Below are 101,147 nucleotides of genomic sequence, written 5' to 3'. Positions count from 1 at the left end.
GGCGACGGGGGCGCGGCCGGGAGCGTGAGGTCCTCCGCGCGTGCGGTGCCACGCTCCGGTGCTCTCCTTCCCGCCGCTTCGTCGTCCCCCATGCGTCACCTCCTGCACTGACGAGGAACGCCCGACGTCGCCCTCTGGTCGGGGATGAGGGTGGCCCCTCCCCGCGAGCGAGTCACCCGCGGGTGGTCGTGCCTGTGGACGGAGCAGGGGAGTCGGGCTCGTCTGTGGACGCGCATCCCCCTGCGTGGCCGGGCCGGGACTGACCGGGCGGCGGTGGGGCGGGACGGGTCCTCGGTGCCTGCCCCGCTGCTCCCCCCGGCTGACGCGGGCGGTCGATGGGAGAATGCCGCCATGGATTCGACCCCGACTTCGACCTCCACCCCGACATCGACGGACGGGACTGCACACGACGTTCCCCGGAGCAATGAGGACGTCGGTGTCCCCCAGGAGGCCAGAGAACGTTGGCAGCACCTGGCCGATGAGGTGGAGCAGGCACGGGATGCCTACTACCAGGCCGATGCGCCGACCCTCTCCGACGCCCAGTACGACGAGCTCTTCAGTGAGCTCCAGGACCTGGAGTCGCGGTACCCGCAACTGGCGGGATCGGACTCGCCCACGGCCACCGTCGGGGGTGCGCCGACCGGGACCTTCGCGCCCGTGACCCACCTGCAGCCGATGCTGTCCCTGGACGACGTGTTCTCCATCGAGGAACTCAAGGCATGGGAGGACAGGGTCCACGCCGACACCGGGCGCCCGGACCTCGCGATGACCTGTGAGGCGAAGATCGACGGGCTGGCCGTGGACCTGCTCTACGTGGACGGTCGCCTCCAGCAGGCCGCGACGCGGGGTGACGGTCGGGTGGGTGAGGACGTCACGGCGAACGTCCGCACGATCAAGGCGATCCCCCAACAGCTCGAGGGGAGCGGACACCCACACCGCATGGAGGTCCGCGGTGAGGTGTTCTTCCCCGTTGCGGACTTCCCCGGGCTCAATGAGGCCCGGGTTGCCGCAGGTCAGGCCCCCTTCGTGAATCCTCGCAATGCTGCGGCCGGCTCGCTGCGGCAGAAGGACCCGGCGGTGACCGCCTCCCGTCCGTTGTCGATGATCGCCCACGGTGTGGGGTTCGTGGAGGCTGCCGGTTCCGCCGAACCTACCGAGCCCGTCGACCGGGTGGCCACCAGCGCTGGTGCTGCCACCGCCACGTCCACCGGTGACGTGACCGGTGACGCGGCCGGTGACGCGGCCGGTGACGCCGCCACCCCGGCCGTCGGTTCTGATGGAGGCGTCGACATCGTCGGGTCCGCCACCGGCCTGCCCACCACGCAGCACGGGTGGTACCTGAAGCTGGGGGAGTGGGGCCTGCCGACCTCCCCCTACACCCGTCTGGTGCACACGCACGAGGACATCGTCGAGCGCATCACCTGGCTGGGTGAGCACCGCGACGAGCTGGTCCACGAGATCGACGGGGTCGTGGTCAAGGTCGACGACCTCGACATCCAGCGCTCACTGGGAGCGACCTCGCGTGCGCCGCGGTGGGCCTCGGCCTTCAAGTACCCACCCCAGGAGGTCAACACCCGCCTCCTCGACATCCGCGTCCAGGTGGGACGCACCGGGCGGGTGACGCCCTACGGCGTCATGGAGAAGGTCCTGGTCTCCGGCTCCCACGTCCAGCGCGCCACTCTGCACAACGCCCAGGAGGTCGCGCGCAAGGGTGTGCGCATCGGCGACATGGTGGTGCTGCGCAAGGCCGGCGACGTCATCCCCGAGATCGTGGCCCCCGTGGAGTCCGCCCGGGACGGCTCCGAGCGGGAGTTCGTCATGCCCACCCACTGCCCCTCCTGCGGTGCGCTGCTGGCACCGGAGAAGGAGGGGGACGTCGACCTGCGCTGTCCCAACACGGCCCACTGCCCCGCCCAGCTCACGGAGCGGGTCTCCCACGTCGGCTCACGCGGAGCGCTGGACATCGAGGGACTCGGTGACGAGGCCGCACTCGCCCTCACCCAGCCCGAGGCGGATCGCGACGCCGTCGGGGCGGCACTCGTCACCGGCAACACCGTCACCCTGGAGAACGGGGAGGTCCTGCACCTCGACGACGCCGAGGACCTGCCCCATGCCGACCAGCTGGCTGCTGCGGAGAAGCTCCTGCCCGCTGCCCAGCAGGCGGTGCTCCACTCCGAGGGGGCGCTCTTCGAGCTGCGTGCCGAGGACCTGCGCGACGTGTTCGTCTGGAGGCGCAGGACCGTGAAGGGTGAGGCGACCGACGACTGGGTCCAGGTGCGCTACTTCTGGTCCAAGGGCTGGGTGAAGTCGACGCGCAAGGCCGGCCCGCGCTTCGTGCCCCGCGAGCCCCGCCCGGCCAAGAACCTCACCGAGATGCTCGCCCAGATGGAGAACGCGAAGTCCCAGCCGCTGTGGCGCGTGCTGGTGGCGCTGTCGATCCGCCACGTCGGACCCACCGCCGCGCGTGCGATCGCTGCGCGTTTCCCGTCCGTGGAGGCCATCCGCAGTGCCGGAGTGGAGGAACTCGCCCAGGTGGAGGGGGTCGGTGGCGTGATCGCCGAGGCCGTCGTGGAGTGGTTCGGGGTCGACTGGCACCGCGAGATCGTCGACCGTTGGGCGGCAGCCGGAGTGCGCATGGCCGATGAGGTGGAGGAACCCGTCTCCGACGTGCTGGAGGGGTTGACGATCGTGGTGTCCGGCGCGATGCCCGGCTACGACCGGGAGGGCGCCAAGGAGGCCATCGTCGCGCGCGGCGGCAAGGCATCGGGGTCGGTCTCGAAGAAGACGTCGTTGGTGGTGGCCGGTCCAGGCGCGGGCTCGAAGGCCACCAAGGCGGAGTCCCTGGGCGTGCCCGTCATCGACGAGTCACGCTTCCAGGCCCTGTTGGACGGTGGCCTGAGCGCTGTCGGGGTGGAGTCGGGGGCCTGAGTACGGGGTGCTCGGGCGGGCCCGGGCCCTGGTCCTGGTCCGGCCGTGGAGGGGGCGCGTTCTGTCCGACACCGCGCGTCGAGGACGCGCTCCGTCATCCGCGCCGTCCTCCTGACTGCCCGAAGCCCCCCGGCACCGCCGGGAGGGGGTTTCCCTGCTCCTGCTGGACACCTTGGCGCGTTCCGAGTGCGCGAATGCACCCAGTTTCACCGCCGGCCGGTGCTCCCGAGAGGCGTCCGCGCAGGTCACGCATTCCGGCGTGGGCGGACGAGCCCTCCGTGAGGAGAAACTGGGTGCATTTCTGGCGCTCCTGACTCTTGTGTGGGTCATTGGCGGCCTGGGAGGGTGGGGCGGTGGCCTCCGAGGGTGAGCATGGCCATGGCGATGAGGGGCTGGGCTGTGTGGAAGCCGAATGCGACGCGGGTGATGAGGCGGATCTTGGTGTTGGTGGACTCGATGAGCCCGTTGGAGAGGTTGTGTTTGATCGCGGCGAGGATCCGGTCTCGGTGTTTGACGATGGTCTTGGACAGTTTCACGAACGCGGGGATCTGGCAGCGTCGCGCCCAGCTCAGCCACTTCTCCAGCGCGTCCACGGCGGCGTCGTAGGGAAGCTGGAACACCACACGTAAGCCCTCCTTGAGCAGGTAGGCGCGATGCAGCCTCGGGTCGGTCTTCGCGATCCACTCCAGCTTGACCTGCTGGTTCTCGGTCAAGTTCNCCGTGGCGAGCCCAGGGCACGTGGGAGACCACGACGCCGTGGTCCCGGCACCGCACCCGTGGACACTCCGCCTCCACGAACGCCTGGATCCAGCCCAGATCCAGGCTCCGCCACCGGCGCCTGCCGGGACCAGGATCGTAGCCCGGGCTGCGCCGCCGACACACACCACAGCGACCACGCTCACGCGAGCGAGGCCGCACATGCGCGATCAGCGAGCCGGCGTCCTCATCGAACTCAACCCGCTCAATCACCGCCTTGTCGATCCCGAGCAGAACCCGCCATATGCTGACATCACGCACGCCGCTTCTCCTGACCATCGGTCCTGTTGCCTTCGAACAGCTCAGAACCTATGCAGGAAGCGGCGTGCGACCCACTCCGACGCGCACACACACCCACAGATGCGTCAGGAGCGCCGCATTTCTGCACAGGGATCGAGCGCACGGGCCCTCAGGCACCCCTGACGAGGACCGAGTTCGGTCCGGGCGGCTCGTCGGAGCCTCCCGTGGCCAGGACATCGTGGTCGCCGATCCGCGGTGACCGGGACGAGACCGCGGGGCGACGCCCACCCGCGCAGGCACCGGACGACCGGATACACGTCGACCGGATTCAAGGTCCGGCGACGCCCACCCGCGCAGGCACCGGACAGGTCCTGGCTGCACCGCTGCTGATGGCCGAACCCACGTGCCGTCGTCATCCGGGGGCCCGTGGTGTCAACGGGCTGTGGGTCCGGGCCCAGGTTCGGACCCAGGATCGGGCTCGAACGGGCTGATCGGACCGTGGACCCCACACGTCGTTGCCGTGCGTCGTCCCGCTCCACCCTGCGCCCCCCATCTGCGGTTTGGGGTGACGCTGGCCGCTCAGACGACCCAGCGGAAGGGGCTCAGCAGTACTTCGGCGAAACGGGTGGGCAACCCTCGTCCCTGCCACTCCTCGATGGTGAGCTGGCGGGAAGTGGTGAGGTCGTTGGCGAAGATCTGCTCCATGCGTTCGGCGAAGTCGTGGGAGAAGAACTGCATGTTGACCTCGAAGTTGCCCTGCAGGGACAGGCGGTCGATGTTGGCGGTGCCCACCGTGGACCACACCCCGTCCACCGTCATGGTCTTGGAGTGCACCATGGCGTGCTGGTACAGCCAGATCTCGATGCCGTTGCGCAGCAGCACCCCGAAGTAGGGCCGGGCCACCCAGTCAGCCAGGATGTGGTTGGAGTACTCCGGGATCAGGACCTTCACCTGCACCCCGCGCCGGGCCGCATCGATGAGCCCCTGGAGCACCTCCTGGTCGGGGATGAAGTAGGCGGTGGTGATGAGGACGCGCTGCGTCGCGCGCTCCATGGCGTCCAGGTAGAGGCCACGCACCGGGAAGAGCAGACGCGAGGGGAGGTTGAAGGCGGCGGTCACATCGGCGTTCCACTCGCGTGCACCCGTGTCGGGCAACGCCGGCTGGCTGCGTCGCTTGAAGTGGTTCCAGAAGTCGACGAAGCCGTTCTCCAGCTCCCAGACGGCCGGTCCCTCCACCCGCACGTGGGTGTCACGCCATTCGTCCGCGAACCGGTCCCCGATGTTGTACCCGCCCACGTAGCCGACCGTGCCGTCCACCACCAGGATCTTGCGGTGGTCGCGCCCCGTGTTGCGCAGGTTCATGGTGAACATGCCCGAGCGGATCTCCGGGAAGCGGCGCACGTGCAGGTTGGGGTGGGTGGGGAAGAACTTGAAGCGTGGGTCCTGGTTGAGCACCCCGAAGCCGTCGTAGACGATGTAGACGTCCACCCCGCGCCGGGCCGCCTCGATGAGGGCGTCCTTGAAGCGGTGTCCGTACCTGTCGGAGCGCCAGATGAAGGTCTCGAAGTAGATGTGGTCCTGCGCCTGGGCGATGGACGCCAGCATGTCGTCGAAGAGTGAATGGCCCTCCGTGTAGGTGCGCACCACGTTGTCGTCGAGGGGGGTGTCGGCCGGGGGGAGCGCGGGGAAGCCGTGGCGCCCGCCGGGGATGCGCGCCTTGCGGGCACGGTCCACCAGGTGCACGGTGACGAGGGCGGCCACCTGCGCCCCTGCCAGACCGGCGACACCGGCCTTCACGATCTTCCAACCCGTCTGGTGGTCGACCCGCCACCCCCTGCTGCGCGACATGGGGACAGCCTACGGTCACCCGGGCCACAGGGGTGCACCTGCGTGCGCCTGACCCGGGTGGGGCGCCTCCTCGATCCCGTGCCCGCCTCCCGGGCCGGTCCCGCCCCCCACCCACCGCCCGGACGGTGGCGGGCCGGGACCCGGGGCCACAATGCGCGGGTAAACTGCAGGGCATGTCACGGATCAGCACTGACGAGGTCGCCCGCGTCGCGGGCCTGGCCCACATCGCCCTGACGGAGGCGGAGATCGAGAAGATCGCCGGCGAGCTCGATGTCATCGCCACCTCGGTGGCGAAGGTGTCCGAGGTCGCCACCCCCGATGTCCCCGCCACCTCCCACCCCATCCACCTCACCAATGTCTGGCGTGAGGACATCGTCGGCCAGACCCTGGATCGCGACGAGGTCCTCGCCTCGGCCCCGGCGGCCGAGGACGGGATGTTCCTGGTGCCCCAGATGCTGGACGACGAGGAGGCATGATGAACGAGCTGCTGCGCAGGTCGGCCCTGGAGCTGGCCGACATGCTGGCCGCGGGGGACCTCACCTCCGTCGAGCTGACCACGGCCTGCCTCGACCGCATCGACGCCCTCAACGACCGCGTCCACGCCTTCCTCTTCATCGACCGCGAGGGTGCCCTGGCCACTGCGGCCGAGGTCGATGCCCGTCGCGCCGAGGGTGCTGACCTGCACCGCCTGGCCGGCGTCCCCATCGCGTTGAAGGACAACATGGTCACGCGCGGGAAGCCCACCACGTGCGCCTCGAAGATCCTGGAGGGCTGGCTGCCCCCCTACGACGCGACCGTGGTGCTCAAGCTCAAGGCAGCGGGGCTGCCCGTGGTCGGCAAGACCAACATGGACGAGTTCGCGATGGGGTCCTCCACCGAGCACTCGGCCTTCGGTCCCACCGGCAACCCCTGGGACCTCTCCCGCATCCCCGGTGGTTCCGGGGGCGGTTCGGCCGCTGCGGTGTCCTCCTTCATGGTTCCCCTGGCACTCGGCTCCGACACCGGCGGCTCGATCCGCCAGCCCGGCGCCGTCACCGGCACCGTGGGCGTGAAGCCCACCTACGGGGCGGTCTCGCGCTACGGGCTGGTGGCCATGGCCTCCTCCCTGGACCAGATCGGCCCGGTCACCCGCACGGTGGCCGACGCCGCTGCCCTGCAGGAACTGATCGGGGGCTGGGACCCGGCGGACTCGACCTCACTGAAGGAGCCCGTCCCCCCGCTGCTGGAGGCCGTGGAGGCCGTCCACCGCGACGGGGTCAAGGGCCTGCGCGTCGGCGTGGTCAAGGAACTGTCGGGGGAGGGCTACCAGCCCGAGGTCCTCGACGCCTTCCAGGCCACCGTCGAGAAGCTGCGCGGGGCCGGCGCGGAGGTCCACGAGGTCTCCTGCCCGAGCTTCGAGTACGCCCTGGCCGCCTACTACCTGATCATGCCCGCCGAGGTCTCCTCGAATCTGGCCCGTTTCGACGGCATGCGCTACGGGATCCGGGTGCTGCCCGAGGAGGGTCACGTCACCGCGGCCCGCGTCATGGCCGCCACCCGTGAGGCCGGCTTCGGGGACGAGGTCAAGCGCCGCATCATCCTGGGCACCCACGTGCTGAGCGCCGGCTACTACGACGCCTACTACGGCTCCGCCCAGAAGGTGCGCACCCTGATCCAGCGCGACTTCGACCGGGTCTTCGACGAGGTGGACGTGCTGGTCTCGCCGACCGCCCCCACCACGGCCTTCAAGTTCGGGGACAAGATCTCCGACCCGATGGCCATGTACCTCAACGACGTGGCCACCATCCCGGCGAACCTGGCGGGCGTGCCCGCCATGTCGGTGCCCAATGCCGTGGCCGCGGACGGTCTGCCCGTCGGCTTCCAGGTGATCGCCCCGGCCCGCGGGGACCAGAGGATGTACGAGGTCGCCCAGCTGGTCACCGACCTCAGCGACGATGTCGCCGGGGCCTCCCCGGCTGCGCAGTGGGAGGAGTCGGAGTGATGGCGGAACTGATGGACTACGACGAGGCCGTGCGGGAGTTCGATCCCGTCCTCGGCATCGAGGTGCACGTCGAGCTGGGGACGCAGACGAAGATGTTCGACGCCGCCCCCAACGCCTTCGGCGGTGCGCCCAACACCTACGTCACGCCCGTGTCACTGGGCCTGCCCGGGTCCCTGCCGGTGGTCAACCACAAGGCCATCGAGTACGCGATCAGGATCGGCCTGGCCCTGAACTGCGAGATCGCGGAGTACTGCCGTTTCGCGCGCAAGAACTACTTCTACCCCGACCTCACCAAGGCCTTCCAGACCTCCCAGTACGACGAGCCCATCGCCCACGACGGCTGGGTGGACGTGGAGCTGGACGACGGGGAGATCTTCCGCGTCGACATCGAGCGCGCGCACATGGAGGAGGACGCCGGCAAGAACACCCACATCGGCGGCGCCGAGGGACACATCCAGGGCGCGGACCACTCCTTGGTGGACTACAACCGTGCCGGTGTGCCCCTGGTCGAGATCGTCACCCGCCCCATCGAGGGCGCGGGGGAGCGGGTCGCGGAGGTGGCGCGCGCCTACGTGCGCACCCTTCGTGACATCTTCCGGGCCCTCGACGTCTCCGAGGCGCGCATGGAACGCGGCAACGTCCGCGCCGACATCAACCTGTCCCTGCGCGACACCCCGGAGAGCCCGCTCGGCGTGCGCTCCGAGACGAAGAACGTCAACTCCTTCCGCGGGATCGAGCGCGTCGTGCGTTTCGAGGTCGGCCGCCAGGCGGCCGTGCTCACCGGTGGCGGCACCGTGGTCCAGGAGACCCGGCACTACCACGAGGAGGACGGCACCACGTCGCCGGGCCGCGTGAAGTCCGATGCCGAGGACTACCGCTACTTCCCCGAGCCCGACCTGCTGCCCATCGCACCTGCGCGCGAGTGGGTGGAGGAGCTGCGCGCCACCCTGCCCGAGCTGCCAGGCGCCAAGCGGCGCCGGCTCCTGGCGGAGTGGGGATTCTCCGAGATGGAGATGCGTGACGCCATCAATGCCGGTGCCGTGGACCTCATCGAGGCGACCGTGGCCGCGGGCTCCCAGCCCGCGACCGCCCGCAAGTGGTGGATGGGCGAGCTCGCCCGCCGCGCCAAGGAGAACGAGACCACCCTGGAGGACCTGGCGGTCACACCGACCCAGGTCGCCCAGCTGCAGGCCCTGGTGGACGCCGGACGCCTCAACGACAAGCTCGCCCGGCAGGTGCTCGAGGGCGTCCTGGCGGGTGAGGGTGATCCTGCGGCAGTGGTGGAGGCCCGTGGACTGGAGGTCGTCTCCGACGAGGGCGCCCTGAGTGCAGCCGTCCAGGAAGCCCTGGATGCCCATCCTGACATCGTGGAGAAGATCCGCGGAGGCAAGGTGCAGGCTGCAGGCGCACTGGTGGGAGCCGTCATGAAGGCGACGCGTGGCCAGGCTGATGCGGCGCGCGTGCGTGAACTCATCATGGAGCTCGTCGGCTGAATCGAGTTCCCGACTTGTGGGGCACGTCCCGGTGCGGGACGTGCCCCACAGTGTTTCCCCGCGCTGCCTGTCACAGCCCTGAATCGTTGCAAAGACGCCGATTGTGGGAGTGGTGGTGCGGGCTGGGGCGGTGTGGGGGAGCAATGTAACGATTGGGTGTCGATCGGGGAGCTTGCTCCATTGAGTTCACAACGTGTTGCCAACAGGGACATAATGGGTTCGCATCCGTCGAGGACGGTGTGCAGGACGGCGATGGTGTCGTCCGCATTTCCAAGGGGATGACGTTGTCCCCCTCAATGCAGAGGTGAACACATGCGAAAACTGATCGCAGGAATTGGGGTTGCAGCGCTGGCGCTGACCATGACCGCTTGTTCCTCAGGCAGCGACGAGTCGGGGGCCTCGGGAGACCAGAGCGGTTCCGGCACGACCGGCACGCAACCGTGGGACGGCGATGCCTCCGAGGTGGATGTCGTCACCTGGTGGGAAGCCGGATCCGAGAAGGAAGGCCTCCAGGCCCTCCAGACGGTGTTCGAGGAGAAGTTCCCCGACACCAAGTTCGTCAACGCCGCCATCGCTGGCGGTGGCGGTTCCCAGGCCAAGCAGAAGCTCGCCGCCGATCTCGCAGCGGGCAACCCGCCTGACACGTTCCAGGCCCATGCGGGCGCGGAACTCTCCGACTACATCGACGCCGGACAGATCGAGGACCTCTCGGGTCTCTACGACGAGCTCGGACTCAAGGATGCCTTCCCGAGCTCGCTGATCGACCGCCTCACGGTCGACGGCAAGATCTACTCCGTGCCCTCCAACATCCACCGGGCCAACATGGTGTGGGCCAACCCGACTGTCCTCAAGGCCGCAGGCCTGGACCCCGAGAAGCCGGCCACCACGATCGCCGACTGGATCACGGACATGCAGAAGATCAAGGACGCCGGGTACACGCCGATCACCGTGGGCATGGCCTGGACCCAGACCCAGCTGCTGGAGAACGTCCTCATGTCCGAGCTCGGCGCCGAGGGCTACAACGGTCTCTTCGACGGCACCACGAAGTGGGACTCCGCTGAGGTGAAGCAGGCCATCGAGGACTACACGAAGATCATGTCCTTCACCGACTCCTCCCTCTACTCCGAGGACTGGGAGCCGGCCATGCAGCCCGTCGTGGACGGCAAGGCCGCCTACAACGTCATGGGTGACTGGGCCTACCTCGGCCTGACCAGCCAGGGCAAGACGCTGGGAACCGACGTCATCGCCTTCCCGACCCCGGGCACGGAGAAGATGTACGACTTCCTCGCAGACTCCTTCACGCTGCCCAAGGGTGCCAAGCACCCCGGGGGCGCGAGGAACTGGCTGGAGAACATCTCCTCCAAGGAAGGCCAGGTTGCCTTCAACTCGATCAAGGGCTCGATCCCGGCACGCGCGGACCTCTCCGAGGACGAGCTGTCGAAGTTCTCCGACTACCAGAAGGACGCGATGAAGTCCTTCGAGAGCGACGAGATCGTCTCCTCGATCGCCCACGGCGCCGCGGTTCCGGCCTCGATCTCCAACGCCATGGGCGACGCCCTCATGAAGTTCGCCCAGGGCGCCTCCGACGCCACTCAGCTGCAGGCCGATCTCGTCTCCGCGACGGCAGACCTGTCCGAGTGACGTCCTGACGACACATTGAGCAGTGCGGTGGGTGCCGACGGGGAGGACCCGTCGGCACCCACCCGGGAGGAGCACCACACACATGTCCACGACCTCACGCGCGCCCCGTCGCAAGGTTCCATTCACCACCAGGTTGTCGCGGCTGGGCCCGCCGATCCTCCTGATCTCCCCCTCGGTGATCCTGATCGGGATCTTCGTCTATGTCCTCATCGGGGCGAACATCCGTCAGTCGATGACCGATGCGCACACGATCGCCAAGTCGACCGGGGCCAAGCCCACGAAGTTCGTCGGCCTGGACAACTACGTCGAGCTCCTGGGGGATGCGGACTTCCAGCACTCTCTCATCAACCTTCTCCAGTACACGGTGCTCTTCCTGGCAGGAACACTGCTCATCGGATTCCTGTGGGCCTGGTTGCTCGACAAGCCGATCAAGGGTGAGCCGATCTTCCGCTCCACCTTCCTCTTCCCCATGGCCGTCTCCTTCGTCGCCTCCGGTGTCGTGTGGCGGTGGCTCCTCAACTCCGCGCAGGGTGAGAACGCCTCGGGGCTCAACCGCCTCTTCCAGATGGTGGGCCTGGGCTTCCTCCAGAACTCCTGGACGTCCAACACCTCCTTCGGGATCCTCGCCATTGCGATTCCCGCCATCTGGCAGCTGGCCGGGTACGTCATGGCTCTGTTCCTGGCAGGATTCCGCGGCGTGTCCGACGACCTGCGCGAGGCGGCCCGTGTCGACGGCGCCTCCGAGTGGCAGATCTACAAGTCCGTGATCTTCCCCCAGCTCACACCCATCGCCCTGTCCGCCGTGGTCATCATCGGGCACATGTCCCTGAAGTCCTTCGACCTGATCATGAGCATCACCGACCAGCGGACGTACTCCACCAAGGTCCCCGCCATCGACATGTTCAACTTCATGACTGATGGCGACTACGCGAACTCCGCGGCAGTCGGCACGATCCTGTTGGTGATCATCGCGATCCTGGTGGTGCCCTACCTCATCCACGACTCGAAGAAGCGTGCACAATGACCGCCAATGTCCTGGCCAAGAAGCCGTCAGCGGCCATGATCAACAAGAAGGTCCGCACGGAGTCCACGGCCGTGCGTTCCGTGCGCTACGTTCTGTTGATCCTCTCCCTGGCGATCGTGCTCATCCCCGTCTACGTCCTCATCATCACCTCCTTCAAGGGTGTGGGCGACGCAGATCCCTCGCGCACCTGGGCCCTGCCCCAGGAATGGTCGCTGACGAACTGGTCGAAGGCCTGGACCGCGCTGTGGCCCGCGGTCCTGCGCACCTTCGCCCTGGTCATCCCCTCCTCGGTGATCTCCGCAGTCCTCGGCTCCGCCAACGGCTTCGTCCTGTCGAAGTGGCGGTTCCCCGGCTCCAACGCGGTCTTCACGCTGATCCTGTTCGGGATGTTCCTGCCCTACCAGGCGGTGATGATCCCGCTGCTGAAGATCGTGCTGGCCATGGATCTCCCCCAGGGAATCCCCACGCTGATCTTCCTCCACGTCGTCTACGGCATTCCCATCACGACGCTGATCTTCCGCAACTACTACGAGACCCTGCCCAATGAGCTCATCGAGGCGGCGAAGGTCGACGGGGCGGGCATGTTGCGCACCTTCGTCCAGGTGGTCCTCCCGATCTCCATCCCGTCCTTCGTCGTGGTGCTGATCTGGCAGTTCACCTCCGCGTGGAACGACTTCCTCTTCGCCCTCTTCTTCGGTGGCGGAGCCCAACGCGGACCCGTGACGCTGGCATTGAACAACCTCGCCAACGGCGCCATCCTCACCGACTACGGGATGTCGATGTCAGGTGCGCTCATCGCGTCACTGCCGACACTGGTGGTCTACATCCTCCTGGGGAAGTACTTCGTGGGCGGCCTCATGGCAGGATCGGTGAAGGGCTGACCTTGAGACGCAAGGGGGTGCCCGCGGGGGAGAAGCCCCCGCGGGCACCTTCAGGTCGGTATCCGCACACGGGCAGCCTCAAGGAGGAGACAGATGGGAACACGCCGGAGCGTCCTGGGGACCGTGCTCGCCCTCGCTCTCGCCCTGTCCACCACCCTCACGGGGTGCACGAGCGCACGCAGCGGTGCGGGACCCCGCGCCCAGGGCGAGTCGGGAGACTCCCCGTCGATCTCCATCGGCGTGGCCCTCCCCCAGAAGACCTCGCAGAACTGGGTGGAGGCGGAGTCCCTTTTCGCCGAGGACTGCCAGGAGTCGGGGGTCTCGTGCACGGTGAGGTTTGCGAACAGCGGTGTCTCCGATCAGCAGAACCAGATCTCGGCGATGATCCAGGAAGGCGTCGACGCTCTCGTCATCGGCGCCGTCGACGGGTCCCAGCTGGGAACGCAGCTCGCCCAGGCGCGGGCGGCGGGGATCACCGTGATCGCCTATGACCGCATGATCACCAACACCCCTGACGTGGACTACTACATCGCCTACGACAGCTTCGGAGTCGGGCGCATGCAGGGCGAGTCACTGCTGGAGGGCCTGGGGGAACGCGCGGGTGCGCCGCCCTGGCGAGTGGAGTTGTTCGCCGGATCCCCAGCGGATGCGAACTCCATGGCCTTCTACCGGGGGGCGATGGACGTCCTGGGCCCTCGCATCGATGACGGCACCCTGGTGGTGGGGTCCGGACAGGTCGCGTTCACACAGGTGGCGACCCAGGGGTGGCTGGCCCAGAACGCACAGAACCGCATGGCCACCCTCCTGGCCTCCTCCTATCGGGGCGACGCCGTCCTAGCGGGAGTGCTTTCCCCCAATGACGCCCTGGCCCGTGCCATCATCACCGGCGTCGTCCAGGCGGGGAAGCCGATTCCCGTGGTGACAGGACTCGATTCGGAGGATGAGTCCGTGACATGGGTGGTGCAGGGCAAGCAGTACTCCACGATCTTCAAGGACACGCGCTCACTGGTCAGGGGTGCGGTCGACCTCGCGATCTCCGCGCGGGGCGGCGAGCCGCTGCCGAGCATCCCCGACACGAACCTGGACACGACGGGCAACGAGTCGCAGAGCGGCCACATCGTCCCCTCCTACCTCCTGACCCCCCAGATCGTGACCGCCGCGAATGCGGAGAGCGTGTTCGCGGGGGACTCCAGGCGCGTGCTCCTGGTGGAAGAGGCGCGACAGTGAAGACCTGGACCGCTGCGGCGGCGCCCGGCCCGGCCAGGCCCGCTCGGCGCGGCCTGGGACCATCTCAACCGGCGCGGCCGAGCCCTGCGCGGAGCCCCCTGAAGCGGCGGGGCGGCGTGCCTCACGAGGAGATGTGCGTGGCCCCGGTCATGGCTGCGATGACCTCCTCGTAGGAGGCTTCGCGCGCGTCGAAGGAGCCGTTGTTGCGGCCGTGGCGCAGGACCTCGATCCTGTCGGACACGGCGCGCACGTCGGTGAGGTTGTGGGAGATGAAGATGACGCCCAGACCCAGGTCCCGCAGCCTCTCGATGTGGTTGAGAACCTCCGCCGTCTGCGTGACGGAGAGGGAAGCGGCCGGCTCGTCGAGGATCACCAGTTTCGGATCCGCGACCAGCGTGCGCGCGATGGCCACACATTGGCGTTGTCCCGCGGAGAGGAGCCGCAAGGGGACCCGCACGTCGGGGATCCGGCTGTTGAGCTGGTCCAGGTAGTCGCGTGCGCGGGCCTCCATGCCTTCCTCGTCGAGGAGGCGACCCTCGCGCAGCTCGCGGCCCAGGAAGATGTTCGAGGTGACGTCCAGGTTCTCGCACAGGGCGAGTTCCTGGAAGACCGTGGCCACCCCCAGCTGCCGGGCGGCCTGCGTGTTCGGGATGATCACCTCCTGGCCGTCCAGCCTCACGGTTCCGGAGCTCGGGGGGTACACGCCCGACACGATCCGCGCCAGGGTGGACTTGCCGGCCGCATTGTCACCCACCAGGGCCACGACCTCGTGGCGATGGACGGTGAGGTCCACATCGATGAGGGCCTGGATGCCTCCGAACTGACGGGACACGGATTCCAGGGCGAGCAGGGGCTGGCCAGTGGTTCCGGGTGCGGGTGTGTTCATCACGCCTCCCTGAGAGGGATGTCTGGAGTGGCGGGAGCGGGTGTCGTCATCTGGTTCGACGCCGCGGCGCTGCGGGGACGCTCTGGGCCGCCCGGTCCGGTGCCCGGTCCGGCGCCCGCGATGAGCCCTGCCTCGTCGAAGGCATCCATCGCGAGGGCGAAGGCGCCCAGGGACTCCGCGTGCGAACCGAGCACGGCTGGCAGGACGTCGATCCCCGCTGTGGCCAGCACGGGTCTGGCGCGCAGGACGTCGCGCATGGGGGCGAGCAGGGTCTCCCCGGCCTCAGCCAGTTCCCCTCCCACGGCAATCGCGCCGGGGTTGATGGTGACTGCGAGGTCGGCGATGGCAGATCCGATGGCGGTCCCGGCATCCGCGATGACCTGGCGACACCCCGGATCGCCCTCGGTGGCCAGGGAGATCACGTCGCGCAGGGACAGCGCGCCGCGGGAGACCCGCAGGAGGTCCACGAGGGCATCGGCGCCCACGACGGTGTTGAGGCAGCCCCGACCCCCGCACTGGCAGATGGCACCCTGGGGATCGACCTGGACGTGCCCGATCTCGCCTGCTGTGCCCTCAGGCCCCCGGTGGAGGCGGCCGCCGATGAGGATGCCCGCGCCCATCTGGTAGGACGCACGCACGTAGACGCCGTCGGAGAATCCGCGCAGGGCCCCGTAGCGTGCCTCTGCGACGGCTCCGGAGTTCGCGTCGTTCTCGACGAGGACGGGAAGGTTGAGGCGTCGTGCGAGGACCTCGCCGACGTCGATGTCCTCCCAGCCGCGCATGATCCCACGCACGGAGATGCGATGGGTGGAAGGAGACACCGGGGCGGGCAGTGCCACGCCGATGCCGATGACTTCGCTGAGCTGGGCTCCCAGACCCTCCGTGAGTTCCATGACGATGAGGGCCGCTCGGTCGAGGGTGGTATCGGCCCGGTGGTCCACGGGAAGGGGGAGGACCTGGTCCGCGGTGATCGTCTGGGTGGCGTCGGCGATGTCCACGCGCAGCGTGCGGCGCCCGATGTAGATGCCGACGGCCAGCCCGGTGGTTCGGGCGAGGGTGACCATCTGGGCGCGCCTGCCGGAACGTACGGTGTTGCGTGTCTCGACGACGCCCTGGGAGGCCAGCTGCTTGACGATGTTGGAGATCGTCGCCGGGGAGAGGCCGGTGGCCGCTGCCAACTCGACCTGGGTGAGGTGCCCGAACTTCTTCACGGTCGCGACCACGCGGGCACTGTTGACCTCGCGCAGCGAGGTCTGCGACCCGAGGGGGGCGACCGTTCCATCCACGGCCCAAAACTAGCAGTTGCATTCCCCCTTCACTGCCCAAAGGCGGTGCGGGTCCGAGGGCGTCGCCGGCTTGTCTGTGAGGCACGGTCGACGAAACGCGGCGGGCACGCCCCGCTGTTGTCTACGATGACGACGAGCCGGTGGTGCGGGGACATATCCCGCGTTTGTCGCGCACCCAGGTTCGATCGCGCCCGCGATGCGTGCGGTCCGGCCTCGAGACGGGGAGTTGCCCAGCTGATGACGATCCTTCGACAGCTGTTCGGGGCGAACCAACAGCAGCACCTCATGGTTGTCCTGCTTGTGGCCCTGCTCGTCTTCTTCGACCTCGTCACCGGCGGCCAGATGCTGACGCCCTCGAACTTCCAGAACCTCGTGACCGGGAACGCCTACGTGTTGATCCTCGCCATCGGCATGGTGATGGTGGTGGTCATCGGACAGATCGACCTCTCCGTCGGGTCGGTGGCGGCGGTGGTGTCGATGAGTGTGGCGCTGCTGATCAGGGACGCTGGCCTCCCGTGGTGGGCGGGCCTGGCCTCGGGTCTGGTGCTCGGTGCCCTGATCGGGGCCTTCCAGGGCTTCTTCGTGGCGCGTGTGGGGGTGCCCGGGTTCATCACCACTCTGGCAGGGATGCTGATCTTCCGCGGCATTGCCCAGTGGGAGTCCCAGGCGCTCTCCGTGCCGGTCCCTCACGAGTTCCAGGTCCTGGGTGCGGGCTACCTGCCGGAATGGGGCCCTGAGTGGACGGGGCTGAACAACTCGACCCTGGCGCTGGGGATCATCGCCTCCGTGGGACTCGTGGTCGTGGAGGTGCGTCGCTACCGCAGGCGTGTCTCCCGGCTGGGCAGTGAGTACGAGGGGTGGGTGCCGTGGTGCCGGGCCGCCATCGGTGTGCTCGTCGTGGGGGCGCTCACGTGGATCTTCGGGTCGGGAAGTCCGGGCACCTCTTTTCCCGTCCCGGGTGTCGTCATCGCCGTCCTCGTGCTGGCCTATCACGTGCTGACCCGCCGCACGGCCTTCGGGCGCCACCTCTACGCCGCCGGGGGGAGTCCGTCGGCAGCGGAGCTCTCGGGGGTCGACATCCGCGGCGTGCAGTTCGCCGTGATGGTCAACATGGGTGTGCTCTCCGCGCTCGCGGGGATGATGATCGCCGGACGCTCGACCTCTGCCGGCCCCTTGGACGGCACGTCCTGGGAACTCGATGCGATTGCGGCCGTGTTCATCGGCGGAGCGGCCGTGGGCGGGGGCATGGGGACCGTGCTAGGTGGGGTTCTCGGCGCTTCGGTCATGGCCGTCCTGAACAACGGGCTCCTCCTGGTGGGCGTCGGCTCCGACCAGGCGCAGGTCATCAAGGGTCTGGTGCTCCTGGCGGCTGTGTCCTTCGACCTCTTCAACCGGCGTCGCGGGAGATCCTCTCTGGTCGGTCACCTCCTGCCCTCGCGTGGCGCGGAGCCGATGGCGGGCATGATCTCCAGGTTCTGAGGTTCTGAGGTTCTGAGGTTCTGAGGCTCTGAGGCTCTGAGGTTCCGCCGCGCCGCGCCGGGTTCCGCCGGGTGGCGGCTCGCGCCCCCGGCCTCGTGCCCGGACGTGGTGCCTGCGCCTTGCCCCGGGAATCGGGCCCACGCCGTGCAATGGCGCCGTGCCTCCGCCTCGCCCTGGCGCCGCGCCCACGCGCTGTCCGGGAGGTGGTCGGAGCCGGGTCCAGGAGCTGTGGGGACGTACAATCCATGTGCCGGTCCGCGGTCTCCGATGCGCTCCGACGGGTCTGCACATCGGCGTGCCGCCATTGCGGAGACCAGTCCAACGAACACTGAGGAACACATGCGCACGTCCCCTTCCTACACCGCCTCCTACCGTCTCAAGGTCGACGAGTCGACCTCCTCCGTCGCCGACATGATCGACGCGGTGGCGGAGACCGGGGCCGAGGTCAAGGGCCTCGACGTCGCCTACTCGGACCGCGGGAGGATCACCATCGACCTCACCTGCGACATGCGCGACTCCGCACACCGCCGCGAGGTGGAGCGCACCCTGGACTCCCTGCCCGGGGTGACGACGAGCTCGGTGGCGGACCAGACGTTCCTCTCCCACATCGGCGGCAAAATCGAGGTCCACTCGAAGGTCCCCCTGCGCAACCGCGACGACCTCTCCCGCGCCTACACCCCGGGGGTGGCGCGTGTGTGCACCGCCATCCACGATTCGCCCCAGAAGGCGCACCTGCTCACCATGAAGGCGAACACCGTCGCCGTGGTCTCCGACGGCACGGCGGTGCTGGGCCTGGGCGACATCGGGCCCGCGGCGGCACTGCCGGTGATGGAGGGCAAGGCGGTGCTGTTCAAGCAGTTCGGTGGGGTGGACGCGTGGCCGGTCGTGCTGGACACGAAGGACACCGAGGAGATCATCGCCATCGTCAAGGCGATCGCGCCGGCCTACGGCGGCATCAACCTGGAGGACATCTCCGCCCCGCGCTGCTTCGAGATCGAGGAGCGCCTGCGTGCGGAGCTCGACATCCCCGTCTTCCACGACGACCAGCACGGCACCGCCATCGTGGTCCTCGCCGCCCTGCTCAATGCCCTGCGCATCGTGGACAAGGACATCGCCGATGTGCGCATCGTCGTCTCGGGCGTGGGAGCGGCGGGCTCCGCCATCATCAAGCTGCTGCTGGCCCAGGGCGCGCGCGACATCGTCGGTTACGGCCGCAGCGGCGCACTGTCCGGGGACGACACCGAGGGCATGCATCCCTCGCGGCGCTGGCTGGCCGAGCACACGAACCCGCGACACGTCCACGGCTCCCTGCAGGAGGGGCTCGCCGGCGCGGACGTGTTCATCGGTGTCTCCCACGGGGACATCCTCACCGGGGACGACGTGGCCACCATGGCGGACGGCGCCATCGTCTTCGCCCTGGCCAACCCCACCCCCGAGGTGGACCCGTTGGAGGCCTCGAAGCACGCACGGATCGTGGCGACGGGGCGCTCGGACTACCCGAACCAGATCAACAACGTGCTCGCCTTCCCGGGTCTGTTCCGCGGGCTGCTGGACGCCAAGGTCAAGGAGATCACGACGGAGGTCCTGCGCGTGGCGGCCGTGGCGATCGCCGGTGTCATCTCCGAGGACGAGCTGGGACCGAGCTACATCATCCCCGGCGTGTTCGACGAGCGCGTGCCGCGTGCGGTGTCGCGTGCTGTCCAGCAGGCCGTGCGCGACCTGCCCACCATCGACATCCCCGTCCAGGAGCACCTGAACTCCCGCTGACCGGCCAGGCTGACCCGCCACTCCGACGCGCGACGCCCGCCCCCATCGGCGAAGTCCGCTCTGTTCAGAGCGCGAAGTCCGCTCTGTTCAGGGTGCGAAGTCCGCTCTGTTCGGGGCTCGAGGTCCGCTCTGTTCTGGCCTCGAAGTCCGCTCTCCTCTTCCCTTGTCGAGGCCCGGTGCCGGTCTGAGTTCCGTCGCGCGCGTCCTGGGAGTGAGACCCCGTCCTTCGGGGGAACGGGGGGCAGTACGTCCATCTCCGTCGAGGTGCACTTCCCCTCCGCCGAGCACTCACAAATTGTGAGTGGCGGGGGAAGGAACGTTGCCGTCGCGCGGACGAGGCCGGTGGTCGGGGGCGGGCTTGCGGCATCCCGCGGTGGTCCGCCAGTGCCGTGTCGGAGCCGTCGCTTGCAGGGTGCAGGTCTCCTCGACCGTGTGCTCTCCCCGGATAAAGCGCTGACCTGCGGCGTTGTGGTGAGGTCCGACTCATTCAGGCCCACAATCCGCCCTCGGCGGCGCTCCCGGTGGGGGATCGACGAGGGCGGACCCATGTCCGTTGGGGTGTCCGAGCCGCTGTTCCGGAGGAGGAATCGGCGCCACGCCGCGGATCGCGGACCCTGTGGCCACGCTCACGCCAGATCGATTTGACCGATCGGGGGGTCCTGCATAGAGTTATCTCCGTTGCGCCGAACGGCAGGGACTTGAGACAAGGCCCGGAGACATGGCGCGAGACACCACTTCGAAAAACACCTTCTGGGTGCCGGATCGGTGTGTGTGGGTGTTGTTTGTGAACTCGATAGCGTGTTTGTTTGTTTTTGATGCCTGTNTCCCCTGGGCGACCAGTGCCTCGACGGCGACGACGTTGTCGGTCTCGAAGGCGATCCTCGGGGTGAACCCCGCCCGTGCGCACAGCTCCAACAGATGTCCGCGGCATCGTGGACATCCGGCAATCCAGCTTTCGTCGGACAGGTCCGCGACGGCCACGGCGCGAGGTCGGATGAGATGTGCCTGTGCCTGTGCCTGTGCCTGTGCTTGAACCTGGGACTGGGCGTGGTTGTCGGTGCGGGCGTCGGCCCGGGCCCGGGCATGGGCACGCGTCCCAGCACGGGCGTGGGCATGAGGATCGGCTTCCTCGCTGGCGTTCCCCGTCCCATCTGCAGATGTGCCCGAAGCCTCGAGGGGACCACCACCCGACCTCCCCGGTTCTCCCTCGAGCGCTCGGTGCCCCGCTGGCAGCACCAGGACGAGGTCGTCCCGGCCGACCGTGCGCACCGACAGGCCCTGGGCAGTCGAGCGGTGGGGATCGGCGCTGTCGCCGGGATAGCTGAAGGTGAGCGCCACATCTGCTGTCCCCTCCCGTACGGCCGCGACGGCCTCGGGTGGTTCGGCCTCGACATACGTGACGCTGACCCCGGGTTGGTTCTCGCGCAGGTGTGCCAGCACCAGCGGCAGCAGGGTGGGGGAGGCGGACGGGAACCCCATGAGACGCACGCGGCCCGTGCGCAGGCCGCGCAGGTCGTCGAGTTCCTCGGTGGCCGCGTCCAGGGCCGTGGTGACGGCCGGCGCATGGCGGGACATGATCCTGCCGGCCTCGGTCAGGCGCACTCCGCGCCCGACACGCTCCACCAGGGGCAGCCCGACACGGTGTTCCAACCGGTGCAGCTGTTGGCTCACCGCCGGTTGGCTCATGCCCAGCGCGTTCGCCGCCGCCGTGATGGAGCCACGATCGGCGATCGCGCGCACGAGCATGAGGTCGCGGACGTCGAAGACCCGTCCGTCGGCAGTCATCTCCTCCATGCACCAACCATAAGTACCAGTCATGGTTTCCATCGAACATCTGCCATAGACGTATGGCGGTGCCGCGCCGCAGGCTGGCGACATGGCCACGATGATGCTTCCTCCGTCCGCCCTCGTCGACCCCACCGCTGCCCATGGCGCACCCGCGCGGAAGGCCACCCCCGCGCCGACCCCCGGCCTGACTCCCGCCGCGGCCCTCCCGCTCGCCACCGCCCGCCAGGAGTTCCTCGGCGGCCGCGGTTACCTGTCGTCCTGCACCACGGGTCTGCCCACGCGCTCGTCCCGGGCTGCCCTCATTGCCGACCTCGATGCCTCCGCCTCCGGGCACCCGGATCCGGCGGGCTATGCCGCAGCGGTCGAGCGTTCGCGCGAGCACTTCGCGCGCCTCGTCCACACCACCCCCGACCGAGTGGCCATCGGCTCCCAGACGTCGGTGGCGGTGGCGCTGGTGGCCACTGCGCTCCCCGAGGGGGCCGAGGTGCTGGTCCCGGAGGACGACTTCTCCTCCGTGGTGCTCCCCTTCGTCCATGCGGGGCGTGACCTGCGCGTGCGTTGCGTGCCGCTCGGCGTGCTCGCCGAGGAGATCGGTCCCGACACCGCCCTCGTGGCCTTCTCCGCCGTCCAGTCGGCCACCGGCGAAGTGGCGGACACCGACGCCATCACGCGGGCGGCGCGGGCCCACGGTGCCCGCACCATGTGCGACGCGACCCAGGCGGCCGGATGGCTCCCGGTGAGCGCTGACGACGTCGACGTGCTGATCTGCCACGCCTACAAGTGGCTGTGCTGCCCCCGGGGCGTGTGCTTCATGGCCGTCTCCCCGGATTTCGCGCCACACATGTCCGCTCCGTGCGCCGGCTGGTACGCGGGGGAGGACCCGTGGGCCTCCTGCTACGGCAGCGAGGTCACGCTGGCCGCCGACGCGCGCCGCTTCGACGTCTCCCCTGCCTGGCAGGCCTTCGTCGGGGCCGAGCCCGCCCTGGCCATGTTCGCCGCACTCGACATCTCCGAGGTCCACGCCCACGACACGGGTCTGGCCCGGGCATTCCGGGAGGGGATGGGCCTGGAGCAGGTCCTCGAGGACGAGTCCTCCACACCGAGCGCGATCGTCACCTGGGAGGATCCCACCGGCTGCGACCTCGCCCGACTGACGGCTGCCGGCATCACCGCCTCGGGTCGTGCGGGCCGGGCGCGGGTCGCCTTCCACCTGTTCAATGACGCCGAGGACGTCGCGCTGGCACTGCGCGCACTGGGCAGGCAGGGCTGACGAGGGCGGGGTCGACTGCGCGGGAGCAACTCCCGAGTCCAGGAGAGACCGGCCCAGCAGGAGACGGTCCCGCCGTGGAAGCCGGTAGCTGCGGACTCCGACAGCTGATGACGCTGCCGGTCGTGAGCTCCGGTCGCCGTGGTCGTTGCCCCGCTCCTGGACCCGGTGGCCACGGACTCCGCCTCGCTGAGAGTTCCCATCGCCGTGGCCGGTCCCCGGTTGCGAGTCCGGTCGCCGTGGACCCTGCCCGGCTGCGGGCTCTGGTCGCCACGGTCTCCGTCCCGCTGGGAACTCAGCCTCCAGCGGCCCCGGCCCCACCCCCTTTAAGCACAGAGAACGGTGGCGCCCCGACGCCGGTCCGGGGACCGACGTGAGGACGCCACCGCTCCTGTCGTCACTGCGGCGTCAGCGCATCGACCTCCTGCGAAGGCCCAGCACGGTCGTCCCCAGGGCGAGAACGGCCAGGGCTGCCAGGCCGAGGGCCTCTGCTGTGCTTCCCGTGCGTGCCAGGTCGCCGGCCTTCCCGTTCCCGGTCGATGACCCGGCAGGGGTCGGGCTCTGTGACGGATCGCCACTGCCCCCGGACCCACCGGACCCCGAAGGCGTCGGCGTGGGTGTCGGCGTGGGACTCAGAGCGACCTCGACCGACCCGACCTCGGACACGTTGCCCGCGACGTCGGTGGCCCGGTAACGCAGGACCGTGACGTCGTCGGGCAGGGCCACCGGACCGGAGTAGACCGTCCAGTCGTCCCCGTCACCGGCCGCACCGAGCGCGTACTCGATGGAGGCCACACCGGAGAAGTCGTCCGTGGCGCTCAGCGTGACCGTGCGGGTCGCCTCGTCCACGCTCGCGGTGACGACGGGGGCAGTGGTGTCAGGGGTCGTGTAGGACACCAGGAACCGCGAGGTCGGCCCTGCCGACGACACGGCCCCGCCCTCGTCGTTGACGATGTTCGTGATGCCGCCGATGCCGTCGAGGAAGACCGACACCGCCGAGGTCACCGACACTCCCGGTGCATCGGGGACCTGCACGGCGCTCGCCGCGACGCTGGGCTCGCTCACCCGTGTCGGGTCGAAGAAGGAGTAGACCCCCAGGCCGGTCGCCGCGTGGGTCCTCACCCCGTCGGCCACCCGGTAGGAGGCGTAGCCGTTCGAGTCCCCGTCCATCCACGCGGACTGCGTGGGCGGGTCGTAGGGGAGTTCGGACTGGTAGAAGACGGTCCGGCCGCCCTCACCGTTCCACACGACCTGGTTCTTCTGGTAGTGCTCGACGAAGAGGCCGGTGGCCACCACGTCGTCTCCGTTGACGACCAGTCCGTGGTCGGCGGTGTTGACGCCCCACCCGATGGTGGAGTCCACGACCCCGCCCGAGGCGTGGTCGGCGCGCCAGGCCCAGATGTGGTCCAGCAGGGTGTGGGGGGAGTTGACCTCGATGGAGGTCACCGCCCGTCCGACCCAAGGTCCGGCGACGCGGATGAAGACATCGGTCAGCGTCGTCGGGTCCGCGGGATCCGCGGTGCTCGCACCCTCGGGTCCGACCTGGACGAGGACCGGTGACTCGACCGCCCCGGCGTCCACCGTCAGCCCCGCGATCTTCACCCCTGCGACGTCGCCGACCTCGATGGCGGCCGTGCCCGCGTCGGGCGTCAGTGTCGCCATGCCGAGTCCGAGCACGACGGTGTCGGCCCGGTCGATGCGCAGCGCCTCGGAGAGGTGGTACACACCCGGGGTGAGCAGCAGGTTCTGCCCGGCAGCCAGGGAGGCGTTCAGGTCAGCAGCGGAGTCGCCCTCGTGCGCGATGCGGAAGGAGGACAGGGGCAGCGCGGTCCCCGCCCCCGCCCCTGTCGACCAGTCGACGCCGGTGGAGTCGGTGCGCGCGCGTGGTACGAACACCGAGTACGAGGCCGCATCGCCCAGGTCGGCCGCCCCCGCGTCCGGGGCGCTGACGTAGAGGAAGGGTGCCTCGCGGCTCACGGGCGTGGACTCCACGTTCGTGAGTGAGAGCTCCTGCCCGGCGCCGGTCAGCTCGGAGCCGAAGTTCGTGGCCGGTGCCCCGCTGACCCCGGAGAACACCATGTTCCACACGCCGCCTCCCCAGGAGCCGAGCTCGGAGTTGCGCGTGTACCACTGCTGCTGGGAGCCCGACACCATCGTGCCGCTCACGCGGGAGTTCGCCATGTACCCGCCCGAGGCGTACTCGCCGAAGCGTCCGAACACCGTGAGCCCGCCGGTGATGTTCATGCGGCGCAGGGGCGCGGCCTGGGAGACCGCGTAACGCATCTGGTGGGCCTCGGTGACGCCAGCGGGGAACTGACGCTCCGCGTCCTCACCCACGGGCTGCTGGATCGGGTTGACCGTCATGTTGGACAGCGAACGCCAGAAGCGGGTCAGGGACCCGGGTGCCTGGCAGTCCCATGGCGCGGCCTCGCAGGTGCGGACCGGCTCCACGTGGATGGAGCCGTTCAGCGTCACGTCCTCCGGGGAGGCGCCGAGGCCCGAGACCACCTGGTAGTAGCCGAGTTCGGAGTTGACGACGTCGGTGGCGGTGAGCGGGTCGTCGGCGCCGTCGGGGGAGCCATAGGTGCCCGGGGCGAAGAAGAACTGGTGGCGGGCCTGGCTGAACTCCGTCTCGTGGGAGGCCGCCTGGAGGGTGGAGTTGATGTCGTCCGTGGTCCAGGACCCGTCGAAGACGGTGACATTGGGCCCGAAGAGGCCCCCGGCGGCGTCGGCAGTTGCGGTGGGCACCGCGCTGGTGGCCGTGCCGCCTGCCGTGAGCGTCAGGACTGCGAGGCCCACCAGCGCGGTCCTCGCTCGGGTGCGGGACCTTGACGAGGGCGATGGGGCTCGGGTGGAGGTCGCGACGCGCGAGGCACGCGGGTCGGGCGGTGTGTGTGTGGAAGTCTCACAGGTGGAGTTCTCCTTCGAACTGGTGTCGTGAGGGATGCGGACGCTCGGTCCAACGCTGGACAGCCGTGTACGGGCCGGGCGCCGGAGCGGCCGACCTGCCGACGAGCCTAGCGGCTTGAGAGCGCTCTCGCGCCTTCTTGGGGCTGATCCTGCTCGCGCTGATCCCGCCCGCCCCCGCTCAGGCGCCCCGGTCCTGCGCTCCCCGGGGCGGGCCGTCCGGCACCCACTCGCAGCCCACCGTGCCCGACGGGGTGTTGCTCGCGACCGGCGTCACCTCAACAGCTACCCTGAACAGCAGACCGGAGGCGGGCCCGCTGCTGGACTGCGCTGGGTCGATGCCAGTGGACGGTCGGTCGGCGTGCCTGACCACCTGCCTCCACGCCCCACCGAAAGGACCCCCATGATCGAGGTCATCGACATGACCAAGCGTTACGGCGCGAAGACGGCGGTGGACGACGTGAGCTTCACCGTCCAGTCGGGGAAGGTCACCGGCTTCCTCGGACCCAACGGCGCAGGCAAGTCCACCACGATGCGCGTCATCATGGGTCTGGACGCCGCGAGCTCCGGCCGGGCGCTCATCCACGGCAAGCCCTACTCCGCACTCTCCTCCCCGCTGACCACGGTCGGCGCGCTCCTGGACGCCAAGGGCGTCCACAAGGGACGCAGCGCGCGCAACCACCTCCTCGCCCTCGCAGCCACGCACCGCATCCCGCGCTCCCGCGTGGAGGAGGTCATCGGCCTGACCGGCCTGGAATCGGTGGCCGGGAAGCGGGTCGGCGGGTTCTCCCTGGGCATGGGCCAGCGCTTGGGCATCGCCGCGGCGCTGCTCGGTGATCCGGAGATCCTCATCCTGGACGAGCCCGTCAACGGGCTGGACCCCGAAGGCGTCGTGTGGGTGCGCAACCTCGCGCGCTCCTTCGCCGCGGAGGGACGCACCGTCTTCCTCTCCAGCCACCTCATGAGCGAGGTCGCCCAGACCGCCGACCACGTGGTGGTCATCGGGCGGGGTCGCATCATCGCCGACGCACCACTGGACACCATCCTCAACGGTGTCACGCGGCGTGGCGTGAGGGTCCGCAGCCCCCGCATGGGGGAACTCGCTGCTGCCCTCGTGCGCCGCGGGTGGCAGGTCAGCCCGTTGCCTGACGGCGCCGGGCAGGTCGTGGGTGCCACCAGCGAAGAGGTCGGCGAGGCCGCCGCACAGGACGGATTCACCCTGTACGAGCTCACGCCGCAGGCCTCCACCCTGGAGGAGGCCTACATGGAGCTCACCCACGACTCCATCGAGTACCCCACCGCAGCCACCCAGGAAGGGGACGCGCGATGAGCGACGCGACCGACCCGCAGTCCGTGACTCCGCAGTCAGCCACTCCGGCGGAGGCAGCCCCGACGGAGGCCGCTCCGACCGGTGCCGGCCCGGTGGAGGCCGCCCTGACCAGGCCGACGCCGACAGCCGGCACCCCTTCCCGCTCCCGCACCGCGCTCGCACAGCACCACCGCCCCCGATACCGCCTCACCGCGTTCGGAGTGGTGCGCGGCGAGTGGATCAAGACGCTCGGCCTGCGGTCGACCTGGTGGACGCTGGGGGTCACCGTCCTGGTGATGGTCGGCTTCGCCGCGCTCATCGCCTTCTCCGTCGCCTCAGCGGGGGTCGACGTGGAGATATCGGGCGGCGATCCCATCCTCCTGAGCATCTCGGCGGGCCTGGGCTTCGGGCAGCTGGCCGTGGCGGTGCTCGGCGCGATCATCATCACCGGGGAGTTCAGCACCGGATCCATCCGCTCGACCTTCGCCGCCGTGCCGCGACGTACCGGTGTGCTATTGGGCAAGGGTGTCGCGCTGTCGGTCCTGGTCGCGCTGACCGGGCTGGTGGCCACCGGACTGTCGTTGGGGGCGGGCCTTGCTGCCTTCTCCGGTACGGGCCACCAGTTCGACGTCACGGACACCACGACCTTGCGGGTCCTGCTGGGCACCGTCCTCTACCTGGTGACGCTGGCCCTGTTCTCCATGGGTGTCGGGGCGATCCTGCGCAACTCGACGGGCAGCATCTTCACCCTGGTCGCCATCCTGTTCGTGCTGCCCACGATCGCGCAGATCGCGGGAGCCTTCGACGCCACCCGGTGGATCGGGACGGCGGGCGAGTACCTGCCCGCAACTGCGGGACTCCAGCTGCTGACGGAGGTGACGGGGCCCGATGCGCTGACGCCGTGGCAGGGCTACGGGGTCTTCGCCGCATGGACGGTCATCGCCCTGCTGCTGGGGTGGGTGCTCACCAAGAAGCGCGACGCCTGAGGCACGCCGGGGCGGACCGCCGCAGCGACGCGCACGCGCCGCTGCGGCGTCGTGGTGGGACACCGGTGTCGACATACCGGTGCAGCGCCGATGCGTCCGTGGCCGGGCGGTGGTGTCGGGGCGCCGAAGAGTGGACTTCCCACCGAGCGGTGGCCATGAGCCCCCACCGTTCGCTGAGAAGTCCACTTCTCGACGGGAGCCCACGGGTCGACAGGCTTCACGCCTCTGCCTGGAGCAGATCAGTCGACCCCACCCGTCCGCGCCCGGTCCTGCCGGATGCCGGAAGCAAGCAGGACGGGGCCGTGGACCCGTTCTGCGGCGGGTGCCCTCGGATGCTGTGCAGAAATGCACCCAGTTTCCTCAGTCCGTGCACGGCGCCGGAACTGAGGAGCCACGTCGGTGCAGGTCAGGAGGGAGCGCCGGAACACGGGAGCCGTCTCCGCGGTGTCGGCGCCGGGAAACTGGGTGCATTTCTGCACACGATGACGGGAGAGAACTGTCGGGTGGGCGTCCAGGGACCTCCATCGAGCTCGCGCGGGCCGGGAACCGAGCGGTCCCGGCTCTGGGTGCGCTCCCCGTCACCCCACAGGTCAGGTCGACATAGGCTGGGCAGACCTGTCGGGTCCGGGTGGGACTGTCGGGCGCGGGAGACATGGCGGTGTGGGCGGCTTCGACGCTCCCGGGAGGCACGCTGGGCCCGGGCAGACCAGTCAGGCCCGCGCACGGATCGGAGGACCTCATGGACGCTCGCAGCACCACGGACAGTGATGTCGGTACCAACGCCCGCACTGACGGCGACGACACGGAGCAGGATTCCGGTCGCGCATCCCGACACCGCACCGCACGCGGCGTGATCCGAAGTGTCGTGCGCGGTGTGTGGCCCGTGGCCGCAGCGGCCACACTCGGATCGGTCGCGACCGTGACGGGCGTGCGCTCCCGCTGGTACCGCTCCCTCGACCAGCCGGCCATCCAACCCCCACCCCCGGTCTTCCGGTGGGTGTGGTCCGGGCTCTACACCGCAGTCGCCGGAGCCTCCGTGGCCCTCGAACGCCGCGATCCAGGCGCCGGCTTCCACACCGCGCTCCTGCGCAACATGACCCTCAACACGGCCTGGACCTGGGTCTTCTTCCGTGGGCACTCCACCCGCGGCGGCCTCGTCGTGGCTGCCGCGCTGGCCGCGGACTCCGTGTCCCTGGCACGGCGGGCCGCACGCATCTCGCGACCCGCAGGGGCAGCGATCGCCCCCTACGCCGCCTGGACCTGCTTCGCGGTCATCCTCAACGGCGCCGTCATCGCGAAGAACCCGACGGACCGCTCCCCATTGGAGAAGCACTGCGCTCGCTGAACGCGGCGAGCGAGGCGCCCGCGCCCGCCTGCCCTCCACGCCCGCAGCCATCAGGCCGTGCGGCCGGGCAACAGCGGCACCATGGCGCGGCACCGTGGGTCTGCTCCGAGACAGGGCCCGCTCCGCCGAGCGCCGCACCCGGCCCGTGGATAGACTCCCTGTGACCGGCACCACGACGGTCCCGCGACGGGCACCACAGCACCTGTTGGCCGGGAGCCGCTCCAGCGGTGCCACCTCTCGGGAAGGCATCAGGCATGACCACCTCCAGCGCCCTCATACCCACCGACGATGCGCACAGCGCGGCCCAAGCCCTGGCGTCCGGACTGTCGGGTGAGTCCAGCGCCACCTGGGACGAGGATCAGGGCACGGGCTCCATCCGCTTCGGCGAGGGTGGCCCGCAGGCGCGCCTGCTCGTGCGCCCGGAAGGGCTCGAGGTGACGGTGGAGGTCGACGAGGGCGTCCAGGGCGAGGGCGACGAGGGCGAGGCCCGTGAGGCCGAGCTCGAACGGGTGGAGGAACTGGTCGGTACCCAGCTGCCACGGTTCTGGTCCTCGGAGAATCTGGTGGTGTCCTGGGCGCACGAGGACGGCACGCCGGGCTCCAGCCAGGGACCAGCCGATGGTCCGGGCGAGGAGTCCGGTTCCAGGTCAGCACCGGCGGACCCCTCGGACGAGTACAGCTGATCCACTGCTCCCACCCTTCGCGCTGACGGTGTGTGTGGGACCGAGGTCCTGCTCCTGCCACGCTTCTGACCTGTCGTGAGGCGTACCACTCCCACCCTGCTTCTGCATGTTCCTGCGGTCGTTCCTGCGGCCGCCTCCGGGTCCGTGACTGCTCCGGTCCCTGCTCCAGCGCCCGCCGCCTGGTCCGTGTCTGCACCCGTTTCCGGGCCCGTGGCTCCATCCGTCCCCGGGGCCGTGCCTGCACGGGCGCCCACGCACCTGCCCGCGCCCACCTCTGCCGCAGGGCTGCGCACCTCCCTGCAGGCGCACCGCGCCCGCAGCTGACGAGCCCTCGGTGCATCCTGCACGGAGGTGCACCCTGCGCAACCGGTGACCCCAGCATCCGTCCGCTGCCCGAGCCGAGGCCGGGTCCGACGTCCGGGACGAAGCTGGGCTCGAAGCGTGGACCGGAACACGCCCCGACGCGCGGGCCGGCACACCGGCCGATGCCCGAACGATCCGTCGCGCACGGTGGAGGCGACGCCTCCGACCCGCCTCCTACCCGCCCGCAATACCCCTCAGGTTGACCTCCGAAAGCCGCCCCTGGTGCCAGGTCTCCGCCCCTCCCGCCCCGCCCCGGACGAGCGCGGCGCGCCGTCCCTGACCGCCTGCACGGGGCCGGAGAAGGCCTGTCCGCGCCGCACAACCATCCTTGAGCATGACCCGGCACAGATGGCAGCATGAGCCGAACTTGAACAGCCCTTGAGACTGCGATCCATTGTGTGGAAATCTCATTCCACAAGGCGGAAACGACAACTGTTCACGCGGCGGCTCACGCCAGCATGAGGAAGGGCCGGATTCATGATCGAACTGAGGGACGACGAGCAGGCGATGCTCGACGGCCAGTACGGCACGGGCGCCCAGATCGCGATGAAGATCCAGGTCGCCATCGGTGACGCCTACGACGCCCCCCACATGGTGCCCGTCACGCGGACCCACGTGGCCCTGTCCAACCAGGAGGCGGACCTGTGGTTCGCGGAGAAGCTGGTGGCGGGCGGCGCGCACTGCCGGGTGCGCCCCACGGTCAACCCCAGCTTCAACTGGCGCCAGCTGAAGAAGGTGACGACGATCCGCCCGGAGGACGAGGCCATCGTCAAGCGCACCCACCGCGCCTACACCGACATCGGCGCGATCATGACCTACGACTGCACGCCCTACCTGGAGCGCAACGTCCCTCGCTACCGGGAGGTCATCTCCTTCTCGGAGTCCAGCGCCACCCCCTTCGTGAACTCCGTCTACGGCGCGCGCTTCGGCTGCCCCCACCTGACCATCGACCAGAGCACCACGATCGCCGAGATGGTGCGTGGCCGTGACCTGGCGGTGCCGCTGTTCGCGATGACCTCCGCCCTCACCTTCGACCTCGCCCGCGAGATGGGGTACCTGGACCAGATCGAGGCGGCGGGCGGCCACATCTTCTCCAACACCTGCATGGACCAGCCCTGCTGGGAGTTCCTCTACGGCAAGCGCGGGGTGACGGAGTCCCCCAAGTGCGCCTACTACACGAAGAGACGCAACATGGAGTTCGTCATCACCGAACTCGAGAACGCCGTCGCCAGCGCGCTGACGGGGGAGGTCGTGCGATGACCAGCTTCGAGTGCCACAGGATCAGCGAGGGCCGGGCCGAGGGGCGAACTGCTCATCTCCGCCGACGACATGTGCTTCTACCTCGTCAACCCCGAGGACGGCACGGTCATCGAGGAGGGCCACGCCCTCCACGGGGTCTCGATCGCCGGGAAGATCCTCAGCTTCCCCAACGGCAAGGGATCCTCCGTGGTCCAGGCCGACGGCCTCTTCCAGCTCCAGAAGACCGGCCACGCCCCCCGCGCCATGATCATCCGCAACCCGGACACGACGCTGGTGGCCAGCGCCATCATCCTGGAGATCCCCCTGGTCGACCGGCTGGGTGAGGACTTCTACGCCGTCGCCCACGACGGACTGGTGGTCGACGCGGACGCGGACGCCCAACAGGTGACCGTCCAGGAGGAGGGCTGACATGGCCCCCGACGACAGACGAGTCCCAGTCCCTCCGGCCGCACCGCTCCCACCCGAAGGACCGCTCGGACCCGCAGCACCGGCCTCCACCGCTGCGCACGCGCTCCTCGGCCCCACGGCCTCCGGTGCCCCCCGCGTGTGGATCATCGACGAGGAGTGGGGGAGTGTCGACTTCGAGGCCGACCTGGTGCGCCGGGCCCGCCCCGGGACCCAGGTCCTCCACTCCACCTACTCCTACGAGGGTCACCTACTCCTACGAGGGCGACCTCGAGACCTTCGGACGCACCTGCGACATCATCCTGGCGCAGATCTGCGCCCATCTCCCTGCCACGGTCATCGACCAGCACCGGAACTGTCCTGGCATCGCGGTGATGGGGGGGCGGCTTCGACCGGGTCGACGTCTCCGCTGCCGCCGCACCCAACGAATGGAAAGAGTGATCCCATCATGAGTCTCCGACGACGCTCCACCGTCCCACTTGTCTCCGCAGCCCTGCTCGTCTCCTCCTTCGGTCTCTCCGCCTGCGGAGGCGGCGTCGACGCGGACCCCGCCTCGGGCGCGGAGTCGGGTGGCGCCTCGAGTGGCACCTATGACGGAACCGTCACGATCGCCCGCTCCTCGTGGATCGGGTTCCTCCCCCTGGACCTGGCCGTCGAACAGGGCTTCTTCGAGGACCACGGCGTGGACGTGGCCGTGACCTCCTTCGAGTCCAAGGCCGACAGCCGCGCCGCCCTGATCGCGGGCGAGATCCAGGGCATCGCCACCACCATCGACACCCAGGTGATGTCCAAGGCGCAGGGCGTGGACATCACGGTGCCCCTGGTCCTGGACACCTCCTACGGCGGCGACGGCCTGGTGGGCCTGGAGGACATCACCTCCTTCGCCGACCTCAAGGGCCGCACCGTCGCCCTGGACACCACGGGTGGTGCGAGCTTCTTCTGGTTCAACTACGAACTCAAGCAGAACGACATGACCATGGACGATGTCGAGGTCACGTCCATGAGTTCAGGCGACGCCGGCAGCGCCTTCGTCGCGGGCAAGGTCGATGCGGCCATGACCTGGGAGCCGTGGCTGAGCAAGGCCAAGGAGACGGACTTCGGTCACGTCATCCTCGACTCCAAGGACGTCCCCGGCGTCATCCTGGACACCCTGGGCCTCTCCAGCGACTTCGTCGCCTCGACCCGGGCGGGTCTGGTCGTGTCGGTGACCTCCTTCGCGATCCTCCTGGCGGGGTGGTGGTTCATCACCGCCCGCGAACTGGTCAACCCCATGTTCGTGCCCACCCCTGCGGAGACGGCGCACGCGGCGGTGGACATGTTCCGACGCGGCTTCGTCGAGGACATCTGGGCGACCGTCTACCGCGTCATGGCGGGCTTCCTCATCGCCACCGCCGTCGCGCTGCCCCTGGGGATCTTCGTGGGCACCTACGCCCCCGTCTCCTCCTTCGTGCAGCCGATGTTCTCCTTCATCCGCTACATGCCGGCCTCGGCCTTCATCCCGCTGTTCATCTTCTGGATCGGGATCGGCGAGGAGGAGAAGATCGCGATCATCATCCTGGGCAGCCTGCCGCAGCTGGTGCTCATGATCGCCAACAACATCAGGTCCGTCACCCTGCCCCTCATCGAGGCCTCCTACACGCTGGGCACCAACCAGGCGAATGTGCTGTGGAAGATCATCCTGCCGCGCGCCTGGCCCGACATCGTGGACACCCTGCGCATCGTGCTGGGCTGGGCGTGGACCTACGTGATCGTCGCCGAGATCGTCGGGGCCAGCTCCGGCATCGGCTACACGATCCTCCAGTCCCAGCGGTCCGTGGCCGTGGACCAGATCTTCGTCTCCATCCTCACCCTGGGCCTCATCGGGCTCGTCGTCGACTACGCCCTGATCTTCCTCAACCGGATGCTCTTCCCCTGGAACGAACGGAGGCACTGACCCATGCCTGTCACCACCGAGTCGGAGATGGTCGTCACCCACCTCTCCAAGACCTTCGAGACCAAGAGGGGTGTGGTGCACGCACTGGACTCCATCGACCTGACGGTCCACCCCCAGGAGTTCATCTCCCTGCTGGGCACGTCCGGGTGCGGGAAGTCCACACTGCTGCGCATCATGGCCGGCCTGGAGGAGCCCACAGCCGGGTCGGTGTCCTTCGACGGACAGCGCGTGCGGGGGCCGGGCCGGGACCGCGGCATGGTCTTCCAGTCCTACACGCTCTTCCCGTGGCTGAGCGTCATCGACAACATCGCCTTCGGACTGAGGGAGCAGGGGATGGGCCGCAAGGCCCGCCGCGAGATCGCCCAGCAGTACACGGAGCTGGTGGGCCTGCAGGGCTTCGAGCACCAGTACACGACCACCCTGTCGGGAGGCATGCAGCAGCGCGTCGCCCTGGCGCGCGCACTGGCGAACGAACCCAAGGCACTGCTCCTGGACGAGCCCTTCGGCGCCCTGGACATGCTCACGCGCGAGACCACGCAGGAGCTGCTGCTGGACATCTGGCAGCGCACCCCGAAGACCGTCGTCATGGTCACCCACGACGTGGACGAGGCGATCCTGCTGGCCAACCGCGTGGTCGTCATGTCCGCCCGCCCCGGGCGCATCAAGGAGATCATCGACATCGACCTGGGGCCCGAGCGGAGCAGCGAGGTGCGCCTCAGTGAGGAGTTCATCGAGTACAAGCGCCGCGCGACCGCCCTGCTGAGGTCGAACGACCCGGTCCCCGTCCCGGCGTGAGGGACCTGCCGGGCAGCCCCGCAGGGCCGCCCTTTCCCAGTTGCTAGGCTGACCGGGCAGCGGCACCGGGGCCGGCCACGACGGCCGGGACGCCGGCGACCGACCTGGAGGCCCCCGGCGTCCTGCGCGGGACGACCAATGGCGAACGGAGACGCACCATGGCGGAACAATCCACCCGGACCGTGGACCGCGCGCTGGACCTGCTGACAGCGGTGTGCGACGGGCACGGGCTGCTGCTCTCGGACTGCGCGCGACAGGTCGGCCTGGCACCCAGCACCGCGTTCCGGTTGCTGCAGTCCCTCACCGCCAAGGGGTTCATCACCCGCGACCAGGCGGGTGCGTACCGCCCGGGGCCCATCATGATGCGCCTGGGGGCTGCCAGCCTGAGCCAGGACAACCTGGTGTGGGTGTCCAGGCGCTGGATGCGCTCGGTCGTGGAGAGCACGGGGGAGTCGGTGTACCTCGCCATCGAGGACCCCACGGGTTTCGCCCTCTACATCCAGGTCATCGAGGGCACGCACTCGGTGCGCCACGCCAACTGGGTGGGGCGCACGGTCCCCCTGGCGCGCTCGGCCGTGGGACGCGCACTCTCCGGTGACGTCCCGCCGGGGTCCTTCGTGGTGGAGGAGGCCGGCGTGGAACCCGATGTCACCGCCATCGCGTCACCGATCAGCACCAATGGTCACGTGATCGCCGCCCTCAACCTGGTGGTGCCCAGCTACCGCGTGAAGAACGGGACCACCCAGCGCTACGGTGCGGCGCTCGCGGAGTCCGCGGCCGCGATCAGCGCAGCCCTGTCCGAGGTGGGAGCCGATGCGGAGACACCGGAGGCAGGGGAGGACTCACCGGGGGCCGCAGCGCCGGAGCCCACATCCGCGGACTCCGAGTTGGCGGCCGCGACGAACTGAGGCCGCGGGTTCACCACTGCCGCAGGGGGTGTCGGGGTTCCGTCGTGTGGGCGCGGTCCTGTGGCGGGAGTCATTCGGCGTACGAGGGCGGCTCCGCCTGGCGCTCGGGGTGGGGTCGCACTTCCGGCTGGCCGTCGCCCGTCCTCCCGGAGTGGGGTGCTGTCCCGGGGGACTGCAGCGACGCAGAGCTCTCCCGCACCACCAGCTGGTACGGGGCCCACAGGGTCTCGGGCGTGAGTTCCTCCCCTCCGAGGCGCCTCTTGAGGCGGTCGATGGTGGTCTCCGCGATCCAGGACTTGTCGGGTCGGATGCTTGAGATGCTGGGCGTGCTGAACCGTACGTCCTCGACGTCGTCGAAACCCACCACTGCGACATCCTCCGGGACGCGCACCCCGTGTTCGTGGAGTGCTCGGAGTGCGCCGAGCGCCAAGGGGTCGGCGAGGCAGAAGACAGCGTCAGGAGTCTCGCCGCGCTCGAGGATCTCCGTCATCACCCGGTGGCCGTCCGTCCTGGTGAAACTCGCGGCGGGGACGATCAAGAGGTCCTCCTCGGGAATGCGGGACTCCACGAGCCCAGCCCGGAAGCCGTCCAGACGGAGGACACGGGTGCCCTTGGCCTCGTGTCCCATGTCTGCGGCTGCGGCACCGAAGGCCGCGAACGTCCTGCGCCCCGAGGCGGCGAGGTGGATCCCCACCTCCCGGCTGGCGGCGAAGCTGTCGACGGCGACCCGGTCGAAGCCGGGGTAGTCGTCCTCCCCCAGGAACACCACGGGCACGTCGCGGGGCAACAGGTCCATGTCCCTGGGACGGATCCCCAGCGGGCTGAGGATCAGTGCGTCGAAGAGAGCCCCGCTGCGGGCACGTTGCACCCAGGACAGCTCGCGGTCCCGGTCCCCGTCGGTCTGGTCGATGACGACGGTGAGACCGTGGAGCTCGCCCTCCTGGACCAGGGCTCTCGTGATCTCGGCGAAGTAGGGGTTGTCCAACTGGGGGAGCATGAGTCCCACGACGCCGGACCTGCCCGTCTTGAGGCTGCGGGCGAGCTCATTGGGACGGTAGGAGAGCTCGTCAATGGCCCTGAGCACGCGCGCGCGGGTCTCCGGGGCGACGTGGACGAACTCATTGACCACGTTCGAGACCGTCCGCACGGACACGCCTGCGGCAGCCGCGACTTCTTTCCTCGTTGCCACGGGTCTCCTTCCTGTGCACTCACACGGGACGAGCTGTGCTGATCCGTGCAGATTGGTTCTGACGCTAGTCGAGTCCGGATGCGTTGCGACCCGATCGGTGCGCGCAGGCGAGGTCGGGTGTCGCCCGACCCGCTCCCGTCGTTCCGACGTGGAGGTCACGATCTCATAACTATGTCTCCCATCACGTTTGCCTCGATGCAAGTGAGACCTAGAGTAGTCCCAGACGGGGGTTGCATCGAGGCAAACCCGTTGACCGGTCCCTCGGTCACCGATGGACCGATACCCACACCGACGTGGTCGAGGCAGGACGTCTGACGTCCCTGCCTCCGGAATGGAGGATGCAATGAGGAGGGGACTCACCGGAATTGGTGCCCTGTCGGCAGCGGCAGCCCTGGTGCTCGCCGGTTGCGCGGGCTCAGGTGGCACCAGCCAGTCATCCGGCGCAGGAGCCGACGGGGCCCAGAGCGCTGCAGTCAACGAGGACGGAACCGTCAACAACCCCGAAGCAGTCGACGTCGATCCGAACAAGCTGGTGTTCTGGTCGCTCTTCTCCGGCGGGGACGGCGAGTTCATGGACCAGATCATCGATGAGTACAACGCCACCAACCCACCCAAGCAGGTCCAGTCGGTCATGCTCGTGTGGGCCGACTACTACACGAAGCTCCAGACCGCGGTCGCCGCGGGACGGGGTCCGGACATCGGCGTCTCCCACATCTCGAAGCTGCCCGAACTGGTGGCCAAGGGCGTCGTCCAGCCCATCGACGACTACACGGCGGGTGCAGGGACCGACTGGAGTGCCTTCCCGGACAACTCCCTCTCCGGCGTCACCTTCGACGACCAGCACTACGCCATCCCTCTCGACACCCATGCCGAGATCATGTACTCCAACCTCGACATCCTCTCCGAGGCGGGGGTCCCGGTGGACGCGGACGGACAGGTCAGCATCTCCAATGTCGACGAGTTCAAGTCCGTCCTGGACAAGATCAAGGCATCCGCCGGATCGGACGTGTCCCCGCTGGCGCTGCCCCAGAACGGTGACGACCCGTACCGCGTCTGGTGGGCGACCTACTTCCAGATGGGTGGCACGCCGATCATCTCCGATGACGGAGAGACCATCACACTGGACCAGGCCACGGCGGTCAAGGCCGCGGAGTTCGTCAACAGCCTCTACAAGGACGGCTACATCCTCCCGGGAATCGCCGATCACCAGAAGCTCTTCCAGGAGGGCAAGGGCGGTCTGGAGTTCGGGGGCACGTGGGCCGTGGGCGCCTTCGAGCAGACGGACGCACTGAACTTCTCCGCCCAGACATTCCCGAGCCTGTTCAACGGGAGCGACGCGACGTGGGCGGACTCCCACGTCCTGACGATCCCGACGAACCCGAAGCGCTCCGACGAGGACACGCAGGCCGCAGTCGACTTCATCAACTTCGTGGCCTCGAAGGGCGCGACCATCTGGGCCAAGTCCGGCCAGATCCCCGCCAACAGTGCGGTGACGTCGGACCCGGCGTTCGCCGAGCTGCCGTTCCGCAGCAACTACCTGTCCGCCAAGGAGACGGCAGTCCTGCCTCCCCAGACCGAGTACTTCTACGGTCTGAAGTCCGTCATGATCGAGAACCTGGACGCCATCTGGTCAGGACAGTCCGATGAGAGTTCCGCGATCGAGAACATGATCTCCGAGATGGAGGCCGAGATCGGCTAGGACGGTCGACCTCGCGGTCGCAGTGTGCCGTGGGGCGGGGCGGAGGCCCCGGAGGCCCGGGTGGATCCGGACCCCTGCCCCGTCCCACGGCTGCGGACCGTGATCAGTCACGTGCTGGTACCGGATTCTCAGAGGGGAGAAGCAGGATGCAACCGAGGAAGAGATTCGCTGCCGCGTTGCTCTTCATGTCACCGTTCCTGGTGCTGTACTCAGTCTTCACGATCTGGCCGGTGTTCCAGGGGTTCTGGATCAGCCTGTGGAAATGGGGCCTGATGGGACCCCAGGAGTTCGTGGGGTTCGACAACTACACCCGGGCATTCGGTGACAAGTACTTCTGGGGAGCGATGGAGAACACGGTGACCTTCACCGCGATCACGGTTCCCCTGCTGATGTTCACGGCGGTCGTGTTCGCCCTCCTGGCGAACCGGCCGACGAAGGTCAGGAAGTTCGCGCGCTCAGCCTTCTACATTCCCAGCGTGCTGTCCGTCTCCGTCGTCTCCTTCATCGCCATCTTCCTGGCCGAGCCCCACGTGGGGTTCATCAACAATCTGCTGCACGACCTGCACCTGATCCCCGCCGACATGGAACCCCAGTGGCTCCTGGGCCACCCCCTGAACTGGGTGACCCTGACCTTCACCACCGTGTGGTGGACGGTCGGTTTCAGCATGTTGCTGTACCTGGCCGCGCTCCAGGAGATCCCCGACGAGCTCTACGAGGCGGCCGAGATCGACGGGGCGAGCAAGACCCAGCAACTCTTCCGGATCACCCTGCCCCTGCTCTCGGGGACCCATTGGTTGGTTCTCCTCCTGCAGCTCCTGGCGTGCTTCAAGGTCTTCGGCCAGACGCAACTGATCACACAGGGCGGTCCCGGGAACGCCACCCGCTCGATCGTCCAGTACGTCTACGAACAGGGGTTCGTCAAGGACAACCTGGGCTACGCCTCGGCCATGTCCTTCGCACTGTTCTTCGTCCTCCTGGTCGTCTCGCTGGTCCAGGTGGGTCTGCAGAGAAGGAGTGAGCGATGACGAAACGACGCACCACGGTGGGTTCCAAGGCACTCACCGTCATCACCGTCATTGCCGGACTGGTGTTCCTGATCCCGGTCTTCTGGTCACTGGCCGTCTCCCTGAAGCATGAGGGGATGCGGATCGGCGACACCATCAACTGGTTCCTGCCTCCCTACACGCTCGAGAACTACCCGCGTGTGCTCGTGGGCTCCGATGTCGCGATCTGGGTGCAGAACAGCTTCGTCGTCGCCATCATCTCCACCGTGGCCACACTGATCGTGACCCCACTGGCCGCGTTCGCCATTGCGAAGATCGTCTTCCGGGGGAAGAACATCTTCTACATCTACTTCCTCCTGGGAATGATGATCCCGGTGGAGGCGATGATCGTCCCCCTGTTCGTCACCACCAACAAGTTGGGCCTGGTCGACACCTATGCCGGGCTGATCCTCCCCGGGATCGCGGCCTCGATGAACCTGATCATCATGATCTCCTACATGCGCCAGATCCCGGACGAACTGATGGACGCCGCCCGCATCGACGGTGCCGGCTACTGGAAGAGCTTCTGGAACATCGTCCTGCCGCTGTCCAAGACCATCATGGTCACCATCGGGATCTTCGCCTTCACGGGCAGCTGGAACAACTACCTGTGGCCGCTCCTGGTGGCCATGAACAGCAACATGTTCACCCTGCCGATCGGCATCCCGACGTTCGCCGGGACCTACACGGTCGACCGTGTCCTGCCGATGACGGCCAACATGGTGGCCTCGCTGCCGATGATCATCCTGTTCCTGCTCCTGGAGCGCTACATCGTCAAGGGAGTCGCAATGACAGGGATCAAGGGATGAGCGATCCCACCACCACAACCACCGACGTGACCCGCACAGTGAGGAAGGACCAGCGTGACTGAGAACCCGAAGCCTGAATACCCCAGGCCGCAGCTCTCCCGAAGGGAATGGCTCAACCTGAACGGCGTGTGGGAGTTCGAGATCGACCAGGGCGACTCGGGCATCGATCGCAACCTGGTCGAAGCCCCCTACTCCCGGGAGATCCTGGTCCCCTTCGCGCCGGAGGCCGAGGCGTCCGGGATCGGTGTCACCGACTTCCTCACGGCGGTCTGGTACCGCAGGACCGTTCGCGTGCCCGAGGCGTGGGCCGGTCGCGACGTCCTCCTCCACTTCGGTGCCGTGGACCACGACGCCACGGTGTGGGTCAACGGCACGGAGGTGGCCAGGCACCGCGGCGGTTTCTCCTCCTTCACGGCCGACCTGTCCGGGGTGGTCACGGCGGGGGAGGAGTGCACGGTGGTCGTGCGCGCCCGGGACCCGAGGGGGGTTCCCCAGGCGCGCGGCAAGCAGGCCTCCTGGTTCCACAACTCCGAGTGCTTCTACACGCGCACCACGGGGATCTGGCAGACGGTGTGGATGGAGCCGGTGGCGCCGACACACATCGCGGGCCTCCAGGTCGTCCCCCACGTCGGGGACCCGAGCTTCACCGTCGTCGCCGAACTGGACGGGAGGCGGTCGGGCACCGAGCTCGAGGTCCGTCTGTCCGACGCGCAGGGACAGGTGGCAGTGGCACGCCTCCCCGTCGTGGAGCTGGGGCCGAGTCTCCGTCTGCCGATCCCGGGTGACCGGGTCCGGCTCTGGTCGCCCTCCGACCCGCACCTCTACGACCTCGAGGTGCGACTGCTCGCCGGTGGGGAGGTCATCGACGAGGTCGCCTCCTACGCAGGCCTGCGATCCGTGGCCATCGACGGCAGGCGGTTGCTGCTCAACGGTGAGCCGGTCTTCCAGCGCCTGGTCCTGGACCAGGGGTACTGGCCGGACACCCTGATGACCTCCCCCTCCGACGAGGCCCTGCGCGCCGACATCGAGCTGTCGATGGCAGCCGGGTTCAACGGTGCGCGCCTGCACCAGAAGGTCTTCGAGGAGCGCTTCTACTACCACGCGGACCGGCTCGGGTACCTGGTGTGGGCGGAGTTCCCGGACTGGGGGGCCGCGGGCTTCGGGCCCGTCACCGATCACCAGCAGCCGACGGCCTCCTTCATCACCCAGTGGTGCGAGGTCCTGCGACGCGACCGCAACCATCCCTCGATCGTGGGGTGGTGCCCCCTCAACGAGACCTGGCAGCCGATCACGGACGTGATCACCCAACTCGATGACGTCACCCACGGGATGTACTGGGCTGCCAAGGCTGCCGATCCCACCCGGCCCGTCATCGACGCTTCGGGGTACTCCCATCGTGTGCGTGGGGCGGACGTCTACGACTCCCATGACTACGAGCAGGATCCCGGTCGTTTCCGGCAGAACCACGTCGGTCTGGTCGACGGCACCCCGTTCGTCAACACCCATGCCGGGCGCAGGATCTCGATCGACTACGACGCCCAGCCCTACATGGTCTCCGAGTACGGCGGGATCTGGTGGAACGCGGAGGTCGCTGGCGCACACCCGGATGCCCTCCCGGACGACCCGAACCACGAGGAGTCCTGGGGCTACGGGCAGAAGGTCACATCGGTGGAGGAGTGGTTCGCCAGGTTCGCGGGCCTCACCGACGTTCTCCTGGATGACCCGGACATGTTCGGGTACTGCTACACCCAGCTCACGGACACCTTCCAGGAGCAGAACGGCATCTACACCTTCGACCGGACACCGAAGTTCGACATCGCCAGGATCCGCGAGGTCCAGCAGCGTCGGGCGGCGTTCGAGGACGGGGAGGGCTGAGTTCCCCGCTCCGTCGCACAGTGCCACCCAGCGGCCCCGCCCCCGTCGTCATCGGCGAGGGCGGGGCCCTGGACATGTGACCTGGCGCAGTCTGGTCCCGGGGAGCGTTCAGAGGGGGCGTCGGTCGGGTGCCGTGACGGCGCCGCGCACGTGTGGGAGGTGGACGTCACCGGGCCGACTCCGCCCCCGAGTGGCCCACGCGACACCCCCGGACCCGCCTGCCCCCGACGCTGGTCCCACCACCTCCGGTGCGCCGCGTGCCATCCTTGACCCCGTGACAGACCAGAACCATGCGGATGACCACCGCCCGGACCCCGATCGTGCAGGTGACTCCTTGTCCAGTGGCCCAACCCGCGGAAGCCGCCCCCTCGACAATGACGACCTGACCCCGGACCCGCCCGTGGACCCGGAGCTGGGCCTGGACCCGTCCCTGGACTCGCCCGCCCCCCATTCCCTCGCCGGTGACGGCGGTCTGCCCCCGCAGCCCGCCGACGTCCCCGCCCCCGCGCACCTCGCAGGTGGCGAGGCCGCCCCCGGTCAGGAGGACTCCGGTCTGCCTCCCGAGCCCGCCGAGCAGGACACCGCCCCTGTCGACGCCCCGGACGGTGACAGCGACGCCACCCCGACCCTGCCGGGCGCCACCGCCGGACCCGGGTCACCCCGCCGCCCCGGTGACACCTCGATGACGATGCACCGCATGGTCGCCCACGACCGCCTGGCCCACCAGTCACGCATCGTGTTGCGCCTGGGGCAGATGCTGCTGTCCTGCGGAGCCTCCGCCTTCCGCGTCAAGCACTCCATGGCTAAGCTCGCCCGCGCCGTCGGCATCGAGCAGCACCACGCCCAGGTCACCTACACGGAGATCATCGCCACCGCCTACGCGTCGGGCACCTTCCGCACGGAGCTCGCCGAGCAGCGCGCCATGGGCGTCAACGCCGACAAGATCGACCTGCTCTCCAACTACGTGGACTCCCTCGACGGCCAGCAGGTCCTGGTCGAGGACGTGGACAAGGCCCTGGACAGGATCGAGAAGGTCCCCGCCCTCTACGGCTGGTTGGGCAATGCGCTGGCCTCGGGTGTGGCGTGTGCGGGGTTCTCCTTCCTCAACCACGGCGGCTGGGTGGAGTGCTCGGTCGTGGCGGTCGCCGCCTTCATCGGGCAGTTCCTGCGCCGCCAGATGCTGCACCGCCGCATGAACCACTTCGGGGTGTGGATGGCCTCGGGCGCGCTGGCGGCCACCATCTACATCCTCCTGGTCGGCGCGGCCCAGAACTACATCGGCCTGGAGCCCACCCACCAGGCGGGCTTCATCTCCGCCCTCCTCTTCCTGGTCCCCGGCTTCCCGCTGGTGACCGGCATCATCGACCTGGTCCGCCAGGACTTCCAGGCCGGCATCGCGCGACTGGTGTACGTGTGCATGCTGGTCGTCTCCGCGGGCGTGGCGGTGTGGACCGTGTCCCTGGTGTTCAGCTGGTCGGTGACACCCGAGTACGACTACCACCTCGTGTGGCCGGCCCTGTACGGCCTGCGCGCCGGAGCCTCCTTCATCGCCTCCTACGGCTTCGCGATGCTCTTCAACTCCCCGCACAAGGTGTGTGCCGCGGCCGCCGCCATCGGGGCGGTCATCAACGTCGGGCGCCTCTTCCTGGTCGACCAGGTCCACGTGCCCGTCCAGGCGGCCGTGGGACTGGCCGCCCTCGCCGCAGGTCTGCTGGCCACCGTGGTCGCCCGGCGCACCAAGTTCTCCCGGGTCACCCTGTCCGTGCCGGCCGTGGTCATCATGATCCCCGGCGTGCCCCTGTACCGCTCGCTGGCCTACCTCAACAACGGCCAGACCAATGACGCGCTCGCAGCCCTGTTCACCGTGTTCTTCACGATCATCTCCATCGGTGTGGGCCTGGCGGTGTCCCGCATGGTCACCGACCGCAACTGGCTGATGGAGACGCCCCACGGGGTGCCCTCCCTGGGGGCGTACCCGACGAAGTGAGGTCGGGCGTGGCGCAGGTCCGGTGGCGCATCGACGTTGCTCGGCTGACGGTGCAGTTTGCGGCGGGGGACCCCGGTTGACGAGGGCGGCCGTGAGTCCGTCCTGACCGGGAGCGACCCTTCAGAGCCGGTTCCCGTCGAAGTCCCTTTCGGGTGAGCGACGGCTCTCCGCGGTGGAGTTCGCCCGGATCGCGGACGCGCTGGAGACCTCGCTCTACTGGCTGGTCATGGGGGAGCCCGATCCCATGGAGGTCCGTGTCGCGGCCCGGCACAGCTTTGACAGGAATGGCCGATGCTATCGAGTCGAAGGCATCGATGCTGACAGACAGACGTTGCAGGACATTGCGGTCCTGTACCAGCAGGCCTACCAGTGAGCGGACGGCGTCCACTCACAGGGCTGAGTGCGGCCGAGGTCCGGACAATCCTGGGAGGTGCTCGCAGCACTCTTCCCGATGACTTGGCCGATCGGGTCCCGGATCGGTGTTGCGACCACCCCCTGAATCCAAGCTTCAGCGTAAGGGCCCTTCGCGGATAGTACAGATGGTGCGCGACGTGGCATGTGCTTGCATGGGGTGCGTTCGAGTGCTATGTTCACTCCATAGCTCCCCGCCGTCCTTCGGGACTGGCGGGGTTTACTTTTCTCCGGAGGACCTCAATGACGAGGCGAATGGCCGTGGTCATCGACTACCAGAACGTCCACCTCACGGGTGCAGGCTTGTTCCTGCCCGGTCGCCCAATCGAGGAAGGTCTCATCGAGCCCTACCGGTTCGCCTGCCAACTTGCTCTCGCACGCAATGCGAAGTCTGAGCCCGAGCATCAGGTCGAGGTCTCGCGGGTTGAGGTGTTCCGCGGGCTGCCGATCCAAGAGGACGACCCCGAGGCCTACCGCCGCAACCAGGAGCAGCGTTCGAGTTGGCTGCGCGGGCATCACGGGGTGGTCGATGTGACTCTGCGCCCCCTGAAGTACTCATGGGACTACATCGATGGGCGACGCATGCCCGTTCGTAGCACGCGACGAGAGAAGGGCGTCGACGTGCTTTGCGCGCTCGCCCTCATGCGATTGGCCCGCTCCAAGCAGTATGACGTGGTTGTTCTGGCTTCGCGGGATACTGACCTCGCCCCGGCCCTCGACGAGGCTGCGAGACTGCGCATGGCGAAGATCGAAGCGGCAAAGTGGTTCGACCGGTCCGACAACCGTACCAAGGGCAACATCCAGACCCAGGAACGGATCTGGACAACATCGATGGATCGGGATCACCACATGCGAAGCCTCGACGAACGTGACTATGGCGGTCAGCCCCGGTGAGCTGAGCGCCGGTCATGGGTTTGGGAGTCCCGCGACGCCTGATCGTGGTGGAGGAACCGTGTCATTCGGGTGTGCGAGCTCTCCACCTGTAGGCGGCGCAGGAACAGCTCTGGAACTGGATGAGAACACCGGGGTGGTGCCGCTCAGGCGGGTCGTCGCCGAGCGGGCGGGCGTGTCGGTGCCGACGGTGTATCTGATCGCGAAGCGGTTCGCTGAGTCCGGTGGGGACGTTGACGAGACGATCGGCCGCCGTGAGCGGGCCACGCCGCCGGTCCCGGCGAAGGTGACCGGCGATGTCGAGGCTCGGGTGATCGCATTGGCGTGTACCAAGCCTCCGGCAGGGTTCGACCGGTGGTCGCTGCGCCTGTTGGAGAAGCACGTGGCTCTCACCGATGGGTTGCCGCCGCTGGATCACTCCACGGTCGGCCGGACCCTGAAGAAAGGGGGCTTCGTCCTCACTTGAAGAAGTTGCTGGACGATTCCCCCGCATCCCACCGGCGAGTTCGTCGCGCAGATGGAGAACGTCCTGGAGGTCTACTACCGCCCCTACGATCCGAAGGTGCCGGTGATCTGCATGGACGAGAAGCCTTACCAGCTGCTCGGCCACGCCCGCGACCCGATCCCCGCCTCCCCGGGACAGGGTCCCAAGGAGGACTCCGAGTACGTCCGGCACGGGACTGCTCGATCTTCGTCTGGGCCGAGCCCCTCGCTGGCCGTCGTCATGTCGACGCCCGGCCGCGGCGGACCCGCATCGACGACCTCGACATCCTCAACGCTGAGCTCGAGCCTGGCAGCGCGCAACCAACGATGATCAGCGGCAAGTCCACTGGCAGTTCACCACGAGCGACGCCCGCATCAAACTCCGACACCTGTACCCAGATACTTGGGCACGACAGGCTACCAGGATGGTTGACGAAGTCCCCGGCGAACGCCTCTGTCGAACTTGAGTCGGCATGCAGCCGGGGTTTTCTCATTGCCTTCGGGGCCGGTCTCTGCCGATCGCCATGTCGATCAGGTCGAGCACTCACCTGCGGCCCTGTTCACCGTGTTCTTCACGACCATCTCCATCGGTGTGGGCCTGGCGGTCTCGCGCATGGTGACCGACCGCAACTGGCTGATGGAGACGCCGCACGGGGTGCCCTCCCCGGGGACCTGCCCGACGAAGTGAGGCCCGCACCCCTGCGGATGGTAGGTTTCCCCGCGTGGGTGGCCGGGCTGGTCGCACCGGGTGACGCGACCGGCGCAGGATGCCTGACGAGGGCGGTCCCGTGTCTTCCGGAGGGGGAGTGGCAGGTGCTGAAGAGGGTCCTTGCGCGCGTGGGCGCGGTGCTGGTGGCGCTGGTGGTGACCCTGGCACTGTGGACGTGGCTGAGCCCATGGCCCTCGGTGCTCCTGATCCGCGCCATGTGGCCGGAGGCCACGACCGAGCAGGAGCAGGCCATGGAGGCACTCCGGCCCGCGGGCATCAGCGCCCAGCATGACGTGGTCGTCGACGCCACCGATCCCGACGGCCGCATCGACATCTACCGCCCCGAGGCCGCGGGCGAGGCAGCCCTGCCCACCATCGTGTGGGTCCACGGGGGAGGCTTCGTGACCGGCACCAAGGATGGGATGGACACCTACCTCGACCACATCGCCGCCGCCGGGTTCACGGTGGTCGCCGTGGAGTACACCGTCGCCCCCAACGCCCAGTACCCCCGACCCGTCCAGCAGGTGACGCGGGCCGTGGACTTCCTGGTCACCCACGCGCAGGAGTACGGCGTGGACCCGGATCAGATGGTGCTGGCCGGGGACTCCGCAGGCGCCCACATCGCCGCCCAGACCGCCATGGCGATCGCCCAGCCCGGCTACTCCGAGGACGCAGGCCTGGATCTGCCAGAGCTGCCGGACATCCAGGCGAACAGCGACCTGCAGGCGACCGTGCTGTACTCCGGGGCGTTCGACATGACGCTCATGAAGTCCTCGGAGGGCATGGGCAGGTGGATGGTCCAGACCATGCTGTGGGCCTACACGGGGTCCAAGGACCCGGCCTCGGACCCCCACCTGGAATGGGCCAGCCTGCCCCAGCACGTCGACTCCGACTTCCCTTCGTCCTTCATCTCCACGGGCCCGGCGGATCCACTGTTGGCCCACTCGGAGTCCATGGCTGACCACCTGGAAGCACAGGGCGTCCAGGTGGACACCCTGTGGTTCCCCGACGCCCCGGACACCATCGGTCACGAGTACCAGATGGATCTGCGCACGCCCCAGGCGAAGGAGTCCATGAAGGCGCTGCTCGCCTTCCTGCGCGCCCACTTGGACACGCCCGTGCCCCTGGAGGCTCCGGCCGATCTGTGGTGAACGGGATGTGGGCTACCACACATGTGGCCCAATGGGAGGGTGTTCCTCTCGTAAGAGGGGAGTGCGATCGAGCCCATTGGTGAGTAAGCAGTCAGGTGAGGTGGTTCGGTCAGGATTGCCAGCTCGGAGCCGCGCTCCTCGCCGCCCATCATATGGAGGTGCGTGATCAGCCTGCGTAGATGTCGCAGGCCGGGGTACCTTCCGAGTGGTCAGAGTGCAGGCAGTTCACTCCAGCACTTGCCGTTTGGGCTCTCCCGGAGCGCCCTTCTGAGCCGATCGCTCAGTAGACGGGACACTTCGGCCGTGAGCGTGGTCATGGATGTGGGTCTCACTTGTGAACCCTTGGAGGTGCACACGGCCCCGGATAATCTGGTTGCTGTTCCCAGAGACCACTCAGGCGAGGAGTGCGATGACGACCCTGCAGCGCAGACCGACGGTGCCGGAAGAACCCGCGGCTCAGCCGGGGGAGCACGGACGCACCTCGCCGATCCGTGGCTTCCAGGGCTTCCTTGCCGCTGGGGATCTCGTCATCATCGCCTTGTCGGTGACCGCAGGCCACCTGCTCAAGTTTGGGTTCAACGACCCGACCATCCAAGATTCCTCCGGGACGATCTCGCTGAGCTACCTGCCGCTCAGCATCGGCCTGGGCCTGATGTGGTGGCTGATGCTCAGTGCGTTCCACACATACCGTCAGCGACTCCTGGGGTCGGGCACGGAGGAGTACCAGCGCGTCTTCCAGGCGACGTTCCTGGTCTTCGGCACGCTTGCCATTGCGTCCTATCTCTTCAAGGCGCAGGTGGCTCGTGGGTATTTCCTGGCTGCTTTCCCCATCGGTTTCATGGGGTTGGTCCTGTGGCGGTGGCTCGCTCGCAAGAGGTTGATCCAACTGCGTCGTAGGGGAGAACTGACCAGCCGAGTGCTGCTCCTGGGAGGCTCACAGACCGCAACGGACATGGCTCGCGAACTTCGACGCAGACGCGATCTTGGTATGTCCGTGGTGGGAGCCTGTGTGGCAGGAGCAAGTCCTGGGCGCACCCTCAGGGGGAGCAACGTTCCTGTGCTCGGTGGTACCGGCGACGTGGCGGCGGCTCTGGACAGGCTTGAGGTGGACACCCTGGTCGTCACCGGGTCGCCGGACCTGTCGGCACAGGAGGTGCGCAGACTGAGCTGGGAACTCGATCCGGCCCGTGTTCACCTGGTCTTGGCCCCGAGCATCGTTGATGTCGCTGGCCCGAGGATCAATCTGAGACCCGTTGACGGACTCTCACTGGTCGAGGTCGCGATACCGCGCTTCGATGGGAGCAAGCTTGTCCTGAAACGCGCGTTCGACCTTCTCGCCGTCCTGCTTCTCTCGGTGGTTGTCGTGCCCGTGGGCTTGGTAGTGGCGGCGTGCATCAAGCTGGACGACGGAGGACCTGTGTTCTTCCGTCAGGCCCGCGTTGGTCTGAGCGGAAGAGAGTTCGGGATGTGGAAGTTCCGCTCCATGCGCACTGACGCAGAGCGGGTACTGGAGCACCTCCGGCGTGAACAGGGCCTGCAGGACGCGGGCAACGAGATCCTCTTCAAGATGAAGGACGATCCGCGTGTGACCCGTGTCGGTCGCGTGATCCGCGCGCTCTCCCTGGACGAGCTCCCCCAACTCATCAATGTCTTGGTGGGAGACATGAGTCTGGTCGGGCCCAGGCCGCCGCTTCCGCGGGAGGTCTCCTCGTACGAGGCCGACGTCATGCGCAAGTTCATGGTGAAGCCCGGCATCACAGGCCTGTGGCAGGTGAGCGGACGCTCCGAGCTCTCCTGGGAGGAGTCCGTGCGTCTGGATCTCTACTACGTGGAGAACTGGTCCCTGACCGAGGACATCCGCATCCTCTTCCGGACGGTGAAGGTGGTCTTGGCAAGGGACGGAGCATACTGAAGGCCTGCCCGCGATGCCGGGCAGTGGAGAGCCTACCGGGGCGTCAGCCGGTAGCAGGCTCGCTGTCCGGTCTCTCTCCTCTTGGATGCAAGTGATTGTCCGCGCGTCTGGACCTCTCGGATGTGGCGACCTGCGTGTGGGCTGTTGGCATTGGCATCGTCGTCCGCGCCATGAAGGTCGGAATCGATCGCGTGAGTGCACCAAGGCAGTGGGCCAACAAGAGGTCGTGGCCAAGCAGAGGCTCAGTGCCCGTGGGGGAACACGGCTTCGATGCGGGGACCTCCCAGAGTCCAGAAGATTTTGTAGGGCCAGCGCTCCGGTACGGCTGAACGCATCACGATGCCATCCGCAGTGGTGATGGCAGAGGCACTCGCGCGTGCGATGTGTGGTGCATCGAGGATGTCCTCGCACAGTTCGGCGAGGTCAGCATAGAGATCAGGGTCCGTGGCTTCGATCCGGTCGAGCTGGTTGTTGGCCACCTGGGAGTAGCCGATCCCAGTCATCGGCGGCGTCGTGTCACAGTGCTGGATGCTGCGGCCTGTGCCAGCAGCTCCTGCAGCTCAGGCGTCTCATCGTACTCGGACTGGGCGTTGGTGATGACCTTCCCGGGTTGCAGCAACAAGCTGCCATCGGGGTTCTCGCGTACGACGAACATCTGGCGAGGGCGTCCGGGAAGGACGACGCGGCTACGCGCGTCGGTCTCAGCGATGTACGGGGCGGTGGATGTCATGTCCCCAGCATAGGTGCGTTGCCCACAATGGGCAATACCCACATCCCTGCCTGTGCAGCCAATGTCGTAGACCTCCGTAGGTTGACGGTGGCCCATCCGGTCGCCCGGGTGCCATCGTCACAACCCACCCAACACCTGCGCCACCAGGATCTTCCCGATCATGGCCACCGGGTAGACCAGCGCGTACCCGAGCGCCACGCGCGGGTCCGCATTGGTGCGCGAGTTCGCAAACGCCAGCACCGCGGGCTGCGTCTGGGAGCCGGCGATGAGGCCCGACAGCTGCGTGCCGCCCATCCTGAACAGCCACCGCATGACCGAATAGAGCCCGACAGCCATGACGGTCGTCATGAGCACACCCAGCACCAGGATCTTCCACCACGTGCCCGACGTGAAGGCCTCGATGATCTGGCCTCCGGCATTGGCGCCGGCCTGGGCGAGAAACACCAGCAGACCGAACTCGGCCAGCACCTGGCAGGCGGTGTAGGGCAGTGCCGTCACGACCGGGCCGATGCGTCCGATCTTGCCGAAGATCAGGCCGACCACCAGAGTGCCGGCTGCGGACCCGATGGAGAAGTACTCACCCGTGGGGGTCAGGATCTGGGCCTCACCCAGCAGGATGCCCAAGGCCATACCGACGCCCAGGGCGATGGGGTTGAGATCGGTGAGACCGCGGGTGGAGTCCCCGAAGAACTTCGTGATCTCCGCCATCTTCGAGGTCGGCGCCACCACGCGGACGCGGTCACCTTCCTGGAGGACCAGGTCGGGTTGGGCGATCATGTCGACGTCACCGCGGCGTACCCGCGAGATGGTGCCGGAGAAGCGGGTCGCGAGGTTCAGGTCCCCGACGGTGCGTCCCGCCACCTTGGGGTCCGAGATCGTCATGCGCCGGAAGTCCAGGTAGGTGCGGTCCTGGATCAGGGAGTGTGAGGAGGAGTGCCCCAGTTCGGTGGCAGCCTTGGCCACCAGTTCCCGCGGGCCGACCACGGTGATGAGGTCACCGGGGTCCAGGGTGTCCGACATGGAGGGACGCGTGATGGGTCCCTCCTCACCGCGGCGCAGGCGGGAGAAGGTGACCTTCTGGCCGAGCTTCTCGTACACGTCCCCGACGAAGGGGTGGTCCTCGCGTTCCACTCGGATCGTGCGGTTGGCCAGGGGGCTGGGGGCGTCGGCGTCCTTCTTGCCATACGACAGCGCCGCAGTCGCGGCTGCCAGCATCCCGATGACGCCGAAGAGGTAGGCGATCGAGTACCCGACGGTCGCGGCCCCCAGGTCCCCGGAGGCCTGCCCGGCAGCAGCCAGTGCAGGTGTGTTGGTGAGGGCACCGGCGAAGGTGCCGGAGATCAGCGCGGTCGACATGCCCAGCGACTTGCCGACCCCCATGCCGACGGCAGCGACCAGCACGTAGAGCACCACCATGGCGACGATGGGGCCGAGTGCGCTCTTGATGTTGTGGAAGAACGACGCCCCGGAGTTCACACCGATCGCGAAGGCGAACAGTGCCAGGCCGAGGACGCCGAGCTCGCGGGTCACGCGCAGTTCGATGTCGAAGGTCTGCGCCCACGCGGCCATGGCGATGGCGAAGAAGAGGACGGCGGCTGGCCCCAGGCTGATGCCGCGCAGCTTGATGTGGCCGAAGGCCATGCCGATGCCGATGAGGATGAACAGGAACAGCACGGGCTGTTCGGAGAGGAAGGTGAACACCGAGGTCACAGCGCAGACTCCATCGTGAGGGGAGGGATCCCGAGGGTACGCGGACAGTATGTCAGCACACCCTCGCGACGAGGGCGGCCCATCGTCCCAAGTTCACCCGTGGTTGCCCGAAACCCCACGATCCGACTGAGGTCCCTGTCGTCTGTGGGCCGTCGGACATAGCCGCGGAACACCATCACACACAGGGGAGTCCCATGAAGGTTCCACGCATTCCGCTCAGACGCGTCCGCATTCCGTTCGCGCCCATCCGCACCCATGACGTTCCCATTGCACTCCAACCGGACCCGCCCCGGGAACCAAGGACGAAGTCGCCGGTGCGCCGCTTCGCTCCGGTGATTGCGAGTGTCGTGGCCTTCTTCCTGGGTGTGGCCATCGGGTCCACGCCCAGCAACGCGGATGGTGCTGCTGCCGCGTTGGTCGCCTCCCCGTCGCCCGTCCCGACGGTCACAGTCACTGCGACTGCCCGGCCGAGTGCCACCCCGACCGTCACTGCGACCGTCACTGCGACTGTGGGCCACGCCTGAGCCTGCGCCCACCGTGACGGTGACCGAAGCCGCGCAGGTCGAACCCGAGGTGCAGCAGCAGGACGTCCAACAGGGAGTGGTGCAGCAACCTGCCGCTCCCGCGGAGCCGGCAACCGCTTACTACCAGAACTGCACAGCGGCGCGAAATGCGGGTGCCGCGCCTCTGTACGTCGGGGACCCCGGCTACCGCAGCGGGTTGGACCGCGACGGCGACGGCATCGCCTGCGAGTAGGAGCTGTCAGGCGATGCTCCACCGTCCGGGCCTTCCAGAGGATCGGGCGGTGGAACTCTCCACGAGTTCCCCTCAGGTGGTCCGTGGCGCCCGGGGGTCGACGCTACTGTGCGACCACCATCCCCGACCGCGGTGCCAGCACCACGTGCCCCGTGCACTGGGCTCCTGAGACCAGGTCGGTTCCCACCACGCCGGACACCTCCACGGCCCGGTCCCCGTGGTTGAGCAGGAACAGGATGTCACCGCGTCTCTGTGCCTCCACTCCGTCGGGCAGACCGTCCACCACGGGCCTCACGCGGGCATGTGCCGCGAGCACCTGCACCAGGGCCGCGCGCGAGGGCGCATCCAGGTCGCAGGCCACGTACCAGGCGCCTCCCGCAGTCCCGGGGCGTTCCGGTTCCTCCTCCGCAGATCCCACCTCGGGAGCCGCTGTCACGGTCCGGTGCGTGATGGCGGGCAGTCCCGCCAGGTCCACGCCGCCCCCGCGTCCGTCGAAGGTCGCCACCACCTCGACGCCCACCAGCGGGAGATCACCGGGATCCCCCTGCTCGGAGACCTCCCCCAGTGGTGCCAGGACCTCCGCCCACATCCCCGCCCGCAGGTCGGGTGTGGGGGTGGCGATGCGCTCCAGGGACCGGGTCAACGAGGGCGACTCCGCGCTGATCCCCGTCCACGTGCAGGCACCCGGTGTTCCCACGGCACGGCTCAGCCGGTCGACCAGGACACTTCGCGAGTCAGCCGGCAGCCCCACCGGGCCTGTGAGCGCTGCATGGTCCACCACACGCACTCCCAGCAGCTCCCGGAAGGATCCCAGGTAGCCGCCCAGGACGGCCTCCATGTGCACCCCCACCACGCCGGTGGGGCCGGTGACCAGCACCTGGGCACCGCCAGCTGCCACGCGCTCCAGCTCCGAGGCCAGCCCGGGGCGGTCCATGAACAGCCCCGGCACCACCACCAGGGAGTAGCCCTCCAGGTCCGACTCCGCTCCGACCACGTCGACGGCGATGCCCGCCTCCCAGAACGTCCTGTGCCAGGCGCGGGCCTGGGCGAAGGGCTCACCAGGGTTCGTGGGGCCGATGGCTGCTACGCGCGCCCACTCCGACTCCCAGTCGATGACCACGGCCACGCGGGCCTGGCTCCGGGTCCCGATGACGTCACCGAGCCGGGAGAGGACATCACCCACCTGCACCACGTCATCCCAGGTGCGGGAGGCTGCACCGGCGTGGGGCACCATCCCGGAGTGGAACGTCTCGGCTCCCTGGCGGGACTGGCGCCACTGGAACTGCAGGACCCCGTCCGCACCATGTGCCAGGCGGGCCAGTGACCACAGCAGGTACTGCCCGGGACGCTTGGGGGAGTTGCGTGTCCGCCACTGGACGGCATTGGGGGCCTGCTCCATGAGCAGCCATGGGGCGCCGTCGCCCAGACCGCGCATGACGTCGCCCTGCCAGGCGATCTCGTGGGCGGCGGCAGGATCCGCAGGATCCGGGTAGGAATCGTCCGAGATGACGTCCAGCTCCTGGGCCCATTTCCGGTAGTCCAGCCAGGGGAACGCGCCCATGAAGTTGGTGGTGACCGGCCGGTCCGAGTGTTCACGGATCGCCGCGATCTCCCCACTCATGCAGCCACGGATCTGGTGGTCACTGAAGCGCCGCCAGTCGAGCATCTGGGCCGGGTTGTGGAAGGTCGGCATGGCGGCCGGCGGCGTGATCTGGTCGAAGCTGCCGTAGCGCTGCGACCAGAAGTCGGTCCCCCACGCGGCATTGAGTCCTTCGATGTCCACGTACCTCTCCTGCAGCCAGACCCGGAAGTCGGTGGCGCACACATCGCAGAAGCACTCGTGCACGTGGCAGGCGTACTCATTGCCCACGTGCCACAGCACCACACCCGGGTGGTTCCCGAACCTGCGGGCCAGCTCACCGGCCAGGGCCGTACTGCGCTCGCGGTACACGCGAGAGCTCGGGCAGTACTGCTGCCGGGACCCGAAGCCCAGGCGTACGCCCCGGGCGTCCACGGGCAGGGACTCGGGGTGGTCGCTCGCCATCCACGCCGGGGGAGAGGCCGTCCCGGTCGCCAGGTCCACGTCGATACCCGCGCCGTGGAGGCGGTCGATCAGGGCACCCAACCAGTCCAGGTCATAGGTGCCCTCGGCGGGCTCCAGTCGCGCCCAGGAGAAGATCCCCAATGACACCAGGGTGACGCCAGCCTGCTGCATGAGCTCGATGTCGCGCTCGACCACCTCTTCGTCCCACTGCTCAGGGTTCCAGTCGCCCCCGTAGCTCGGAGTGGCGGGTGTGAACCTGCGGGACACGACGCTGTGGGGCACGGGGACTCCTCCTGGGGCAAGGGCGGCGGACACAGAGATGGTATCGAAGGGTGAGACACCGGCGTGTCACGTCAGGGAGGACCGTACCGTGGTCCTCGTGTTCGAGATTCACGCGGTTCGACTCGCTCGCCTGATTGTAATCAGGCGTGCGACTCCTGCCGTCTGACACGGGTGGATCGCACGCCTCGTCCCCACGCATCCGCGGAGGGGATTTTTTCATGGGACAACACCACCCACGCGAGAGGACACCGCAGTGAAGGACGGCACCCACCCGAATGACCACACCGCTCCCGCAACACAGATGACCGGGGCGGCCGCCATCGTCGCAAGCCTGGAGGCACTGGGGGTGACCGACGTGTTCGGAATGCCCGGCGGCGCCATCCTCCCCACCTACGACCCGCTGATGGACTCCTCCATCCGCCACATCCTCGTCCGCCACGAGCAGGGCGCCGGACACGCCGCCGAGGGCTACGCGATCGCCACCGGCAGGACGGGTTGCGCGATCGTCACCTCCGGCCCGGCGGCCACCAACACGCTCACGGCGCTGGCGGACGCGAACATGGACTCCGTCCCGATCGTCGTCATCACGGGCCAGGTCGGGGCATCATTCATCGGCACCGACGCCTTCCAGGAGGCCGACATCGTCGGGGCCTCCATGCCACTCACCAAGCACTCCTTCCTGGTCACCGACGCCCAGGACATCCCCGCCCGCATCGCAGAAGCCTTCCACATCGCCTCCACCGGCCGCCCCGGGCCCGTCCTGGTGGACATCACCAAGTCCGCCCAGAATGCGGAGATGACCTTCTCCTGGCCGCCCGCACTCGACCTGCCGGGCTACCGCCCCGCCGGCAAGCCCCACATGAAGCAGGTGCGGGCCGCGGCGGCTGCCATCGCCCAGGCCCAGGCACCGGTCCTCTACATCGGTGGTGGCCTCATCCGCGCCGATGCCGCAGCAGAGCTCGCCGAACTCGTGGCACTCACGGACGCTGCTGTCGTCACCACGCTCACCGCCCGCGGTGCCTTCCCGGACTCCGACCGCCACAACCTCGGCATGCCCGGCATGCACGGCACGGTCGCGGCGGTGGGAGCCCTGCAGCGCGCGGACCTCGTGGTGGCCCTCGGTGCGCGTTTCGACGACAGGGTCACGGGCAAGCTGGAGTCCTTCGCCGAGCGGGCCACCGTCGTCCACGTCGACATCGACGCCGCCGAGATCTCGAAGAACCGCGTGGCCGACGTCCCCATCGTCGGGGACCTCAAGCTGACACTCGCCGCCCTGCTCAAGGTCCTCCCCGCAGCCCAGGAGAAGTACGGCAAGTCCGACCTGTCCGGCTGGTGGCGCTACCTGGACCGCCTGAGCAGCACCTACCCGCTGGGATGGACGGAGCCGGAGGACGGGCACATGGCCCCCCAGTACGTGCTCTCCCGCCTGAGCGCATTGGCAGGCCCCGACGCCATCTTCACGACCGGTGTCGGCCAGCACCAGATGTGGGCCGCCCAGTTCATCGACTACGAGCAGCCCCGCCACTTCATCTCCTCCTCAGGGCTGGGCACCATGGGCTACTGCGTGCCCGCCGCCATGGGCGCCCAGGTCGGCCAACCCGACGCTACCGTGTGGGCGATCGACGGGGATGGGTCCTTCCAGATGACCAACCAGGAGTTGGCGACCTGCACCGTCAACCACATCCCCATCAAGGTCGCCCTCATCAACAACTCGGTGCTCGGCATGGTGCGTCAGTGGCAGTCGCTGTTCTACTCCCAGCGCTACTCCAACACGGTCCTCAACCCGGACGAGGGCGAGCAGATCCCCAACTTCGTGATGCTCGCCCAGGCCTACGGCATGGCGGCACGCACGGTCAGCGACCCCGCAGAGGTCGACGAGGCCATCGAGTGGGCCATGGGCATCAACGACCGGCCAGTCTTGATCGACTTCCGGGTCTCCAAGGATGCGATGGTGTGGCCGATGGTGGCCGCAGGCGTCTCCAATGACGACATCCGCTACGCCAAGGGATTGGCACCGACCTGGGACACAGAGGACTGATCACCATGGCACCCATGCACACCCTCTCCGTCCTGGTGGAGAACAAGCCCGGCGTCCTCACCCGCGTTGCAGGCTTGTTCGCCCGCCGCGCCTTCAACATCAAGTCCCTCACGGTGGGGGAGACCGAGTTCCCCGCAGTTTCCCGCATGACCATCATCGTCGAGGCCGACGAGCTCCCCTTCGAGCAGGTGACCAAGCAGCTCAACAAGCTGATCAACGTCATCAAGGTCGTCGAACTGGAGGCCGAGGCCTCCGTCGAGCGTCGCCTGATCCTGCTCAAGGTCCGCGCCGACGAGTCCCGCCGCACCGGCGTCCTCCAGGTGGTGGATCTGTTTAGGGCACACGTCGTGGACGTGCAGCCCGAGACCGTCGTCATCGAGTCAATCGGCTCGTTGCAGAAGCTGGAAGCGCTGCTCAGGGCCCTGGAGCCCTACGGCGTCAAGGAAATCGTCCAGTCGGGCGCCGTGGCCATCGGCCGCGGGCAGCGCTCGATCACGGATCAACTGAAGGAGAAATGACAATGGCCGAGATCTTTTACGACGACGATGCAGACCTGAGCGTCATCCAGGGCAAGAAGGTCGCCATCATCGGGTACGGCTCCCAGGGTCACGCCCACGCGCTGAACCTCAAGGACTCCGGTGTCGACGTGGTCGTGGGCCTGCGCCCCGGCAGCTCCTCCTGGGACAAGGCCGAGAAGGCCGGCCTGCGGGTCTTGGACGTGCCCGAGGCCGTCGCCGAGGGTGATGTCGTCTCCATCCTCCTGCCCGACCAGGTCCAGCGTTTCGTGTACGCCGACCAGATCGCCCCGAACCTCAAGGAGGGTGCCGCGCTCCTCTTCGCCCACGGCTTCAACATCCGCTATGACTACATCACCCCTGCCGAGGGCCACGACGTCATCATGGTCGCCCCCAAGGGCCCCGGTCACAAGGTGCGTGAGTCCTTCGAACGTGGCATCGGCACCCCCGACGTCATCGCCGTCGAGGTCGATGCCTCCGGCGCCGCATGGCCGCTGACGCTGTCCTACGCCAAGGGCATCGGCGGCACGCGCGCCGGAGTCATCAAGACCACCTTCACGGAGGAGACCGAGACGGATCTCTTCGGTGAGCAGGCGGTGCTGTGCGGTGGTGTGAGCCACCTCATCCAGGCGGGCTTCGAGACCCTGACGGCTGCTGGCTACCAGCCGGAGATCGCGTACTTCGAGGTCTGCCACGAGATGAAGCAGATTGTCGACCTGATCAACGAGGGAGGCATCACAAAGCAACGGTGGTCCTGCTCCGACACCGCGGAGTATGGTGACTACATCTCGGGCCCGCGCGTGATCGATCAGCACGTGAAGGACAACATGCGCGCGGTCCTCGACGACATCCAGGACGGCACCTTCGCCCGCCGCTTCATCGCGGACCAGGACAACGGTGCTCTGGAGTTCAAGGCCCTGCGCGCAGAGGAGGAGTCCCATCCGATCGAGAAGACCGGCAAGTTCCTCCGCGCCAAGTTCGGCTGGACCCAGCAGGACGAGGACTACACGGACGGATCTGCGGCTCGCTGACCAAGGATATGGATTGGATGAATCCAACATCAAGCGGAGCAGTTGGCACGGCAACCTGCCGGTGCTTCGCTCATGTAGTGTCCGAAGCGGTGGCTGGGGCGAGGAATTCTTCTAGCTTTGGCCGCCACACAAGGATGGTTTTAGAAGGCAGATTGGGAAGCTTATGTCCAGAACGTGCTTGGTGACTGGCGGAGCGGGATTCATAGGCTGTGCAGTCTCTGGTGGTCTTGCCGACGCATTCGATAATGTGATCGCGATGGACTGTCTCCACCCTCAGATTCACGCGGAAAGAATACGTCCCCGCGATCTTGATGATCGAGTGGATCTGCGGATGCTAGATGTCACGAAACCAGAAGACTGGGACACGATTCTAGGTGACACGCATCCAGATGTGGTTCTCCACCTTGCGGCTGAGACGGGCACTGGCCAGTCGCTACGAGAGGCAAGCCGTCATGCTGCGGTCAACGTCCTGGGAACAACCCGGATGCTTGACGCGCTGGTCAAGCATGATGCACTGCCCGAAAAGATTGTGCTAACTTCGTCGCGCGCAACGTACGGTGAAGGGTGTTGGCAAGACGGCGATGGGAATCGAGTATATCCTGGGCAACGAACCCATGCGATGCTTGAAGCGCAGCAATGGGACTTCGTGGGACTGACACCATTGCCACAGCATTCCAGTGAAGTTCGAGCCTCTCCTGCAAATGTCTATGCCGCGACGAAGTTCTGTCAGGAGAACTTGGTTGCTTCTTGGAGTGATTCATTCGGTGTCACTCCTGTGTTGTATCGACTACAAAACGTTTACGGGATGGGCCAATCGCTGACGAACCCATATACAGGTATTGTCTCACTCTTCGCGCGACTTGCGAAGGCGGGGGAATCTATCCCGGTTTACGAGGATGGGAAGATTATTCGTGACTTCGTCTACATTGACGATGTCGCTACCGCGCTAGTTGCAGGGGTTGTCAGATCAAACCGAGCCGCCTCGCCCTACGACATTGGCATGGGGCAGAAGACTACGATAGTGCAAATCGCGGAGAAGATTGCACAACGATATGATGCGCCACCACCGCACGTGACGGGAGAGTTTCGGGATGGAGATGTGCGCGCGGCTTGGGCTGATATTTCCGACTCCGCAAAAGCTCTGCAGTGGCAACCGACAGTCTCAGTCGAAGAAGGGATCGAGCGTCTTTGTCAATGGATAGACTCTAGAGATTAGGAGCTGGTTCCGGTATCGAGTTGGCGCAGAGGCAGAGTTGTGATTTGATGCTTTGATTCACTAGTCCGGTCAATTGCCGCTGCTAGTGTGAAGGATTGTCGGTGGGCCATATGGAGCAACTCCAAGTGCGCACGATTGCTCTCGGTGGAAATGAACAGGATCAGCCGGATGCGGTCCTCGGTCTATCTGTAGCGAATGGATCGGCGTAGTCTCGGCGAGAGTGTTAGGGAGATCCAAATGGGAGCGGCTCGATGGAACAATTGCAACAGACGCTATCTGTCACCCGGCTGTGAGAGGGACCGCTCGACGCCAGCAGGACCAGGATATTTCGAGTTCTTATCGGGCGTGGCCCTGCTTTGGGGGCGGCAGAGTCTGGCAGTGATGCCGCTAGAGGTTCCGATTCTGCTCATCTTGGTCTTCTTAGGGTTTGCTTCTCGAAAGCCCCATGAGAATCGGTTGCTCTGGATGCTGAGCAGCGTGTTTCTCGCGCTTCTCGCGTGGACGGTGGTTGTATCTCAAGTCAATTCTCAACCTTGGGCACAGCGAGCATTTCGCATGCTCCTATTGTTCCTCTTCGCCGCCACAATTGCGCAGGGACGGGTGCGGTGGAAGCCCTTGGTGGGCGGACTGTCGTTCGCACTGGTGATTGTAAACGTGTCTGCCTTCTACTTCCACGTAGCGCCCAACCGGTATCCGCCCTATCTGAGCGGTTATCTTGGCGACAAGAACGTGGCTGGGCTCTACTACGCAGTGTTCGGGATTCTGGGAATGGCGTTATACTCGTCGCGCCGGGCCAAGTTCGGACACTTTCTGTGTTTCGCTCTCCTCACCGCATTGACAGGTTCGCGGACGTCGATGAGCGCAATGGCCGTTGGAATGGCATGGTGGGGTCTACGCAATAGGGTGGATTGTGGACTTCGACTGTTGTTCGCGGCAGTTGGTATTGCCGCGTTAAGGATCGCAGAGTCGCGCTTTGCAAGGGTGTCAGTCTTCGTCGATCGCTCTGGCACAGATTGGTTTCGTAGCATGGTGGACCAGGCGACCGCGGAGAAACTAGCTACTTCGCCTTGGTACGGATCCGGTTTCAACACTGCTTGGGTGAACGTCTACGGGACGCGGTCAATTTGGTTCCACAACTCGTATGCGGCGCTTCGGGTAGAGGGCGGCGTGCCCCTTCTTTTGGGAATGCTCACTATCATCGTGGTGATGTGCTTAGGGATGTTGAGTGCGCGGCGTGCAGTACCGGCCAGGCTGCTTTGTGCTGAGAGTGCTTTAGTAGTGGTGCTCGTGTGCGCATGGAAGCTAGGCGAGGTTTTCTTCACGGTGCCGTGTTTCATGCTCATTGGAATCGCAATGTTTGAGAGGTATGGTCCAGCTGGGGGCGTTAGTACAAGCACAGCTGAAGAGAAGCGCGCTCCTGATCTAGGTTCCCGTGGACGCGTACAGTTCCACTCGGCAGGGGTCGAGCCAGAGATGAATGGGCGCCTGGGCTAGTAGGGCGCGTTTCCTTTTTTCCGACAAACGCTTGTTCCTACTTTCGGGTGGGGAAACTCCCCAGTTTCGACGTCCGGTACTGAGTGTGCTTGAAAGGATCTTCAGGCCCCGGTCGTGCCGGTTGTTCCTTGTCCCATGAGGGAGTTTTCCGGCTCTTCACGATCCAGGGTGTAGCGGGGGTTTGGGTCNAGCCGCTCGTTCACGAACAGGGCGGACGCTGTCGTCGTCCCGAGCTCGCCCTCACGCCGCCGGTCGTCCTGCCCTGCGGCGAACGTGTTCAGGCTGGCCTGCGCTTGCTCGAGGGTGAGGTCGTCGGGCAAGGTCCGCCACTAGCGCCCAGCGGCGGTGTGATTGTTCTTCTCGACCACGCCCTTCCTGTTCCCCGACCTCGGCCGGCAGACCACCGCGGTGACGCCGTGGTGCTTCGCGAACGCGGCGAACTGCGGGACCAGGTCGCCGGTGCGGTGGTCCAGGACCGTCCGCATCCGGTCGAACCGCCAGGTCTTCGTGAGCCCGCCCAGCAGGGCGAGCAGGGTCGTCATTGCGGCGAGCAGGTGCGGGGTGTCCATCGACGGGGAGATCACGCCCCGCCAGACACCCGAGTGCGCGAGCGACCCGACCAGGACATACGCGGTCTTGCGTCCGAACCCCCAATGCGCGGGCGGTTCGGGCATCTCGACCCAGTCGAACTGGGTCTCCTCCCCGGGCGGGTGCTCGATGACCGCGTTTGCGCGTTTGGTGACGTGCGCGCACGCGGTGCACGCCGGACGCAGCCCGCGGGCACGAATCTGCCGCGTCAGCGTCGGATACGACCCCTCGTAACCGAGCGGTCGCAGCTCGTCGAGCAGCGTCACCGCCCACAGGTGCGGGTCCTCGGTCAGTCTCGCGGTGGCGTAGTCGACGAACTCGTCGAACGAGTCCGGGATGGTGCGCTCACGCATCCCGGGCTGGCGTTCACCGTTCAGATACGCGCGGATGGTCTTGCGGTCATGGTTAGTGCGGCGGGCGATCTCGCTGATCGTCATCCCCTGCCGTTTCAGAGCGTGGATGTCCACGCTGCTCCTCTCTGAGAGCATGAGAACAGGGCCTTCCTCGGGCTGGTGTGTGGTCAGAGACCACCAGCATCGAGGAAGGCCCGCCTCATGCGGCGGAGCGACCCAGAGTGGGGAATTTCGATGAGCAGAACCGAGGAATTTCAGTGAGCGCCGTCATGGACTCGGTCCCCATCTCCCTGGAGGAGGCGGCCTGGGTCGATGGTGCCAGCGCCATGCAGACCCTGTGGCGGATCGTCCTCCCCCTCATGAAGCCGGGCCTCGTGGTTGTGTTCATCTTCGTGTTCACAGGTGCCTGGGGGAACTTCGTCGTTCCCTTCGTCCTGACCTTCGACTCGATGAAGCAGCCAGCCGCAGTCGCGATCTACAACTTCTTCGGCATGTACGGAACGATCGCGTACGGCAAGCTCGCGGCATTCTCGATCCTGTACTCGACGCCTGTCCTGGTGCTCTACGCGGTGATGCAGAAGGTGTCGGGGAACTCCTTCGCCCTGGCAGGCGCTGTGAAGGGGTGAGTCGCAGCTGAGGCGTGGACCCTTCTTGTCTGTCGGTCCGGGCGTGAGCCGAATGCGCACGGAGGGAGGTCCCTGGGGTCGTGGCATGTCAGCCTCGAGCCCAGGGGCCCGCCCTCGTGGAGAGTGCCCGCCCTCGTGGGTGCGCGGTCGGGTCTCCACTTCCGAGGGCAGCCTCCTCGCGCGATGCCACGTGTTGCACCTTTGACTGACGCCCCTCTGGCGTGGGGAGTGAAAGCACTGGGAGGAAGACAGAACACCCGCATCGGCACTTGCTGCGAACGAGACCATCATGACCACGACTGAGCAGGTCGGTACGCACACTCGGCTGAAGTCCGCCGACGTCCTCGCCATTTGGGAGGATCACCGTCGCAGTCGGCGCGAGGCGGCGCACAGGCTCCTCGATCTCGGCGATGAGCTCGGTATGCACAACTGACGAATGAACCTGCTCCGGACGCGGACAGCACATGAGGATGCAGCTTGTGTCCGACCGTTGCACATGCGTATGCAACACGCTAGATTGAAGGTCTCCGAAGGAGGTCATCATGCAGGCCAAGACCGTTGGGTTCGCAATCGACGAGTCGATGCGTCCCGATCTCGATGCTGTGGTCCAGCGATTCGCAGACGGGAACCGCAGTGAGTTCCTGCGTGTCGCGGTGCGCAGGTACAAGGCTGACATGCTGCGCGAGCGCCTCACCGATGTCCGTGAGGAGGCGAGAGCTGAGCGGGGTGGGAGGATCTACTCCCACGATGAGGTTCTCGCACTCATCGCCCAATCGTGAGCTCGGACGGCACACGGCTTGACGTCGTCTTCGACGTCAACGTCTACCTGGACTTCATTCTGGGCGCGGACGGCGCCTACCCACCAGTGCTGGACGTGGTGCCACCTGTGTCGGGCAACCACTCGGCTGATGCTCTGTCCATGGCTCTGGATGGCGGTTTTGCGTTGTTCTCATCGCCGCACGTCATCTGGAACATCAGGGACAAGATGCGTCGGGCCGGTCAGAGTGAACGACTGATCAGCCGCTTCCTTGAGCTTCTTGTGGACATCTGGGACAACTCTGCAGGCGCAGTCGTGGAACCCGAGGTGCTGGATTTCGGTCTCGCGGACTACGAGGAGAACAACATCCTGGCCCTCGCGATCGATCCGGGTGTGCGGGCGTCGATCATCGTCACGAGCGATCATCACCTGCTCGACGTCGGCCCCAACTGGCGCGGTGTCTGGATCTGCCGTCCACGGGACTTCGTGCAGGTGCTCACCCGCCATAGAACGCGGTGAGGCTATCCCGAGGGTAGGTGCCAGTCGAGGGGCGGGTCTGTGCGGTGGCGATGCTGACCCGATGGCCTCATCTGAGACGACGATGGAGGGGAGAAGTCCACTATGTCGCGTCCTCTCAGTGAGGTGTATAGCCGCCCTCTCGTGCCCGCGCGAGCGCAGGCGGGATCTGACGCACTCTGGGTCACAGGCTGCCACAGCTAGTTTCAGCAGGGGTTCTCAGTAGCGATTGCGGGCGTCTCCCAGAGAGGCGGACACCATGAATGGTCCCGTGGTGGAGCCATTCTTCTTCGCTAGAGTATGGACCGACTACATCCAGCAGTACGAGTGCCTCGCGCACCTTCACATCCTGACAGGACGGTTCCATGACCCTGGAGGACTTCCTCAAGCTCACCCGACGCCACCTCGGCACGATCCTGGTGTGCATGCTGGTCGGGGGAGTCGGAGCCTTCGGGCTGCTCAAGGTCACCCCGACCCAGTACACGGCGTCCTCCACCGCCTATGTGCGCGTGACAGTGCCCACCGATGACGGCACCGAGACATCCGCCAACGCCTACTACAACGCCTCCCAGCTGGCCACGCAGAAGGTCAAGGCCTTCGTGCCCGTCTTCACCTCCCAGACTGTGGCCCAGGCCGTCATCGACGACCTCAAGCTCAACACCACCCCCAGTGAGCTGGCCGGGCGCCTGACCGCCTCCAATGCCACCAATGCGCTGACCATCAATGTCACCGCCACCGCAGACACCGCCGACCAAGCACGTGAGATCTCCGATGCCGTGGTGGACAAGGCTGCCCTCCAGGTCAAGGAACTGGAGGGTGAGGACTCACCCGTCGGCGTGGTGCTCATGGCGCCTGCCGCGTTGTCGACAATTGTGGTGACGCCGAGCCCGATGAAGTACCTGGGGGCCGGGATCCTGGCCGGACTCCTGCTCGGGTACGTGATTGCGTTCGCCCGCACCACCCTGGACAAGCGTCTGCGCACAGTGGAGGACATCCAGACCCGTTTCGAGGCTCCCGTACTGGGAGTCATCCCGGCCTCTGACACCATCGCCCGATCGGAGTCTGATGATGCGAAGGATTTCCGCGCCTCGGAGTCCCTGCGCAAGCTGCGCACGAACCTGCGCTACGCGGACGTGGACCGGGAACTGCGCAGCATCGTCATCACCTCGCCCGTGCAGGGGGACGGCAAGTCGTCAGTGGCCTCGAACCTGGCCAAGGTAATGGCCGCTGCCGGGCAGGACGTGCTCCTGGTCGACGCGGACCTGCGTCGACCCACGGCGCGCAAGACCTTCGGTGTGGCCTCCAAGGTCGGTCTCACGCAGGTCCTGGTGGGAGCAGCAGGTTTGGAGCAGGCCATCAGCCGGACCGGCGTTGAGGGGCTCTCGGTGCTGCCCGCGGGCGACATCCCGCCCAATCCTTCAGAGCTGTTGGGTTCCCAACGCATGTCAGAGCTGTTGGCGTACCTGTCCCGCGACCACCTGGTCATCGTCGACGCCGCTCCGGTCCTGCCTGTCACGGATGCCGTCGTACTCGCCAAGCATGCGGACGGTGTCGTCATGGTGGCCGCGTCCGGATCGACGACCTCGGATGAGCTGGCGGGCGCGTTGGACGGCATCCAGCAGACCGGCGGCAAGGTGCTGGGCGTTGTGCTCAACCGCGTGGCCACCTCCAGGCTGGCCCACCTGAAGTACGGGGACTCCCAGTACGGGTACGGCTACGGGAGTACGTACGGGTACGCGCAGGCGACCGACGATGGCGCCAGCGGGCGCACGCACCGACCCGGACGGGACGCTCGCCCCGTGACGACTGAACGCTCCGGCCAGTCGGCCACCTCCGTTCCTCCGGCTCCCAGCGCCGCGCCGGCGGCTCCCCCTGCCACGCCGCCGGTTGAACGGACCGGCCCTGCAGTGGCCACACCGGCTGCGGCGCCTGCTGCCGAGGTCACCGGCCCCCGCGCATCCACTTCGAGCACGCCGGTCTCCCGGATCCCCGCCAGCCCCTCGGCACCACGGACGGCTACCGCGGGTGTTCCCGCCTCACGGCCCGCAACCACACCGCCCGTCACCACCAGGCGCGTCGGCACGTCCCAGCGCAGGCCCCAGCGCTCGGTCCCCGGGGACACTGCCCAGCAGGAGCAATGGGACAAGGTGGTCGGCGCCGAACAGGACAGTACTGCGCCCACGACACCGGCTGCGTCCACCCGAGGCGGGATCAAGTTCCCGCCCCTGCACGGTCGCAGCTGAGAGCCGCCCGCCCAGATTCGTGGGAGTGCGGGCGCGTCGCCCTCGTCAATCCGCGAAGCTCCCCAAGGCGGGATGCCCCCCGAGGGCGTGAACGTCGCCGGGGATGGGGCGCTGCGGGCATACTGACACCATGACGACACCGCCCAGCCGCACCTCCAGCCATGCCGAGAAGAAGGGCATGAGCGGGACCAGGAAGGCGCTGATCGCGCTGGGGTCGATCGTGCTGGTCGTCGTGCTGGCCCTGGTCGGCGTGGCACTCGGGATCCGCAGCTCCATCAACTCCCAGATCACGCACATCCCCAGTGCCCTGCCCACTGCGACGCGCGCGCCCCAGTCCGGCCAGAGCGGTGAGGAACAGTCCGGGGAGGTCGGGGACGCCGTCAACTTCCTGGTGCTGGGCTCGGACTCGCGGGAGAGCGGGGGAGACCCCACCGACTGGCAGTACGGCGGGCAGCGCAGCGACGTCATGATGCTGGTCCAGATCACCGGGGACAAGAAGGGCGTCAACGTCATGTCCATCCCCCGTGACTCCTGGGTGCCCATCCCCGACCACGGGACCGCCAAGATCAACGCCGCCTTCTCCTGGGGTGGGGCGCCGCTGACGGTGCAGACGGTGGAGAACCTGACAGGTGTCACCATCGACCACTTCACAATCGTGGACTTCACCAGTTTCGAGCAGATCACCGACGAGCTGGGCGGGGTGGAGATCACGACCGTCGACGGTCCCCAGCAGATGAACGGAAAGCAGGCGCTGACCTTCGTGCGGGAGCGCTACTCCCTACCAGGCGGGGACTTCGACCGGGTGCGCCGCCAGCAGGCCTGGATCAAGGCGATCATGGCGAAGGCCTTCAGCCAGGACGTGCTGACCAACCCCGGAAAGGTCACCCGACTCACCCAGATGCTGCTGGCCCACTCCGCGGTGGATGACTCCCTGAACTTCGACTCCATGGTGAAGCTGGGCCTGGGGCTGAAGGACCTGCGCCCTGCCGGGGTGAACTTCATGACCGCGCCTGTGAACGGGACCGGGACCAGCGATGACGGGCAGTCGATCGTGCTGCTCAATGACGAGTTGCTGGCCGGATTGTCGGCGGCGTGGCGGGAGGACCGGGTGGCTGAGTTCCTGGCGGAGCATCCTGAGGTGCAGACGCTGGGGAACGAGGCGGTGAACTGACGGAGTGTCGCCCTCGTGCGGGGTCACATGCGACGGGCGCTGGAGGATTGCCGCCCGCAGAACCTGCCCGCGAGCGACGGCGCCACCCTCGTGCCGGAGCACGGTTGACGGGCGGACGCGGTGCACAACAGACCAGACGGGCGGGGCGTCCGTCGATGCCCGTCCGGCAGGGTCGAAAGGTACGGGACTTCCGACCCAGTCGGTGTCATGATGGAGCGATGACACCACCGACACGGCGGCGCGCACGGACGCGCAAGAACCCGGAGGTTCGACTGGAGGAGATCCTCCGGGCCGCCATGAAGCTGTTCGGGGAGCGCGGTTTCTGGGGGATTTCCCTGCAGGACGTGGCCGATGAGTGCGACTTCACGGTGACCGGAATCCTCTACCACGTCGGCAGCAAGGAGGGTCTCATGGAGGCCGTCCTGGCCGCGATGGATGCCCGTCTGTTCACTGCCTGCGCCGACGAGCTGGGACTCGACGCCACGGGGTTCGAACTGGGCCAGGCGATCCGGGGAGTGACGATCGGGCAGCTGTTCCGGGTCCTGGTCCGCGTGACCATGGCAGATCCAGAGGCGGCCTTCCTCTACTCCGTCATGGAGAACGAGTCCACGGACCCTGTGCACCCGGCCCACGACTACTTCCGGGCGCGCGAACAGGCGGCGTTGGAGACCTATGCCGCGACAGTGCCCGAGGGCTTCGGGGACCCGATCGTGGTGGCGCGGACGGCCATGGGGCTGCTCAGCGGGTTGCACGTGCAGTGGTTGCGTGACCCGCACGGGGTGGATCTGATGGCGCTCTGGGACGAGATCGTCCGGGGAGTCCCGGTGCTGGAGGACGGAGAGCGACATGAGTGACGACACGGACGAGGTGAGCCCCCCTCGCAGGCGCACCCGGCTCAAGGCCGAGGCGCGTCAGGCGCAGATCCTCGCCGCCGCCCTGGACCTCTTCGGGGAGCGTGGCTACTGGGGGACGTCCCTGCAGGACGTTGCCGAGCGTTGCGACTTCACGGTCACGGGCGTCCTTTACCACTTCGGATCAAAGGAAGGACTGCTTCGGGCCCTTCTGGACAGCCGGGACCGGGCCTATATCCAGGACCTCCTCAGCCGACGCGGTGACGACGCCTCAACCTACCGTTTGGGCGAGACGGTCTCCGACGTGGACATGGCGACCATCTGCCGGATCCTGGTCCAGCTGTCGGTGGAGGACCCGGCGCGGACGCGTCTGTACTCGCGCATGGAGAACGAGTCCACCGATCCGCGTCATCCTGCTCACGACTTCTTCCTGCGGCGCGAACAGCGCCTGTTGGATGCCTACGAGGTCAACGTCCCTGACTCGGTCGAGAACGCGCAGGCCTGCGCGCGCATGGTCATGGCGCTGATCTCCGGTCTGCGTGTGCAGTGGCTGCGAGACCCAGAGGGTATGGACCTGCTGGAGCTGTGGGAGCAGGTGGTCGCCGGGATCCCGATGTTGCGGGGCGGGGCACTGAGGCGGCAGTCGGGGTGGAAGTGAGCGGGGCTGAGCTGCCCGTGCAGTAGTGGGCCGGCGGCGCGCTGGCGACGGAGCGCCCACGAGCTCAAACGCATGCTCCGGCCCGGGTCTGTCAGGGGAGCAGTCCTTGCTCATATGCCCAGGCAAAGAGGTTCGCCCCTGAGGATACTGGCAATCTCATGTCAGTCGCGAGCAGATCGTCAACAATCCGCTCAGCCTGTGGTCTGTCCTCGTGGAGGAGAGTCTTGTAGGCCTCGATGACGATCCAAAGTGTTCCGATCTGCTGGACATTCCTGAATGCGGCTTCGTGTCGTCCGCCTGCGTCGTCGAGGATCGCCACACTTCCACGGTGTTTCGCAACTGCAATGACAGCAGACTCCCCGATATTCTTCTTCGGCCCTCCGCCAAGTTGTGCCTTCACCTCAAGCAATGTCCACTCCTCATCCTGATCGGGCATGACCAGAGTGACCCAGCCGAGAGAGGCGATGGAAGGAATGGATGGATACTTGTCGCGTCCGTGCTCAACCTCGTCGTTCACGTCTGAGGGCACCACCACCACACCTCCCGGAGCAAGCTTCTCCAGGAGATCCAGATGGTCGGCGCGGGCGAGATGCGTGAAGGCGACGGTGTCAGTGACCCAAGTGCCAGCAAGGAACTCACTCACTTGTTGTGAGCCTTGAACGCCTCAGCAAGCGCTACTGCCCTCACCTGAGTGGGAATCGCCGGTAGGTCGGAGTCCGCCAGAGTTCCACGCAACAACTCAAGCGTGCGGGCCGATGTCAAGCGCTCGGCGGTGTAGGCCTCCAACACGCTGGAAACGAATCGTGGGGACAGCCGGACCGTGGATGCGGTCTGAGGCAACTCGAAGCCAAGTCGCGCGAACTCACCGGCAAGTGGCACATCCCGAGAGAGTTGGTCCCGAACCGCGAAGTCGATCAGTCCAAGGTTGCGCAGTTGACCGATGGCGGCCGACCAACTCAGCTGGAACTCTGCGCCGACGGCAATCGCCCTTTCACGCACGGACCAAGTGGGGTGTGTGTCCCATACTCGCTTCAGGCCGGAACGAGGAGCAAGCAGGTGGATGGCGAAGGAGTTGAGCATTTGCTCCGCATCACGTGAGGCATCAGAGTCATACGCGTCTCCCGTCAGCCAGTGCCCGAGTTCGTGGGCGAGAGTCATTCGGCGTCGGCCACGAGGTGCCTCCCCGTTGATGACGGTCACACCGAGTTGATCGCCGGGCTCCCCGACCTCGACGCACGCTCCGTCGGGTCCGCTCTGTGTCAGCGAAGCTGCGTATGTCAGTAGGCCGAGATCGTCGCAGAACCGGTCGAGACTGAGAATTGGGGCATCAACCCCCACCCCGACAAGGTGACGGATCCTGCCCGCGGCCAACTCTGCATCGTCATGATCACGGGGTGTCCGGAAGGCAACGCGGTCTCGATCGACTCCCGAGATCAAGCCTCTCTCCAGCATGCCAGCGACGTCGGAGGAGAAGGCACGAAGCTCCTCGTCGAGCAGCGCGTTGCTCTCGTGGGCACCTTCGCTGTCGCTTCGCCTGCTGACAACTGAGGGCACCGCCTCAGACATGAAGTACGACAGGGGACGTTCGAGCCGTTCTGCGATCGTGAGCATTTCTGGGACGGAGACCTTGCGGTCACCCTTCTCCATGCGGCTGATCGCGCTGCGGTCCACCCCCAGGGCATCGCCCAGAGAAGTCTGGCTCACTCCGGCAAGCTCCCGAGCGCGCGCAATACGGGTACCGAGCTCTGCGAGTTCCATGTTGTGATTTTCGCACACATCTCTCCTATCCATCAATGGTTGATGTTCCATACCGACCTCGGCGCACGAGCAGACGCGGGCAGGGGGGAGAGGCGTCGTCCTCGTACGCGCGGGAATGTGACCGGAGCGGGCAGCGTTCGGCCCTCCGGCAGGCGGGGCGCGGAGGAGGCGCCTAGGGTCATGGCATGGGGAACACGACGCGACACACCCATACCCGACTCAAGGCCGAGGACAGGCGCGCTCAGATCCTCGACGCTGCCACCCAGCTCATGGGCACACGCGGCTTCTGGGGGACCTCGCTGCAGGACGTCGCCGACGCCTGTGAGTTCACGGTGACCGGCATCCTGTACCACTTCCCCACCAAGGAGGAGCTGTTGGAGGCGGTGCTGGATACGGCTGATGCCGAGTTCACCGATGCCGTCATCCGGGAGCTGGCCCACGAGGGCCCGGTCGAGGAACAGGACCTGTCGGAGGCGGCGTCGCCGGAGGTGTCCGGTGGGACGATGACGGGCGGTGGGCATTCCGAGGAGTCGGGGATCTGGCGGCTGTGCCGCATCCTCATCCGCCTGGATGTCGCCAACCCGGACCGGGCACGGCTCTACACGGTTCTGGAGACCGAGGCCATTGAGCCCGAGCACCCGGCGCATGACTACTTCGTACAGCGCGAGCGGCGGCTGGTGGGTCACTTCCAGTCCACGGTGCCCAGCGGGGTGGGGGACCCCGAGGCGTTGGCACGACGCGCGATGGCGGTGGTGAGTGGCTTCCGCCTCCAGTGGCTCAAGGCTGGTGTGGTGGACGACCCGGTGAGGACGTGGGAGCAGATGAACACCGCCCTGCGCGAGATGCTCGGGGAGTGCGGGAGGGGCGCGGCCCCTCAGCCGTGATACCGACGCAGCTCGGCCGCGCTGGCATAGGAGGCCTGGGCGCCCACGGATGTCGTCGAGTGCGCCGAGACCAGGGAGGCGAGGTGGGCCGCCGGGACCAGGTCCACTCCTGAGGCCAGGGCGGCCAACAGGGTCCCCGTGAAGGCGTCACCCGCCCCGGTCGTGTCGACCACCCGGGCGGGGAAGGGGGCGATGGGTGTCGCCACCGCGTCCTCCAGGACCAGTGACCCGCGCGGGCCCAGGGTCACGACCGTCCGGTCGATCCCGTACCCGGAGAGCACGGCGGCGCGGTGTGCCCAGTTCCCGTGCGACCCGACGCCGTCCCCGACCAGGGCCTCCAACTCGTGCTCGTTGACGATCAACACGTCGGTGAGCCCCAGGAGGGAGGCCGGCAGCACGTCCGGCGCGGGGGAGGGGTTGAGGACCACGGTCACCCCGGCATCCGCCGCGATGCGGGCGGCCCGCTCGATGGTGGCCAGGTCGACCTCCAGGCACAGGCCGAGTGCGCGGGTGTCCATGAGCGTCGCCGCTGCGTCGTGCACCATGGCCGGGGTGAGGTGGGCATTGGCACCCGCGGAGATGATGATCGTGTTCTCGCCCCGGTCGTCCACGCTGATCAGGGCCGTTCCGGTGGCGACGTCGAGGCGCTGGACACGGGAGGTGTCGACCCCCGCATCGCGCAGGGACTCCAGGAGCATCGTCCCATTCGCATCCGTGCCGATGGCACCCACCATGGACACACGCGCCCCGAGCAGGGCTGCGGCCACCGCCTGGTTCGCGGACTTGCCACCCGGGAGGACCTGGAGTGGTCCCCCCGCCACCGTCTCGCCCGGGCTGGGCAGTCGGTGCGTGCGCACCGTGAGATCGGCGTTGAGCGAGCCCACGACACTGACGGGCCCGTCGAGTCCGTCGAGCAGTCGGAGCACCTCGGTGGTGTCGCTCATGCCAGTTCCTTCCTCGGTGTGCCCGCACGCCGCGCCCCCGGTTCGTGTGTCGGCGCTCGGTGCCTGGTGGTCCCTGTCTGCTGGGGTCCCCGGTGGTCGTCGTCCACCGGCCGCGGAGGGCTCCGGGGTCGCCCTCGTCCTTGCGGCCACCCTCAGAATGGCACTCCGCACCGCAAGAGCACATTGGCATAGGGCGTGGCCTCCCCACTGCGCACGACCAGGGCCGCGCCGGAGCTGAGCTGCTTGAAGCCGCCCGGACCGTCGTGGGGCACGAACTCCGGGTGCAGCTGTGGCAGCTCGCGGGCCACCCAGTCCTCCACGGGGGTCTCGTGGGCCTCGGTGGCCAGCACGGCGGCCTCCACGGTGAGCTCCGCACACAGCGCGGCCAGGACCTGCTGGAAGCGGGGGATGCCGAACACGAGCGCCAGGTCCACCACCGGGATGCCCGGTGGCTCAGGCAGCCCGCAGTCGGCGACGACGACGTGGTCGGTGTGGCGCAGGCGCGCGAGGGCGGCGGCGAGATCCGCATTGAGGATGCCGTTGGTGAGCACGTCACCATCCCCTCTCAGGGTCGGGGTCATGGGTTCATGGGTGGGGTCTCGGTCGGAGCACGTGCGTCGGGATCGGTGGGGTGGGATCGGTGGGTCGGTGGATCGGAAGGCGGGTCGGCAGACCGGGCCCGTGGAACCGAGGACCCGTGCCCGCCCCGGGTGGGACGGGCACGGGCGCCACTCAGCCGGTGAAGTCGGCGACGTTGTCCTTCGTCACCGTCTGCACGGGGACGGAGACCTCGGCCTCGGGGGTCTCACCCTTGAGGATCGCGGCCGCGGTCTGGACCGCGATCTTCCCGAGCTCGCGGGGCTGCTGGGCGATGGATCCGAGCATCGTGCCGGCCTCGATCGCGGCCAGGCCGTCATCGGTGCCGTCGAAGCCGAACACCAGGACGTCGCTGCCCGCCCGGTCACCCAGGGCCTGGATCGCACCGAGGGCCATCTCGTCGTTCTGGGCGAAGATCGCCTTGACGTCCGGGTGGGCCTGGAGCAGGTTCGTCGCCACGTCCAGGCCCTCGGCCCGGTCGAAGTTCGCGGTCTGGGTGGCCGCGATCATGATGCCGGTGTGCTGGGCGAGGCCGTCGGTGAAGCCCTGCCCACGGTCCCGGGCGGCCGAGGTGCCGGGCACGCCCTCCAGGACGAGGACGGTGCCCTCGCCTCCCAGGGCTTCGGCCACGGCGTCGGCTGCCTGTGTGCCGCCCGCAACGTTGTCGGAGGCCACGTGGGAGGTCACCGCGACACCCTCCACGGCGCGGTCCACCGAGACCACGGGGATGGAGGCACCCAGCAGGGGTTCCACCGCGGCTGCTGCCGCATCGGAGTCCACCGGATTGATGAGCACCACTGCGGCCCCCTGGGCCTGGGCGTCCTGGGCCTGGTTGGCCTGCGTGGCGCAGTCGTTCTGGGCATCGGAGACGCGCAGCTCCAGACCCTGGGCCGCCGCCTCCTCCTCGGCGCCGTCGCGCAGGTCGACGAAGAAGGGATTGTTGAGGGTGGAGACCAGCAGGACGATGCTGCCGCCCTCGGCGCCAACCCCTGACTCGTCGCCGCTGGCTCCGGATTCGGTGGTGCCACTGCCGCAAGCGGCCAGGGTGGCGGTGAGGAGGGCGGCGGCTGCGACGGCGCCGCCCAGGCGTGTGGTCAATGAGTGGGACATGGGACCTTCCTTGCGTGTCGTGTGTCGCCGGGAGTCGTTGTTCCCGGCCCGGATCGGCGTGCGTGGATGATCGTGGGGTCGGTGCACTCGGTGCACTCGGTGCACTCGGCGCGGCCGGTGCAGCGGGTGCTGGGTGTGGTCAGTGGGAGGCCTCCTTCCTGCGCAGGACGTCCATCCCGACGGCCACGGCGATCACCAGACCGATGACCACCTGCTGCCAGAAGGAGGAGACGTTGAGGATGTTGAGGCCGTTGCGGATCACGGCCAGGAGCAGGGCACCCACGAGGGTGCCCGAGATGCGTCCGACACCACCGGCCAGGGAGGCTCCACCGATGACGACGGCGGCGATGGCGTCGAGCTCGTACCCGGCGGCCGCCTGGGGACCCGCAGAGTGCAGGCGGGCCGCGATGATCAGTCCCGCCAGGGCGGCGTAGAGGCCGGAGAGGGCGAAGACGAGGACCTGGATGCGTTTGACCGGGATGCCGGAGAGCCGCGCGGCCTCGATGTTGCCACCCACGGCGTACATGGAGCGCCCCACCACCGTGCGGTTGAGGATGAAGGAGGCCACCAGCCCCGCCGCGACGAAGACGATGATCGGCATGGGCACGGGCCCCAGGGAGCCCCCGAGCACGTTGACGGCCTGCGGGGTGGAGATCGGGCGGCCCCCGGAGATGACGAGGGTGAGGCCGCGGGCCACGGAGAGCATGGCGAGGGTGGCGATGAAGGAGGGGAGCTTGCCGTAGGCGTTCGCGACGCCCGAGATCGACCCGAAGAGCAGCCCCGTGAGGAGGCCGACGAGGAGGGCCAACCACCCGGGCAGGCCGACATTGGCGAACATGAAGGCCGTGACCATCGCGGACAGCGCGGCGACGGAGCCGACCGAGAGGTCGATACCGGCCGCCACGATCACGAAGGTCATGCCGAAGGCCAGGGTGGCGGTGGTGGCCGCCTGGATACCGATGTTGAGGACGTTGTTGGGCTGGAGGAAGACCGGGGTCGCGGCGAACAGGCCGAGGCAGACGAGGACCAGCCCGACCAGTGCCCCGTTGTTGGTGAGGAAGGCGACCACGGGATGTGGACCCCGCCTGGCCGCCAGGGCGGCGGGGGTCGGAGTGGAGGGCTCCGGGTGGTCCACTCCCGGGGTCGAGGGCGCTGGGTGCTTCTCGCCCGGCTGCGGGGGATCGGGGGTCGGGTCCATCTCAGTGCTCTCCCTCCGTGACGTTCCTGACGGCCAGGGCCATGACCTGGTCCTGGGTGGCGCCCCGGGCGGGGACCTCCCCGGAGACGCGGCCCCCACTCATGACGACGATGCGGTCGGACATGCCCAGCACCTCCGGGAGCTCCGAGGAGGCCATGAGGACGGCACCCCCGCGGGCGGTGACGTCGTTGATGAGGTCGTAGATCTCCACGCGCGCACCGACATCCACCCCGCGGGTGGGTTCGTCCAGGAGCAGGACATCGGCCCCCGCCTGGGTCCAGCGCCCGAAGACCACCTTCTGCTGGTTGCCGCCCGAGAGCTCACGCACGGGTTGGTCCAGGGACGCCATGCGGATGTGGAGACGGTCGGCGTTCTCCCGTGCCCGGCGCCGCTGCCCCGTCCGGTCCGCCAACCCCCAACGCGCCGTGGGCCACAGGGTGGCCAGGCCGAGGTTGTCGGCAATGGAGGCACCGGGGATGAGCCCCTGCGCCTTGCGGTCCTCGGGGACCATGCCCACCCTGTTGCGGATCGCGGCGGCGACCGAGCCGCGGGGGAGGGGGCGCTCCTTGACGGTGACCGTCCCGGAGTCATAGGTGTCGGCGCCGGCGAGTGCGCGGATCACCTCCGTGCGGCCCGCACCCACCAGTCCCGCCAGACCCACGACCTCCCCGGCCCGCACCTGCAGGGAGACGTCCTCGAACCCACCGTGGCGGGTGAGACCCGCGACGTCGAGGAGGACCTCGCCGGGTTCCGTGCGCTCGCGGGGGAACTGGTCATCGATGGAGCGACCGACCATGAGGCGGACCAGGTCGCCCTCGTCGACGTCCGCGGACACCTCCGCCACCGCGCGCCCGTCGCGCAGGACGGTGACGACGTCCCCGATGCGGGCGATCTCGTCGAGGTGGTGGGAGATGAAGACCATGGCCACCCCTCGTCGGCGCAGGTCCTCCATGATGGTGAAGAGTTGCTCGGACTCGTGGTCGGTGAGGGCTGCGGTTGGCTCGTCCAGGATCAGGAGGTCGGCGTCCTGGGAGAGGGCCTTGGCGATCTCGACCAGCTGCTGTTGGGCGATGCCGAGGTCCCCGACCCGTCGGTCCACGGGGACCGCCAGGCCGACCCGGTCCAGCGCGGCCCGGGCGCGCTCCCGCATGGGGGCCCGCGAGACCACGCCGCCGCGGCTGGGCCATTCGCCCAGGCTGATGTTCTCGGCGACGGAGAGTGAGGGCACCAGGTTGAGCTCCTGGTGGATGGTGGCGATGCCCAGGTGGCGTGCGGCCCGTGCGTCGGGGATGGTGACCTCTCGGCCGTCGACGAGGATCCGTCCCGCATCGGGGGCGTGGATGCCACACATCATCTTGATCAGGGTCGACTTGCCCGCGCCGTTCTCACCGAGGAGGACGTGGACCTTCCCGGGTTCCACGGTGACGGAGACGTCCTCGATGACGGCGGTGCGGCCGAAGACCTTGGTGACGTGGTCGAGGGTCAGGGTGGTCATGACGGTGCCACCTCCGGGGCCAGGGGCGTGCTGCATGCCGGGGTCGGGACCGGGGCTCCGGTCGGGGGAGGGATCGGGGCCGGAGTCGGCACCCGGGGCGCCGGGGGCACCGGGGGCGACGAGGGCGACGACGGCGGAGGAATGGACGTGGCGGGGGCGGTGACCGAGTCACGCCGGATGAGGGTCGTGGACAGTCGGGTGGAGGAGGGGACCCCACCCGCGAGGATCATGTCGAGCATCCCCACGGCGAGGCGGCCCATCTCGTGGACGTGCTGGCTGATGACGGAGATGCGTGGGTCGACCAGGGTGAAGACCTCGATGTCGTCGAAGGAGACCACCGAGACGTCGCCGCCGACGTGCCAGCCCGTGCGACGGAAGTGGGGGAGGGCCGTGAGGGTGTTGGGGGAGTACCCGAAGACGAAGGCGCGGATCCCGTCGGCGAGTTGTTCCTCGAGCCCTGCCACACAGGCCTCCGTGTCGTAGCCGGCGTGGATGACGGGGGTGTCCGCCGGTGGGAGGTGTTCCCGGGCGATGCGGGTGAAGGCTTCGAGGCGGTCGTGGCCCGTGGAGGTGTTGAGGGGCCCGGCGACGAAGGCGATGCGCTGGTGGCCGACGGCGATGAGGTCCTGGACGGCCTGCTGGATCCCGGGTGAGGGATCGGAGTCCACGAAGGGGACCTCCAGGCCCGGGGCGACACGGTCGACGAACACCATGGGTACGCCTTCGGCGGCCATGGCCTCCAGGACCGGGGTGGAACCTCCCTGGGGGGCGAGGATCACCCCGTCGATCTGCTGCTCGAGCAGGTCGCGGAGGTGGCGGTCCTGCTGGGTGCCGTCCTCGGAGGCGGAACCGATCAGGGTGGACATGCCGTGGCGGAAGAGTTCGGTCTGGACGGTGTGGGCGAGCTCGGCGAAGAAGGGGTTGCGGATGTCGGGGACGAGGAGCCCGGCCGTGCCCGAACGGGCCGAGCGCAGGGCGCGCGCATGGGCGTTGACGCGGTAGTGGAGTTGGTCGGCGGCGGCCAGCACGCGCTCACGTGAGGCCTCGGAGGTGGAACGGCTGCCGGTGAGGACGCGTGAGGCGGTCGCGATCGACACCCCGGCCACCTGGGCCACGTCACGGATCGTCGTCGGCGTCATCGTCGCTCCCTCGCGTCGGTGTGTCGGTGTGTCGGTGTGTCGGTGTGTCGGTGTGTCGGATCGGGTCGGGTGCCGGTGCGTCGGGTCGGGTCCTGGGTCGGCGTCGCGTGTCGGTGTCGGACCCCGGTGCGCACGGTCGGTGTGCGGACCCGGGTCGGTGCCGGGATGCCGGGCGGGTGTGTTGCCGTGGTCCTGTGGTCCTGTGGTCCTGTGGTCCTGTGGTCCTGTGGTGCGGCGTTGCTGTGGGCGTGTGGTGCGCTGCTCTGCCGGGTCGCCTCGTCGCGTCCCGTCGGGGGTGTTGCTCTGTGGTCCGCATCCACGGTAAACGTTTCCATGGAAACGTTTACCAATGATGATTCCATGGGTGGGGCCCGGGGGCAACGGCAGGGAGGTCTCGATTCGGGCACGGTCGGCCCGGACCAGGACTGCCGGAGTCCAGGCTTGGTGAGGGGCGCCCTCGTCAACGGTGCAGCGACGGTCCCAGGTGGGGGAGAGACACGGGCCAGCACCGGGAGGATGCCCTTGGCTGCCGATTGGCCTCACGAGCTCTCACCTGTCCACAAGGGAGTCGTACAGGGATTCTCCGTCCACAGGCACGCTGTCGCGCGCAGCGGAGAGCGGGCGCAGTGGCTACGTTCGCACCAGTGACAGGGACCGGGATCACTGGGAGAATGGGGGCATGTACATGTCGGCGGAGATCGTGACAACGATCGCCAGCGTGGTGGCCGTGCTCCTCACGCTGGCGTCGGGTTTCGCCTGGGTCGTCTCCCACGTCAGCAGGCAGATCGGCAGCCTCGACACCAAGCTCAGCGGCGAGATCCGCGCCCTGGACGAGAAGATGGAAAGACGATTCGGGCTGGTGGATCGCCGGTTCGAAGACTCCGATCAGCGGGCTGACGAGCGGTTCGCGAGGGTTGATGAGCGCTTCGACCGGGTCGAGCAGCGGGCTGACGAGCGGTTCTCGAGGGTTGATGAGCGCTTCGACCGGGTCGAGCAGCGGGCTGACGAGCGGTTCGCAAGGGTTGATGAGCGCTTCGACCGGATGGACGATCGCTTCGACCGTTTGGAGCGTGAACTGACCGAGGTGAAGATCTCGGTGGCGAGGCTGGAGGGTCCCCGACCCAGGCTGATCCAGGCGCGCTGAACCCGGGGTCGCGCCAACGCGCACCCACCATGGCGGGGGTGGGCAATCGGGTGGTGTGGCTCCGTGGTCTCCTGCTCAGAGACTGGTCCGCCCTCGTCGATGCCGAGGTCACCACGCGGGTACGCCCACCCACATGGCGGACCCCGACGGCGGGAGGGGCCGTGCGGTGAGGACAATGGCGCCATGACGACGACGCTGAACCTCGCAGTGATTCCCGGAGACGGCATTGGGCAGGAAGTGGTGCCCGAAGGCCTCAAGGTGCTTGACGCGGTGCTGGCGGGATCCGGGGTCGAGGTGGAGCGCAACTTCTTCGACCTGGGTGCTGCGCGGTGGCACCGCACCGGTGAGGTCCTCACGGATGAGGACCTGGAGGCCATCAAGACCAATGACGCCATCCTGCTGGGCGCGGTGGGGGATCCCTCGGTGCCCTCGGGCATCCTCGAGAGGGGGCTGCTGCTGAAGCTGCGCTTCTCCCTCGACCAGTACGTGAACCTGCGCCCCAGCGTCCTCTACCCAGGCGTGCCCACGCCGCTGGCGGACCCCGGTGAGATCGACTTCGTGGTGGTGCGGGAGGGCACCGAGGGCCTCTACGTCGGCAACGGTGGGGCGATCCGCGTGGACACCCCGCAGGAGGTGGCCACGGAGGTCAGTCTCAACACCGCCTTCGGCGTGGAGCGTGTGGTGCGCTACGCCTTCCGGAAGGCCGCCTCCCGCCCGGCCAAGCACCTGACCCTGGTGCACAAGCACAATGTCCTGGTCAATGCCGGGAGCCTGTGGGCGCGCACCGTGGAGCGGGTGGGGCAGGAGTTCCCGGACGTGACCCACGACTACCTGCACGTCGATGCCGCCACGATCTTCCTGGTCACGGACCCCGGTCGCTTCGACGTGATCGTCACCGACAACCTCTTCGGGGACATTCTCACCGATGAGGCCGGGGCCGTCACCGGTGGGATCGGGCTGGCGGCCTCGGGCAACATCAACCCCGAGGGGGCGTACCCCTCGATGTTCGAGCCGGTGCACGGGTCCGCTCCCGACATCGCCGGTCAGGGCAAGGCGGACCCGACGGCGACCATCGCCTCGGTCGCACTGCTGCTGGACCACCTGGGCTACCCGTCGGAGGCGGGTCGGGTGCGGGCAGCGATCCGGACCGACATGGAGGCGCGTGCCGCGGCGGCCGAGGCGGGTGCGCCCCTGGTGCGCTCCACCTCGCAGGTGGGGGATGCGCTGAGCGCCCTCCTCGGCTGAGCACGGTCAGGGGAGGCCCTCGTCCGTTCCGCCACACGGGCTGACCGCGCGGTGGTAGGAGTGGGGACATGAGTCCCGTAGCGGCACGCGTCCCGGCCCGTCCCCTCGACGATCCGCGCGTGCGGTGGCTCCTCGCAGGAGCGTCTGTCGTGGTGCTGGACGTGGTGCGCGCGGCCGCCTGGGGTCCCGTCCTGCACGCGAGGTTGGGCTGGTGGACGGTCGTGGTCTGGGTGGCCTCGACCGTGCTGCTCCTGGGGGTCGCTCTGCTCGTGTCACCCCTGGGGTGTGTCGAGGTGCGCCGGGGCGTCGTCTGGCTGGGGGTGGCGGTGCTGCTCGACGTCGTCTGGCGGATGGTGCTGGTCCCCATGGGTCTGGTGTGGGTGCTGCCCTACCTGGGGCCCGCGGTGGCGGGACTCCTGGTGTGCGCGTGGCTGTCGGCCCGGAGGAGCCCGGTGCCCGCCTACCTGGGTGCCGTGGTGACGGCACTCCTGGTCCTGGTGCTCCTGCCGTGGATGGATGGGGTGCATCCCCTCGATCTCGCGGTCCTGGCACAGCGGCGCCTGCTCGCCCTGGGGCTCGTCGACGTCGTGCTGCTCCTCGCGGTGGCCGCGGGGTGCCTGGTGGGTGTGGGGATCGGACGGGTCGGACGGGAGAAGCGGGCCCGGGTGACCTGAGCGGGGAGACCTCGTCAACCATCCCTGCCGACACCCTCTCCCGGTGGAGCTCCTGACATGGGACGCGCGGGCGAGATCGTCCTCGTCCGCCGGAGGAGCGCGCCGAGACCGTCCGCCGGGAGTTGCTGTCGGCGAAACTAGACTGGTCCCACACGGGAACGAGGAGACGATGGCGAACGGCAAGGACGCACGTGCACTGGAGGCGGCACGGCTGTACTACATCAAGGGTCTGTCGCAGTCGGTGGTCGCCAAGTCCTTGGGAGTCTCACGCCCCACGGCCTCCAAACTCATCCAGTACGCGCGCGACCGCGGCTTCGTCACGATCTCCATCAATGATCCCGGCGAGGACAGAGCCGCCCTGGAGGATCGTCTCCGGGAGACCTTCGATCTGGAGGGTGTGGGCATCTCCAGCGCTGTGGGCAGGGACTACGAGGCACTGCTGGACGGGTTGGGGGCCGTGGGTGCGGAGTTGGTGGAGGATCTGGTCCACGACGGGACCATGATCGGCGTGAGCTGGGGCAAGACCATGTGGTCGGTGGCCCGGCACCTCGGGCACCGTGACGTCCACGGGGTCGAGGTCATCCAGCTCAAGGGTGGCCTGTCCTTCACGTCCTGGGAGACCAACGACATGGAGACCATGAACCTCTTCTGTCGGGCGTTCAACGCCTACGGGCGCTACCTCCACCTGCCTGTTGCCTTCGATTCCGAGGAGGTCAAGAGACTGGTCGAGTCCGAGCGCCACCTGCGACGCATCCTCGACATGGGACGCGAGGCAGACCTGGCGGTGTTCACCGTCGGATCGGTGGAGCCGGACTCCCTGCTGCTCTCGGCCGGGTACCTGACACCGGAGGAACATGCAGAGGTGCTGGCACGGGCCGAAGGTGACATATGTTCCCGCTTCTTCGACTCGGAGGGCAATGCTTGTGTGCCCAGCCTCGATCGCCGAACGGTCGGGATCTCTCTGGAGGACCTGCGGAGAAAGCCGCGCCGTGTCCTGGTCGCGGGTGGTCGGAGGAAGCTCAATGCCCTGGAATCCGCGCTTCGGGCGGGGTATGCGACGCACCTCGTCACCGATGAGGTCTCGGCGCAGGTCCTGCTGGAGCGGGCGACCAGCTCAGATGGCTCAAGGCCTGAAAGAGAACAACTGTAAAAGCAGAGATTGACAGAAGTTCCTCCCGGTCGTAGCGTGAATGGCACAACCAAGGGAGGTTGCCACCATGGCAAAGACGCAACTGATCGATCACACCCTGCTCAAGCCCGATGCCCAGCAGGCGCAGGTCGAGGCTCTCGCCGCCGAGGCGAAGGAACACGGGTTCCACTCCGTGTGCATCAACCCGTGCTGGGTGCCCACAGCCGCCAGCCTGTTGGCCGACACCGACGTCGCGGTGTGCACGGTCATCGGTTTTCCTCTGGGCGCCACCACCACCGCCACCAAGGCATTCGAGACCCGCGATGCCGTTGCCAACGGCGCTGACGAGGTCGACATGGTCATGAACATCGGCCACGCCCTCGACGGGCGCTGGGACCTGGTGGAGGAGGACATCCGCGGCGTCGTCGAGGCGGCGGGGGAGGGAACCCTGGTCAAGGTCATCCTGGAGACCTGCCTGCTCTCCGATGAGCAGGTCGTCGCCGCCTGCCGGGCGGCTGTCGACGCGGGCGCCGACTTCGTCAAGACATCGACCGGCTTCTCCACCGGTGGGGCCACCGTCCATGCCGTGGAGGTCATGCGTGGCGCCGTGGGCCCGGACTTCGGGGTCAAGGCCTCCGGTGGGATCCACACACCTGAGGAGTTCGACGCCATGGTCGCCGCCGGTGCGACCCGCATCGGCGCCTCCGCCGGCCTGGCACTTCTCGGAGAGGAGACGAACTGATGCTGTTCAAGGACACTTCCGAGCAACTGCCCGACGGCTACCTCTCCAAGACGCCACTGCTGCAGTACATCCTCGTCTCGCTGTGCTTCCCCATGTGGGGAGCCGCCGCAGCCCTCAATGACATCCTCATCACCCAGTTCAAGACCGTCTTCACCCTCTCGGACGTGGCCACGGCCTTCGTCCAGAGCGCCTTCTACGGCGGCTACTTCGTCATGGCCATCCCCGCTTCGCGGGTCATCAAGAAGACCTCCTACAAGGTCGGCATCCTCATCGGCCTGAGCGTGTACATCCTGGGCGGTGTGCTCTTCTTCCCCGCCTCCACGATGGCCACGTACTCGGTCTTCCTCGTGGCACTCTTTGCGCTGGCCATCGGTCTGAGCTTCCTGGAGACCTCCTGCAACACCTATTCCACGATGCTCGGCCCACGCCGTCTGTCCACCCTGCGCCTCAACATCTCCCAGACCTTCTACCCCCTGGGGTCCATCCTCGGGATCGTCCTGGGCAAGTACCTGATCTTCGGCAGTGGGGAGTCCCTGAGCAAGCAGATGGAAGGTCTCGACGCTGAGGAGACCAAGGCCTTCGCCGAGCAGGCACTGCAGAACACGCTGCTGCCCTACAAGTTCATCGTCGTCGTGCTGGCCATCATGCTCCTCCTGGTCGCCGTCACCCAGTTCCCGCACTGCAAGCCCCTGCGCGACGCGACCCACGAGGCCAGCGCGACGATCGGTGAGACCATCAGCTACCTCGCGCACAACAAGCGCTTCCTGGAGGGCATCGGCACCCAGTTCCTCTACGTCGGCATGCAGACCGCGGTGTGGTCCTTCACCATCCGCCTGGCCATGCAGCTCAACGGGAACATCAACGAGCGCGACGCCTCGACCTTCATGATCTTCTCCTACATCGCCTTCTTCGTCGGCAAGTTCGTCGCCAACCTCCTGATGACCAAGTTCGACGCGAACATCGTCCTCATCGGCTACTCCGCGTTCGGCATCCTGGCCCTGGTCTACGTCGCAACCGTGCCGAACATGACCGCCGTCTACGCCGCCGTCCTGGTCTCGGGGCTCTTCGGACCCTGCTGGGCCACGATCTACGCGCGCACCCTGGACACCATCGAGGACAAGCGCCACACCGAGACCGGCGGAGCCGTGATCGTCATGTCCATCGTCGGCGGTGCCTTCGTGCCCGTCTTGCAGGGGCTGGTCTCGGACCACACCGGGTCGATGCAGCTCTCCTTCGTCGTCAACATCATCTGCTTCGCGGCCGTGCTGACGTACTTCGTGTCCTTCTACCGCCGCGAGCACACCGTTGCGTCCACCGCTTCAGACCTGAAGGAGGTCCAGCATGTTCACCGTTGAACTGCACAGGAACCAGTTCACTGCCACACCACGGGTGATCGTCTCGGATGAGGAGTTCACCGTCACCGCCCAGGAGTACTCCACCGGAGTCAGTTCCCTGGTCATCGCCAACTCGAGGGGACACCTCGAGGTCCTGCCCTTCATGGGGCAGATCATCTGGGACGCCGAGTTCGACGGCACCAGCCTGCGCATGAAGAACATGTTCGCCGAGCCCCACCCGGCCACCCTCATCGAGGACACCTACGGGTGCTTCGCCTTCCACTCCGGCCTGCTGGGCGCCGGGTGTCCCTCGCCGGAGGACACCCACCCGCTGCACGGCGAGTTCGCCTGCGCCCGCATGGACCGGGCCTGGCTGGAGGTCGACGAGGGCGGGATCGCGATCACCGGTTCCTACGAGTACGTCAAGGGTTTCGGGGACCACTACCGTGCACGCCCGAAGGTCACCCTGGGCGCCGGTGCCACCACCTTCACCATCGAGATGGCGGTCACCAACCTCTCCGAGTACCAGCCCATGCCGCTGCAGTACATGTGCCACATGAACTACGCCTACGTCGAGGGCGCCACCCTCACGGAGAACCTGCCCGCGGGCAGCTTCCGGATCCGCGAGTCCGTCCCCGCCCACGTCCACCCCACCCCGGAGTGGACCGCCTTCAACGAGGCGATCAAGTCCGGCGAGGTCGACACCACGAGACTGGCCGGTTCGGAGAACTACGATCCCGAGATCGTCTTCTTCGCCGATGACCTGCCCCGGTACGGCACCGACATGCGTTTCGAACTCCACGCCCCCGACGGGAAGACCTTCCGCACGGAGTTCTCCTCCGCCGACTTCCCCGTGGCGACCCGGTGGATCCTGTGGAACCCGGACCAGCAGGTCGCGGCCTTCGTCCTGCCCGGCACGTCGCGGCCGGAGGGGCGCCTGGCAGCCAAGGCCGCTGGCACCCTCATCGAGCTCGGCGCGCAGGAGACCCGGCACTTCCGCGTCGTCACCGGTCTGGCCGAGGAGGCATGAACATGGACATCGCAGTCATCGGGTCGAACATGGTGGACCTGATCAGCTACATCACCCGTATGCCCCAGGAGGGGGAGACCATCGAGGCCCCGGACTTCTCCATGGGTTGCGGGGGCAAGGGTGCGAACCAGGCGGTCGCTGCCGCCCGGCTCGGGTCTGAGGTGCTCATGGTCTCGCGGGTGGGGGACGACATGTTCGCCGCGAACACCGTGCGCAACTTCGAGGCCAACGGTATCGACACCACCCACGTGATGACCACGCCCGGGACCTCGGGTGTGGCCCCCATCTTCGTGGACCCCGACTCGCACAACTCGATCATCATCGTCAAGGGAGCCAACAATGCGCTCTCCCCGGCGGATGTCGACGCGGTGGCCGAGGAGGTCGCCCAGTGCAGCCTCATCGTCCTCCAGCTGGAGATCCCCTTGGAGACGGTCTACGCGGCGATCGACCTGGGACGGCGGGTGGGGGTGCCCGTGCTGCTGAACCCGGCCCCCGCCTCCACCGAGCTCGACTTCGCGCAGGTGACGAAGTGTGACTACTTCGTGCCCAACGAGACCGAGCTGGCCACCTTGACGGGTCTGCCCACGGGCAGCATCGACGAGGTGCGCGCGGCGGCGCGGGTCCTGGTGGACCGCGGCTGCTCCAATGTCATCGTGACCCTGGGCAAGCGAGGTGTCTTCTGGTTGGGGGCCGAGGATGAGCTGCTCCTGGGCGAGTACCCGGCCACCCCCCTCGACACCACGGGCGCGGGGGACGCCTTCATCGGGTGCTTCAGTCATCGTCTGGTCCACGGCGACACCGTGCCCGACGCCTTGCGCGCAGCCAACGCCTACGCCGCGAACTCCGTGACCAAGCGTGGAACCCAGAAGTCCTATGCGGACGCCGAGGAGTTCGCCAAGTGGTTGGAGCTGGGAACCCCGAGGGTGTGAGGGACCAGGTTCCACATACTGCCGGGACGGGCGGCACAGGGAGTCATCCCTGATTCGGCGTTCCCAGATGGTGACAGGGCGGGACGGTGCCTCTTCGGGCACCGTCCCGCCCTGCCTCGGTCATCGTGTCTGCATCGGTGATTGCAGCAGTGGGGCAGGAGCGGCAGGTCACCCACTCGTCCGACTCGGACATTTGGGCGGTGCGCAGTGCTGTGGGTCCGCGACGGGGTCCGTGATCCTGTCTCGTGTCCTCACATGGAGGTGGTGACACAGGAGCATGTCGCGGAGGAGCACTCAATGACGAAGAAGCAATTGGGCCCACGACGCCCGCGCCCGAACTCATGGGCGGTTGAGGGCTGTTCTGGCCTGAATGTGCTGCTGAGTTCGGGGTTGGGTGTTCTCCGTGTCGCCCGCGCCCGAACTCACGGGGGGTTGAGGGCTGTTCCGGCCTGAATGTGCCGCTGAGTTCGGGGTTGGGTGTTCTCCGTGTCGCCCGTGCCCGAACTCACGGTCCCTGCGGGTTCAGGCGCAACCACCATCGTGGTCATCCGACGAACCGTCCACGGGGGCACCTGCCTCCGCGTCGGCTCCTCCGCTCGCACCTGCCTCCGTCGTCCCCGCATCCTCATCCGCGACGCGCACGACGAGCTTGCCGCGCACGCGTCCGGCCTCCAGCACCTGGTACGCCTCGCGGGCATGGTCGAGGTCGAAGATTTCCTGGACGACCACGCGCAGCGATCCGTCCGCCAACCAGTCACCCAGCAGGGCCAGGTCCGTTGCCTTCACGTCCGTCAGTACGGTCCTGGCGCGCAGCCGAGTCAGGGCCGCACCGATGCCCCGCCGGATCAGAGGTCCCCCGGGTCCCAGCAGGCGTCCGCCACCCACGGCACCGATGGTGACGACGGTCCCGTTCGGGGAGAGGATGCGCCTGAGGGTGGGGATGCCTGCCGTGCAGACGGTGTCGATGACGATGTCATAGGGGCCGGTCGGTTCCTGGTTGCGGGTGTAGTCGAAGACGGTGTCTGCACCGAGGCCCCGGACCATCTCCGCACTGCGGGTGGAGCACACGGCGTCCACCCGCCCCGCCCCCAGCAGGTGCGCGATCTGGACCGCGAGGTGTCCCACTCCACCGGCCGAGCCCCACACGAGGACTCGGCTCCCGGCCCGCAGTCCGCCGCTGTCGCGCAGGGCCTGCAGTGCGGTGAGTCCCGCGAGCGGGACTGCTGCGGCATCGGTGGGGGACACCGCATCGGGCAGGGGAGTGATCCAGTCCGCTCTGGTGCTCACCAACTGGGCCATCGAGCCACCGCGCTGTGCGGTGGCGGGCAGCGTGCCGAACGCCCGTTGGCCCGGCTCGAACCCGGTGACACCCGCCCCGACCTCGTCCACGACTCCGGAGAAGTCCTCACCCACGCCCTGCCACCCGCGCCGCCGGAGACCCTTCCCCCTCAGCAGGCGCATCACCCGAGGAGCGCCCTGGTAGAGGTGCCAGTCCACCGGGTTCGGGGAGGCGGCGAGCACGCGGACCTGGACGCGTCCCGGTTGCGCACCGGGGAGTGGCACATCGGCCAGGGTCAGCTCGGCGGCGGGCACGTGCCCCTCGTGGACCAGTGCGCGCATGGTCACGCCAACTCCCGGGGATCGAGCACAGGCATCCTCCGGCCACCGAACTTGCGCGCGACCGGGGCCACGGCCGGAGTGGGGGTGGTGCCGCAGCGGTCGCTGCCCGGGGGCGCACCGATCGATCCGCGCCTCACAGGACCAGCCCCGCGGCCAGCGTGATGACGGCGAGGGTGGGGATGACCCCCTGCTTGAGGGCAGCCGCGGTCTTGTCCCTGCTGGAGAGGAGCAGGACGAGGGCGGCCGCGGCCATCGATCCGGCGCCGGTGAACACCAGTGCAGCACCGACTGCGGTGAGCCCGACCGCGACCAGGACGATGCCGACGAACGCGGTGATCGCGAGGAAGAGGTTGTAGAAGCCCTGGTTGAAGGCGAGGCTCTTGGTCGCCAGGGCCTCCTCCTCCGAGAAACCGAAGGTGGTGCGGGCGCGCTCGCCCGTCCAGGCGAGGGACTCCAGGGCGAAGATGTAGACGTGGACGAGGGCGGCGACCCCGGCAAGCACGAGTCCGACGAGGACCATGACGACGTTCCTTCCGACAGGGGCCGACGTCCGGCCCTGTTCTGTAATGACTGTTCCACCCTATACTGGAATGGTTGTTGCGAAAAGGGGAAGATGTGAGCAGGCCTCGAGGTTTTGACCGCGACCGGGTCGTGCGGGGTGCCCGTGCGCTCTTCTGGCGCCGCGGGTACGAGGGCGCCTCCGTCCCCGAGCTGGAGGAGGCCACCGGTCTGGGGCGCTCCAGCATCTACAACGCCTTCGGTTCCAAGCGAGGACTCTTCGACGCCGCGGTGGAGAGCTACTTGAGCGAGGTCGTGCGCCCTCGTCTGCGTCCCCTGACGGAGGACCCCGTCGACCCCGCCGCGCTGTCCGACTACCTCGACGGCCTGGGTGGGGTCCTGGCCCGGGTCGACTCGATGCCGGGCACCAATGGCTGCCTGCTGATCAATGCGGCGGGTTCCCCGATCTCGCGGGACCCGGGGGTGGCCGATCTCATCGCCAGGTATCGCGACGAACTCCAGGCGGCCATCGCCCGTGGCGTCGATGCCGCCCTCGTCGATGTCTCCCGGGCGCGACGGGAGCGCCTCGCCGAGACGATCACCGCGCTGGTCGTGGCCGCCCTCGCCCTCGTGCGCGTAGCTCCTGAGCAGGCCCGACACACCCTGGCTGTCGCCGGATCGCTGCTCGCCGAGGCACAGGGGTCTGAGCTCCCCTCCTGAGGGCGGGGTCTCCACCGGCGCCCGGTCATCGCTCCGGCGAGCGGTGCCGATGCCGTCGCCATGGCCGACCGGATGCTCGGCCGGGACGACGTCCTCCCGCCCTCGTCGTGTCCCCGGCCCACCCCGTCCGGGCGGGCCCCTCAGGAATCGGAGGGTGGGGCGATGTGGGCGAGGATCTGGTCGATGTCGTGGACGATGCGTCGTGATGCCTGCGCCGCAGCGCTCGCTCCACGACGGTAGGGATCCGGTATCCAGTCCTCGGGCAGTGCTGCGGGGCGGACCGCCTGGACACGGGACGCGACCTGGTCCCACGTCGGGTGCACGTCGGGCGGCAGCACAGCCAGTCCTGCGGCCGCCTGGCCGAGGGAGAGCGTCCGGGTGAGCATCTCGGGGCGTTCCTCCAGCACCCAGGTGAGGTGGTGCTCCTCGAAGACGAGGACCAGGTCGGCTGTGCCCAGGATGCGTCCCGTGAGCTGGCGGGCCGTGTGCCCCGTGTAGGGCAGGTCCAGCAGCTCCGCCCGTGCGGCCATCTGGTCCTCCAGGTCGTGACCGACCACAGCCATCGTGCCGGCAGAGGAGACGGTGACCGGACTGTCGGGTCCCAGCTGGGTGCGCAGGTAGGTCTCGGCGAAGGCAGAGCGGCAGATGTTGCCCGTGCACACGAAGAGGACGTGGAAGCCGGTGCGCGGTGGCCGGGGTTCGGTGGAGGTGCGGGTCCCAGAGGTCCGCAGCCACGAGGGTGCCTGTGTCACGGGAGCCTCCGATCCGGGGTGGGACACCCATTGTGGTCCATGACGGGTGGTGTGTGAGGGGTGTGGGGGTAGGGGTCCCTGTGACGGTCGTCGCCCTGGTCGGAGAAGGGAGGGGCGAACGACCGGGACGAAGGTCCCAATTCACGTATGCAGGCGGATGTGTGACTATGTGGGACGTCGCCGGGAACTGGCCGTTCGTCGCTCGCGCCGCCAATTGTTGTGACGACGTTCACCCCGTCCTCGGGCCACTCCCACCTTGACGTGGGCGACGCTCGGATGCAAATCTGACAACGTGTTCAGAAAGCGTGTCTGAGCTGCTGTATCCCCGCAGTCAGGTCGCTTCTGTTGACCCCTTGGGCAGGTGCTTCCTGCCACCTCACTCTCCTCGACGAAGGAACGATTCCTCATGTCCTCACACCGCGCCGACTCCTGTTCCGACAAGGACACCCGCAAGTCCCGCGCCGTCCGCCTGGGCGCCGTCCTCCTGGCCGTCGTCGGCGTCACCGCCGCCGCGACCTCGGCGGGGTTCTCCGACCAGGCGTGGTTCTCTGCCAACGCTTCCTCCGCGGGTGTCGAGCTCGAGGGCAAGCTCGCGAATGACGCGGAATACCAACTTGCCGATGATGGCGACCTTGCCATCAAGATCCCGTCGACGACATTTGACAACATGCTCCCCAACGAGACTCGCACCGTCGAGCTCGACCTCCAGAACTCCTCCACCGTGCCCCTGGAGCTCACGCAGACAACCGCCGTCGCCGGTGATCTCCTGGACAAGGACTCAGGCACACAGGTCACAGTCACCGGCTTCGATCCGGAGCTTGCCGCCGATGAAACGACGAAGGCGACCCTGACCGTCATCGCTGGTGACTGGAGCGACACCCTTCAGAATGAGAAGCACTCGGACAACACCATCACGGTGACGTTCACCGGTACCCCCAAGAACTGAGGCATTCCCGGAGATGAGGATTGTGCGGGCAGGACTGCGTGGGCTGCGCCGCGTGCTGGTGGTGCTCACCCTGGTGGTCGCCCTCGCTGCGCTCGCGGTCTTCGGGCTGGCACGCCTGGGCGTCATCAACCCCCTGGTCGTGATCTCGGGCTCCATGGAGCCCGGCATCAGCAGGGGTGACCTGCTCATCGACACCAGGGTGGCCGTGGCCGACCTGGAGGTCGGCCAGGTCGTCTCCATCGCACCCGATGCCGACCACATGCCCGTCTCGCACCGCATCGTCGACATCCAGCGCGACGGGCACCAGGCACTGCTGCAGCTCAAGGGCGATGCCAACTCCTCGGTGGATGCCCCCGTCTACCAGGCGTCGGGTGAGGTGTGGGCGCCGAAGTGGCGCATCCCCGTGGTCGGCTACGTCATCGTCAAGCTCATCAGACCCCAGGTCATGATCCCGCTGGCCGTTGCGCTGGCCGCCATGATGGTCTTCGTCATGGTGCCGCCCTCGCCGCGCGGCACGCGCGGGATCAACCGGGGTGGACTCCCGGCGCGCCTGCGCGCCCGACGCAGGGACAGGGCAACCGCTTGAGCAAGGCTCGCATGCACAGGACCACCAGGACGCTCCTCGCGGGCGTCCTGGTGGTCCTGCTGCTCGGTGGGGGAGTCGCGAGTGCTTCCGGCTGGTTCGACGAGGCACACTTCAGTGCCGGTGTGAGCTCGGGGACGTGGACCTCGACGCCGACGCCTGAGCCCTCGCCCTCGCCCTCGTCGGGCGACGGGGACCAGGGAGGCGGAACGCCGCAGCCGAGCCCCCAGCCCTCCAGCCCGGGTGGAGGACAGACTCCGGCGGACCGGGTCATCACTGCGGGGAATGCCAACACCGTCGTCGCCTCCGTCGTGTGGACCGTGAAGGACGGTGGCGCGATCACCTCAGCCACCTCCGCAGGGAACGCCGGGCGAGAGTTGTGTGCCGCAGTGGTGGTGACGGGCTCGACCGATTCGCCCGCCACTTGGCAGCTGGCTGTCGACCTCTCCGGAGCTCCGTTCTACGGCGAGAGACCGGACCTGCGCTACGAATCGGAATGGAGAGTCACTGATGAGGACTCCGCGCACCTCGAGCTGACCGGCACGGACGCCATCAGTGTCTCCCAGACCAGGACCATCCACTTGTGCAACTTCTGGCTCCACGGCCAGCTACCTGTCGCGGACGGGTTCTCCATGCCGCATCCCAGCGCGCCCGTCTGGACCGGAGGTACTCCAGGGCTCGGCGATCTGTGCGTCGAGATGACGGTGTCGGGCACGGTCACTGACCTGGAGGCAAACCCGTTCTTCTTCGGATGGTCACACACCTTGGATCTCACGGATGCGCTCACGGAGTACAACCTTCACTCCACGGCTCCTGTGAGGAATGTGGTCTTCACTCCCGGTCCGCAGTCCGGCCATGCCTACCGAATCGACGGCGAAGGGTCGGACTGGATGCCGTTCCGGAGCAGCTACGAGTTGTCTTCAGGTGTCCTCACGGCTCTGCGTGGGACCGCTTCCACGACGATCAAGGCCTGCCTCACGCCCAACTGACATCGTGGGCGGCACCGTCGTGCACGTCCACGTCGGCCGCTCCTCCACCGCGGATCCGGCAGGATGAGCCGCATCTTCGTCGGCACCATTTCCTCCACGGGGTGGGGAGGACGCGTCCCCGGGTCGACGGCCCCGCCGAGCACCAGGTCCACCGTGCGTCCGTCCGCGGTCACCAGGTGGTACATGGGTGCTTCGCCCAGGTCCCCTCGTCCGCCCTCATGCACCGGGGGATCGGCAGAGGTGGGAGGATGGGGGACCGAGGTCCCGGGCCCACTCTCCCGGGGGTCGACGAGGGCGCCGCCACCCACGTCACGGGGCGGGGAGGCAGGCCACATGACGGAACCGGACCCGCGTGATGGCGCGGAATACATAGGCTGGGTCGCGACAGCACGTCAAGAAGAGGAGGCCCCGGATGGCAACCCAGACACACGTCCCCACCGCGCTCGAAGCAGCAGGTGACGTCGTCATCCCTGTAGCCGACGAGCTGGCCGGGCGGTTCCCGCTGCACGCCAACCCGAGCCCCGCCTCCGATGCCGAGTACGACGCCATCATGGAGGACCTGACCTTCGGTCACTCCTTCACCGACCACATGGCCCACATGCGGTGGACACCCGACCAGGGCTGGCACGACCGCGCCGTCGTCCCCTACGGGCCCCTGTCGCTGACGCCCGCGGCCGCAGTGCTGCACTACTCCCAGTCCGTCTTCGAGGGCATCAAGGCCTACCGGCATGCCGATGGGTCCATCTGGACCTTCCGTCCCGGGTACAACGCCGCACGCATCGACCACTCCGCGCAGCGGCTGTCCCTGCCGCCCATCGAGCGGGAGGACTTCGTGGCCTCTCTGGTGGACTACGTGCGCGCCGACTCCAAGTGGGTGCCGGACAAGCCCGGCTCCAGCCTGTACCTGCGCCCCTTCATGTTCGCCTCGGAGGACTTCCTGGGCGTCCACGCCGCCCACCTCATCGACTACTACGTGATCGGGTCGCCGTCGGGTCCTTACTTCAAGGGCGGCTTCGAGCCCGTGTCCATCTGGGTGGTGAAGGGTTACCACCGCGCCGGCCCCGGTGGGACCGGCACCGCCAAGGCCGGTGGCAACTACGCCGCCTCGCTGCTGCCCCAGATGGAGGCCGCCGAGCGTGGCTTCTCCCAGGTCTGCTTCCTCGACACCTATGAGGAGAAGTACCTGGAGGAGTTGGGCGGCATGAACGTCTTCGTCGTCATGGCCGACGGAACCGTTCGCACCCCCGAACTGACCGGCGTGATCCTGGAGGGCGGGACACGTTCCGCCATCTGCCGCATGCTGCGTGACCAAGGAACCGAGGTCCGTGAGGAGCCGATCGCCCTGGACGACCTGGTCGAGGGCATCAAGTCCGGAGCCGTCTCCGAGGTCTTCGCCTGCGGCACGGCCGCCGTGGTCACCCCCATCGGTCGTCTGGCCGGGGAGGGCTTCGACGTGGAGGTGCCCACCGGGCCCGTCACCGAGAAGGCCTACCACGACCTCACCGACATCCAGATGGGCCTGGTTCCCGATCCCTACGGGTGGACCTACCGGATCCTCTGAGCAGTGAGTGCACCCCGCTGCTCCTTCGGCATGTGACCGGGGGGGCGACGAGGCGGTGGCGGGGGGCCCGCGATCCCAGTGATCGCGGGCCCTTGCTCGTGCGTACGTGCGTACGTGCGTGTGCAGTGTGGGCCCCGGTCCGGTTGCACGCCGACTTCCGTCATCAGTCCTGGTCCGCCAGCGGCAAGGGGTCGTTCATCTCAACGGTGCGGGGTCGTTCATCGGTGCGGCGCGGAGCCGCTCATTTCAACGGTGCGGGGTCGTTCATCGGTGCGGTGCGGAGCTGTTCACCTCAGTGGTCCTGTTGGTCCTTGTCGGTCGTGTCGGTCCTTTTGCTCGTGTCGTTTCTCTTGGCCCGGCGTGCGGCCCTCAGGGCGGCGAGGTCGGGTTTGGGAGGGCGTGTGGCGCCCCGGGTCTGGCTGGCGATGATGTCCTGACGACCCCATTCAGCCATGGCTTCCAGCTCCGCGCGGGCATCCTCCGCCTCGGTGTCCACCTCGCCGCGATGCTCCGTCTCCGTGTCGCTGAGGAGCTGGCGGCCCCACTCCGCGAGGGCATCCAGGACGGGGAGCAGGGAACGCCCTGTCTCGGTCAGGAAGTAACGAGAGACCGGGGGATGGCTTCTGGTCACGGAGCGACGGATCAGGCCATCGGATTCGAGCTCGCGGAGACGAAGTGCCAGCACCTGGTCGGAGACGCCACCGACATGACGCGCGATCTCGGCGAACCCCTTGCACCCGGCACCGAGCGCCTGGATCACGCGGCCGTTCCACCGGCGACCCACGATGTCCATTGCAGCGACGAAGGACGGGCTGGCGCCGGGACCGGAGTCGCCGGTCGGGATCCGCAGGTCATGTGTGTTCTGTGATGCACTCACAAAAAATGAGTATCTACTGAAATGTGAGTAATGACAAGAGGGAAGGGTATGCTCCGCGCGGTGGGGTGTGGCGTGCCTTGTGGGGTCGTGGGGAGCCCGCCTCTTGATTGTCGTGGAGGGCGCGTTCTGGGGGGTGGGTGTGCTTCGCGGGCGTGGTGGGCGTGCCAGCGGGAGGTCGTGGCGGGATGTTCCTGGTGAGGGTGCCTCCCGGCCGTGCTGGGTGTGCCTCGGGTAGTGGTCGGGTGTGCTTCGCGGGAGGTGTTCTCCAAGAGCGGGGCGTGGGCGCGTGGCGACGAGCAGTGTCGGTTCAGGCGCGCGAGGCCGCCAACGCTGCAGCGCGTGCCAGGCCGCCGTGTTCCAGTCCGGCCAGCGAGGACTTCGCCTCCCACACCAGGTGCCCGCGGTGACGGACCCGGACAGCCAGGGTGCCCGCGAGTTGCTCGATCGCACCGGGGACCGCGCGGCGCTGGCCGACCAGGGGCACAGGCAGGACGAGGGCATCCCCGAGCGGGGCACGGGCCTCGACGCTGACGGACCAGGTCAGGGAGCGTCCCTCCAGGACCCAGTGCTCATCACCGACGTCCGCCCGGACCGGCGAGGTCACAGGGTTCCCCAGCCGGATGACGTGCCCGTCGGGGAGCCGTACCACGAGACCGGTGACCTCCGTGCGCAGGCGACCGGCGGTGACCTCGCCGCCCGCGAAGGCCACGCAGGCGTCGGTGTCCGGGAAGCCCTGTGCCTGGCCCCACCACCAGGAGTCGGGGAAGCCCGCCCGCCCCCAGTTCTTCTCGCCGTAGACCTCGGCGTCCACGAACTCCCTGCGCTCCCCGGAGATGTCGAGGCTACCGGTGGCCCTCCCGCCCAGCAGCCACGGGTGCCAGTACTGGTTGAGCCCCGGGACGGCCTGGAACCAGCTCGACCCCCCGAACGGTCGCCGGGACGGCCAACGGTCAGTCGCCTCCAGGTGGACGTCGAGCTTCGCGTCGTCACCCAGTTCGACGAGGAGGCGACGGTCGGTGCCGAGGAAGTACCCGGTCGCACCGCCGGAGGTCTCCATCTCGCGCTCGCCAGCGGTCACCCCGCCCCGTTTTCCCGCTGTGTCCGGAGACGCAGACGGCATGAGGTCTCCCGCCCGCGCCCCGAGACCGGTGCGCCGCGCACGGGCCGCGGGCAGGATCGCCTGCCGCCAGGATCCCTCCGACGTGCCCAGCCCGGTCAGCGCCCAGGAACCGGTGTCATCGTTCTGGACGCCGATGAGTGCGATCGCGACCCGACCGCTGGTCGGGTCCGTGAGGCGCCAGAAGTAGCCCTCCATGGCGACGCCGTGGGACCACTCGGGATGGCCGAAGGGGAGGTCCGCGCCGGAGGCACGGTAGGCAGTGACGCGCCGACGTGGCCCGCCTGCTTGCACTCCGCCTGCTTGCACTCCGCCTGCTTGCACTCCGCCTGCTTGCACTCCGCCTGCTTGCACTCCGCCTGCTTGCACTCCGCCTGTTCGTGCTCCGCCTGTTCGTGCTCCGTCTGCGCCTGCGCGCGGTCCGTCTGCTTGTGTTCCACCTGCTTGTGTTTCACCTGCGCGCGGTCCGTCTGCTTGTGTTCCGCCTGCTTGTGTTCCGCCTGCTTGTGTTTCACCTGCGCGCGGTCCGTCTGCTCGTGCTCCACCTGTGTCGGTCGCGGGCGGTTGCTCCCCGTGCGCCGGGTCCCGGTGCGTCGCTTCCCCGTGTGACCGGGTCGCCCCGGCCCGGTCGGCGTCGCTGCCGTGTCCTGCATGATCCGCACCGGTGTCCGTCATGCTCCCGATCCTCGCACGCACCCCTCGCTCCCGCCGCCGGAGGGACGTCGTGGGGAAGCTCCCCGTCCTCGACCAGTTCCGGGCCGGGACGTAGGGTGAGCTGCACAGTCGCGGAGCGTGGATGGGACCTGCATGAACAGGACATTGGTCATGGTGTTGTCGTGGGCATCTGTCCTGGGACTCGCCCTCGTCCACCTCACCGTCGGACGCTCGTTCGACCTGCTCCTCGACGGCGGGGCTCCAGGTCTCGACACTCTCGGAGTCGCCCTCGTCGGGGCCCTCGCTGCCGGGGCCAGCGCGTGGGGAGCCGCCCGCCTGTCTGGCACCGGCCTGGCCGGGGAGGAGCAACGGCTGCGCGGGCAGGTCATGGACCAGGTCTTCGCCCTCGGCGCCCAGGAGCGCACGCGGGAGCGGACCGGGCGTGTCGTCTCGACCGCCACCGACGGCGTGGAGCGTGCCGCCGCCTACCGCGCGACGTTCATCGCTCCGATGATCGCCTCCCTGCTCACCCCCGTCCTCGTCCTGGCGGTCGTCGCCGTGGCCATCGATCCACTCGCCGCGGGCCTGCTGGCCATCTCCATCCCCCTGGTGCCCCTGTGTGTCGGCGCGTTCCAGATGGCGTTCCGCACCGTGTCGAGCCGGTATCGAGCCTCCTCGCGGGCACTCGCCGCCCAGGAGCTCGACGCCATCCAGGGGCTCTCGACGCTCGCGCTGCTCAACGCAGGAGCGGCGATGGGCCAGCGGCTGGCGCGTGCCGCGGAGGACGTGCGGCGCCATGTCATGCGCCTACTGGCCGGCAACCAACTGGTCCTGCTGGTGGTGGACTCCGTGTTCTCCCTGGCCATGGTCACCGGCGCCGTCCTGCTGGCACTGTGGCGCATGCAGGCCGGGGCCGTCACACCCGGCCAGGCGCTGGCGCTGGTGCTGATGTCCTCCCTGTTGCTGGAGCCGCTGGACCGGATCGGACAGTTCTTCTACATCGGGATGGGAGGCATCGCTGCGGGCAAGGAGATCCGCGCCTTCTGCGCGCAGGAGCCGGCCGTCAGTGACGCGCCCGGTGTCGCGTGGCCCGGGGAACGGGACGGGGACTCGGACGGAGGCGACGGTGTGCGCCTGGAGGACGTGCACTTCAGCTACGACCCGACCAACCCCGCTCCTGTGCTGGACGGCGTCGACCTGGACATCGGACCCGGCGAGCACCTGGTCCTGACCGGGCCCTCCGGAGCCGGCAAGACGACGATCGTGGGCCTCGTGCACGCGGACCTGCGCCCCACCTCGGGGCGGGTACTGCTGGGGGGACACGACCTGGAGGAGGTCCCCCTGGAGTGGACGCGCTCCCGCATCGGTGTCGTCGCCCAGGAGACCTACCTGTTCACTGGCACCCTGCGGGAGAATCTCCTGCTCGCCGACCCGGACGCCGACGACGCCCGCCTGGTCGAGGCCCTGGACCGCGCACACCTCACCGAGACACTCCACAGACTGCCCGACGGACTCGGCACACCGGTGGGCGAACGGGGCCTGTCCCTGTCCGGGGGCGAGGCCCAACGGGTCGCCATGGCCCGCGTCCTCCTCAAGGACGCGCCCGTCCTGCTGCTGGACGAGCCGACCGCACACGTCGACCTGGCCTCCGAGCGGGACGTGCTCGCCGCCCTCGAGGAAGCCACGCGTGGGCGGACCACCCTGACGATCTCCCACCGCCAGGCGACCATCGAGAACGCAGACGTCCGCGCCGAACTGCGGCACGGACACGTCGAGGTCATCGGTGCCGGGACTGCCGGGTCCGGGAAGACTGAGGAGTCCGAGGGGGATGAGGCATGAGCGCGACAGGGACGCCCTCGTCAGTGCCCGGCCCGGCCATCGCGGCACCGGAGGACGACGCGCAGGAGTGGACGACCACCCGACTGGCGCGGCGACTGCTGCACGTGGCCCGGCCCGTGCTCCCGCCCCTGGCCGTGTCGGTGCTGTGCCGGAGCGTTGCGCTGTGCCTGGGCATCGCCCTGTTCGCCCTGGGTGGGTGGGCGGTCGGCTCGTGGGCCGCGGGTGCCGGCGCCGGAGCACACGCTGCGGCGACGGGTGGAGCGGTTCCGGTCGCCGCCGCCCCCACGTGGAGCCTCACCCGGATCGCGTGGACCATGGTGGCCCTCGCCCTGGCGAAGGGTGTCCTGCGCTACCTCGAGCAGTTCAGCGGGCACTGGGTCGCCTTCCGCTCCCTCGCCCTGCTGCGCATGTACTTCTACGACCGCCTGGAGCCCCAGGCGCCCGCGCGGACGGAGGGCGCCGACTCCGGGGACCTGCTCTCCCGCGTCACCAAGGATGTCGACCGCATCGAGGTGTTCTTCGCCCACACCCTGGCTCCTGCCCTCACCGCCGTACTGGTCCCCGTCGGTGTGCTCGTGTACCTGGGCTGGGCCGTGTCCTGGTGGGTGGCGCTGGTGCTGGCGCCCTTCCTGCTCCTGGTCGGTGGCGTGCTGCCCCGCATCGGGGCGGGGACCACGGAGTCGGCCGCCCGTGTCATCCGGGAGGGGCGCGGGCATCTGTCCCAGCACGTGACCGACTCCGTGCAGGGTGTGCGCGAGGTCCTCGCGTTCGGTGCCCAGCCCCGCCGAAGCCGGGGGATGGGCGACATCGAGTCCCGCATCGGCGCCGCGCAGGACGCCTCCGCGCGAGTGGTCGCCCTGCGGCGCGGAGCCAGCCAGGCCGCGGTGGCACTCGCACTGGTGGCCGTGACGGCACTGGTCGGCGCGCTCGCGGCCCGGGGTGACCTGACCCTCGCCCAGGTGGGACTGGCCGTGGGCGTCACCCTGGGTGCCTTCGCCCCGGTCACCGCCGTGGGGGACTTCCAGGCCGACCTCGACCAGGCCTTCGCCTCGGCACGTCGGGTCTTCGAGGTGACGGAACGCGGACCCCTGGTCAGGGATCCGGAGCACCCCAGCGACACCGATGGGCGGGGTGACGTCACCCTGAGGGACGTGAGCTTCGGGTACCCGCGGGGTGGCAGCGCGGGTGGCCACGGGGACACCGGGGCCCCTCGCCGTCAGGTCCTCCACGGCGTCACGGTGGACTTCCCCGCAGGGGCGATGACGGCCGTCGTGGGGGCGTCGGGATCCGGCAAGTCCACGTTGGCCGCCCTCGTGGAACGGATGTGGGACGTCGATGCCGGCGAGGTGGCCATCGGCGGCACGGACATCCGCGACCTCACGCAGCGGCGCCTGCGCGAGCTGGTCGCCTACGCACCCCAGCGGCCCTACGTCTTCAACGACACCGTGCGTGCGAACCTGCTGGTGGCACGACCGGATGCGGACCGCGTGGCGCTGGAGCGCGTGTGTGAGCAGGTCGGGCTCAGCGGTTGGCTGGCCGGGGAGCCCGACGGGTTGGACACGCAGGTGGGGGAGATGGGGGAGAGGCTCTCAGGGGGCCAGCGCCAACGCCTGGCCCTGGCCCGTGCCCTCCTGCGCGAGGCGCCCGTGACGATCCTGGACGAAGCGACGTCGCAGCTGGACCGGGACACCGAGGCCCATGTGCTGGCCGGGATCCGTGAGGCGACCCAGGGGCGGACGCTCATCGTCATCGCTCACCGCATCTCCACGGTGCGCGACGCAGAGAGGATCGTCGTCATCGACGCCGGGCAGGTCGCGGAGGTCGGCACGTATGCCGACTTGGTCGCGCGCAACGGAGCGCTGGTCAGGCTGGTCGGCAGGGAGGCGGAGTAGGCCGAGGCTGGTCGGCGGGGAGCAGACTGGACCGGGAGCTTCCGGCAGGAGGCGGAGGGTCCGGCTGGGTGTGCAGGAATGCACCCAGTTCCTGTTCGCCGGAGGCGCCGGCCGAGGCACTCCACGACGCTGTGCGCCTCTGACCAGCAACGATGCCTGGACCCGTGTCAAGGTCTTCCGGCACGAAGACGGAAACTGGGTGCATTTCTGGCGCTCCTGACGCATCTGTGGGTGTGTGTGCGCGTCGGAGTGGGTCGCACGCCGCTTCCTGCATAGGTTCTGAGCTGTTCGAAGGCAACAGGACCGGTGGTCAGGAGAAGCGGCGTGCGTGATGTCAGCATATGGCGGGTTCTGCTCGGGATCGACAAGGCGGTGATTGAGCGGGTTGAGTTCGATGAGGACGCCGGCTCGCTGATCGCGCATGTGCGGCCTCGCTCGCGTGAGCGTGGTCGCTGTGGTGTGTGTCGGCGGCGCAGCCCGGGCTACGATCCTGGTCCCGGCAGGCGCCGGTGGCGGAGCCTGGATCTGGGCTGGATCCAGGCGTTCGTGGAGGCGGAGTGTCCACGGGTGCGGTGCCGGGACCACGGCGTCGTGGTCTCCCACGTGCCCTGGGCTCGCCACGG

Annotated in this window: 86 protein-coding genes and 2 pseudogenes; 62 read left to right on the top strand and 26 right to left on the bottom strand. The window is 68.0% G+C overall.

Annotated elements, in window-relative coordinates; translation table 11 throughout:
• Nucleotides 1–351: 351 nt before the first annotated feature.
• Nucleotides 352–2,928: an NAD-dependent DNA ligase LigA gene (ligA, locus tag BQ9890_RS14820; RefSeq protein WP_078062314.1), complete on the top strand. Its 2,577-nt coding sequence runs from the start codon at nucleotides 352–354 to the stop codon at nucleotides 2,926–2,928.
• A 326-nt stretch (nucleotides 2,929–3,254) separates the two neighbouring features.
• Here the strand turns inward: ligA and BQ9890_RS16890 are convergent.
• The 3 genes and pseudogenes from BQ9890_RS16890 to BQ9890_RS07505 all read right to left on the bottom strand — a co-directional run.
• Nucleotides 3,255–3,644: pseudogene (locus BQ9890_RS16890) on the bottom strand (ISL3 family transposase); the annotation flags it as partial.
• Between the two features lie 100 nt (nucleotides 3,645–3,744).
• Nucleotides 3,745–3,963, bottom strand: a pseudogene (locus tag BQ9890_RS16885) (ISL3 family transposase); the annotation flags it as partial.
• A 540-nt stretch (nucleotides 3,964–4,503) separates the two neighbouring features.
• A complete protein-coding gene (locus tag BQ9890_RS07505) occupies nucleotides 4,504–5,772 on the bottom strand; it encodes a phospholipase D-like domain-containing protein (protein WP_075890524.1) in 1,269 nt (422 codons plus the stop codon).
• Nucleotides 5,773–5,945: 173 nt separating this feature from the next.
• On the opposite strand from BQ9890_RS07505, the gene gatC reads away from it, so the two are divergent.
• From gatC to BQ9890_RS07470, 7 genes are all read left to right on the top strand, one after another.
• Complete coding sequence (gatC, locus tag BQ9890_RS07500) at nucleotides 5,946–6,248, top strand: Asp-tRNA(Asn)/Glu-tRNA(Gln) amidotransferase subunit GatC (RefSeq protein ID WP_075890521.1); 303 nt, start codon at nucleotides 5,946–5,948, stop codon at nucleotides 6,246–6,248.
• Nucleotides 6,248–7,753, top strand: coding sequence for an Asp-tRNA(Asn)/Glu-tRNA(Gln) amidotransferase subunit GatA (gene gatA / locus BQ9890_RS07495; RefSeq protein ID WP_075890519.1), 1,506 nt, complete (start codon nucleotides 6,248–6,250; stop codon nucleotides 7,751–7,753). The genes gatC and gatA overlap by 1 nt, the downstream gene beginning before the upstream one ends.
• Complete coding sequence (gene gatB / locus BQ9890_RS07490; protein ID WP_075890517.1) at nucleotides 7,753–9,246, top strand: Asp-tRNA(Asn)/Glu-tRNA(Gln) amidotransferase subunit GatB; 1,494 nt, start codon at nucleotides 7,753–7,755, stop codon at nucleotides 9,244–9,246. The genes gatA and gatB overlap by 1 nt, the downstream gene beginning before the upstream one ends.
• A gap of 312 nt (nucleotides 9,247–9,558) precedes the next feature.
• The gene (locus BQ9890_RS07485) at nucleotides 9,559–10,887 is read left to right on the top strand and encodes an ABC transporter substrate-binding protein (RefSeq protein ID WP_075890515.1); all 1,329 of its coding nucleotides are present in this window, start codon (nucleotides 9,559–9,561) and stop codon (nucleotides 10,885–10,887) included.
• 82 nt (nucleotides 10,888–10,969) lie between these two features.
• Nucleotides 10,970–11,911 (top strand): carbohydrate ABC transporter permease, encoded by a 942-nt coding sequence (locus BQ9890_RS07480; protein WP_075890513.1) that lies wholly within the window; start codon nucleotides 10,970–10,972, stop codon nucleotides 11,909–11,911.
• A gap of 35 nt (nucleotides 11,912–11,946) precedes the next feature.
• Nucleotides 11,947–12,792, top strand: a complete 846-nt coding sequence (locus tag BQ9890_RS07475) for a carbohydrate ABC transporter permease (RefSeq protein WP_230298012.1) — start codon at nucleotides 11,947–11,949, stop codon at nucleotides 12,790–12,792.
• 93 nt (nucleotides 12,793–12,885) lie between these two features.
• On the top strand, nucleotides 12,886–14,019 hold the full coding sequence (locus tag BQ9890_RS07470) for a substrate-binding domain-containing protein (protein ID WP_075890509.1): 1,134 nt from the start codon (nucleotides 12,886–12,888) through the stop codon (nucleotides 14,017–14,019).
• A 121-nt stretch (nucleotides 14,020–14,140) separates the two neighbouring features.
• Here BQ9890_RS07470 and BQ9890_RS07465 read toward each other — a convergent pair whose 3' ends face one another.
• Both BQ9890_RS07465 and BQ9890_RS07460 read right to left on the bottom strand, forming a co-directional pair.
• Nucleotides 14,141–14,905: an ATP-binding cassette domain-containing protein gene (locus tag BQ9890_RS07465; protein ID WP_075890507.1), complete on the bottom strand. Its 765-nt coding sequence runs from the start codon at nucleotides 14,903–14,905 to the stop codon at nucleotides 14,141–14,143.
• A complete protein-coding gene (locus BQ9890_RS07460) occupies nucleotides 14,905–16,191 on the bottom strand; it encodes an ROK family transcriptional regulator (protein WP_075890505.1) in 1,287 nt (428 codons plus the stop codon). The genes BQ9890_RS07465 and BQ9890_RS07460 overlap by 1 nt, the downstream gene beginning before the upstream one ends.
• A 237-nt stretch (nucleotides 16,192–16,428) precedes the next feature.
• On the opposite strand from BQ9890_RS07460, the gene BQ9890_RS07455 reads away from it, so the two are divergent.
• Nucleotides 16,429–17,670 carry an ABC transporter permease subunit gene (locus BQ9890_RS07455; protein ID WP_075890503.1) on the top strand — a complete coding sequence of 414 codons (1,242 nt, stop codon included), beginning with the start codon at nucleotides 16,429–16,431 and terminating at the stop codon, nucleotides 17,668–17,670.
• Between the two features lie 339 nt (nucleotides 17,671–18,009).
• Nucleotides 18,010–19,437, top strand: coding sequence for an NAD(P)-dependent malic enzyme (locus tag BQ9890_RS07450; protein WP_075890501.1), 1,428 nt, complete (start codon nucleotides 18,010–18,012; stop codon nucleotides 19,435–19,437).
• 669 nt (nucleotides 19,438–20,106) lie between these two features.
• Here BQ9890_RS07450 and BQ9890_RS16295 read toward each other — a convergent pair.
• Nucleotides 20,107–21,183, bottom strand: coding sequence for a LysR family transcriptional regulator (locus BQ9890_RS16295; RefSeq protein WP_456047836.1), 1,077 nt, complete (start codon nucleotides 21,181–21,183; stop codon nucleotides 20,107–20,109).
• A gap of 130 nt (nucleotides 21,184–21,313) precedes the next feature.
• On the opposite strand from BQ9890_RS16295, the gene BQ9890_RS07440 reads away from it, so the two are divergent.
• Nucleotides 21,314–22,495, top strand: coding sequence for an aminotransferase class V-fold PLP-dependent enzyme (locus tag BQ9890_RS07440; RefSeq protein ID WP_230297871.1), 1,182 nt, complete (start codon nucleotides 21,314–21,316; stop codon nucleotides 22,493–22,495).
• Between the two features lie 405 nt (nucleotides 22,496–22,900).
• Here BQ9890_RS07440 and BQ9890_RS07435 read toward each other — a convergent pair whose 3' ends face one another.
• On the bottom strand, nucleotides 22,901–25,291 hold the full coding sequence (locus BQ9890_RS07435; RefSeq protein ID WP_075890497.1) for an OmpL47-type beta-barrel domain-containing protein: 2,391 nt from the start codon (nucleotides 25,289–25,291) through the stop codon (nucleotides 22,901–22,903).
• A 511-nt stretch (nucleotides 25,292–25,802) separates the two neighbouring features.
• On the opposite strand from BQ9890_RS07435, the gene BQ9890_RS07430 reads away from it, so the two are divergent.
• The 9 genes from BQ9890_RS07430 (at nucleotide 25,803) to BQ9890_RS07390 (ending at nucleotide 35,386) form a co-directional block, all read left to right on the top strand.
• Nucleotides 25,803–26,729, top strand: a complete 927-nt coding sequence (locus BQ9890_RS07430) for an ABC transporter ATP-binding protein (RefSeq protein ID WP_075890495.1) — start codon at nucleotides 25,803–25,805, stop codon at nucleotides 26,727–26,729.
• Nucleotides 26,726–27,694 carry an ABC transporter permease gene (locus tag BQ9890_RS07425; RefSeq protein ID WP_075890493.1) on the top strand — a complete coding sequence of 323 codons (969 nt, stop codon included), beginning with the start codon at nucleotides 26,726–26,728 and terminating at the stop codon, nucleotides 27,692–27,694. The genes BQ9890_RS07430 and BQ9890_RS07425 overlap by 4 nt, the downstream gene beginning before the upstream one ends.
• 739 nt (nucleotides 27,695–28,433) lie before the next feature.
• On the top strand, nucleotides 28,434–29,039 hold the full coding sequence (locus BQ9890_RS07420) for a TspO/MBR family protein (RefSeq protein WP_143226272.1): 606 nt from the start codon (nucleotides 28,434–28,436) through the stop codon (nucleotides 29,037–29,039).
• Nucleotides 29,040–29,293: 254 nt separating this feature from the next.
• A complete protein-coding gene (locus tag BQ9890_RS07415; RefSeq protein ID WP_075890491.1) occupies nucleotides 29,294–29,722 on the top strand; it encodes a hypothetical protein in 429 nt (142 codons plus the stop codon).
• Nucleotides 29,723–30,562: 840 nt separating this feature from the next.
• Nucleotides 30,563–31,345 (top strand): aconitase X, encoded by a 783-nt coding sequence (locus tag BQ9890_RS07410; RefSeq protein ID WP_230297870.1) that lies wholly within the window; start codon nucleotides 30,563–30,565, stop codon nucleotides 31,343–31,345.
• A 69-nt stretch (nucleotides 31,346–31,414) separates the two neighbouring features.
• Nucleotides 31,415–31,753, top strand: coding sequence for an aconitase X swivel domain-containing protein (locus tag BQ9890_RS07405; RefSeq protein WP_078062312.1), 339 nt, complete (start codon nucleotides 31,415–31,417; stop codon nucleotides 31,751–31,753).
• A 445-nt stretch (nucleotides 31,754–32,198) separates the two neighbouring features.
• The gene (locus tag BQ9890_RS16290; protein ID WP_078062311.1) at nucleotides 32,199–33,683 is read left to right on the top strand and encodes an ABC transporter permease subunit; all 1,485 of its coding nucleotides are present in this window, start codon (nucleotides 32,199–32,201) and stop codon (nucleotides 33,681–33,683) included.
• A gap of 3 nt (nucleotides 33,684–33,686) precedes the next feature.
• The gene (locus BQ9890_RS07395) at nucleotides 33,687–34,478 is read left to right on the top strand and encodes an ABC transporter ATP-binding protein (protein WP_078062310.1); all 792 of its coding nucleotides are present in this window, start codon (nucleotides 33,687–33,689) and stop codon (nucleotides 34,476–34,478) included.
• A gap of 158 nt (nucleotides 34,479–34,636) precedes the next feature.
• On the top strand, nucleotides 34,637–35,386 hold the full coding sequence (locus BQ9890_RS07390; RefSeq protein ID WP_075890489.1) for an IclR family transcriptional regulator: 750 nt from the start codon (nucleotides 34,637–34,639) through the stop codon (nucleotides 35,384–35,386).
• A 70-nt stretch (nucleotides 35,387–35,456) separates the two neighbouring features.
• Here the strand turns inward: BQ9890_RS07390 and BQ9890_RS07385 are convergent, their stop codons facing one another.
• Nucleotides 35,457–36,575 carry a LacI family DNA-binding transcriptional regulator gene (locus BQ9890_RS07385; RefSeq protein WP_078062309.1) on the bottom strand — a complete coding sequence of 373 codons (1,119 nt, stop codon included), beginning with the start codon at nucleotides 36,573–36,575 and terminating at the stop codon, nucleotides 35,457–35,459.
• 343 nt (nucleotides 36,576–36,918) lie between these two features.
• Between BQ9890_RS07385 and BQ9890_RS07380 the strand changes: the two genes are divergently transcribed.
• The 12 genes from BQ9890_RS07380 (at nucleotide 36,919) to BQ9890_RS07325 (ending at nucleotide 49,545) form a co-directional block, all read left to right on the top strand.
• Complete coding sequence (locus BQ9890_RS07380; RefSeq protein WP_078062308.1) at nucleotides 36,919–38,274, top strand: ABC transporter substrate-binding protein; 1,356 nt, start codon at nucleotides 36,919–36,921, stop codon at nucleotides 38,272–38,274.
• Nucleotides 38,275–38,420: 146 nt separating this feature from the next.
• Nucleotides 38,421–39,299 carry a carbohydrate ABC transporter permease gene (locus BQ9890_RS07375; RefSeq protein ID WP_075890483.1) on the top strand — a complete coding sequence of 293 codons (879 nt, stop codon included), beginning with the start codon at nucleotides 38,421–38,423 and terminating at the stop codon, nucleotides 39,297–39,299.
• Nucleotides 39,296–40,126 carry a carbohydrate ABC transporter permease gene (locus tag BQ9890_RS07370; RefSeq protein WP_075890481.1) on the top strand — a complete coding sequence of 277 codons (831 nt, stop codon included), beginning with the start codon at nucleotides 39,296–39,298 and terminating at the stop codon, nucleotides 40,124–40,126. Before BQ9890_RS07375 ends, BQ9890_RS07370 begins: the two co-directional genes overlap by 4 nt.
• 54 nt (nucleotides 40,127–40,180) lie before the next feature.
• Nucleotides 40,181–42,001, top strand: a complete 1,821-nt coding sequence (locus BQ9890_RS07365; RefSeq protein ID WP_075890479.1) for a glycoside hydrolase family 2 protein — start codon at nucleotides 40,181–40,183, stop codon at nucleotides 41,999–42,001.
• Between the two features lie 697 nt (nucleotides 42,002–42,698).
• Nucleotides 42,699–43,988, top strand: a complete 1,290-nt coding sequence (locus BQ9890_RS07360; RefSeq protein ID WP_075892878.1) for a threonine/serine exporter family protein — start codon at nucleotides 42,699–42,701, stop codon at nucleotides 43,986–43,988.
• Nucleotides 43,989–44,160: 172 nt separating this feature from the next.
• The gene (locus tag BQ9890_RS07355; protein WP_075890477.1) at nucleotides 44,161–44,361 is read left to right on the top strand and encodes a hypothetical protein; all 201 of its coding nucleotides are present in this window, start codon (nucleotides 44,161–44,163) and stop codon (nucleotides 44,359–44,361) included.
• Between the two features lie 281 nt (nucleotides 44,362–44,642).
• Nucleotides 44,643–45,293: an NYN domain-containing protein gene (locus tag BQ9890_RS07350; protein ID WP_075890475.1), complete on the top strand. Its 651-nt coding sequence runs from the start codon at nucleotides 44,643–44,645 to the stop codon at nucleotides 45,291–45,293.
• 58 nt (nucleotides 45,294–45,351) lie between these two features.
• Nucleotides 45,352–45,756 carry a helix-turn-helix domain-containing protein gene (locus BQ9890_RS15275; protein WP_230297869.1) on the top strand — a complete coding sequence of 135 codons (405 nt, stop codon included), beginning with the start codon at nucleotides 45,352–45,354 and terminating at the stop codon, nucleotides 45,754–45,756.
• A 51-nt stretch (nucleotides 45,757–45,807) separates the two neighbouring features.
• A complete protein-coding gene (locus BQ9890_RS07340; RefSeq protein ID WP_075890471.1) occupies nucleotides 45,808–46,104 on the top strand; it encodes a hypothetical protein in 297 nt (98 codons plus the stop codon).
• A 234-nt stretch (nucleotides 46,105–46,338) separates the two neighbouring features.
• Entirely contained in the window at nucleotides 46,339–46,461 is a 123-nt protein-coding gene (locus BQ9890_RS16610; protein ID WP_268258645.1) for a hypothetical protein, read from the top strand.
• Between the two features lie 125 nt (nucleotides 46,462–46,586).
• On the top strand, nucleotides 46,587–47,633 hold the full coding sequence (locus tag BQ9890_RS07330; protein WP_075890467.1) for an alpha/beta hydrolase: 1,047 nt from the start codon (nucleotides 46,587–46,589) through the stop codon (nucleotides 47,631–47,633).
• Between the two features lie 409 nt (nucleotides 47,634–48,042).
• Nucleotides 48,043–49,545, top strand: coding sequence for a sugar transferase (locus tag BQ9890_RS07325; protein ID WP_078062306.1), 1,503 nt, complete (start codon nucleotides 48,043–48,045; stop codon nucleotides 49,543–49,545).
• A gap of 242 nt (nucleotides 49,546–49,787) precedes the next feature.
• Here BQ9890_RS07325 and BQ9890_RS07320 read toward each other — a convergent pair whose 3' ends face one another.
• From BQ9890_RS07320 to BQ9890_RS07310, 3 genes are all read right to left on the bottom strand, one after another.
• Nucleotides 49,788–50,048 (bottom strand): hypothetical protein, encoded by a 261-nt coding sequence (locus tag BQ9890_RS07320; RefSeq protein WP_075890465.1) that lies wholly within the window; start codon nucleotides 50,046–50,048, stop codon nucleotides 49,788–49,790.
• Nucleotides 50,045–50,275, bottom strand: coding sequence for a hypothetical protein (locus BQ9890_RS07315; RefSeq protein ID WP_075890463.1), 231 nt, complete (start codon nucleotides 50,273–50,275; stop codon nucleotides 50,045–50,047). The genes BQ9890_RS07320 and BQ9890_RS07315 overlap by 4 nt, the downstream gene beginning before the upstream one ends.
• Nucleotides 50,276–50,392: 117 nt before the next feature.
• Nucleotides 50,393–51,985 (bottom strand): aspartate:alanine exchanger family transporter, encoded by a 1,593-nt coding sequence (locus BQ9890_RS07310; RefSeq protein WP_075890461.1) that lies wholly within the window; start codon nucleotides 51,983–51,985, stop codon nucleotides 50,393–50,395.
• A gap of 396 nt (nucleotides 51,986–52,381) precedes the next feature.
• On the opposite strand from BQ9890_RS07310, the gene BQ9890_RS14805 reads away from it, so the two are divergent.
• Complete coding sequence (locus BQ9890_RS14805) at nucleotides 52,382–52,741, top strand: excalibur calcium-binding domain-containing protein (RefSeq protein WP_078062305.1); 360 nt, start codon at nucleotides 52,382–52,384, stop codon at nucleotides 52,739–52,741.
• A gap of 103 nt (nucleotides 52,742–52,844) precedes the next feature.
• On the opposite strand, the gene BQ9890_RS07295 is transcribed toward BQ9890_RS14805, so the two are convergent.
• Entirely contained in the window at nucleotides 52,845–55,067 is a 2,223-nt protein-coding gene (locus BQ9890_RS07295) for a beta-galactosidase (RefSeq protein WP_075890457.1), read from the bottom strand.
• Nucleotides 55,068–55,320: 253 nt separating this feature from the next.
• Between BQ9890_RS07295 and BQ9890_RS07290 the strand changes: the two genes are divergently transcribed.
• From BQ9890_RS07290 to BQ9890_RS07275, 4 genes are all read left to right on the top strand, one after another.
• Entirely contained in the window at nucleotides 55,321–57,105 is a 1,785-nt protein-coding gene (locus BQ9890_RS07290) for an acetolactate synthase large subunit (protein ID WP_075890455.1), read from the top strand.
• Between the two features lie 5 nt (nucleotides 57,106–57,110).
• Complete coding sequence (gene ilvN / locus BQ9890_RS07285) at nucleotides 57,111–57,623, top strand: acetolactate synthase small subunit (RefSeq protein ID WP_075890453.1); 513 nt, start codon at nucleotides 57,111–57,113, stop codon at nucleotides 57,621–57,623.
• Nucleotides 57,624–57,625: 2 nt separating this feature from the next.
• Entirely contained in the window at nucleotides 57,626–58,651 is a 1,026-nt protein-coding gene (ilvC, locus tag BQ9890_RS07280) for a ketol-acid reductoisomerase (protein WP_075890451.1), read from the top strand.
• A 163-nt stretch (nucleotides 58,652–58,814) separates the two neighbouring features.
• Nucleotides 58,815–59,867, top strand: coding sequence for an NAD-dependent epimerase/dehydratase family protein (locus BQ9890_RS07275; RefSeq protein WP_075890449.1), 1,053 nt, complete (start codon nucleotides 58,815–58,817; stop codon nucleotides 59,865–59,867).
• A 1,823-nt stretch (nucleotides 59,868–61,690) separates the two neighbouring features.
• Here the strand turns inward: BQ9890_RS07275 and BQ9890_RS07270 are convergent.
• The gene (locus BQ9890_RS07270; RefSeq protein WP_230297868.1) at nucleotides 61,691–62,416 is read right to left on the bottom strand and encodes a helix-turn-helix domain-containing protein; all 726 of its coding nucleotides are present in this window, start codon (nucleotides 62,414–62,416) and stop codon (nucleotides 61,691–61,693) included.
• A gap of 143 nt (nucleotides 62,417–62,559) precedes the next feature.
• On the opposite strand from BQ9890_RS07270, the gene BQ9890_RS07265 reads away from it, so the two are divergent.
• The 8 genes from BQ9890_RS07265 (at nucleotide 62,560) to BQ9890_RS07235 (ending at nucleotide 69,124) form a co-directional block, all read left to right on the top strand.
• A complete protein-coding gene (locus tag BQ9890_RS07265; protein WP_230297867.1) occupies nucleotides 62,560–62,928 on the top strand; it encodes a carbohydrate ABC transporter permease in 369 nt (122 codons plus the stop codon).
• A 289-nt stretch (nucleotides 62,929–63,217) separates the two neighbouring features.
• On the top strand, nucleotides 63,218–63,361 hold the full coding sequence (locus tag BQ9890_RS15640; RefSeq protein WP_154671904.1) for a hypothetical protein: 144 nt from the start codon (nucleotides 63,218–63,220) through the stop codon (nucleotides 63,359–63,361).
• A gap of 109 nt (nucleotides 63,362–63,470) precedes the next feature.
• Nucleotides 63,471–63,707 (top strand): ribbon-helix-helix domain-containing protein, encoded by a 237-nt coding sequence (locus BQ9890_RS07260; RefSeq protein ID WP_043533990.1) that lies wholly within the window; start codon nucleotides 63,471–63,473, stop codon nucleotides 63,705–63,707.
• Entirely contained in the window at nucleotides 63,704–64,204 is a 501-nt protein-coding gene (locus tag BQ9890_RS07255; RefSeq protein ID WP_075890447.1) for a PIN domain-containing protein, read from the top strand. Before BQ9890_RS07260 ends, BQ9890_RS07255 begins: the two co-directional genes overlap by 4 nt.
• A 362-nt stretch (nucleotides 64,205–64,566) precedes the next feature.
• Nucleotides 64,567–66,444: a tyrosine-protein kinase domain-containing protein gene (locus tag BQ9890_RS07250; protein ID WP_075890445.1), complete on the top strand. Its 1,878-nt coding sequence runs from the start codon at nucleotides 64,567–64,569 to the stop codon at nucleotides 66,442–66,444.
• 130 nt (nucleotides 66,445–66,574) lie between these two features.
• Nucleotides 66,575–67,615 (top strand): LCP family protein, encoded by a 1,041-nt coding sequence (locus tag BQ9890_RS07245; RefSeq protein WP_195907644.1) that lies wholly within the window; start codon nucleotides 66,575–66,577, stop codon nucleotides 67,613–67,615.
• Nucleotides 67,616–67,833: 218 nt separating this feature from the next.
• Complete coding sequence (locus BQ9890_RS07240; RefSeq protein ID WP_075890443.1) at nucleotides 67,834–68,469, top strand: TetR/AcrR family transcriptional regulator; 636 nt, start codon at nucleotides 67,834–67,836, stop codon at nucleotides 68,467–68,469.
• On the top strand, nucleotides 68,462–69,124 hold the full coding sequence (locus BQ9890_RS07235; protein ID WP_075890441.1) for a TetR/AcrR family transcriptional regulator: 663 nt from the start codon (nucleotides 68,462–68,464) through the stop codon (nucleotides 69,122–69,124). Before BQ9890_RS07240 ends, BQ9890_RS07235 begins: the two co-directional genes overlap by 8 nt.
• 91 nt (nucleotides 69,125–69,215) lie before the next feature.
• Here BQ9890_RS07235 and BQ9890_RS07230 read toward each other — a convergent pair whose 3' ends face one another.
• Complete coding sequence (locus tag BQ9890_RS07230) at nucleotides 69,216–69,767, bottom strand: PIN domain-containing protein (protein WP_075890439.1); 552 nt, start codon at nucleotides 69,765–69,767, stop codon at nucleotides 69,216–69,218.
• The gene (locus BQ9890_RS07225; RefSeq protein ID WP_075890437.1) at nucleotides 69,764–70,882 is read right to left on the bottom strand and encodes a helix-turn-helix domain-containing protein; all 1,119 of its coding nucleotides are present in this window, start codon (nucleotides 70,880–70,882) and stop codon (nucleotides 69,764–69,766) included. Before BQ9890_RS07225 ends, BQ9890_RS07230 begins: the two co-directional genes overlap by 4 nt.
• Before the next feature lie 185 nt (nucleotides 70,883–71,067).
• On the opposite strand from BQ9890_RS07225, the gene BQ9890_RS07220 reads away from it, so the two are divergent.
• Nucleotides 71,068–71,766: a TetR/AcrR family transcriptional regulator gene (locus BQ9890_RS07220; RefSeq protein WP_075890435.1), complete on the top strand. Its 699-nt coding sequence runs from the start codon at nucleotides 71,068–71,070 to the stop codon at nucleotides 71,764–71,766.
• Here the strand turns inward: BQ9890_RS07220 and BQ9890_RS07215 are convergent.
• The 6 genes from BQ9890_RS07215 to BQ9890_RS07190 form a co-directional block, all read right to left on the bottom strand.
• Nucleotides 71,757–72,710 (bottom strand): ribokinase, encoded by a 954-nt coding sequence (locus tag BQ9890_RS07215; RefSeq protein ID WP_075890433.1) that lies wholly within the window; start codon nucleotides 72,708–72,710, stop codon nucleotides 71,757–71,759. The genes BQ9890_RS07220 and BQ9890_RS07215 overlap by 10 nt on opposite strands.
• A 152-nt stretch (nucleotides 72,711–72,862) precedes the next feature.
• Nucleotides 72,863–73,291, bottom strand: a complete 429-nt coding sequence (gene rbsD / locus BQ9890_RS07210) for a D-ribose pyranase (protein ID WP_230297866.1) — start codon at nucleotides 73,289–73,291, stop codon at nucleotides 72,863–72,865.
• A 151-nt stretch (nucleotides 73,292–73,442) separates the two neighbouring features.
• Nucleotides 73,443–74,417 (bottom strand): substrate-binding domain-containing protein, encoded by a 975-nt coding sequence (locus tag BQ9890_RS07205; RefSeq protein WP_075890431.1) that lies wholly within the window; start codon nucleotides 74,415–74,417, stop codon nucleotides 73,443–73,445.
• 139 nt (nucleotides 74,418–74,556) lie between these two features.
• On the bottom strand, nucleotides 74,557–75,615 hold the full coding sequence (locus BQ9890_RS07200; protein ID WP_078062299.1) for an ABC transporter permease: 1,059 nt from the start codon (nucleotides 75,613–75,615) through the stop codon (nucleotides 74,557–74,559).
• Nucleotide 75,616: 1 nt separating this feature from the next.
• Nucleotides 75,617–77,110 carry a sugar ABC transporter ATP-binding protein gene (locus tag BQ9890_RS07195; RefSeq protein ID WP_075890429.1) on the bottom strand — a complete coding sequence of 498 codons (1,494 nt, stop codon included), beginning with the start codon at nucleotides 77,108–77,110 and terminating at the stop codon, nucleotides 75,617–75,619.
• Nucleotides 77,107–78,249 (bottom strand): LacI family DNA-binding transcriptional regulator, encoded by a 1,143-nt coding sequence (locus tag BQ9890_RS07190; RefSeq protein ID WP_075890427.1) that lies wholly within the window; start codon nucleotides 78,247–78,249, stop codon nucleotides 77,107–77,109. The genes BQ9890_RS07195 and BQ9890_RS07190 overlap by 4 nt, the downstream gene beginning before the upstream one ends.
• Before the next feature lie 679 nt (nucleotides 78,250–78,928).
• Here BQ9890_RS07190 and BQ9890_RS07185 point away from each other — a divergent pair.
• From BQ9890_RS07185 to rbsK, 8 genes are all read left to right on the top strand, one after another.
• The gene (locus tag BQ9890_RS07185; protein WP_075890425.1) at nucleotides 78,929–79,393 is read left to right on the top strand and encodes a hypothetical protein; all 465 of its coding nucleotides are present in this window, start codon (nucleotides 78,929–78,931) and stop codon (nucleotides 79,391–79,393) included.
• A 183-nt stretch (nucleotides 79,394–79,576) separates the two neighbouring features.
• Complete coding sequence (locus tag BQ9890_RS07180; protein ID WP_075890423.1) at nucleotides 79,577–80,638, top strand: 3-isopropylmalate dehydrogenase; 1,062 nt, start codon at nucleotides 79,577–79,579, stop codon at nucleotides 80,636–80,638.
• A gap of 68 nt (nucleotides 80,639–80,706) precedes the next feature.
• Nucleotides 80,707–81,312: a hypothetical protein gene (locus BQ9890_RS07175; RefSeq protein ID WP_143226269.1), complete on the top strand. Its 606-nt coding sequence runs from the start codon at nucleotides 80,707–80,709 to the stop codon at nucleotides 81,310–81,312.
• A 169-nt stretch (nucleotides 81,313–81,481) separates the two neighbouring features.
• Nucleotides 81,482–82,462 (top strand): sugar-binding transcriptional regulator, encoded by a 981-nt coding sequence (locus BQ9890_RS07170; protein WP_075890419.1) that lies wholly within the window; start codon nucleotides 81,482–81,484, stop codon nucleotides 82,460–82,462.
• 67 nt (nucleotides 82,463–82,529) lie between these two features.
• The gene (deoC, locus tag BQ9890_RS07165; RefSeq protein WP_075890417.1) at nucleotides 82,530–83,183 is read left to right on the top strand and encodes a deoxyribose-phosphate aldolase; all 654 of its coding nucleotides are present in this window, start codon (nucleotides 82,530–82,532) and stop codon (nucleotides 83,181–83,183) included.
• A complete protein-coding gene (gene fucP / locus BQ9890_RS07160; protein ID WP_075890415.1) occupies nucleotides 83,183–84,538 on the top strand; it encodes an L-fucose:H+ symporter permease in 1,356 nt (451 codons plus the stop codon). Before deoC ends, fucP begins: the two co-directional genes overlap by 1 nt.
• On the top strand, nucleotides 84,525–85,547 hold the full coding sequence (locus tag BQ9890_RS07155) for an aldose 1-epimerase family protein (protein ID WP_075890413.1): 1,023 nt from the start codon (nucleotides 84,525–84,527) through the stop codon (nucleotides 85,545–85,547). Before fucP ends, BQ9890_RS07155 begins: the two co-directional genes overlap by 14 nt.
• A gap of 2 nt (nucleotides 85,548–85,549) precedes the next feature.
• The gene (gene rbsK, locus BQ9890_RS07150) at nucleotides 85,550–86,476 is read left to right on the top strand and encodes a ribokinase (RefSeq protein WP_075890411.1); all 927 of its coding nucleotides are present in this window, start codon (nucleotides 85,550–85,552) and stop codon (nucleotides 86,474–86,476) included.
• Between the two features lie 522 nt (nucleotides 86,477–86,998).
• Here the strand turns inward: rbsK and BQ9890_RS07145 are convergent.
• Together BQ9890_RS07145 and BQ9890_RS07140 are read right to left on the bottom strand one after the other, a co-directional pair.
• On the bottom strand, nucleotides 86,999–88,096 hold the full coding sequence (locus tag BQ9890_RS07145; protein ID WP_230298011.1) for an NAD(P)-dependent alcohol dehydrogenase: 1,098 nt from the start codon (nucleotides 88,094–88,096) through the stop codon (nucleotides 86,999–87,001).
• A gap of 133 nt (nucleotides 88,097–88,229) precedes the next feature.
• Nucleotides 88,230–88,616 (bottom strand): DUF1304 domain-containing protein, encoded by a 387-nt coding sequence (locus BQ9890_RS07140; RefSeq protein WP_075890407.1) that lies wholly within the window; start codon nucleotides 88,614–88,616, stop codon nucleotides 88,230–88,232.
• 95 nt (nucleotides 88,617–88,711) lie between these two features.
• On the opposite strand from BQ9890_RS07140, the gene BQ9890_RS07135 reads away from it, so the two are divergent.
• Entirely contained in the window at nucleotides 88,712–89,314 is a 603-nt protein-coding gene (locus BQ9890_RS07135; RefSeq protein WP_075890405.1) for a TetR/AcrR family transcriptional regulator, read from the top strand.
• 140 nt (nucleotides 89,315–89,454) lie between these two features.
• On the opposite strand, the gene BQ9890_RS07130 is transcribed toward BQ9890_RS07135, so the two are convergent.
• Nucleotides 89,455–90,066, bottom strand: a complete 612-nt coding sequence (locus tag BQ9890_RS07130) for an arsenate reductase/protein-tyrosine-phosphatase family protein (protein WP_195907643.1) — start codon at nucleotides 90,064–90,066, stop codon at nucleotides 89,455–89,457.
• A 406-nt stretch (nucleotides 90,067–90,472) separates the two neighbouring features.
• Between BQ9890_RS07130 and BQ9890_RS07125 the strand changes: the two genes are divergently transcribed.
• From BQ9890_RS07125 to BQ9890_RS07110, 4 genes are all read left to right on the top strand, one after another.
• A complete protein-coding gene (locus BQ9890_RS07125; RefSeq protein WP_075890401.1) occupies nucleotides 90,473–91,012 on the top strand; it encodes a hypothetical protein in 540 nt (179 codons plus the stop codon).
• A 13-nt stretch (nucleotides 91,013–91,025) separates the two neighbouring features.
• Nucleotides 91,026–91,598: a signal peptidase I gene (locus BQ9890_RS07120; protein WP_078062297.1), complete on the top strand. Its 573-nt coding sequence runs from the start codon at nucleotides 91,026–91,028 to the stop codon at nucleotides 91,596–91,598.
• A gap of 11 nt (nucleotides 91,599–91,609) precedes the next feature.
• Complete coding sequence (locus tag BQ9890_RS07115; RefSeq protein ID WP_075890397.1) at nucleotides 91,610–92,584, top strand: hypothetical protein; 975 nt, start codon at nucleotides 91,610–91,612, stop codon at nucleotides 92,582–92,584.
• Nucleotides 92,585–92,996: 412 nt separating this feature from the next.
• Nucleotides 92,997–94,145, top strand: coding sequence for a branched-chain amino acid aminotransferase (locus BQ9890_RS07110; RefSeq protein ID WP_075890395.1), 1,149 nt, complete (start codon nucleotides 92,997–92,999; stop codon nucleotides 94,143–94,145).
• 292 nt (nucleotides 94,146–94,437) lie between these two features.
• Here BQ9890_RS07110 and BQ9890_RS07105 read toward each other — a convergent pair whose 3' ends face one another.
• Entirely contained in the window at nucleotides 94,438–95,022 is a 585-nt protein-coding gene (locus tag BQ9890_RS07105) for a winged helix-turn-helix transcriptional regulator (RefSeq protein WP_230297865.1), read from the bottom strand.
• 307 nt (nucleotides 95,023–95,329) lie between these two features.
• The gene (locus tag BQ9890_RS07100; protein WP_230297864.1) at nucleotides 95,330–96,433 is read right to left on the bottom strand and encodes a tocopherol cyclase family protein; all 1,104 of its coding nucleotides are present in this window, start codon (nucleotides 96,431–96,433) and stop codon (nucleotides 95,330–95,332) included.
• A 513-nt stretch (nucleotides 96,434–96,946) separates the two neighbouring features.
• On the opposite strand from BQ9890_RS07100, the gene BQ9890_RS07095 reads away from it, so the two are divergent.
• The 3 genes from BQ9890_RS07095 to BQ9890_RS16285 all read left to right on the top strand — a co-directional run.
• Nucleotides 96,947–98,632, top strand: coding sequence for an ABC transporter ATP-binding protein/permease (locus BQ9890_RS07095; protein WP_078062296.1), 1,686 nt, complete (start codon nucleotides 96,947–96,949; stop codon nucleotides 98,630–98,632).
• The gene (gene cydC / locus BQ9890_RS07090; protein ID WP_075890387.1) at nucleotides 98,629–100,524 is read left to right on the top strand and encodes a thiol reductant ABC exporter subunit CydC; all 1,896 of its coding nucleotides are present in this window, start codon (nucleotides 98,629–98,631) and stop codon (nucleotides 100,522–100,524) included. The genes BQ9890_RS07095 and cydC overlap by 4 nt, the downstream gene beginning before the upstream one ends.
• 324 nt (nucleotides 100,525–100,848) lie before the next feature.
• The coding region (locus BQ9890_RS16285; RefSeq protein ID WP_230298010.1) for a transposase family protein at nucleotides 100,849–101,147 on the top strand (299 nt) is incomplete at its 3' end.

Origin of the sequence: Actinomyces provencensis, from assembly GCF_900155435.1 — a bacterium.
Lineage (GTDB): Bacteria > Actinomycetota > Actinomycetes > Actinomycetales > Actinomycetaceae > Pauljensenia > Pauljensenia provencensis.
Note: the sequence above shows the minus strand (reverse complement) of the source record. Positions and strands in the feature narration are given on the sequence as shown.

What these genes read in the sequence shown, in the direction of transcription:
- BQ9890_RS07250 (WP_075890445.1), top strand. Translation starts at nt 64,567, where the DNA reads ATGACCCTGGAGGACTTCCTCAAGCTCACCCGACGCCACCTCGGCACG.
- BQ9890_RS07395 (WP_078062310.1), top strand. Translation starts at nt 33,687, where the DNA reads ATGCCTGTCACCACCGAGTCGGAGATGGTCGTCACCCACCTCTCCAAG.
- BQ9890_RS07180 (WP_075890423.1), top strand. Translation starts at nt 79,577, where the DNA reads ATGACGACGACGCTGAACCTCGCAGTGATTCCCGGAGACGGCATTGGG.
- fucP (WP_075890415.1), top strand. Translation starts at nt 83,183, where the DNA reads ATGCTGTTCAAGGACACTTCCGAGCAACTGCCCGACGGCTACCTCTCC.
- BQ9890_RS07325 (WP_078062306.1), top strand. Translation starts at nt 48,043, where the DNA reads ATGACGACCCTGCAGCGCAGACCGACGGTGCCGGAAGAACCCGCGGCT.
- BQ9890_RS07440 (WP_230297871.1), top strand. Translation starts at nt 21,314, where the DNA reads ATGGCCACGATGATGCTTCCTCCGTCCGCCCTCGTCGACCCCACCGCT.
- BQ9890_RS07170 (WP_075890419.1), top strand. Translation starts at nt 81,482, where the DNA reads ATGGCGAACGGCAAGGACGCACGTGCACTGGAGGCGGCACGGCTGTAC.
- BQ9890_RS07505 (WP_075890524.1), bottom strand. Translation starts at nt 5,772, where the DNA reads ATGTCGCGCAGCAGGGGGTGGCGGGTCGACCACCAGACGGGTTGGAAG.
- BQ9890_RS07200 (WP_078062299.1), bottom strand. Translation starts at nt 75,615, where the DNA reads ATGGACCCGACCCCCGATCCCCCGCAGCCGGGCGAGAAGCACCCAGCG.
- BQ9890_RS07470 (WP_075890509.1), top strand. Translation starts at nt 12,886, where the DNA reads ATGGGAACACGCCGGAGCGTCCTGGGGACCGTGCTCGCCCTCGCTCTC.
- BQ9890_RS07450 (WP_075890501.1), top strand. Translation starts at nt 18,010, where the DNA reads ATGCGCACGTCCCCTTCCTACACCGCCTCCTACCGTCTCAAGGTCGAC.
- BQ9890_RS07225 (WP_075890437.1), bottom strand. Translation starts at nt 70,882, where the DNA reads ATGGAACTCGCAGAGCTCGGTACCCGTATTGCGCGCGCTCGGGAGCTT.
- BQ9890_RS07410 (WP_230297870.1), top strand. Translation starts at nt 30,563, where the DNA reads ATGATCGAACTGAGGGACGACGAGCAGGCGATGCTCGACGGCCAGTAC.
- BQ9890_RS07425 (WP_075890493.1), top strand. Translation starts at nt 26,726, where the DNA reads ATGAGCGACGCGACCGACCCGCAGTCCGTGACTCCGCAGTCAGCCACT.
- BQ9890_RS15640 (WP_154671904.1), top strand. Translation starts at nt 63,218, where the DNA reads ATGACCACGACTGAGCAGGTCGGTACGCACACTCGGCTGAAGTCCGCC.
- BQ9890_RS07375 (WP_075890483.1), top strand. Translation starts at nt 38,421, where the DNA reads ATGCAACCGAGGAAGAGATTCGCTGCCGCGTTGCTCTTCATGTCACCG.
- BQ9890_RS07240 (WP_075890443.1), top strand. Translation starts at nt 67,834, where the DNA reads ATGACACCACCGACACGGCGGCGCGCACGGACGCGCAAGAACCCGGAG.
- BQ9890_RS07260 (WP_043533990.1), top strand. Translation starts at nt 63,471, where the DNA reads ATGCAGGCCAAGACCGTTGGGTTCGCAATCGACGAGTCGATGCGTCCC.
- gatC (WP_075890521.1), top strand. Translation starts at nt 5,946, where the DNA reads ATGTCACGGATCAGCACTGACGAGGTCGCCCGCGTCGCGGGCCTGGCC.
- gatB (WP_075890517.1), top strand. Translation starts at nt 7,753, where the DNA reads ATGGCGGAACTGATGGACTACGACGAGGCCGTGCGGGAGTTCGATCCC.
- BQ9890_RS07120 (WP_078062297.1), top strand. Translation starts at nt 91,026, where the DNA reads ATGAGGATTGTGCGGGCAGGACTGCGTGGGCTGCGCCGCGTGCTGGTG.
- BQ9890_RS07215 (WP_075890433.1), bottom strand. Translation starts at nt 72,710, where the DNA reads ATGAGCGACACCACCGAGGTGCTCCGACTGCTCGACGGACTCGACGGG.
- BQ9890_RS14805 (WP_078062305.1), top strand. Translation starts at nt 52,382, where the DNA reads ATGGTGCTGCTGCCGCGTTGGTCGCCTCCCCGTCGCCCGTCCCGACGG.
- BQ9890_RS07415 (WP_075890491.1), top strand. Translation starts at nt 29,294, where the DNA reads ATGACCACCTCCAGCGCCCTCATACCCACCGACGATGCGCACAGCGCG.
- BQ9890_RS07320 (WP_075890465.1), bottom strand. Translation starts at nt 50,048, where the DNA reads ATGACTGGGATCGGCTACTCCCAGGTGGCCAACAACCAGCTCGACCGG.
- BQ9890_RS07480 (WP_075890513.1), top strand. Translation starts at nt 10,970, where the DNA reads ATGTCCACGACCTCACGCGCGCCCCGTCGCAAGGTTCCATTCACCACC.
- cydC (WP_075890387.1), top strand. Translation starts at nt 98,629, where the DNA reads ATGAGCGCGACAGGGACGCCCTCGTCAGTGCCCGGCCCGGCCATCGCG.
- BQ9890_RS07370 (WP_075890481.1), top strand. Translation starts at nt 39,296, where the DNA reads ATGACGAAACGACGCACCACGGTGGGTTCCAAGGCACTCACCGTCATC.
- BQ9890_RS07380 (WP_078062308.1), top strand. Translation starts at nt 36,919, where the DNA reads ATGAGGAGGGGACTCACCGGAATTGGTGCCCTGTCGGCAGCGGCAGCC.
- BQ9890_RS07220 (WP_075890435.1), top strand. Translation starts at nt 71,068, where the DNA reads ATGGGGAACACGACGCGACACACCCATACCCGACTCAAGGCCGAGGAC.
- BQ9890_RS07235 (WP_075890441.1), top strand. Translation starts at nt 68,462, where the DNA reads ATGAGTGACGACACGGACGAGGTGAGCCCCCCTCGCAGGCGCACCCGG.
- rbsK (WP_075890411.1), top strand. Translation starts at nt 85,550, where the DNA reads ATGGACATCGCAGTCATCGGGTCGAACATGGTGGACCTGATCAGCTAC.
- ilvN (WP_075890453.1), top strand. Translation starts at nt 57,111, where the DNA reads ATGGCACCCATGCACACCCTCTCCGTCCTGGTGGAGAACAAGCCCGGC.
- BQ9890_RS07275 (WP_075890449.1), top strand. Translation starts at nt 58,815, where the DNA reads ATGTCCAGAACGTGCTTGGTGACTGGCGGAGCGGGATTCATAGGCTGT.
- BQ9890_RS07465 (WP_075890507.1), bottom strand. Translation starts at nt 14,905, where the DNA reads ATGAACACACCCGCACCCGGAACCACTGGCCAGCCCCTGCTCGCCCTG.
- BQ9890_RS07485 (WP_075890515.1), top strand. Translation starts at nt 9,559, where the DNA reads ATGCGAAAACTGATCGCAGGAATTGGGGTTGCAGCGCTGGCGCTGACC.
- BQ9890_RS07145 (WP_230298011.1), bottom strand. Translation starts at nt 88,096, where the DNA reads ATGCGCGCACTGGTCCACGAGGGGCACGTGCCCGCCGCCGAGCTGACC.
- BQ9890_RS07245 (WP_195907644.1), top strand. Translation starts at nt 66,575, where the DNA reads ATGACGACACCGCCCAGCCGCACCTCCAGCCATGCCGAGAAGAAGGGC.
- BQ9890_RS07360 (WP_075892878.1), top strand. Translation starts at nt 42,699, where the DNA reads ATGGTCGCCCACGACCGCCTGGCCCACCAGTCACGCATCGTGTTGCGC.
- BQ9890_RS07430 (WP_075890495.1), top strand. Translation starts at nt 25,803, where the DNA reads ATGATCGAGGTCATCGACATGACCAAGCGTTACGGCGCGAAGACGGCG.
- BQ9890_RS07115 (WP_075890397.1), top strand. Translation starts at nt 91,610, where the DNA reads ATGCACAGGACCACCAGGACGCTCCTCGCGGGCGTCCTGGTGGTCCTG.
- gatA (WP_075890519.1), top strand. Translation starts at nt 6,248, where the DNA reads ATGAACGAGCTGCTGCGCAGGTCGGCCCTGGAGCTGGCCGACATGCTG.
- BQ9890_RS07205 (WP_075890431.1), bottom strand. Translation starts at nt 74,417, where the DNA reads ATGTCCCACTCATTGACCACACGCCTGGGCGGCGCCGTCGCAGCCGCC.
- ilvC (WP_075890451.1), top strand. Translation starts at nt 57,626, where the DNA reads ATGGCCGAGATCTTTTACGACGACGATGCAGACCTGAGCGTCATCCAG.
- BQ9890_RS07125 (WP_075890401.1), top strand. Translation starts at nt 90,473, where the DNA reads ATGTCCTCACACCGCGCCGACTCCTGTTCCGACAAGGACACCCGCAAG.
- BQ9890_RS07350 (WP_075890475.1), top strand. Translation starts at nt 44,643, where the DNA reads ATGACGAGGCGAATGGCCGTGGTCATCGACTACCAGAACGTCCACCTC.
- BQ9890_RS07110 (WP_075890395.1), top strand. Translation starts at nt 92,997, where the DNA reads ATGGCAACCCAGACACACGTCCCCACCGCGCTCGAAGCAGCAGGTGAC.
- deoC (WP_075890417.1), top strand. Translation starts at nt 82,530, where the DNA reads ATGGCAAAGACGCAACTGATCGATCACACCCTGCTCAAGCCCGATGCC.
- BQ9890_RS07155 (WP_075890413.1), top strand. Translation starts at nt 84,525, where the DNA reads ATGTTCACCGTTGAACTGCACAGGAACCAGTTCACTGCCACACCACGG.
- BQ9890_RS07095 (WP_078062296.1), top strand. Translation starts at nt 96,947, where the DNA reads ATGAACAGGACATTGGTCATGGTGTTGTCGTGGGCATCTGTCCTGGGA.
- ligA (WP_078062314.1), top strand. Translation starts at nt 352, where the DNA reads ATGGATTCGACCCCGACTTCGACCTCCACCCCGACATCGACGGACGGG.
- BQ9890_RS16290 (WP_078062311.1), top strand. Translation starts at nt 32,199, where the DNA reads ATGAGTCTCCGACGACGCTCCACCGTCCCACTTGTCTCCGCAGCCCTG.
- BQ9890_RS07140 (WP_075890407.1), bottom strand. Translation starts at nt 88,616, where the DNA reads ATGGTCCTCGTCGGACTCGTGCTTGCCGGGGTCGCCGCCCTCGTCCAC.
- BQ9890_RS07190 (WP_075890427.1), bottom strand. Translation starts at nt 78,249, where the DNA reads ATGACGCCGACGACGATCCGTGACGTGGCCCAGGTGGCCGGGGTGTCG.
- BQ9890_RS07455 (WP_075890503.1), top strand. Translation starts at nt 16,429, where the DNA reads ATGACGATCCTTCGACAGCTGTTCGGGGCGAACCAACAGCAGCACCTC.
- BQ9890_RS07185 (WP_075890425.1), top strand. Translation starts at nt 78,929, where the DNA reads ATGTACATGTCGGCGGAGATCGTGACAACGATCGCCAGCGTGGTGGCC.
- BQ9890_RS07340 (WP_075890471.1), top strand. Translation starts at nt 45,808, where the DNA reads ATGGAGAACGTCCTGGAGGTCTACTACCGCCCCTACGATCCGAAGGTG.
- BQ9890_RS07405 (WP_078062312.1), top strand. Translation starts at nt 31,415, where the DNA reads ATGTGCTTCTACCTCGTCAACCCCGAGGACGGCACGGTCATCGAGGAG.
- rbsD (WP_230297866.1), bottom strand. Translation starts at nt 73,291, where the DNA reads ATGACCCCGACCCTGAGAGGGGATGGTGACGTGCTCACCAACGGCATC.
- BQ9890_RS07175 (WP_143226269.1), top strand. Translation starts at nt 80,707, where the DNA reads ATGAGTCCCGTAGCGGCACGCGTCCCGGCCCGTCCCCTCGACGATCCG.
- BQ9890_RS07315 (WP_075890463.1), bottom strand. Translation starts at nt 50,275, where the DNA reads ATGACATCCACCGCCCCGTACATCGCTGAGACCGACGCGCGTAGCCGC.
- BQ9890_RS07420 (WP_143226272.1), top strand. Translation starts at nt 28,434, where the DNA reads ATGGACGCTCGCAGCACCACGGACAGTGATGTCGGTACCAACGCCCGC.
- BQ9890_RS07195 (WP_075890429.1), bottom strand. Translation starts at nt 77,110, where the DNA reads ATGACCACCCTGACCCTCGACCACGTCACCAAGGTCTTCGGCCGCACC.
- BQ9890_RS07475 (WP_230298012.1), top strand. Translation starts at nt 11,947, where the DNA reads ATGATCAACAAGAAGGTCCGCACGGAGTCCACGGCCGTGCGTTCCGTG.
- BQ9890_RS07390 (WP_075890489.1), top strand. Translation starts at nt 34,637, where the DNA reads ATGGCGGAACAATCCACCCGGACCGTGGACCGCGCGCTGGACCTGCTG.